General features: G+C 50.0%; 95 protein-coding genes and 2 pseudogenes. 51 read left to right on the plus strand and 46 right to left on the minus strand.

Annotated elements, in window-relative coordinates; all coding sequences use genetic code 11:
- Positions 1-387: 387 nt before the first annotated feature.
- The 3 genes from lysO to hcr all read left to right on the plus strand — a co-directional run bounded on the left by lysO (position 388) and on the right by hcr (position 4063).
- Positions 388-1287 (plus strand): L-lysine exporter LysO, encoded by a 900-nt coding sequence (gene lysO / locus K0335_RS17975; RefSeq protein WP_104919481.1) that lies wholly within the window; start codon positions 388-390, stop codon positions 1285-1287.
- 143 nt (positions 1288-1430) lie between these two features.
- A complete protein-coding gene (gene hcp / locus K0335_RS17980) occupies positions 1431-3083 on the plus strand; it encodes a hydroxylamine reductase (RefSeq protein ID WP_000458829.1) in 1653 nt (550 codons plus the stop codon).
- A gap of 11 nt (positions 3084-3094) precedes the next feature.
- Entirely contained in the window at positions 3095-4063 is a 969-nt protein-coding gene (gene hcr, locus K0335_RS17985; RefSeq protein ID WP_104919482.1) for an NADH oxidoreductase, read from the plus strand.
- 57 nt (positions 4064-4120) lie between these two features.
- On the opposite strand, the gene K0335_RS17990 is transcribed toward hcr, so the two are convergent.
- Entirely contained in the window at positions 4121-4555 is a 435-nt protein-coding gene (locus K0335_RS17990) for a DoxX family protein (RefSeq protein ID WP_000226602.1), read from the minus strand.
- Between the two features lie 151 nt (positions 4556-4706).
- Between K0335_RS17990 and poxB the strand changes: the two genes are divergently transcribed.
- The 4 genes from poxB (at position 4707) to K0335_RS18010 (ending at position 10016) form a co-directional block, all read left to right on the plus strand.
- Positions 4707-6425, plus strand: a complete 1719-nt coding sequence (poxB, locus tag K0335_RS17995; protein WP_104919483.1) for a ubiquinone-dependent pyruvate dehydrogenase — start codon at positions 4707-4709, stop codon at positions 6423-6425.
- A gap of 36 nt (positions 6426-6461) precedes the next feature.
- A complete protein-coding gene (gene ltaE, locus K0335_RS18000) occupies positions 6462-7463 on the plus strand; it encodes a low-specificity L-threonine aldolase (protein WP_021540858.1) in 1002 nt (333 codons plus the stop codon).
- 10 nt (positions 7464-7473) lie between these two features.
- The gene (locus K0335_RS18005) at positions 7474-8904 is read left to right on the plus strand and encodes an SDR family oxidoreductase (RefSeq protein ID WP_104919484.1); all 1431 of its coding nucleotides are present in this window, start codon (positions 7474-7476) and stop codon (positions 8902-8904) included.
- A gap of 98 nt (positions 8905-9002) precedes the next feature.
- Entirely contained in the window at positions 9003-10016 is a 1014-nt protein-coding gene (locus tag K0335_RS18010) for an NAD(P)-dependent oxidoreductase (RefSeq protein ID WP_024256718.1), read from the plus strand.
- On the opposite strand, the gene amiD is transcribed toward K0335_RS18010, so the two are convergent.
- Both amiD and K0335_RS18020 read right to left on the minus strand, forming a co-directional pair.
- Positions 10013-10843, minus strand: coding sequence for an N-acetylmuramoyl-L-alanine amidase AmiD (gene amiD, locus K0335_RS18015; RefSeq protein ID WP_001255172.1), 831 nt, complete (start codon positions 10841-10843; stop codon positions 10013-10015). The genes K0335_RS18010 and amiD overlap by 4 nt on opposite strands.
- A complete protein-coding gene (locus tag K0335_RS18020) occupies positions 10840-11163 on the minus strand; it encodes a heavy metal-binding domain-containing protein (RefSeq protein ID WP_001160731.1) in 324 nt (107 codons plus the stop codon). The genes amiD and K0335_RS18020 overlap by 4 nt, the downstream gene beginning before the upstream one ends.
- 125 nt (positions 11164-11288) lie before the next feature.
- Between K0335_RS18020 and K0335_RS18025 the strand changes: the two genes are divergently transcribed.
- The 6 genes from K0335_RS18025 to artJ all read left to right on the plus strand — a co-directional run bounded on the left by K0335_RS18025 (position 11289) and on the right by artJ (position 15848).
- Positions 11289-11804 carry a lipoprotein gene (locus K0335_RS18025; protein ID WP_001270745.1) on the plus strand — a complete coding sequence of 172 codons (516 nt, stop codon included), beginning with the start codon at positions 11289-11291 and terminating at the stop codon, positions 11802-11804.
- 217 nt (positions 11805-12021) lie between these two features.
- Positions 12022-12750: an arginine ABC transporter ATP-binding protein ArtP gene (gene artP, locus K0335_RS18030; RefSeq protein WP_000027199.1), complete on the plus strand. Its 729-nt coding sequence runs from the start codon at positions 12022-12024 to the stop codon at positions 12748-12750.
- Between the two features lie 17 nt (positions 12751-12767).
- Complete coding sequence (gene artI / locus K0335_RS18035) at positions 12768-13499, plus strand: arginine ABC transporter substrate-binding protein ArtI (RefSeq protein WP_000756580.1); 732 nt, start codon at positions 12768-12770, stop codon at positions 13497-13499.
- Between the two features lie 6 nt (positions 13500-13505).
- On the plus strand, positions 13506-14222 hold the full coding sequence (artQ, locus tag K0335_RS18040) for an arginine ABC transporter permease ArtQ (RefSeq protein WP_039020450.1): 717 nt from the start codon (positions 13506-13508) through the stop codon (positions 14220-14222).
- Complete coding sequence (gene artM, locus K0335_RS18045; protein WP_000895400.1) at positions 14222-14890, plus strand: arginine ABC transporter permease ArtM; 669 nt, start codon at positions 14222-14224, stop codon at positions 14888-14890. The genes artQ and artM overlap by 1 nt, the downstream gene beginning before the upstream one ends.
- 226 nt (positions 14891-15116) lie before the next feature.
- A complete protein-coding gene (gene artJ / locus K0335_RS18050) occupies positions 15117-15848 on the plus strand; it encodes an arginine ABC transporter substrate-binding protein ArtJ (protein ID WP_039020449.1) in 732 nt (243 codons plus the stop codon).
- A gap of 28 nt (positions 15849-15876) precedes the next feature.
- Here the strand turns inward: artJ and rlmC are convergent, their stop codons facing one another.
- From rlmC to K0335_RS18100, 10 genes are all read right to left on the minus strand, one after another.
- Positions 15877-17004 (minus strand): 23S rRNA (uracil(747)-C(5))-methyltransferase RlmC, encoded by a 1128-nt coding sequence (gene rlmC / locus K0335_RS18055; protein WP_104919485.1) that lies wholly within the window; start codon positions 17002-17004, stop codon positions 15877-15879.
- A 40-nt stretch (positions 17005-17044) separates the two neighbouring features.
- Positions 17045-17533 carry a YbjO family protein gene (locus K0335_RS18060; RefSeq protein WP_000389256.1) on the minus strand — a complete coding sequence of 163 codons (489 nt, stop codon included), beginning with the start codon at positions 17531-17533 and terminating at the stop codon, positions 17045-17047.
- A gap of 59 nt (positions 17534-17592) precedes the next feature.
- Positions 17593-18438: a putrescine ABC transporter permease PotI gene (gene potI / locus K0335_RS18065; protein ID WP_219393982.1), complete on the minus strand. Its 846-nt coding sequence runs from the start codon at positions 18436-18438 to the stop codon at positions 17593-17595.
- Positions 18435-19388 (minus strand): putrescine ABC transporter permease PotH, encoded by a 954-nt coding sequence (potH, locus tag K0335_RS18070; RefSeq protein WP_000105437.1) that lies wholly within the window; start codon positions 19386-19388, stop codon positions 18435-18437. The genes potI and potH overlap by 4 nt, the downstream gene beginning before the upstream one ends.
- Before the next feature lie 9 nt (positions 19389-19397).
- On the minus strand, positions 19398-20531 hold the full coding sequence (gene potG / locus K0335_RS18075; protein WP_104919486.1) for a putrescine ABC transporter ATP-binding subunit PotG: 1134 nt from the start codon (positions 20529-20531) through the stop codon (positions 19398-19400).
- Positions 20532-20625: 94 nt separating this feature from the next.
- Entirely contained in the window at positions 20626-21738 is a 1113-nt protein-coding gene (gene potF, locus K0335_RS18080) for a spermidine/putrescine ABC transporter substrate-binding protein PotF (protein WP_000126075.1), read from the minus strand.
- Positions 21739-22089: 351 nt separating this feature from the next.
- Positions 22090-22566, minus strand: coding sequence for a YbjN domain-containing protein (locus K0335_RS18085; protein WP_000202971.1), 477 nt, complete (start codon positions 22564-22566; stop codon positions 22090-22092).
- An 88-nt stretch (positions 22567-22654) separates the two neighbouring features.
- The gene (gene rimK, locus K0335_RS18090; protein WP_000684353.1) at positions 22655-23557 is read right to left on the minus strand and encodes a 30S ribosomal protein S6--L-glutamate ligase; all 903 of its coding nucleotides are present in this window, start codon (positions 23555-23557) and stop codon (positions 22655-22657) included.
- A 49-nt stretch (positions 23558-23606) separates the two neighbouring features.
- Positions 23607-24329, minus strand: a complete 723-nt coding sequence (nfsA, locus tag K0335_RS18095; protein WP_000189184.1) for a nitroreductase NfsA — start codon at positions 24327-24329, stop codon at positions 23607-23609.
- 164 nt (positions 24330-24493) lie between these two features.
- Entirely contained in the window at positions 24494-24883 is a 390-nt protein-coding gene (locus K0335_RS18100) for an inner membrane protein YbjM (RefSeq protein ID WP_000824135.1), read from the minus strand.
- 268 nt (positions 24884-25151) lie between these two features.
- On the opposite strand from K0335_RS18100, the gene K0335_RS18105 reads away from it, so the two are divergent.
- Positions 25152-26837, plus strand: coding sequence for an aspartate:alanine antiporter (locus K0335_RS18105; RefSeq protein ID WP_219393983.1), 1686 nt, complete (start codon positions 25152-25154; stop codon positions 26835-26837).
- 614 nt (positions 26838-27451) lie between these two features.
- Here the strand turns inward: K0335_RS18105 and K0335_RS18110 are convergent.
- Complete coding sequence (locus K0335_RS18110; protein WP_223685824.1) at positions 27452-27652, minus strand: hypothetical protein; 201 nt, start codon at positions 27650-27652, stop codon at positions 27452-27454.
- A 117-nt stretch (positions 27653-27769) separates the two neighbouring features.
- Entirely contained in the window at positions 27770-28309 is a 540-nt protein-coding gene (locus tag K0335_RS18115) for a TetR/AcrR family transcriptional regulator (RefSeq protein WP_219393985.1), read from the minus strand.
- Positions 28310-28396: 87 nt separating this feature from the next.
- Between K0335_RS18115 and K0335_RS18120 the strand changes: the two genes are divergently transcribed.
- The 3 genes from K0335_RS18120 (at position 28397) to K0335_RS18130 (ending at position 30802) form a co-directional block, all read left to right on the plus strand.
- The gene (locus K0335_RS18120; RefSeq protein WP_000127026.1) at positions 28397-29605 is read left to right on the plus strand and encodes an MFS transporter; all 1209 of its coding nucleotides are present in this window, start codon (positions 28397-28399) and stop codon (positions 29603-29605) included.
- Complete coding sequence (locus tag K0335_RS18125) at positions 29605-30420, plus strand: Cof-type HAD-IIB family hydrolase (protein WP_000023569.1); 816 nt, start codon at positions 29605-29607, stop codon at positions 30418-30420. The genes K0335_RS18120 and K0335_RS18125 overlap by 1 nt, the downstream gene beginning before the upstream one ends.
- A gap of 97 nt (positions 30421-30517) precedes the next feature.
- Positions 30518-30802: a hypothetical protein gene (locus tag K0335_RS18130; RefSeq protein WP_072271626.1), complete on the plus strand. Its 285-nt coding sequence runs from the start codon at positions 30518-30520 to the stop codon at positions 30800-30802.
- A gap of 40 nt (positions 30803-30842) precedes the next feature.
- On the opposite strand, the gene K0335_RS18135 is transcribed toward K0335_RS18130, so the two are convergent.
- Positions 30843-32075: an MFS transporter gene (locus tag K0335_RS18135; RefSeq protein ID WP_104919489.1), complete on the minus strand. Its 1233-nt coding sequence runs from the start codon at positions 32073-32075 to the stop codon at positions 30843-30845.
- Positions 32076-32359: 284 nt separating this feature from the next.
- Here K0335_RS18135 and ybjG point away from each other — a divergent pair, with 284 nt between their 5' ends.
- Together ybjG and deoR are read left to right on the plus strand one after the other, a co-directional pair.
- Positions 32360-32968 (plus strand): undecaprenyl-diphosphate phosphatase, encoded by a 609-nt coding sequence (gene ybjG / locus K0335_RS18140; RefSeq protein ID WP_219393987.1) that lies wholly within the window; start codon positions 32360-32362, stop codon positions 32966-32968.
- A gap of 71 nt (positions 32969-33039) precedes the next feature.
- On the plus strand, positions 33040-33798 hold the full coding sequence (gene deoR, locus K0335_RS18145) for a DNA-binding transcriptional repressor DeoR (RefSeq protein ID WP_000450107.1): 759 nt from the start codon (positions 33040-33042) through the stop codon (positions 33796-33798).
- Positions 33799-33845: 47 nt separating this feature from the next.
- On the opposite strand, the gene dacC is transcribed toward deoR, so the two are convergent.
- Positions 33846-35048, minus strand: coding sequence for a serine-type D-Ala-D-Ala carboxypeptidase (gene dacC, locus K0335_RS18150; RefSeq protein ID WP_104919600.1), 1203 nt, complete (start codon positions 35046-35048; stop codon positions 33846-33848).
- Between the two features lie 246 nt (positions 35049-35294).
- Here dacC and K0335_RS18155 point away from each other — a divergent pair, with 246 nt between their 5' ends.
- Positions 35295-35921: a glutathione S-transferase family protein gene (locus tag K0335_RS18155; protein ID WP_104919490.1), complete on the plus strand. Its 627-nt coding sequence runs from the start codon at positions 35295-35297 to the stop codon at positions 35919-35921.
- A 4-nt stretch (positions 35922-35925) separates the two neighbouring features.
- Here the strand turns inward: K0335_RS18155 and K0335_RS18160 are convergent, their stop codons facing one another.
- The gene (locus K0335_RS18160; protein ID WP_046077112.1) at positions 35926-37038 is read right to left on the minus strand and encodes a PQQ-dependent sugar dehydrogenase; all 1113 of its coding nucleotides are present in this window, start codon (positions 37036-37038) and stop codon (positions 35926-35928) included.
- A 101-nt stretch (positions 37039-37139) separates the two neighbouring features.
- The gene (gene bssR, locus K0335_RS18165) at positions 37140-37523 is read right to left on the minus strand and encodes a biofilm formation regulator BssR (RefSeq protein WP_219393989.1); all 384 of its coding nucleotides are present in this window, start codon (positions 37521-37523) and stop codon (positions 37140-37142) included.
- A gap of 227 nt (positions 37524-37750) precedes the next feature.
- Here bssR and rimO point away from each other — a divergent pair, with 227 nt between their 5' ends.
- Positions 37751-39076: a 30S ribosomal protein S12 methylthiotransferase RimO gene (gene rimO / locus K0335_RS18170; protein ID WP_000049355.1), complete on the plus strand. Its 1326-nt coding sequence runs from the start codon at positions 37751-37753 to the stop codon at positions 39074-39076.
- A 40-nt stretch (positions 39077-39116) separates the two neighbouring features.
- On the opposite strand, the gene K0335_RS18175 is transcribed toward rimO, so the two are convergent.
- The 6 genes from K0335_RS18175 to gsiA form a co-directional block, all read right to left on the minus strand.
- Entirely contained in the window at positions 39117-40445 is a 1329-nt protein-coding gene (locus K0335_RS18175) for a GGDEF domain-containing protein (RefSeq protein WP_169710563.1), read from the minus strand.
- A gap of 9 nt (positions 40446-40454) precedes the next feature.
- Positions 40455-42803 (minus strand): EAL domain-containing protein, encoded by a 2349-nt coding sequence (locus K0335_RS18180; protein ID WP_160193978.1) that lies wholly within the window; start codon positions 42801-42803, stop codon positions 40455-40457.
- 130 nt (positions 42804-42933) lie between these two features.
- A complete protein-coding gene (gsiD, locus tag K0335_RS18185) occupies positions 42934-43845 on the minus strand; it encodes a glutathione ABC transporter permease GsiD (RefSeq protein WP_046077115.1) in 912 nt (303 codons plus the stop codon).
- Positions 43846-43847: 2 nt separating this feature from the next.
- A complete protein-coding gene (gene gsiC, locus K0335_RS18190) occupies positions 43848-44768 on the minus strand; it encodes a glutathione ABC transporter permease GsiC (RefSeq protein WP_219393990.1) in 921 nt (306 codons plus the stop codon).
- 26 nt (positions 44769-44794) lie between these two features.
- Positions 44795-46333 (minus strand): glutathione ABC transporter substrate-binding protein GsiB, encoded by a 1539-nt coding sequence (gene gsiB, locus K0335_RS18195; RefSeq protein ID WP_104919495.1) that lies wholly within the window; start codon positions 46331-46333, stop codon positions 44795-44797.
- A 26-nt stretch (positions 46334-46359) separates the two neighbouring features.
- Positions 46360-48231, minus strand: coding sequence for a glutathione ABC transporter ATP-binding protein GsiA (gene gsiA / locus K0335_RS18200; RefSeq protein WP_104919496.1), 1872 nt, complete (start codon positions 48229-48231; stop codon positions 46360-46362).
- 233 nt (positions 48232-48464) lie between these two features.
- Between gsiA and moeA the strand changes: the two genes are divergently transcribed.
- Entirely contained in the window at positions 48465-49700 is a 1236-nt protein-coding gene (gene moeA / locus K0335_RS18205) for a molybdopterin molybdotransferase MoeA (protein ID WP_104919497.1), read from the plus strand.
- Complete coding sequence (gene moeB / locus K0335_RS18210; RefSeq protein ID WP_000829212.1) at positions 49700-50449, plus strand: molybdopterin-synthase adenylyltransferase MoeB; 750 nt, start codon at positions 49700-49702, stop codon at positions 50447-50449. Before moeA ends, moeB begins: the two co-directional genes overlap by 1 nt.
- Before the next feature lie 87 nt (positions 50450-50536).
- Here the strand turns inward: moeB and fsa are convergent, their stop codons facing one another.
- Positions 50537-51199, minus strand: a complete 663-nt coding sequence (fsa, locus tag K0335_RS18215) for a fructose-6-phosphate aldolase (protein WP_000424897.1) — start codon at positions 51197-51199, stop codon at positions 50537-50539.
- Between the two features lie 130 nt (positions 51200-51329).
- Here fsa and K0335_RS18220 point away from each other — a divergent pair, with 130 nt between their 5' ends.
- The 3 genes from K0335_RS18220 to ybiV all read left to right on the plus strand — a co-directional run bounded on the left by K0335_RS18220 (position 51330) and on the right by ybiV (position 55628).
- Complete coding sequence (locus tag K0335_RS18220; protein WP_001340108.1) at positions 51330-52229, plus strand: glycyl-radical enzyme activating protein; 900 nt, start codon at positions 51330-51332, stop codon at positions 52227-52229.
- A 5-nt stretch (positions 52230-52234) separates the two neighbouring features.
- Entirely contained in the window at positions 52235-54667 is a 2433-nt protein-coding gene (locus K0335_RS18225) for a glycyl radical protein (protein WP_219393992.1), read from the plus strand.
- Between the two features lie 145 nt (positions 54668-54812).
- A complete protein-coding gene (gene ybiV / locus K0335_RS18230) occupies positions 54813-55628 on the plus strand; it encodes a sugar-phosphatase YbiV (RefSeq protein WP_000114259.1) in 816 nt (271 codons plus the stop codon).
- Between the two features lie 199 nt (positions 55629-55827).
- Here the strand turns inward: ybiV and K0335_RS18235 are convergent, their stop codons facing one another.
- The gene (locus K0335_RS18235; RefSeq protein WP_000961458.1) at positions 55828-57420 is read right to left on the minus strand and encodes an ABC-F family ATPase; all 1593 of its coding nucleotides are present in this window, start codon (positions 57418-57420) and stop codon (positions 55828-55830) included.
- Between the two features lie 218 nt (positions 57421-57638).
- Between K0335_RS18235 and ldtB the strand changes: the two genes are divergently transcribed.
- Positions 57639-58559 (plus strand): L,D-transpeptidase, encoded by a 921-nt coding sequence (gene ldtB, locus K0335_RS18240; protein ID WP_001056390.1) that lies wholly within the window; start codon positions 57639-57641, stop codon positions 58557-58559.
- Between the two features lie 59 nt (positions 58560-58618).
- Here ldtB and K0335_RS18245 read toward each other — a convergent pair whose 3' ends face one another.
- Both K0335_RS18245 and mntR read right to left on the minus strand, forming a co-directional pair.
- Entirely contained in the window at positions 58619-59734 is a 1116-nt protein-coding gene (locus K0335_RS18245) for an anion transporter (RefSeq protein WP_000009649.1), read from the minus strand.
- Positions 59731-60198 carry a manganese-binding transcriptional regulator MntR gene (gene mntR / locus K0335_RS18250; RefSeq protein WP_000091028.1) on the minus strand — a complete coding sequence of 156 codons (468 nt, stop codon included), beginning with the start codon at positions 60196-60198 and terminating at the stop codon, positions 59731-59733. Before mntR ends, K0335_RS18245 begins: the two co-directional genes overlap by 4 nt.
- 185 nt (positions 60199-60383) lie before the next feature.
- Here mntR and mntS point away from each other — a divergent pair, with 185 nt between their 5' ends.
- Positions 60384-60512, plus strand: a complete 129-nt coding sequence (gene mntS, locus K0335_RS18255) for a manganase accumulation protein MntS (protein WP_015953298.1) — start codon at positions 60384-60386, stop codon at positions 60510-60512.
- Positions 60513-60779: 267 nt separating this feature from the next.
- Positions 60780-62363, plus strand: a complete 1584-nt coding sequence (locus K0335_RS18260; protein ID WP_002431640.1) for a phosphoethanolamine transferase — start codon at positions 60780-60782, stop codon at positions 62361-62363.
- A 67-nt stretch (positions 62364-62430) separates the two neighbouring features.
- Here K0335_RS18260 and ompX read toward each other — a convergent pair whose 3' ends face one another.
- Complete coding sequence (gene ompX / locus K0335_RS18265) at positions 62431-62946, minus strand: outer membrane protein OmpX (RefSeq protein ID WP_002431641.1); 516 nt, start codon at positions 62944-62946, stop codon at positions 62431-62433.
- 350 nt (positions 62947-63296) lie between these two features.
- Here ompX and rhtA point away from each other — a divergent pair, with 350 nt between their 5' ends.
- The 5 genes from rhtA to glnQ all read left to right on the plus strand — a co-directional run bounded on the left by rhtA (position 63297) and on the right by glnQ (position 67600).
- On the plus strand, positions 63297-64184 hold the full coding sequence (gene rhtA, locus K0335_RS18270) for a threonine/homoserine exporter RhtA (RefSeq protein WP_104919499.1): 888 nt from the start codon (positions 63297-63299) through the stop codon (positions 64182-64184).
- A 288-nt stretch (positions 64185-64472) separates the two neighbouring features.
- Positions 64473-64976, plus strand: coding sequence for a DNA starvation/stationary phase protection protein Dps (gene dps / locus K0335_RS18275; protein ID WP_000100800.1), 504 nt, complete (start codon positions 64473-64475; stop codon positions 64974-64976).
- A gap of 405 nt (positions 64977-65381) precedes the next feature.
- Complete coding sequence (glnH, locus tag K0335_RS18280) at positions 65382-66128, plus strand: glutamine ABC transporter substrate-binding protein GlnH (RefSeq protein WP_000843549.1); 747 nt, start codon at positions 65382-65384, stop codon at positions 66126-66128.
- 93 nt (positions 66129-66221) lie between these two features.
- The gene (gene glnP, locus K0335_RS18285) at positions 66222-66881 is read left to right on the plus strand and encodes a glutamine ABC transporter permease GlnP (RefSeq protein WP_001159057.1); all 660 of its coding nucleotides are present in this window, start codon (positions 66222-66224) and stop codon (positions 66879-66881) included.
- Entirely contained in the window at positions 66878-67600 is a 723-nt protein-coding gene (gene glnQ / locus K0335_RS18290) for a glutamine ABC transporter ATP-binding protein GlnQ (protein ID WP_000569085.1), read from the plus strand. Before glnP ends, glnQ begins: the two co-directional genes overlap by 4 nt.
- Before the next feature lie 82 nt (positions 67601-67682).
- On the opposite strand, the gene mqo is transcribed toward glnQ, so the two are convergent.
- From mqo to K0335_RS18320, 6 genes are all read right to left on the minus strand, one after another.
- On the minus strand, positions 67683-69329 hold the full coding sequence (mqo, locus tag K0335_RS18295; protein WP_000758036.1) for a malate dehydrogenase (quinone): 1647 nt from the start codon (positions 69327-69329) through the stop codon (positions 67683-67685).
- A 225-nt stretch (positions 69330-69554) separates the two neighbouring features.
- Positions 69555-71198, minus strand: coding sequence for a microcin J25 efflux ABC transporter YojI (gene yojI, locus K0335_RS18300; RefSeq protein WP_104919500.1), 1644 nt, complete (start codon positions 71196-71198; stop codon positions 69555-69557).
- A 75-nt stretch (positions 71199-71273) separates the two neighbouring features.
- Positions 71274-71924, minus strand: coding sequence for a DNA oxidative demethylase AlkB (alkB, locus tag K0335_RS18305; protein WP_000884976.1), 651 nt, complete (start codon positions 71922-71924; stop codon positions 71274-71276).
- Complete coding sequence (gene ada, locus K0335_RS18310; RefSeq protein ID WP_104919501.1) at positions 71924-72988, minus strand: bifunctional DNA-binding transcriptional regulator/O6-methylguanine-DNA methyltransferase Ada; 1065 nt, start codon at positions 72986-72988, stop codon at positions 71924-71926. Before ada ends, alkB begins: the two co-directional genes overlap by 1 nt.
- A gap of 73 nt (positions 72989-73061) precedes the next feature.
- Positions 73062-74117, minus strand: coding sequence for an FAD:protein FMN transferase ApbE (apbE, locus tag K0335_RS18315; protein WP_104919502.1), 1056 nt, complete (start codon positions 74115-74117; stop codon positions 73062-73064).
- A 122-nt stretch (positions 74118-74239) separates the two neighbouring features.
- The gene (locus K0335_RS18320) at positions 74240-75355 is read right to left on the minus strand and encodes a porin OmpC (RefSeq protein WP_046081585.1); all 1116 of its coding nucleotides are present in this window, start codon (positions 75353-75355) and stop codon (positions 74240-74242) included.
- Between the two features lie 738 nt (positions 75356-76093).
- On the opposite strand from K0335_RS18320, the gene rcsD reads away from it, so the two are divergent.
- Both rcsD and rcsB read left to right on the plus strand, forming a co-directional pair.
- Positions 76094-78763 carry a phosphotransferase RcsD gene (rcsD, locus tag K0335_RS18325; RefSeq protein WP_104919503.1) on the plus strand — a complete coding sequence of 890 codons (2670 nt, stop codon included), beginning with the start codon at positions 76094-76096 and terminating at the stop codon, positions 78761-78763.
- Between the two features lie 16 nt (positions 78764-78779).
- Positions 78780-79430: a response regulator transcription factor RcsB gene (gene rcsB, locus K0335_RS18330; RefSeq protein WP_001061913.1), complete on the plus strand. Its 651-nt coding sequence runs from the start codon at positions 78780-78782 to the stop codon at positions 79428-79430.
- An 83-nt stretch (positions 79431-79513) separates the two neighbouring features.
- Here rcsB and rcsC read toward each other — a convergent pair whose 3' ends face one another.
- Entirely contained in the window at positions 79514-82363 is a 2850-nt protein-coding gene (gene rcsC, locus K0335_RS18335) for a two-component system sensor histidine kinase RcsC (RefSeq protein WP_046082658.1), read from the minus strand.
- A 166-nt stretch (positions 82364-82529) separates the two neighbouring features.
- Between rcsC and atoS the strand changes: the two genes are divergently transcribed.
- The 6 genes from atoS to atoB all read left to right on the plus strand — a co-directional run bounded on the left by atoS (position 82530) and on the right by atoB (position 89776).
- Entirely contained in the window at positions 82530-84356 is a 1827-nt protein-coding gene (atoS, locus tag K0335_RS18340; protein ID WP_219393994.1) for a two-component system sensor histidine kinase AtoS, read from the plus strand.
- Positions 84353-85738: an acetoacetate metabolism transcriptional regulator AtoC gene (atoC, locus tag K0335_RS18345; RefSeq protein ID WP_104919504.1), complete on the plus strand. Its 1386-nt coding sequence runs from the start codon at positions 84353-84355 to the stop codon at positions 85736-85738. Before atoS ends, atoC begins: the two co-directional genes overlap by 4 nt.
- A gap of 196 nt (positions 85739-85934) precedes the next feature.
- The gene (gene atoD / locus K0335_RS18350; protein ID WP_000850521.1) at positions 85935-86597 is read left to right on the plus strand and encodes an acetate CoA-transferase subunit alpha; all 663 of its coding nucleotides are present in this window, start codon (positions 85935-85937) and stop codon (positions 86595-86597) included.
- A complete protein-coding gene (locus K0335_RS18355) occupies positions 86597-87247 on the plus strand; it encodes a 3-oxoacid CoA-transferase subunit B (RefSeq protein ID WP_000339047.1) in 651 nt (216 codons plus the stop codon). The genes atoD and K0335_RS18355 overlap by 1 nt, the downstream gene beginning before the upstream one ends.
- Complete coding sequence (locus K0335_RS18360) at positions 87244-88566, plus strand: TIGR00366 family protein (protein ID WP_000580265.1); 1323 nt, start codon at positions 87244-87246, stop codon at positions 88564-88566. The genes K0335_RS18355 and K0335_RS18360 overlap by 4 nt, the downstream gene beginning before the upstream one ends.
- Before the next feature lie 25 nt (positions 88567-88591).
- Positions 88592-89776: an acetyl-CoA acetyltransferase gene (atoB, locus tag K0335_RS18365; protein WP_000786556.1), complete on the plus strand. Its 1185-nt coding sequence runs from the start codon at positions 88592-88594 to the stop codon at positions 89774-89776.
- A gap of 110 nt (positions 89777-89886) precedes the next feature.
- Here the strand turns inward: atoB and gyrA are convergent, their stop codons facing one another.
- On the minus strand, positions 89887-92523 hold the full coding sequence (gene gyrA, locus K0335_RS18370) for a DNA topoisomerase (ATP-hydrolyzing) subunit A (protein ID WP_001281243.1): 2637 nt from the start codon (positions 92521-92523) through the stop codon (positions 89887-89889).
- A 146-nt stretch (positions 92524-92669) separates the two neighbouring features.
- On the opposite strand from gyrA, the gene ubiG reads away from it, so the two are divergent.
- Positions 92670-93392 (plus strand): bifunctional 2-polyprenyl-6-hydroxyphenol methylase/3-demethylubiquinol 3-O-methyltransferase UbiG, encoded by a 723-nt coding sequence (ubiG, locus tag K0335_RS18375; RefSeq protein WP_000990786.1) that lies wholly within the window; start codon positions 92670-92672, stop codon positions 93390-93392.
- Between the two features lie 139 nt (positions 93393-93531).
- On the opposite strand, the gene yfaL is transcribed toward ubiG, so the two are convergent.
- Positions 93532-97296, minus strand: coding sequence for an AIDA-I family autotransporter adhesin YfaL/EhaC (yfaL, locus tag K0335_RS18380; protein WP_219393996.1), 3765 nt, complete (start codon positions 97294-97296; stop codon positions 93532-93534).
- Between the two features lie 695 nt (positions 97297-97991).
- Here yfaL and nrdA point away from each other — a divergent pair.
- The 3 genes from nrdA to yfaE all read left to right on the plus strand — a co-directional run bounded on the left by nrdA (position 97992) and on the right by yfaE (position 101724).
- Positions 97992-100277 carry a class 1a ribonucleoside-diphosphate reductase subunit alpha gene (gene nrdA / locus K0335_RS18385; RefSeq protein WP_001075170.1) on the plus strand — a complete coding sequence of 762 codons (2286 nt, stop codon included), beginning with the start codon at positions 97992-97994 and terminating at the stop codon, positions 100275-100277.
- A gap of 62 nt (positions 100278-100339) precedes the next feature.
- Positions 100340-101470, plus strand: coding sequence for a class Ia ribonucleoside-diphosphate reductase subunit beta (gene nrdB / locus K0335_RS18390; RefSeq protein WP_000332037.1), 1131 nt, complete (start codon positions 100340-100342; stop codon positions 101468-101470).
- Positions 101470-101724, plus strand: a complete 255-nt coding sequence (yfaE, locus tag K0335_RS18395) for a ferredoxin-like diferric-tyrosyl radical cofactor maintenance protein YfaE (RefSeq protein ID WP_000135040.1) — start codon at positions 101470-101472, stop codon at positions 101722-101724. The genes nrdB and yfaE overlap by 1 nt, the downstream gene beginning before the upstream one ends.
- Before the next feature lie 52 nt (positions 101725-101776).
- Here the strand turns inward: yfaE and inaA are convergent, their stop codons facing one another.
- The 3 genes from inaA to glpT form a co-directional block, all read right to left on the minus strand.
- Complete coding sequence (inaA, locus tag K0335_RS18400; RefSeq protein ID WP_104919506.1) at positions 101777-102427, minus strand: lipopolysaccharide kinase InaA; 651 nt, start codon at positions 102425-102427, stop codon at positions 101777-101779.
- A 151-nt stretch (positions 102428-102578) separates the two neighbouring features.
- Positions 102579-103658: a glycerophosphodiester phosphodiesterase gene (glpQ, locus tag K0335_RS18405; RefSeq protein ID WP_000779116.1), complete on the minus strand. Its 1080-nt coding sequence runs from the start codon at positions 103656-103658 to the stop codon at positions 102579-102581.
- A gap of 4 nt (positions 103659-103662) precedes the next feature.
- A complete protein-coding gene (gene glpT, locus K0335_RS18410; RefSeq protein WP_000948723.1) occupies positions 103663-105021 on the minus strand; it encodes a glycerol-3-phosphate transporter in 1359 nt (452 codons plus the stop codon).
- A gap of 269 nt (positions 105022-105290) precedes the next feature.
- Between glpT and glpA the strand changes: the two genes are divergently transcribed.
- From glpA to K0335_RS18430, 4 genes are all read left to right on the plus strand, one after another.
- Positions 105291-106919, plus strand: coding sequence for an anaerobic glycerol-3-phosphate dehydrogenase subunit A (glpA, locus tag K0335_RS18415; protein WP_104919507.1), 1629 nt, complete (start codon positions 105291-105293; stop codon positions 106917-106919).
- Entirely contained in the window at positions 106909-108168 is a 1260-nt protein-coding gene (gene glpB / locus K0335_RS18420; RefSeq protein WP_001209889.1) for a glycerol-3-phosphate dehydrogenase subunit GlpB, read from the plus strand. The genes glpA and glpB overlap by 11 nt, the downstream gene beginning before the upstream one ends.
- On the plus strand, positions 108165-109355 hold the full coding sequence (gene glpC, locus K0335_RS18425) for an anaerobic glycerol-3-phosphate dehydrogenase subunit GlpC (protein ID WP_104919508.1): 1191 nt from the start codon (positions 108165-108167) through the stop codon (positions 109353-109355). The genes glpB and glpC overlap by 4 nt, the downstream gene beginning before the upstream one ends.
- A 193-nt stretch (positions 109356-109548) precedes the next feature.
- Positions 109549-110496, plus strand: a complete 948-nt coding sequence (locus tag K0335_RS18430; RefSeq protein ID WP_219393998.1) for an ISNCY family transposase — start codon at positions 109549-109551, stop codon at positions 110494-110496.
- 230 nt (positions 110497-110726) lie between these two features.
- Here K0335_RS18430 and K0335_RS18440 read toward each other — a convergent pair.
- The 3 genes and pseudogenes from K0335_RS18440 to K0335_RS18450 all read right to left on the minus strand — a co-directional run.
- Positions 110727-110885 (minus strand): annotated as a pseudogene (locus tag K0335_RS18440) (helix-turn-helix domain-containing protein); the annotation flags it as partial.
- Positions 110886-111103: 218 nt separating this feature from the next.
- Positions 111104-112306 carry a nicotinamide mononucleotide deamidase-related protein YfaY gene (locus K0335_RS18445; RefSeq protein ID WP_104919511.1) on the minus strand — a complete coding sequence of 401 codons (1203 nt, stop codon included), beginning with the start codon at positions 112304-112306 and terminating at the stop codon, positions 111104-111106.
- Between the two features lie 99 nt (positions 112307-112405).
- Positions 112406-112948, minus strand: coding sequence for a YfaZ family protein (locus K0335_RS18450; protein WP_000739003.1), 543 nt, complete (start codon positions 112946-112948; stop codon positions 112406-112408).
- Between the two features lie 229 nt (positions 112949-113177).
- Here K0335_RS18450 and nudI point away from each other — a divergent pair, with 229 nt between their 5' ends.
- Entirely contained in the window at positions 113178-113603 is a 426-nt protein-coding gene (gene nudI / locus K0335_RS18455) for a nucleoside triphosphatase NudI (RefSeq protein WP_104919512.1), read from the plus strand.
- A gap of 39 nt (positions 113604-113642) precedes the next feature.
- On the opposite strand, the pseudogene K0335_RS18460 reads toward nudI, so the two are convergent.
- Positions 113643-114071, minus strand: a pseudogene (locus K0335_RS18460) (lipopolysaccharide core heptose(II)-phosphate phosphatase); the annotation flags it as partial.
- Positions 114072-114138: the final 67 nt, after the last annotated feature.

Genomic DNA, 114138 nt, shown 5'->3' on the forward strand with positions numbered 1-114138 from the left:
TGAAAAACGTTCTTTGCCAGGTCGATACCAAGAGTTGATACTTTCATGTGGACGCTCCTAATTTTTCAGGACGTATTACAACGATCCAGTCTGGTACTTTGATACCGTAAAATCTGGAGCGTCCATCTCATTATCCCTGTAAAACGCGCCCTCAGCCCACATCCATGTGGGCTGCCCCGGCCTTCAGGGAACGCCTCGGCGATTTTGACGCCACCAACACCGGTGCGGTTTGTAATTAAAGCGCAAGAATATCTTTAAATGAAAATGAATACCCTACCGATCCTTATGCATAACATTTCCTTTTAATTGCAACTTTACTCGTCCTTCCGCTTTCAGTAGTGTGTCATCGCGCATTTCGACTTCTTTCTTTGCAAGGACTGGTTTTTCATGTTTTCTGGGCTGTTAATCATTCTGGTTCCCCTGATTGTGGGTTACCTCATTCCGCTTCGCCAACAAGCTGCGTTAAAAGTTATTAATCAGCTATTAAGCTGGATGGTTTACCTTATTCTCTTTTTTATGGGTATCAGTCTGGCGTTTCTCGATAACCTCGCCAGTAACCTGTTGGCGATTCTGCATTATTCCGCCGTCAGTATTACCGTTATTTTACTGTGTAATATTACCGCCCTGATGTGGCTGGAGCGAGGCCTGCCGTGGCGCAACCACCATCAGCAAGAAAAACTCCCGTCACGTATTGCGATGGCGCTGGAGTCCCTCAAGCTCTGCGGTGTGGTGGTGATTGGCTTTGCTATTGGCCTTAGCGGATTAGGTTTCTTACAACACGCTACGGAAGCCAGCGAATACACGTTAATTCTGCTACTTTTCCTCGTCGGTATTCAGTTGCGTAATAATGGCATGACCTTAAAGCAGATTGTCCTTAATCGCCGGGGAATGATTGTCGCTGTGGTGGTGGTGGCCAGTTCTTTAATTGGTGGTTTAATTAACGCCTTTATTCTTGATCTTCCCATCAATACCGCGCTGGCAATGGCTTCCGGTTTCGGCTGGTATTCTCTTTCCGGTATTTTATTGACCGAATCTTTTGGTCCGGTAATCGGGAGCGCAGCGTTTTTTAATGATCTGGCCCGTGAGCTGCTTGCTATTATGTTGATCCCAGGCCTGATTCGCCGTAGCCGCTCTACTGCACTGGGCTTATGCGGTGCGACGTCGATGGATTTCACACTGCCCGTTCTTCAACGTACTGGCGGGCTGGATATGGTCCCGGCGGCGATTGTTCACGGTTTTATTCTTAGCCTGTTAGTGCCGATCCTCATCGCCTTTTTCTCTGCATAATACCTCTCTGGCGGTAGATCCCTGCCGCCAAAATTGCGCTAAATCAATCTCCCTTAAAGTTGCATGAAAAATCCCTTTTATCCCCGTGTTAAGCGTCTTAACCTTAAACATGTATATTAAATATAACTTTAAAAGGTGTGATCATGTTTTGTGTGCAATGTGAACAAACTATCCGTACTCCGGCAGGAAACGGCTGCTCATACGCGCAGGGGATGTGTGGTAAAACGGCGGAAACCTCTGACCTTCAGGATTTACTCATCGCGGCGCTGCAAGGGCTTTCAGCCTGGGCGGTAAAAGCGCGTGAATACGGCATCATCAACCACGATGTAGACAGCTTCGCGCCGCGCGCATTTTTCTCAACCCTGACCAACGTTAACTTCGATTCTCCGCGTATTGTCGGCTACGCCCGTGAAGCAATTGCCCTGCGTGAGGCGCTGAAAGCACAGTGCCTGGCTGTAGATGCCAACGCCCGCGTCGATAACCCGATGGCTGACCTGCAACTGGTGAGTGACGATCCCGGCGAGCTGCAACGTCAGGCGGCGGAATTTACTCCCAATAAAGATAAAGCTGCGATTGGCGAAAACATTCTCGGCCTGCGTCTGCTCTGCCTGTATGGCCTGAAAGGTGCTGCCGCCTATATGGAACACGCGCACGTTCTCGGTCAATATGACAACGATATTTACGCCCAGTACCATAAAATCATGGCATGGCTGGGTACCTGGCCTGCCGATATGAACGCACTTCTCGAGTGCTCCATGGAAATCGGCCAGATGAACTTCAAAGTGATGAGCATTCTGGACGCAGGCGAAACCGGTAAATACGGTCACCCGACGCCAACTCAGGTCAACGTCAAAGCGACGGCGGGTAAATGCATTCTGATTTCCGGTCACGATCTCAAAGATCTCTACAACTTGCTGGAACAGACCGAAGGCACGGGTGTTAATGTCTACACCCACGGCGAAATGCTGCCTGCGCATGGCTACCCGGAGCTGCGTAAATTCAAGCATCTGGTCGGTAACTACGGCAGCGGCTGGCAGAATCAACAAGTAGAGTTCGCTCGCTTCCCTGGACCTATCGTGATGACTTCGAACTGCATCATCGATCCAACCGTAGGGGCTTATGACGATCGTATCTGGACCCGCAGCATCGTTGGCTGGCCGGGTGTGCGTCATCTGGATGGTGATGATTTCTCAGCAGTTATTGCCCAGGCACAACAAATGGCGGGCTTCCCGTACAGCGAAATTCCGCACCTGATCACCGTGGGCTTTGGTCGTCAGACGCTGCTTGGCGCGGCGGATACGCTGATTGATCTGGTGAGCCGTGAAAAACTGCGTCATATCTTCCTGCTCGGTGGCTGTGACGGCGCACGCGGCGAGCGCCACTACTTCACCGATTTCGCCACCAGCGTACCGGATGACTGCCTGATCCTGACCCTCGCCTGCGGTAAATATCGCTTTAACAAACTTGAGTTCGGCGATATCGAAGGTCTGCCGCGTCTGGTAGATGCTGGTCAATGTAACGATGCTTACTCAGCGATTATTCTGGCTGTCACTTTGGCAGAAAAACTGGGCTGCGGTGTCAACGATCTGCCGTTGTCGCTGGTACTCTCCTGGTTCGAACAAAAAGCGATTGTTATTCTGCTGACGCTGCTTTCTTTGGGCGTGAAAAATATCGTTACCGGCCCGACTGCACCTGGCTTCCTGACGCCAGACCTGCTGGCGGTACTGAACGAGAAATTCGGCCTGCGTTCTATCACCACTGTTGAAGAAGACATGAAGCAACTGTTGAGCGCGTAAGGAGTTTGTCGATGACGATGCCAACCAATCAATGCCCGTGGCGGATGCAGGTTCATCACATTACGCAAGAAACGCCGGATGTGTGGACGATTTCCCTGATTTGCCACGATTACTACCCGTATCGCGCCGGGCAATATGCGCTGGTCAGCGTGCGTAACTCAGCGGAAGCGCTGCGTGCTTACACCATTTCCTCCACGCCAGGCGTGAGTGAATACATCACTCTGACCGTGCGGCGGATTGATGACGGTGTCGGTTCCCAGTGGCTGACCCGCGATGTAAAACGCGGTGACTACCTCTGGCTTTCGGACGCGATGGGGGAATTTACCTGCGACGATAAAGCAGAAGATAAATTCCTGTTGCTGGCGGCCGGCTGCGGTGTCACACCGATTATGTCGATGCGTCGCTGGCTGGCGAAAAATCGCCCGCAGGTGGATGTGCAGGTGATCTACAACGTGCGTACGCCGCAGGATGTTATTTTCGCCGATGAATGGCGTGACTATCCGGTGACACTGGTGGCGGAAAATAACGTTACCGAGGGTTTCGTTGCCGGACGTCTGACACGTGAACTGCTGACAAGAGTTCCTGATTTAGCCTCTCGTACTGTGATGACCTGTGGCCCGGCTCCGTATATGGATTGGGTAGAGCAGGAAGTGAAAGCGCTCGGCGTGACGCGTTTCTTTAAAGAGAAGTTCTTTACGCCAGTGGCGGAAGCAGCAACCAGTGGTCTGAAATTCACCAAACTGCAACCAGCGCAAGAATTTTACGCACCTGTTGGCACCACACTGCTGGAGGCTTTGGAAAGCAACAAAGTTCCGGTTGTCGCCGCCTGCCGTGCAGGTGTTTGCGGCTGCTGTAAGACGAAAGTGGTTTCCGGTGAATATACGGTGAGTAGCACAATGACGCTGACCGACGCCGAAATCGCTGAAGGTTACGTACTGGCCTGCTCCTGCCATCCGCAGGGGGATTTGGTTCTCGCGTAAAGATAACTGCCCGGCACAATTCGCCGGGCAGCTTTAAATGGACAGCAACGTAAAAATTTATCGCCAGGCAGAGTTACCCGCCACGGCATAACGTCCCGCGCCCAGAAACGCGACTGCAAGAGCTGCAACAAAGAAATAAACCAGGCTTTCAATCGCCCAGGCACCGGTTTTATCCAGCATCCCTGTTTTTCCCATTCCCACCATCAACCATGCAACGACCATGGTCAGGGCGATAACAAGAGCAGAAGGTCTCGTCAAAATACCTAATATAATCAGTACTGGCGCAACTACTTCCCCAATAAGTACACCGTAGGCAATAAAACCGGGGAAACCTTTTGCAATCAGCATTCCACTAATACCATCAATCCCGGCAAATAATTTATGCACCCCGTGAAACAGCATTAATCCGCCCACGGCCAAACGTAACAATAATTTGCCAAAATCCTCATGTGTCAGCATTCGGTTTACTGCATTTAACAATGATGCAACCATCTGAATTTAGTCCTTTTATCGTGAAAATGCCATTCGCATCAGCCTTGGGCATTACCGGATTAAAAGCAACTGAAATATCAAGATTTGGCCAGCGCAACAGGCAGCATCTACTAAACTTGTTACCGTTATCACATTCAGGAGATGGAGAACCATGAAACAAACGGTTGCAGCTTATATCGCCAAAACACTCGAATCAGCAGGGGTAAAACGCATTTGGGGAGTGACTGGCGACTCTCTGAACGGTCTTAGCGACAGTCTTAATCGCATGGGCACCATCGAGTGGATGTCCACCCGTCATGAAGAAGTGGCGGCCTTTGCCGCTGGCGCTGAAGCCCAACTTAGCGGGGAACTGGCGGTCTGCGCCGGATCATGCGGACCTGGCAACCTGCACTTAATCAACGGTTTGTTCGATTGTCACCGTAATCACGTTCCGGTACTGGCAATTGCCGCTCATATCCCTTCCAGCGAAATTGGCAGCGGCTATTTCCAGGAAACCCACCCGCAAGAGTTATTCCGCGAATGTAGCCATTATTGCGAGCTGGTTTCCAGCCCGGAGCAGATCCCACAAGTGCTGGCGATTGCTATGCGTAAAGCGGTGCTAAACCGTGGCGTTTCGGTTGTCGTTTTACCGGGCGACGTGGCGCTAAAACCTGCACCGGAAGGGGCAACTACCCACTGGTATCACGCCCCCTTACCCGTTGTCACACCTGAAGAAGAAGAGTTACGCAAACTGGCGCAACTGCTGCGTTACTCAAGCAATATCGCCCTGATGTGCGGTAGCGGCTGCGCGGGGGCGCATAAAGAGCTCGTCGAGTTTGCCGGAAAAATTAAAGCGCCTATTGTTCATGCCCTGCGCGGTAAAGAACATGTCGAATACGATAATCCGTATGATGTCGGAATGACGGGATTAATCGGCTTCTCGTCAGGTTTTCATACCATGATGAACGCCGACACGTTAGTGCTGCTCGGCACCCAATTCCCCTACCGTGCGTTCTACCCGACCGATGCCAAAATTATTCAGATTGATATCAACCCAGCCAGCATCGGCGCACACAGTAAGGTGGATATGGCACTGGTCGGTGATATCAAATCGACTCTGCGTGCATTGCTGCCTTTAGTGGAAGAAAAAACCGATCGCAAATTTCTGGATAAAGCGCTGGAAGATTACCGCGATGCCCGCAAAGGGCTGGACGATTTAGCTAAACCGAGTGAGAAAGCCATTCACCCGCAATATCTGGCGCAGCAAATTAGCCATTTTGCTGCCGATGACGCCATTTTCACCTGTGATGTCGGCACACCAACGGTATGGGCGGCGCGTTATCTGAAAATGAACGGCAAGCGCCGCCTGTTAGGTTCGTTTAACCACGGTTCGATGGCTAATGCCATGCCTCAGGCGCTGGGCGCGCAGGCAACCGAGCCGGAACGTCAGGTGGTCGCCATGTGCGGTGATGGCGGTTTCAGTATGTTGATGGGCGATTTTCTCTCTGTGGTACAAATGAAGTTGCCGGTAAAAATTATCGTCTTTAACAACAGTGTGCTGGGCTTTGTGGCGATGGAGATGAAAGCTGGTGGCTACCTGACTGACGGCACCGAACTGCATGACACCAACTTTGCCCGCATTGCTGAAGCGTGCGGCATTACGGGTATTCGCGTGGAAAAAGCGTCTGAAGTCGATGAAGCCCTGCAACGCGCATTCTCCATCGACGGCCCGGTGCTGGTGGATGTGGTGGTTGCGAAAGAAGAATTAGCCATTCCGCCGCAGATCAAACTCGAACAAGCCAAAGGTTTTAGCCTGTATATGCTGCGCGCAATCATCAGCGGACGCGGCGATGAAGTGATCGAACTGGCGAAAACGAACTGGCTAAGGTAAAAAGGGTGGCATTTCCCGTCATAATAAGGACATGCCATGATTGATTTACGCAGTGATACCGTTACCCGACCGAGCCGCGCCATGCTCGAAGCAATGATGGCCGCCCCGGTTGGGGACGACGTTTACGGAGACGACCCTACCGTTAATGCTCTGCAGGACTATGCGGCAGAGCTTTCCGGTAAAGAAGCCGCCATTTTTCTACCTACCGGCACCCAGGCAAACCTGGTCGCGCTGCTCAGTCACTGCGAACGCGGAGAAGAGTATATTGTCGGGCAGGCTGCACATAATTATCTGTACGAAGCCGGTGGCGCTGCGGTACTGGGCAGCATTCAACCGCAACCTATCGATGCTGACGCCGACGGTACGCTACCGCTGGATAAAGTGGCGATGAAAATCAAACCCGACGATATCCACTTTGCCCGCACCAAATTACTCAGTCTGGAAAACACCCACAACGGCAAAGTGCTGCCGCGTGAATACTTAAAAGAAGCATGGGTATTTACCCGCGAGCGCAATCTGGCACTGCATGTTGACGGTGCGCGCATCTTTAATGCCGTGGTGGCTTACGGCTGCGAACTGAAAGAAATCACGCAATATTGTGATTCGTTCACCATTTGTCTGTCGAAAGGTCTTGGTACGCCAGTCGGTTCATTACTGGTCGGTAATCGTGATTACATTAAACGTGCCATTCGCTGGCGGAAAATGACTGGCGGCGGGATGCGCCAGTCCGGGATTCTGGCCGCAGCCGGAATGTATGCGCTGAAAAATAACGTCGCACGCTTGCAGGAAGACCACGATAACGCCGCCTGGATGGCGGAGCAACTGCGTGAAGCAGGCGCGGATGTGATGCGTCAGGACACCAATATGCTGTTTGTTCGCGTCGGACAAGAAAATGCTGCCGCGTTAGGCGAATACATGAAAGCGAGAAACGTACTGATTAACGCCTCGCCGATTGTCCGCCTGGTAACCCATCTTGATGTCTCGCGTGAACAACTGGCAGAAGTCGCAGCCCACTGGCGCGCTTTCCTGGCGCGTTAAGGAGAGAGACGTGCCGCAACGCATTTTAGTTCTCGGTGCCAGTGGCTATATTGGTCAGCATCTGGTGCACGCGCTTAGCCAAAAAGGGCATCAGATCCTGGCGGCGGCACGTCACGTCGACAGGCTTGCAAAGCTGCAACTGGCAAACGTCAGTTGCCATAAAGTCGATCTCAGCTGGCCGGATAACCTTCCGGCCCTGTTGCAGAATATCGATACCGTCTATTTTCTGGTGCACAGCATGGGCGAAGGCGGCGATTTTATCGCTCAGGAACGCCAGGTAGCTCTTAACGTCCGCGATGCGCTGCGCGAAGCTCCGGTTAAACAATTAATCTTTCTCAGTTCATTGCAGGCCCCGCCTCACGAGCAGTCGGACCATCTGCGCGCCCGTCAGGCTACAGCGGATATTCTTCGTGAAGCGGGTGTCCCGGTGACCGAATTGCGCGCCGGAATTATCGTTGGCGCAGGTTCAGCGGCGTTCGAAGTCATGCGCGATATGGTGTACAACCTGCCGGTGTTAACCCCGCCGCGTTGGGTCCGTTCACGCACCACGCCCATCGCGCTGGAAAACTTGCTGCACTATCTGGTGGCGCTGTTAGATCATCCGGCCAGCGAACACCGCATCTTCGAAGCCGCCGGACCAGAGGTGCTCAGTTATCAGCAACAGTTTGAACATTTTATGGCGGTGAGCGGTAAGCGCCGCTGGTTAATCCCCATCCCCTTTCCCACCCGCTGGATTTCGGTGTGGTTTCTCAATGTGATTACTTCCGTACCGCCCACCACAGCCAAAGCGTTGATACAGGGGCTGAAACACGATCTGCTGGCGGATGACACCGCGCTACGTGCACTCATTCCACAACAACTGATCGCATTCGATGACGCGGTACGTCGCACGTTGAAAGAAGAAGAAAAACTGGTCAACTCCAGCGACTGGGGATACGACACTCAGGCCTTTGCCCGCTGGCGACCGGAGTATGGCTATTTCGCCAAACAGGCAGGGTTTACCGTTAAAACTTCTGCCAGCCTTGCGGCTTTATGGCAGGTGGTGAATCAAATCGGCGGTAGAGAGCGTTATTTCTTTGGCAATATTTTGTGGCAGACCCGGGCGCTGATGGACCGCGCGATCGGTCATAAGTTAGCGAAAGGCCGCCCGGAGCGTGAATATTTGCAAACTGGCGATGCGGTAGACAGCTGGAAAGTGATTATCGTCGAGCCGGAAAAACAACTGGCGTTGTTATTTGGCATGAAAGCGCCGGGGCTGGGGCGCCTGTGTTTTACCCTAGAGGATAAAGGCGACTACCGCACCATCGATGTTCGCGCGTTCTGGCATCCGCATGGGATGCCAGGGCTGTTTTACTGGTTACTGATGATCCCCGCGCATCTGTTTATTTTTCGCGGAATGGCAAAACGAATCGCCAGACTGGCAGAACAAAGCACAGATTAATCGACAAAACCTGCGTTATTCTTTCATGTTTCCCATTGCATCAAGGGGGAAATCACGGAAGAATGCGCACGTCATTTTCTCAACAACAGTGGATTGATATGAAGGTACTGGTTACCGGCGCCACCAGCGGCTTAGGTCGAAACGCGGTAGAGTTTTTATGCCAGAAAGGCATCAGCGTGCGTGCGACCGGTCGCAACGAGGCAATGGGTAAATTGCTGGAAAAAATGGGCGCAGAGTTTGTTCCGGCGGATCTGACCGAGCTGGTCTCATCACAAGCTAAAGTGATGCTCGCAGGCATTGATACGTTGTGGCACTGCTCCAGCTTTACCTCTCCGTGGGGGACACAACAGGCTTTCGATCTGGCTAACGTTCGCGCCACTCGCCGTCTGGGTGAATGGGCTGTCGCCTGGGGAGTACGTAACTTTATTCATATCTCTTCCCCCTCCCTGTACTTCGATTATCACCACCATCGCGATATTAAAGAAGATTTTCGCCCTCACCGCTTCGCTAACGAGTTTGCCCGCAGCAAAGCGGCCAGCGAAGAAGTGATCAATATGCTTTCGCAGGCGAATCCACAAACACGCTTTACTATTTTACGCCCACAAAGTCTGTTCGGGCCACACGATAAAGTCTTTATTCCCCGTCTGGCGCATATGATGCACCACTACGGCAGCATTCTGTTACCACACGGCGGCAGTGCGCTGGTCGATATGACGTACTATGAAAATGCCGTGCACGCCATGTGGCTGGCAAGTCAGGAAGCCTGCGATAAGCTGCCTTCCGGGCGAGCATATAACATTACCAACGGCGAGCATCGCACTCTACGCAGCATCGTGCAGAAGCTGATCGACGAGTTGAATATTGACTGTCGTATTCGTTCCGTCCCCTACCCGATGCTGGACATGATCGCCCGCAGCATGGAGCGTTTAGGTCGCAAGTCAGCAAAAGAGCCGCCGCTGACCCACTACGGCGTCTCTAAGTTGAATTTTGACTTTACGCTGGATATGACGCGTGCACAGGAAGAATTAGGTTATCAGCCAGTCATCACTCTTGATGAGGGCATCGAGAAAACTGCTGCCTGGCTGCGCGATCACGGGAAACTGCCCCGCTAATCCTGACCGTATTTCTCCAGCAATGCTTCGGCAATCGCCTGAGTTTCTGCATCCGCTTCGCCGTTGTATAACGTCGGGCGGAAATGCATCTGGAACGCCATAATCACGCGCCGCTGCTCGCGCGGTGTCATATCTGGTTTTACGTCATAACCGTAGCGCGCCAACAGTTCCAGCAATGATGCGGTATCTACTGGCGTGTGTGGCGCACGCCCGGCAAGGTAAAAATTTACCCGCTGCGCATCCGGCCAGGCACCAATCCCCTGCTGCGCCAGTTGCTGCCAGGGAAATAACGGCCCCGGATCATCTTTGCGCTGCGGCGCAATATCCGCATGCGCCACCACGTTTTCCGGCTTGATGTGATAACGGGTAATAATATCTTTCGCCAGGGGGATGAGCGCCTGTATCTGTGCCGGTTCAAACGGAGCAAAATATTTCATCCCCGACGATTTTTGCCAGCCTCGGTTTTCCAGCTCAATGCCAATAGAGGTGTCGTTAAGGCGTGTTGCCCCGCGCCAGGCGCTAATCCCCGCATGCCAGGCCAGTTCCTGTTCCGGCACCAGTTGCCAGATGCGCGGTTTACCGTTGTATCGTGGTGGCACCGCAGGGACAAGATAATGCGAACTGACCTGCTTATCGGTCAGTGTCGCCAGCGAACTATCAAAATCATCTGCGGTGTAGTGGATCACCAGCACTTTAATGCGCGGATACGCCGCCTGCGCCTGGCGTCGGGTATCAAGCTGATATCCCTCTTTCTCGACAATGCCTTTTTCGCCTGCACACCCTGCCAGTAACAGAGCGGCGGCGACCAGCCAGAAGACTCTTCTCATCGACGTGTTTTCACCGCCGTACCGCTGACGCTAACCATCAGCATACTGCCGTTTTGCCCGACCGTTTCGTAGTCGATATCAATACCGACTACGGCATCGGCCCCCAACGCCCGCGCCTGATCGCCAAGTTCCTCAAAGGCAATCTCCCGCGCTTTACGCAATTCTTTTTCATAAGCCCCGGAGCGTCCGCCAACGATATCGCGGATACCGGCAAAGAAATCACGGAAAATATTGGCACCTAAAATCGCTTCGCCTGTCACCACACCGCAATATTCAACGATGGTCTGGCCTTCCAGAGTTGGAGTTGTGGAAAATTGCATGATCGATCCCCTTGTTTGCTAAGCCTTCGATCTCAAAAGCATTATCAGACTGATACGCTATTATTGAAAGGATATCATTATTATCGTAGAACGCTTTCAGAGCGATCGCTTATAAGGAAATGATTATGCGCTACAGCAAATTGACAATGCTTATCCCCTGCGCACTGCTCCTCAGTGCCTGCACCACAGTCACTCCAGCTTATAAAGATAACGGCACACGTACCGGTTCCTGTGTCCAGGGCGGCCCTGACAGTGTGGCCCAGCAGTTTTATGACTACCGCATTTCACACCGCAGTAACGACATTACCGCTCTGCGCCCATATTTAAGTGACAAACTGGCAACTTTGCTGAGTAATGCCAGCCGCGATAACAGCCATCGTGAATTGTTAAGCAGCGATCCGTTCTCCAGTCGAACCACCTTGCCAGACAGCGCCCGTGTTGCCAGTGCTTCAACAATCCCGAATCGTGATGCGCGAAATATTCCTCTGCGTGTGGATCTAAAACAGGGTGATCAGAGCTGGCAGGATGAAGTGTTAATGATTCAGGAAGGCCAGTGTTGGGTGATCGACGATGTACGCTATTTAGGCGGCAGCGTTCATGCCACGGCGGGTACGCTTCGTCAGTCTATCGAGAATCGCTAACACCTTGATCAACCAATAACCCCCGTAAATTGTCCGGCATTTCGCGAGGAATGCCGACATTTATGCTCGCCGCCCACCGCCCCCGTTATTTTGTGCTATGTTTAGTGAATAATGCGCTTTGCTTTTAACTTTTAAAGCATAAATATTGCATAATTATTCTGTCAAAGGTACTATCTTCGACCTCAATAGCTATCAGACTGCCAGTATACGAGTGTCAATGAGTATTCAATTAAACGGCATTAATTGCTTTTACGGCGCGCATCAGGCGCTGTTCGATATCACGCTGGATTGCCCTCAGGGCGAAACGCTGGTGTTACTAGGCCCCAGCGGCGCGGGGAAAAGCTCGCTGCTGCGTGTACTCAATCTGCTTGAGATGCCGCGCTCCGGTACGCTCAACATTGCAGGCAACCATTTCGATTTCACTAAGACGCCCTCAGACAAAGCGATTCGCGATCTGCGTCGTAACGTCGGCATGGTGTTTCAACAATACAACCTGTGGCCGCACCTCACCGTGCAGCAAAACCTGATTGAAGCGCCCTGCCGTGTACTGGGATTGAGTAAAGATCAGGCGCTGGCCCGTGCAGAAAAATTGCTGGAACGTCTGCGCCTGAAACCTTTCAGTGATCGCTATCCGCTGCATCTTTCTGGTGGTCAGCAACAGCGTGTTGCTATCGCCCGTGCGCTGATGATGGAACCGCAGGTACTGCTGTTTGATGAACCGACCGCCGCACTGGACCCGGAAATTACGGCGCAAATCGTCAGCATCATTCGTGAACTGGCAGAAACGAATATTACCCAGGTGATCGTCACCCACGAAGTAGAAGTGGCGCGTAAAACCGCCAGTCGTGTGGTGTATATGGAAAATGGTCACATCGTAGAACAAGGCGATGCGAGCTGCTTTACCGAGCCGCAAACCGAAGCATTTAAAAACTATCTCTCTCACTAAGATTCGGGATAACAACAATGAAAAAAGTTCTGATTGCCGCGTTAATTGCAGGTTTTAGTCTTTCCGCCACAGCTGCCGAAACCATTCGTTTTGCCACCGAAGCCTCCTATCCTCCGTTTGAATCGATGGACGCGAATAACCAGATCGTCGGTTTTGACGTCGACCTGGCGCAGGCATTGTGTAAAGAGATTGATGCGACCTGCACTTTCTCTAACCAGGCGTTTGACAGCCTGATCCCAAGCCTGAAATTCCGTCGCGTAGACGCAGTGATGGCTGGCATGGATATCACCCCGGAGCGTGAAAAGCAGGTGCTGTTTACCACGCCGTACTATGACAACTCTGCCCTGTTTGTGGGTCAACAAGGTAAATACACCAGCGTTGATCAGCTGAAAGGCAAAAAAGTCGGCGTTCAGAACGGGACGACGCACCAGAAATTCATTATGGATAAACATCCGGAAATCACCACGGTTCCTTATGATAGCTACCAGAACGCGAAACTCGATCTGCAAAACGGTCGTATCGACGGCGTTTTTGGTGACACCGCAGTGGTAACCGAATGGCTGAAAGATAACCCGAAACTGGCGGCTGTCGGCGACAAAGTGACCGATAAAGATTACTTCGGTACTGGCCTCGGCATCGCGGTACGTCAGGGCAACACTGAACTGCAGCAGAAATTCAACACTGCGCTGGAAAAAGTGAAGAAAGATGGCACTTACGAAACCATCTACAACAAATGGTTCCAGAAGTAATACCTGATGAATGAATTTTTTCCTTTAGCAAGCGCCGCCGGGATGACCGTCGGCCTTGCCGTTTGTGCATTGATTGTCGGACTGGCGCTGGCGATGTTCTTTGCGGTATGGGAGTCAGCAAAATGGCGTCCTGTCGCGTGGGTAGGTTCAGCACTGGTGACGATTCTGCGCGGTCTGCCAGAAATTCTGGTGGTGCTGTTTATCTATTTTGGCTCCTCGCAGTTACTGCTGACGCTTTCGGATGGCTTCACCATCAATCTTGGGATCGTACAGATCCCGGTGCAGATGGACATTGAGAACTTCGACGTTAGCCCGTTCCTGTGTGGGGTTATCGCCCTGTCGCTACTGTATGCCGCCTATGCCTCGCAAACCCTGCGTGGCGCACTGAAAGCGGTGCCGGTGGGCCAGTGGGAATCCGGTCAGGCGCTGGGGCTGTCGAAATCGGCTATCTTTTTCCGCCTGGTGATGCCGCAGATGTGGCGTCATGCGCTGCCTGGTCTCGGTAACCAGTGGCTGGTACTGCTGAAAGATACCGCGCTGGTCAGTTTGATAAGTGTGAATGATTTAATGCTGCAAACTAAAAGCATTGCCACCCGTACTCAGGAGCCGTTTACCTGGTACATTGTGGCAGCAGCGATCTATCTGGTGATTACCCTGCTCAGTCAGTACATTCTCAAACGCATTGACCTGCGCGCGACACGTTTTGAGCGGAGGCCTGGCTGATGCTTGAGTATTTACCCGAACTGATGAAAGGGCTGCACACCAGCCTGACGCTGACGATTGCCTCGCTGATTGTGGCGCTGATTCTGGCGTTGATTTTTACCATCATCCTGACGCTGAAAACGCCGGTACTGGTGTGGCTGGTGCGGGGCTATATCACGCTGTTTACCGGTACGCCGCTGTTGGTGCAGATCTTCCTGATTTACTACGGTCCAGGCCAGTTCCCGACATTGCAGGAGTATCCGGCACTGTGGCATCTGTTGTCAGAACCGTGGTTGTGCGCGCTGATTGCGTTGTCGCTGAACAGTGCGGCGTATACCACGCAGCTATTTTACGGTGCAATTCGTGCGATCCCGGAAGGCCAGTGGCAATCCTGTAGTGCCCTGGGGATGAGCAAAAAAGATACGCTGGCGATCCTGCTGCCGTATGCCTTTAAACGCTCACTCTCTTCTTATTCCAACGAAGTTGTGCTGGTGTTTAAAAGTACCTCTCTGGCTTACACCATTACGCTGATGGAAGTGATGGGTTACAGCCAGTTGTTGTACGGACGCACCTACGATGTCATGGTGTTCGGCGCGGCGGGAATTATTTACCTGGTCGTCAACGGCCTGCTGACACTGATGATGCGTTTGATCGAGCGCAAAGCGCTGGCGTTCGAGCGACGGAATTAATGTTATCTACGTGCTAATGCCGGGTGCAGCGTGCACGCCTTATCCGGCCTACATAGTGCATAGATTAATATAATAAAGACGGACAACCCACTAAGTTGTCCGTCTTTTTTTATTCATTATGAATTATTTAATCATATTTATTGCATATAAATTCACTTGATGGCATTGTTATCTCATGCCGCAGACACGGCCAAAAATCATAAGATTGACAGACGGGAGTTCCATCATGAAAAAGTTAGTTCTTGCCGCTTTACTTTCATCCTGTGCATTCGGCGCTTCTGCCGCAGAGAAAATCAATTTCGGCGTATCAGCGACCTATCCTCCCTTTGAATCTATAGGTGCTAATAATGAGATTGTCGGCTTTGATATCGACCTGGCAAAAGCGTTATGCAAACAGATGCAGGCAGAATGTACTTTTACCAATCACGCTTTCGACAGCCTCATCCCGTCACTGAAATTCAGAAAATATGACGCCGTTATCTCCGGTATGGATATCACGCCGGAGCGTAGCAAGCAGGTATCATTTACCACGCCCTACTACGAAAACTCAGCTGTTGTGATTGCCAAAAAAGATACCTACAAAACGTTTGCCGACCTGAAAGGCAAACGCATTGGGATGGAAAACGGTACAACGCACCAGAAATATATTCAGGATCAGCACCCGGAAGTAAAAACTGTCTCCTATGACAGTTATCAAAATGCCTTTATCGACCTGAAAAATGGTCGTATTGATGGGGTATTTGGTGACACAGCGGTGGTAAACGAATGGCTGAAAACCAATCCGCAACTGGGCGTTGCTACTGAGAAAGTGACCGACCCTCAGTACTTCGGCACCGGTCTGGGCATCGCTGTACGTCCGGATAATAAAGCCCTGCTGGAAAAACTGAATAACGCACTGGCAGCGATTAAAGCAGATGGTACGTATAAAAAAATCAATGACCAGTGGTTCCCGCAGTAAGATTCAGAAAGCCGCACCTGCGGCTTTTTTATTGCTTCACCAGCAGCGTCAGCACTTCATAGTGCGCGGTATGCGGGAACATATCAAAAAGCTGTACCCGTTCGATGCGAAACCCTGGCAGTTCGTGGATATCTTTCGCCATCGTTTGGGCGTTACAGCTGGAGTAGATAATAAAACGCGGTGCCATCGTTGAGAGATAATCACACAGCGGTTTACCAATGCCGCGGCGCGGCGGGTTAACCAGCACCAGCTCCGGCACCTCCCCCTGAGCGGTGGCAAATTGAGTGGAATCCAGCGCCTGAAATTGCAAACGCGTTAAGCCCAGTTCAGCGGCTGATTGCTTCGCACAGGCAATGGCTTCTGGCGCAATTTCGATTCCGGTTAACTGCATCTCAGGCGTCGCGCAGTGTAAACCAAAGCCCCCCACGCCACAGAACAGATCCCACATATGTTTAACCGGCAACTGTCGTACCCAGTCGCGCGCAGTAGCGTACAGCTGGCTGGCGACCACCGGATTAGTCTGGAAGAAACTTTGTGGACGGATCCACAGCGGCACATCGTTAAAACGCTCAGCCAGCGCCTGTTGTTCGCTCAGATAAATCTCCGTCTCCCCTTCCATAATCGCCATATGTACCGGCTGAATGTTGACGGTAATAACTTTCAGCTGCGGCAGTTGTGCCTGTAACCACGGCAGCGCCTTACGCAGTTGTGCCAGCTTGGTTTCGGAACGCAGTACAAAGCGCAGCATCATGCCACCATCGCTCTGGCTTTCAGTCAGCAGAATGTATTTCAGTTCGCCACGCTTACGCGCCACGTTGTAGGGTGTTAACCCCGCACGGGCGATAAACGGTTTTAACGCCGCAAAAACGGGCGCAAATGAGGAGGGATAAAGCGGGCAATCGCAAAGGTCTTCTGGTGTGCCGTCGCGATGCAGCATACCGAGCAGTGGTCTTTCAACGCTACCACTCACCACCATTTTGGCTTTATTACGAAACCCTTGCTCCGGGCCTGACACCGGCTCGCACCATTCCTCAACCGAAAAGTCGGCGAGCAGATTTTTAAGATCGGCGGTTTTAGCGGAGAGTTGCTCTGGAATCAGCTGCGTTATCCACTGACAGGAACGACAGCGACCCGCGTCGTAAAGTGCGCACTGCATACATTGACCTTCACATCATCAGGGGCGACGATTATACACATTATTGCAACTGGAAGAACCGCCGACTGGTCGAGGGAACGAACAGTAGCAACAGGATGAGCATATCCGGCAACTTCTGCAGCATCAGGCTATGGAAGATTTCACGTTTTGATTCACCGGGAATGCTGAACAGCTCCGGATAACCATACCCCAGCGAAGCCGCCCACAAATAACCGGCGGCCGTGATTTGTGTCAACAGATACAGCCAGCGCGCCCAGCGACGCCCTTTCACCAGTGAAAACGCACACCAGATCTCAATGAAAACCAGCACCAGGCTGCTTAAAAAGACCAGTGTTAAACTCCAGGTTTGTACGCTGCGATGAATGAACTCGCCAATACCGCGCACGCCCAGCGTATTGAAAATCATCAGCACGTCGAGGCCACGGATCATAATAATGGCAAGCGCCGCCACCTGTACCAGCGCAGGCACATTCAGGCGAGCATGAGATGAAGATGTTTTCTTAAAAAATCCCAACGTTTCGTCTTCCATGAAAACAATGCCGCGACATGCGCGGCATTATGTAGCCAGGTTGGCAAATTTTAGTGTCTTCAGCCACGTCTTGCACGCTGGATGTCGCGTATCCGCTGTTTTTCTGCGCGCGCCATCAGATACCAGGCGATAAATCCGACAATTCCGACCGCGCCGAGGATCAATGTTGCCAGGGCGTTAATTTCCGGATTCACCCCCATCCGCACGCTGGAGAAGACCAGCATCGGTAACGTGGTGGCTCCCGGCCCGGAAACAAAGCTGGCTATCACCAGATCGTCGAGCGACAGAGTAAAAGCCAGTAAGCAGCCAGAAATGATTGCGGGCATGATCATCGGTAGCGTAATGACGAAAAACACTTTCAGCGGCGTCGCACCGAGATCCATCGCCGCTTCTTCAATGGAGCGATCCAGTTCCCGCAGGCGCGAGGAAATAACGACTGCCACATAAGCCGTACAGAAAGTGACATGCGCCAGCCAGATGGTGAGCATACCGCGGTCCGCAGGCCAGCCAATGGCATGAGCAAGCGCGACGAATAACAACAACAGCGACAAACCTGTGATGACATCTGGCATTACCAGCGGCGCGGTGATCATAAAGGCAAAACCATTTGATCCGCGAAACCTGCCAAAACGCACCAGCACTACCGCCGCAATAGTCCCGAGGATCGCCGCTGCCGTTGCCGCACAGGCTGCAATTGTCAGGCTTAAACCAACCGCGCTCATCATCGCGTCATCACGCAGTAATTCGCCATACCAGCGCGTTGACCAACCCGCCCATACCGTCACCAACTTCGAGCTGTTAAACGAATAGATAACCAGCATCAGCATTGGTGCGTAGAGAAAAGTGAAGCTCAGCAGCAAAATCACAATCCGCCAGGGCGAACGAACCACCGGTAAATTATTCATCCGTGTTCTCCCACGCTTTTTTGCTGATGCTTGTGGAACCACATTATCGGCACAATTAGCAGCAACAACATGATGATCGCCACTGCCGAGGCCACCGGCCAGTCACGGTTGTTAAAGAACTCCTGCCACAGTACACGCCCGATCATGATGCTATCCGGGCCGCCGAGCAGTTCCGGGATCACAAACTCGCCCACAGCCGGGATAAATACCAACATCGATCCGGCAATAATCCCACCTTTAGTCAGCGGCACAATGACAGTAAAGAACGTTTTCAGCGGTCGCGCGCCGAGATCCATGGCCGCTTCCACCAGCGAATAATCAATACGAATCAACGCGGTGTAAATCGGCAGCACCATAAACGGCACGTAGGCGTAAACAATGCCGATATAAACTGCCAGATTGGTATGCAGAATGGTCAGCGGCTGGTCTATAACCCCCAGCCACAGCAGAAAATTATTCAGCACACCGTTGTTTTTCAATATTCCCATCCAGGCATAAACGCGGATCAGAAACGAGGTCCACGACGGCAGGATCACCAGCAGCAATAAGATATTGCGGGTCGAAGGCTTACTGTGCGCCACCGCCCACGCCAGCGGATAGCCGATCAGTAAACAACAAATTGTCGAAATCGCCGCTACCTGTAACGACTGGAGATATGCATCGAAATAGAGCGGATCGTCAGTCAGTTGCAGGAAATTACCGAGATTAAGAGTGATGGAAAGTTGCCCGTCAGCCCACTCCATCAGTTCGGTATAAGGTGGAATAGCGCGCGCCATCTCCGCCAGACTTATTTTAAAGACGATCAGAAATGGCAGCAGAAACAGTAAGATCAACCAGATATACGGCAACGCAATGACCAGTTTTCTCCCATGCTTCATTTGCAGCTGCGACAACCACAGCTTAAATCCGCCCGGCGGTTTCGACTGGGCAGCAGGTTCAAGTGTACTCATCTTTGCTCCTTAAACCGTCAACACCACACAGCTGTCCACTTCCCAGCACAAACGCACTTCGTCGCCCCAGGTCGGTAACCCTTTGCGATAACGATGGGCGTTTTGTAGCTGGGCGCTAATCATCTGCCCGCTTTTTAGACGAACGTGATACACCGAAAGATCGCCGAGATAGGCAATGTGCATCACCTCCCCTACCGCGAAGTTACAACCATTGGCGGGCGGCTCCTCGCAGAGCATGATTTTTTCCGGACGCAGCGCCACATGCACCGGCACGTTATCGACCACCGAAGCATCCGCATCGACTTTCAGTGGATGCACCAGCCCCGGCGAATAAAGCACTAGACCATCTTCCTGACGCTCTTTGAGTACACCTTCAAAGACGTTTACCGAACCGATAAATTCAGCGCTATAGCGGGTGGTCGGATGCTCGTAGATCTCTTCCGGCTCGCCAATCTGGACAAATTTCCCACGATTCATAATGGCGATACGCCCCGCCATGGTCATCGCCTCTTCCTGATCGTGGGTGACCATCACACAAGTCACACCAACGCGCTCCAGAATATCCACCACTTCAAGCTGCATCCGGTCACGCAATTTTTTATCCAGCGCACCCATCGGCTCGTCGAGCAGTAATAGTTTTGGGCGTTTAGCGAGGCTTCGGGCCAGGGCCACACGCTGTCGCTGACCGCCGGAAAGCTGATGCGGTTTGCGTTTGGCGAACTCCTGCATATGCACCAGCCCAAGCATCTCATTGACCCGGCTGGCAATTTCCGCTTTCGGCAATTTGTCCTGTTTCAGGCCAAAAGCGATGTTCTGTTCCACGGTCATATGCGGAAACAGCGCGTAAGACTGAAACATCATATTGATAGGGCGCAGGTAAGGCGGCACCTGTGATAAATCGACGCCATCGAGCATAATCTGCCCGGCAGAAGGTTGTTCGAAACCTGCCAGCATACGCAGCAGCGTGGACTTGCCACAGCCGGATGCGCCCAGCAGCGCGAAGATTTCGCCTTTATAAATGGTCAGGCTGACATCATCGACCGCATGCTGACCATCGTAAGATTTAGTCAGATTACGGATTTCTAATAGCGGCGTCAGCGCCTTACGGGTTTTCGCCTGGGGGCGAGGGATAGCGTCATTCACGGCTGCTCTCCGGCATTGAATGTGTGCAAGCGCACCCTGATGGTGCGAATTGCCGGCGGGTGTGGTGCGCCCGTCCGGCATCTACGGCTGCGGATTATTTTCCGCTCTTCACTTTGGTCCAGGCGCGGGTGCGCACACGGTCGATTTTCGGATCCTGTACTTTCAGAGTGAACAGTTTGGCGCGGACATCCGCAGGCGGGTAAATACCCGGATTATCACGCACTTCTGCACTCACCAGCGGCGTGGCTTCTTTATTAGCATTAGCATAGAACACATGGTCAGAGATATGTGCTACCACATCCGGGCGCAGCAGATAATTCAGGAACTGATAGGCTTCGTCTTTATTTTTGGCATCCGCAGGCATGGCGAAGACATCAAAGAATGCCATCGCCCCTTCTTTCGGAATCGAGAACGAGACATTCACGCCATTCTTCGCTTCTTTCGCGCGGTTTGACGCCTGCCAGACATCGCCCGCCCAGCCTATAGCGACGCAAATATCGCCGTTTGCCAGGTCGTTAATGTATTGAGATGAATGGAAATAACGAATGTTCGGGCGCAGCTTTAACAGCAGATCGGTTGCCGGCCCGGTGTAATCATCCGCTTTAGTGCTGTTGGGATCTTTACCGAGATAATTCAGCACGGTAGCAAAAACTTCTTCTGGCGCGTCGAGGAAAGAGACGCCGCAGCTTTTCAGTTTTTCCAGATTTTCAGGTTTGAGGATCAAGTCCCAGCTATCGACGGGCGCGTTTTCACCCAGTACCGCTTTGACTTTATCGACGTTATAGCCAATCCCGGTCGTCGCCCACATATAGGGCATAGCAAATTTATTGTCGGGATCGTGTTTGGCGACCAGCTTCAGCAGCTCCGGATCGAGATTCTTCCACTCCGGCAATTTGCTTTTATCCAGCGGCTGGAAAACTCCCGCTGTCAGCTGGCGCTCAAGAAAGCTTGCTGACGGCACCACCAGGTCAAAGCCAGTGCTCCCCGCCATTAATTTGCCTTCCAGTACTTCGTTAGAGTCGAAAACATCGTAGACGACTTTAATACCAGTTTCTTTTTCAAAATTGGCCACCGTGTCCGGGGCGATATAATCAGACCAGTTATAAATGTGGAGTGTTTTTTGTTCAGCCGCGAGCGTGCCGACAGAGACGGCCATCAGAGCACCCGCAACCAGACCCGATAGCCATTTTTTATTTAAGGCAGTCATATCTCTTTCCTTCTGAAAGTTCGTTAACAAACGAACAAAAGTTGTCACAATCAAAGATATGCAATAAACGTGCATATTTTTTTATCGGCGCGGTGTAAGAAAAGAGCACTCTCTCCCGGCCAGCACTGCTCGCTATATAAAAGCCTCGCAAGAATAACTTTAGCCAGGGTTTGAGACTATAGCTCAGATTAAAAAACGCCTTTTAACAATTTTTTATGCAGGAATTGTCTATGTGATAAAGGATTACAGAGGAAAGACAGGTGAATAATTCTTTAATGAAAGGTTAAATGTAGCATAAACGTTTGCAACACGCAGCCGCTTCGGTGGCGACTGCGGATACGAGAACAATTATTAGTGTAGAAAATGGTTTTCAGTGCTGCTTTTTTGCCCATCATCGTCTGCAGTAAATAATAATTGGTGGGCATTCGCTTCAAGGATCACCATTGAAATTTGCTCTTCGCTTTGGCGAACGAACCAGGCAAACTGTTCGTAAGTAATCCCCTGAGCTATGGATAAAGCCTGGCAAACCACCAACTTCGGCAGATTATCATCCTGCATATCAAGAAACGCTTTTACCGTGAGTGAGCTGGCATTAATAGCCGAGAGATCGGCTGCCAGCGGTAACAGCGCTGAAGGGCGCACTTCAGCCATTGCCGCAAACAGAATAGTGTTATCGATCAGATCGATCTTCGCATCAAAAATGCCATCGAAGTTCTGCATATGCGGTAAATGCAGAGCCTGGCATGAATCACATTCAAAAAAGCTCATACCCATATCGTCGAGCCATTGACGCAACATATCCAGACCAGGAATGACCAGCGATGTCATAATTCTGTACTACCTCTAACGATGAAAAATTCCGGCACAGCTTACGTAAAAAGAAGGCCGGATGCTATGATCCGGCACGATATTACGCTTATCCGCCAGTTTTAAGACAAAATTCTGGCGTGGCATGGCGTTCAATCCAGCGGATCATTTTGCCTGCAATATCCACACCTGTGGTTTTCTCTATCCCTTCAAGACCAGGAGATGCATTCACTTCCATCACCAACGGTCCACGTTCTGCGCGCAGAATATCAACGCCTGCTACATCCAGAGCCATAGTCCGGGCAGCCTTAAGCGCGATTTCACGTTCTCGTTCTGTAATACAGGCGATACTAGCCGCACCACCGCGATGTAAGTTGGAACGAAAATCGCCCTCTTTCGCCCGCCGTTCGATGGCTGCGACGACTTCATCACCCACGACCAGACAGCGGATATCGCGACCTTTTGCTTCTTTTATATATTCCTGCACCAGAATATGCGCATTAAGGCCGCGAAAAGCGTCAATGACACTTTCTGCAGCCTGCCGCGTTTCTGCCAGCACCACACCAATTCCCTGTGTGCCTTCGACCAGCTTAACCACCAGCGGTGCACCACCGACCATGTCTATCAAATCACTGGTATCGTCCGGTGAATGGGCGATCCCCGTTACCGGCAGATCAATCCCCTGACGCGCCAGTAGCTGCATAGAGCGCAACTTGTCACGCGCACGGGCAATAGCGACCGATTCATTTAGCGGGTAACTGCCCAGCATTTCAAACTGACGTAGCGCCGCCGTACCGTAAAAAGTAATAGCTGAGCCGATACGCGGGATCACCGCGTCAAAATGGGGAAGCTTGCGCCCTTTATAGTGGATCGAGGAGGCTGCCGGATTGATATTCATGTAGCAAGACAGCGGATCGAGAACTTCAACCAGGTGACCACGCTGAATAGCAGCTTCTCGTAGCCGCTTACATGAATAGAGCGTTCCATCCCGGGACAGTATGGCAATCTTCACCCTGCACCTCTCAGTCAAAACTGGCAAAAGCCTGCGTATCATACACTGGCTAACGCGTCGCCCAACCCTGTTTGTGTAAATAATCAAGAATAAAAGGACGGTTTTCTTTAATGATGGTCCGACGGATATGGTCGCTCCAGGTGTCACGACGATTATTGCTACTGCGAGTAAGATAGTATTCCGCCAGTTGCTCGTCATATTGCGCCAGAGCCTCTTTATCCAGCGGTTGATAGCTGTTTTCGTGTACCAAAATAGAGGCAGGCAAACGCGGCTTGAGATCCGGATTATCGGCTGGCCAACCCAGGCACAAACCAAACAATGGCAGGACATGTTTTGGCAATTTCAGTAGCTCAGTCACTGCTTCAATATTGTTGCGAAGCCCACCGATATATACCCCACCCAAACCTAAGGATTCCGCAGCGGTCAGGGCATTTTGTGCCATCAATGCGGTGTCAACAACCCCAAGCAGAAGCTGCTCAGCCAGACCGAGTTGCGCATCAGGGCAAATCTGTAAGTGGCGATTAAAATCAGCGCAGAAAACCCAAAATTCTGCCGCCTGGGCAACATGCTGTTGCCCGCCCGTCAACGGTACCAATGCTTCGCGTAACGCCCTGTCGGTGATGCGGATGATGGAAGTACACTGCAAAAAGCTGGAACTCGAGGTGCATTGAGCACTTTTGATAATGGCTTCGCGCTGCTCTGCAGTGATGGGCTTATCAGTGAAATGGCGAATGGATCGATGTTGGCAAAGTAATTCAATTGTTGGTGTCATTACATTGTTCTCTCAGAGAAAAGGAAAACATCCCTATGCAATACAAAGCACAAGTGTAAAACGTAACGGTAATGAATGCTTAACAGTTATCGTCTTTCAGAGCGAGAATGGGGAAACAGGAGAATGAATGGCAAGGCGATTCAGATCGTCGCCTCTGCCAAATTTTAGCTATTACGTTTTCGTTCTCGTTTTTGTCGCAGATCGAATAAGCTACTGATAAACAAGAAACATAATGCGCCAAGAGCACACCAGAATACCGCACTCAGCAACCACGCCAGCTCTTGCCATAAAGACCTGTGAGTGGTGAAGAAAAGCCGTAACAATAGCATGCAGCAGGGAGCTGCCATCATCGCTCCCAGCAACGGGTTAATTACCGCCCGACGGTTAGAGCAAAAACTGGCAACCGCGCCCGGTAAAATGAAGAACAAAAGTCCAAGTTCAGGATGCCCGGCGGCCCGAAACGCGCCTTTCATCTGCGTGGCAAGGAAAAGACACACAACGATAAACAGTACGAAACAGCAAATGGCCCCTGCCCAACTTCGTTTACGTTTCACTTGTTCCTCCTGATACTGTCTCTATCGAACACGCTTTTCGCCTGTAGTGCTCAGTGTGATAAAGCTGTTCAGCATTCCATGCTTAAATACGTCAACACATTTCTTATAGCCGTTGATACGTAATGATATTAAACTAGCTGAATATATAGCAGTGTTGCTTTTAGTGGGTGCGGTACAGGGCCGATATCACCCTTAATTGGTACGCAAAACATTAGCCTAAATTACCATTTCTTTCAACAGCTTACTCGTAAACAAGAAGTTAGTCTCCGTGAATATAAACGTCGCAGAATTGTTAAACGGGAATTACATCCTGTTATTATTTGTGGTCCTGGCGCTCGGACTTTGCCTCGGAAAATTGCGTCTTGGTTCCATCCAACTCGGTAATTCCATTGGCGTTTTAGTCGTCTCCCTGTTATTAGGGCAGCAGCATTTCAGTATTAACACTGAAGCACTTAATCTTGGCTTTATGCTGTTTATTTTTTGTGTTGGGGTGGAAGCCGGACCAAACTTTTTTTCTATTTTTTTTCGCGACGGGAAAAACTACCTGATGCTGGCTCTGGTAATGGTCGGTAGCGCGCTGCTGATCGCCCTGGGCCTGGGTAAGCTGTTTGGCTGGGATATCGGCCTGACGGCAGGTATGCTGGCAGGCTCAATGACGTCAACGCCGGTGCTGGTAGGTGCCGGAGACACATTACGTCATTTCGGGATCAGTGGTACAGAACTCTCCTCCGCACTGGATAACCTAAGTCTCGGGTATGCCTTAACTTACTTAATTGGTTTGGTGAGTCTGATTGTCGGTGCGCGTTATCTGCCGAAGCTGCAACACCAGGATTTACAGACCAGCGCCCAACAAATAGCCCGTGAACGCGGCCTCGATACCGACACCACGCGTAAAGTGTATCTACCCGTTATTCGTGCTTACCGCGTGGGGCCCGAACTGGTCGCGTGGACTGATGGTAAAAATCTTCGTGAACTGGGGATTTATCGTCAGACGGGATGCTATATCGAACGTATTCGTCGTAACGGAATTTTAGCAAACCCGGACGGCGATGCTGTTTTACAAATGGGCGATGAGATTGCACTTGTCGGCTATCCAGATGCTCACGCCCGGCTTGATCCCAGCTTCCGAAATGGTAAAGAGGTATTCGATCGCGATCTACTCGACATGCGTATCGTTACCGAAGAAGTGGTGGTAAAAAACCACAACGCCGTTGGTAAACGCCTGGCACAACTGAAACTTACCGATCACGGCTGCTTCCTGAATCGGGTAATTCGCAGCCAGATTGAAATGCCAATCGATGACAATGTTGTACTCAACAAAGGCGATGTTTTACAGGTGAGCGGGGATGCTCGCCGTGTAAAAACCATTGCTGACCGCATCGGCTTTATCTCGATTCACAGCCAGGTCACCGACCTTCTGGCCTTCTGCGCCTTCTTTATCATTGGTCTGATGATCGGGATGATTACCTTCCAGTTCAGTTCATTCAGTTTTGGCATGGGTAATGCCGCCGGTCTTTTATTCGCCGGGATTATGCTTGGCTTTATGCGTGCAAACCACCCTACTTTCGGCTACATACCGCAAGGTGCGTTAAGTATGGTGAAAGAGTTTGGCCTGATGGTGTTTATGGCTGGCGTCGGTTTAAGTGCGGGTAGTGGGATCAATAACGGGCTTGGAGCTATTGGCGGCCAAATGTTGGTGGCCGGGCTTATTGTTAGTCTGGTACCTGTGGTGATCTGCTTCCTGTTTGGTGCGTATGTGTTGCGAATGAATCGCGCGTTACTGTTTGGCGCGATGATGGGCGCACGTACCTGCGCACCTGCAATGGAAATTATCAGCGATACCGCGCGTAGCAATATCCCTGCGCTGGGTTACGCAGGCACCTATGCCATCGCCAATGTTCTTTTAACGTTGGCAGGGACAATCATTGTTATGGTGTGGCCAGGACTCGGATAAAACTGAAGTTGCCCTGAAAAGAAAATTTTTTGCGTAATGCGCAGAACTTTTCCTCAAGGCGTCAGTCTTAATTAGTGCCACTGCTTTTCTTTGATGTCCCCAATTTGTGGAGCCCATCAACCCCGCCGTTTTGGTTCAAGGTTGATGGGTTTTTTGTTGCCTGAAATTTATGCCGTTTAAAATCATGAGATTAGGTAATCCGCTATACGGCGATGGCGACAGGTTGTGCATGGAGTGGATTTGAACGCTACCTGCAGCGATACCGTAATGGTGAAGCCCGTGGATTGACAGAATACCCCCACATGAAACGTGAAATATGGCAGGTTTACTTTGCTTCCAATACTGATAGTCAAAAACACATAAGAACAACATCATGCTGTGAAACATCAAAGATGACAGTTGCAGAAACGCTGATTCTTAAGGATAGTTCAGGCAGATCGCCAAATTGTTAAAAGCTCGCTATGATTTAGCCAACTGGATGATAAATTTTTGATATTTTCATGTGGTTACCACCCCGATTCTTCTCCATCATGATCATATATTTTTATTCGTGTACGGCATCTAATCCTACTAAACAAATAATGTAAATCATTTTGAATTATTTCAGGTCGCGCTCATATTTCAATAAATAAACTCTTATCTTCAATAAATATGTGCACACTGTAATTCTCTTTATTCGCATCACTAGAAAGATGATAAATAGCTCCATCATTCTTCCAGTAGGAAGGTAATGATGATATTACCTGCACAATATTGTATTTATTATTTTCATACCATGATAAATCATTAAACAGCAGTATAATTTTTGCTGACATCTTTAGCATCCTGTACAAATATCGATAAATTATTTATATACTGCTAGTCCATCTATTCGATGTTTATCCTCATATATGCCACTTCTCCTTTCTTCTCGCATACACATAACGTAAGTATTACTCCCCAGCGATTCTTTTTACCATTTTTAAAATATCGTCGCGTGTCAGTGGCTTACTGTCAGTCACAAAATGCAATGTCATACCTTCAATAAATGCATCCAGTGCCCGGGCCGTATCGGGATCAAACCACTGTTGCAACGTCTGCTGGCTGCTGTGCATCCAGTTTTGCATGACCTTTTTCAAAGCAGGTTTACGACTGGCAAAAGCATATAACTGATACATCAACGCCATTTTCTCTGGCGTGGTGATTTGCGCACTATGGATCATCTCAGTGATGGCTTCACAGGCTTCTATCGGTTCCGAGACTCCGGTAAAAAAAGACTGGTATTGCTCTGTCATGGTTTCCGTAAAACGACGAAATGCAATGGTCAATAATTCATCGATTCCCGAGAAATAATAAGTCAACGATCCCAACGGGACTTGCGCAATTATCGCAATTTTACGGTGTGTCACGGCATGGATACCGTGCGTCGCAATGGCTTCCAGAGTGGCAGCAATAATCTTTTCTCGCCTTTGGGGATCGTTGCTCCGTCGCACTGCACTTCCTCATTAAACAGGTATGTGTACAAATGTACACAACCTTGCTACTGTTGTCCTCTCTCTTCTTCTTATTTGACAGGATTTATGACTGCCAGATCATCTCGTAAAGCTTTAAGGCATCGTACCTGGGCATTGTTTATGTTTTTCTTTTTGCCCGGTCTGCTAATGGCTTCCTGGGCTACTCGTACCCCCGCCATTCGCGACATCTTGTCGGTTTCGACTGCCGAAATGGGCACGGTTTTATTCGGCCTTTCTGTTGGTTCAATGAGCGGCATACTCTGTTCTGCCTGGTTGGTTAAACGCTTTGGCACGCGCAATGTGATTCGCACCACGATGTCCTGCGCATTATTCGGAATGATGATCTTAAGTCTCGCCCTTTGGCTTTCATCTGCGTGGTTATTTGCTATTGGCCTGGGCATATTTGGCGCTAGTTTTGGTTCCGCAGAGGTCGCCATTAACGTTGAAGGTGCTGCTGTCGAACGTGAGATGAATAAAACCGTGCTCCCCATGATGCACGGTTTCTACAGCTTCGGTACATTGGTAGGTGCTGGCATCGGGATGGCTCTGACAGCATTTGGTATTCCGGCAACGCTACATATTTTACTCGCCGCCCTGGTTGGCATCGCACCGATCTTGATTGCGATTAAAGCAATACCCGATGGTACTGGCAAAAACACCGCAGAAGATAAGCGACATAGCGAAAAAGGCATTCCTTTTTATCGTGACATCCAGTTAATGCTGATTGGTGTCGTGGTACTGGCGATGGCGTTTGCTGAAGGTTCCGCCAACGACTGGTTACCCCTGTTGATGGTAGATGGACACGGATTTAGCCCAACATCGGGTTCATTGATTTATGCAGGCTTTACACTGGGAATGACCGTCGGACGCTTTACCGGTGGCTGGTTTATTGATCGCTACAGTCGCGTGGCTGTTGTTCGTGCCAGTGCGCTAATGGGAGCGTTAGGAATTGGCCTGATCATCTTTGTCGATAGCGCCTGGGTGGCCGGTGTCTCTGTTATTCTCTGGGGATTAGGTGCTTCACTCGGATTCCCGTTAACTATTTCCGCCGCCAGTGACACCGGACCCGATGCGCCAACCCGTGTCAGCGTGGTGGCAACCACTGGCTATCTGGCCTTCCTCGTAGGGCCGCCATTGTTAGGCTATCTTGGTGAACACTACGGCTTACGCAGTGCCATGTTAGTGGTGCTGGCACTGGTGATATTAGCAGCACTGGTCGCCAAAGCCGTCGCTAAACCGGATACAAAAACGCAATCTGCTTTGGAGAATGGATAATGAGCATCAAATTAATTGCGGTAGATATGGATGGTACGTTTCTCAGCGATCAAAAAACCTATAACCGCGAGCGGTTTATGGCTCAGTATCAACAGATGAAAGCACAAGGAATTCGCTTTGTGGTCGCCAGTGGCAATCAATATTACCAGTTGATCTCTTTTTTCCCGGAGATTGCCAGTGAGATCTCTTTTGTGGCAGAAAACGGTGGATGGGTGGTCAGCGAAGGTGAGGATATCTTTAATGGCGAACTGGCAAAAGACGATTTTAATACCATTGTGGATCATTTACTAACGCGTTCGGATATAGAAGTTATCGCTTGTGGTAAAAATAGCGCTTATACCCTGAAAGAATATAACGATGAGTTAAAAACGGTGGCAGCCATGTATTATCACCGTCTGGAATTTGTCGATAGCTTCAAAAATATCAATGATGTATTTTTCAAATTTGGTCTTAATATCTCTGATGAGCGCATCCCTGAAGTACAAAAAGCCCTGCATGAATCTATCGGCGATATTATGGTGCCAGTACATACAGGTTACGGCAGCATTGATTTAATTATCCCTGGTGTTCACAAAGCTAATGGTATCCGTTTGTTACAGCAACGCTGGGGTATAAAAGATGAGGAAGTTGTTACCTTTGGCGACGGCGGAAATGATATTGAAATGTTGCGTCATGCGGGCTACAGCTTTGCTATGTCTCACGCGGGAGAAGCTGTTGTCGCTGCTGCGAAGTACCGTGCAGGTTCGAATAATCAGGAAGCAGTGCTGGATGTTATCGACAAAATTTTAAATCACGAAGCGCCATTTAATCAATAAAACAGCAGCACGCCCGGCAACACAATGCATAAATGAACTCAGCATAATTCGCACAAACATACTCGCCGGATAATTATTCCGGCCTTCTTTCAGGCGAATTATTATGAAAAATTGTGTTCTGCCGGGCTTGTTCTTGATGGCGTTTACCGGTGCGGCATTCGCGCAAAATGTCACTGTTGATGTGCCAAACGGCTATAAAGTTGTGGTCGTTCCCTCTTCCGTTAGTGTTCCACAAGCCATTAACACCACCACTGCGCCACAAACTGTTTATGTTGCCCCGGCGCCTGCTCCTGCGTATCGTCCGCATCCTTATGTTCGCCACCTTGCAAGCGTAGGTGAAGGAATGGTGATTGAACATCAGATTGATGACCATCACCATTAATCATTAAGTGCCTGATCGCTTTGTGCTATCAGGCATTTCATTAAGCTTTCTGTGAATTTCCAACGCTTTTATCACGTAAAAAAATCACCATCAACAGCAGCCAGATAACACCATTCGCCAGATTGAACAGGTTAAACATGCCATTACCACCCCCTAACCATGCGTGTTTACTGACTTCAATTCCCACCGTAAAGATCAGCATCTGTACCATTCCCATGGCCGCCGACACTGTACCTTTACTCATATCACTGGCAAACAAGGTCAAACGAACCAATCCGGCATTGGCCAGGCCAATACCAAAAGCATAGATACTTAATCCCGCTGTCATCCATAAATAGGCATGTGAGGAGAAAGCCGTCGCGATCGCAGCAACGACCAGCCCGATAACAATCGGCCAGCCACCCATAATGATCAACGAACGTACTGTGCGCCGTGCAGTTAACCGTGCCAGTACCAGGTTGCCAGCAATCAGTGCGCCAAAAACAGGCACCTGTAACAGGCCATATTCATAGCTGCTTAATTTCTCGCCCGTGATAATGATAATGGGTGATTGGGCAATCCACGCCAGTAATGGAAAGCTAACAAATCCCAGGGCCAGAGCTCCGGCTACAAAGCGACCATTCTTTAATACCTGTTTGTAGTCACGACCTAACTCTTTTAAAGAGAGCTTTTCACCGATACGGGTTGCTGTTTCTGGCATTGCACGCTGCAGGCCCACAAAGGAAATGGCCGCCAGCACTGCAAAGAGGATAAACATCCCCTCCCAGGGCAGCATATGCACCCAGGCGGCCCCTACTAAAGGGCCAAGGAGAGGAGCAATCAGAGCGACGTTCGCCATAAGCGCTGTAATTTTAATACATACCGACTCTTCGAAAGACTCCTGAATTGCAGCATAGCCCACAGCACCAATAAAACAGAGGCTAATTCCTTGTAAAAAACGTAACACCGTAAATTGTTCAATATTTTGTGCCAGTAACGTGGCGAGACAGGTGACGATAAACCACACCACCCCCACCAGCATCACCGGACGGCGACCAACACGATCCGACAACGGCCCAAGTAACCATTGTAAGAACATGCCACCTGCCAGATAGGCAGTCATGGACGTTGGCACCCAGTCAATTCCAGCCTGATATTGCTCCACTACAGCCAACATGCCGGGCTGAATCATATCGTTAGCGATATATGTCGAGAATTCGTACAGGACCAGACAAAGAGGAAAAAGTAACGCCGAACGCCCCAGTCGTGCGCCGGTTTGTAATCTGTTTTGCATCTATTCGCTTCACTAATAAAAATCCGCGCAAAGTGTAATGAAAGTATCGCAGCAGAGATAGTCATTAGTGGGCTTTTAACGTTAAATACGCACAATGTTACTGAAAACCGTTGTTCTTCACGAAACGCTTTAAGCTTTATTTAAGTTGCCGGGGTTACTCTTCGTTGTGCAATGTTTCAGCGTCCGGGCTGCAGGAATAAGATAATGCTGCTTTACCGACTCATTCGGCAAATTTATGCTTTCTCCTGCGCCAACTCTTTAAAACTGTACCGGAACAGGATGTTATGCTGGAAAACCTCAATTACTCGCTTTTCAACTTTATCAACGCCACGCCAGACTCTGCGCCATGGATGATTACACTGGCAATTATTATCGCCAAAGATCTCATCCTCGTAGTGCCGTTTCTGGCAGTAATACTGTGGTTATGGGGACCGCGCGGACAACTTTCAGCGCAACGTCAGTTGGTGATCAAAATTGCATTGGCGATAGTTATTAGCTTGATTGTTTCGTGGATTATCGGTCATCTTTTCCCCCATGATCGACCGTTTGTTGATCATATTGGCTATAACTTCCTGCATCATGCTGCGGATGACTCATTCCCCAGTGATCATGGCACAGTGATTTTTACTTTTGCACTGGCATTTTTGTGCTGGCATCGGTTGTGGTCTGGTGCCCTGTTAATGCTACTGGCCATAGCCATTGCCTGGTCACGGGTTTATCTTGGCGTTCACTGGCCGGTGGATATGCTCGGCGGGCTGCTGGCGGGGATGATTGGTTGCCTGAGTGCGCAGATTATCTGGCAACTTTTTGGAGAAAAGATTTACGCACTTCTGCAAACAGGTTATCGGGTATGCTTCGCCCTGCCGATTCGCAAAGGCTGGGTGCGTGACTGATATCTGGTAATACGTGTAGTATTAAGCGCTCAGTGTTCGACTGCGCGCTTAAATTATTCTTCAGAGGGATTATGGAAACACGTCGTGACGAGCGTATTAGTCAATTATTACAGGCGTTAAAACGCAGCGATAAACTTCATCTTAAAGAGGCCGCTACCTTGTTGGGTGTGTCGGAGATGACCATTCGCCGCGATCTGAATAATAACAATGCCCCTGTAGTCTTACTGGGCGGTTATATTGTTCTGGAGCCACGCAGTGCCAGCCACTATCTGTTAAGCGATCAAAAATCACGACTGGTCGAAGAAAAACGTCGCGCGGCTCAACAGGCTGCTGAACTTGTACAACCACATCAGACGCTGTTTTTCGACTGCGGCACCACGACGCCCTGGATTATAGAAGCCATCAATAAGGATATTCCCTTTACGGCAGTGTGTTATTCGCTGAATACCTTCATGGCACTACAAGAGAAACCACATTGCCGGGCAATACTCTGTGGTGGCGAATTTCATGCCAGTAACGCAATTTTCAAGCCACTTAGCTTTCAGGAAACGCTTAATAACATCTGCCCGGATATTGCCTTCTACTCCGCAGCAGGCGTGCATGTCAGTAAAGGGGCAACCTGTTTTAATCTCGAAGAGCTGCCGGTAAAACACTGGGCGATGTCGATGGCGCAACAACATGTACTGGTGGTGGATCACAGTAAATTCGGTAAAGTACGCCCGGCACGAATGGGCGATTTAAAACAGTTTGATGTGCTGGCGAGTGACTGTCGCCCGGATGATGAAATTATTGAGTACGCGAAAGCGCATAATATCAGGTTACTGTATTAACCCCGTTGCGCCGGATAGTCTCATGTACCCTCCGGCGCGTTCACCGATTACGAGAACCAACCGCCAAACCACTGGTGGAATTTCATCATCACGAAATCCCACATCCGGCTAAAGATTCCCCCTTCTTCAACCGCTTCCATCACGATAAGTGGGCGTTGTTCGATAGATTTTCCATTCAACTGGAAGTCGATGGTGCCAACAACCTGACCTTTTTTCAGTGGCGCAGTCAACTGCGGCTCGTTAAGTGTAAAGCTGGCTTTCAGGTTTTTCAGTTGCCCACGAGGAATGGTTACAGAACCGGCTTCACCCGCCCCCAGCTTGACTTCACTCTTATCGCCGAACCAGACTCGCTGGCTGACAAAGGTTGCGTCAGGTTTTATCGGAGTGACGGTTTCAAAGAAGCGGAATCCCCAGGTGAGCAGTTTTTCAGACTCATTAAAACGAATGCGATCAGTTTTCGCGCCCAGAACAACTGAGATCAGACGCATATCGCCCTGTGTCGCGGAAGCCACCAGGTTATACCCGGCCCCGGCAGTCGTCCCGGTTTTCAACCCATCAACATGGAGATTGCTGCTCCATAACAAGCGGTTGCGGTTAGGCTGACGAATCTTATTGAAAGTAAATTCTTTTTCTTTATGGATGGCATACTCTTCTGGCACGTCATGAATAAGTGCTTTGCTCAGTAGCGCCATATCACGTGCGGTACTGAACTGCCCCGGTACATCAAGGCCGTGAACAGTCTGGAAGGTAGTATTGGTCAATCCTAACTTTTTGGCATAACCATTCATTAACCCAATAAATGACTCCTGACTTCCCGCGACATAATCGGCCAGTGCAATACAGGCATCATTACCAGATTGAATAATCACCCCTTTATTAAGATCGGCAACAGACACCTGATCGCCAGGCTTAAGGAACATCACCGACGAACCGCGCAGCGCCGGATTTCCTGTCGCCCAGGCATCTCTGCCCACGGTGACCATATCTGTCAGTTTAATTTTGTCGGCTTTCAGCGCCTGACCAACTACATAGCTGGTCATAATTTTTGTCAGGCTGGCCGGATCAAGTTTTTCATCAGCGTTGCCTTCTGCCAGTACCTTCCCGCTGGCGTAATCCATTAAGATCCATGCGCGCGCATCCACGCTGGGCGCATCAATGGCTTGTTCAGCAGCCTGAACCGTTGGGGCAAAAAGAAATAAAAGAGCAGAACCCGCTACGAGACCGCGAAGGAAAGAGGAGTATTGCGTCATAAATGCCACCCGAGTATCCATTCAAAAAATATACGTTTCATCACCGAACAATAAGAACGGTGATTAATAACGCACTCAAGAGCCTAAAAAAACCGGAAGTTGGTAAAGTTTTTAAAGTTTATGCAATATCTTCGCGCTCCGCTGCGATAAGCGACACTTTTTTATCCTTTGTTGCGTAATTGTTGTTTTTAACCGACCATGTGGAGCGAATCAGTCGGTGGCTGACATACTAAAAAGGGGGTGACGATGATTACGCTGTGGGGTCGCAATAACTCGACTAACGTAAAAAAAGTGTTGTTTACGCTCGAAGAACTGGAATTACCTTATCAGCAAATCCTGGCAGGCCGTGAGTACGGTGTTAACCATGACGCGGATTATCTGGCGATGAATCCCAATGGCCTTGTGCCACTACTGCGCGATGACGAATGCGAACTTGTGCTTTGGGAGTCCAACACCATCGTGCGCTATCTGGCTGCACAATATGGAGTGAATCGCTTATGGATCGATAATCCCGCACGTCGCGCTGAAGGCGAAAAATGGATGGACTGGGCAAACCAGACGCTTGCTCCGGCACATCGTGGAATATTAATGGGCTTAGTCAGAACACCGCCAGAACAGCGGGATCAGGCAGCCATTACAGCCAGTGCTAAAGAATGTGATGAATTATTCGCCATTCTGGATGACGAACTGGCAAAGCAGAAATGGTTCTCTGGCAACGAGTTTGGTGTTGGTGATATTGCCCTTTCGCCGTTTATCTACAATTTATTCAACGTTGGCCTGACATGGACTCCGCGCCCTAACCTTGAGCGCTGGTATCAACAACTCACAAAGCGCCCGGCGTTTCGTAAAGTCGTCATGATTCCGGTCAGTTAAAGCATCAGGGACGTGGGCTGACTTTCAGCAACTCGCCATCGGACTCGTCGGTCAGGACATACAAATAGCCGTCGGGTCCTGTACGTACATCGCGAATACGCTGACCTCTGTCGCCTAAAATGCGCCCATCTTCGCTGACATTATCGCCCTTCACGCTCATCACGATCACATCCTTGTCTTTTAACGCACCGATAAACAACTTTTGTTGCCACTGGGCAAAGGTATCACTGTTATAGAACGCCATGCCGCTGACAGCGGGTGATTTTTTCCAGTAAAAAATAGGTTGTTCCGTACCCGCCACAATTTCCCCTTTTGCTTCGGGGATCTTCAGGCCGCTATAGTTGATTCCCCATGTTGCCAGAGGCCAGCCGTAATTTTTACCCTTTTGTGGAATATTAATTTCATCGCCACCACGCGGGCCATGCTCGTTCAGCCACAGGGCATCGCTCCAGGGATTCATCGCCATTCCCTGAGGATTACGGATACCATAAGACCAGATCTCAGGCCGCACAGCGGCTTGATTAACGAAGGGATTATCAGGAGGGATCTGGCCCTGGTCGGTAAGTCGCACCACTTTCCCTTGCAACTTATCGAGATCCTGAGCTGTTGGCCGTTGGTTATTCTCCCCAAGCCCAATAAACAAATAGCCTTTACCATCAAACACCAATCGTCCACCAAAATGATTACCTGTCGAAAGCTTTGGTGTCTGACGAAATACCGTTTTGAAGTCAGAAAGATGGCTGAGATCTTCACTCAGGCGACCATAACCGACTGCCGTACCGGCTTTGCCGTTAGCATCTCCTTCGGCAAAACTTAACCACACCCGGCGAGAAGTCGTGAAATCAGGTGCCAGCGCCACATCAAGGAGTCCACCCTGACCATTAGCCCAAACTTGCGGCACGCCAGGAAGCGGATCAGATAACCCTTTACCTGCCTGCCAGTGGCGAAGTTGTCCGCCTTTTAGCGTAATCAGAATTCCCTGATTATCGGGTAAAAATGCCAGCGCCCAAGGATGATCGAGTTTGGTTTGCAATACTTCCACTTTTACCGCAGCGGGCGTAGCAAAAACCAGGGGAGAAATTAGTAAAGAGAGAACGGGAAGAAGAACACGACGCATAACGCCTCCTTAATGACTCTCGTTCAAGCGTAGTCATCAGTCAGAAGCATGAGCTGATTTTTACATAAACTTAACCAAAAGGGGGAGTTGCCTCCCCCGGCTTACGCGTGCGACAGCGGCGAGTGCATCTGCAGGCACTGAATGCTCAGCGATAAGGTCATCAGAGCGCGATCAAGTTTCTCTGCATTGACGGCAATAAATGTTGGGCAGTCATGATGCCCGGTCATCAGGCAAACTGCAGCTGTGGCTAATGCATCTTCAGCATGGTGAAGGGCATCCCACTCTTCTTTATCCAGATGTAAATTTAACCGCAGTGACTTGTCATGTATTTCATGATTCAGTTCAAAAAAATTATCACGTAGATGCTCACTCTCGCTGACAGACATATACCCCTTGGCCTTGCGTAGCTGTAAATAGGCTGCAAGGTCGAGTCTGGCATTGATCAGCTTATTCAGCAGATCGCTTCTCAGTCGGTCAACGAACATTCTTCGTTCCTCCTCTTTTGCCCTTGTGTAACTTTATAGTATGGTCGTTTTTTGTACAGATTTATGCCCTGGATCAATTATCCCCCCTCTAATAACAATATTTACACAATGGTGAAAAGATACCGTTACGTTGCTGGGCCACGGGGGCAGATAGCGATACAATTTTTGTGCGGAACTCTGTAGAATCCCTGCCCTGACCATTCCTATAACTGAATATTTTTTAAGCTATGAGCAAAGTAACCCATCAGCCGAAAATCGGCTTCGTTTCATTAGGCTGCCCTAAAAACCTCGTTGACTCGGAACGTATCCTCACTGAGCTGCGTACCGAAGGGTATGACGTTGTGCCGAGCTATGACGACGCCGATATGGTTATCGTTAACACCTGTGGCTTTATAGACAGCGCGGTACAGGAGTCTCTGGAAGCCATTGGCGAAGCATTGAATGAAAACGGTAAAGTGATCGTTACCGGCTGCCTTGGGGCTAAAGAAGATCAGATCCGTGAAGTCCATCCGAAAGTGCTGGAGATCACTGGTCCTCATAGCTACGAGCAAGTTCTGGAGCATGTTCATCACTACGTGCCAAAACCGAAACACAATCCATTCCTCAGCCTGGTGCCAGAGCAAGGTGTCAAACTAACACCACGTCATTATGCTTATCTGAAGATTTCCGAAGGCTGTAACCATCGCTGTACGTTCTGCATTATTCCGTCTATGCGTGGCGATCTGGTAAGCCGCCCCATCGGTGATGTTTTAAGTGAAGCCAAACGTCTGGTGGATGCGGGCGTTAAAGAGATCCTGGTGATTTCACAGGACACTTCAGCCTATGGTGTAGACGTAAAACACCGTACCGGTTTTTATAACGGCGAGCCGGTTAAAACCAGCATGGTGAGTCTGTGTGAGCAGTTATCTAAACTGGGGATCTGGACGCGTTTACATTACGTCTATCCTTATCCACATGTTGATGACGTGATCCCGCTGATGGCGGAAGGTAAAATTCTGCCTTACCTCGATATTCCGTTACAGCACGCCAGTCCGCGCATTCTTAAGCTGATGAAGCGACCAGGATCCGTTGATCGTCAGCTGGCACGTATTAAACAGTGGCGCGAAATTTGCCCGGAACTCACACTACGTTCGACCTTTATTGTTGGCTTCCCTGGCGAAACAGAAGAAGATTTCCAGATGCTACTCGACTTCCTGAAAGAAGCGCGTCTGGATCGTGTTGGTTGCTTTAAATACAGTCCGGTTGAAGGCGCAGATGCCAATGCACTGCCTGACCAGGTACCGGAAGAAGTCAAGGAAGAACGCTGGAACCGCTTTATGCAGCTGCAACAGCAGATCTCTGCCGAGCGCCTGCAGGAAAAAGTCGGCAAAGAAATTCTGGTGATTATCGATGAAGTGGATGATGAAGGTGCGATTGGTCGTAGCATGGCAGATGCCCCTGAAATCGACGGAGCGGTCTATCTCAACGGTGAAAGCAACGTTAAACCTGGCGATATTGTTCGCGTGAAAGTTGAACATGCCGATGAGTACGATTTGTGGGGAAGTCGGGTTTAATCTCACTGACCCGGCGAGTTGTTCGCCGGGTTTTCCTTTATTATTGCCAGGTAATCTGCGCCCGGCCGTTCTTTTTGCTCTTATACAGACGTTCATCTGCCAGCATTTTAAGCCGTTGCAGATCATTACATTCGTCAGTATGCGCCACACCAATACTGGTGCTTAAATTAATACTTCCTACCTGAAAATGGACAATCTCCCTTAAGATTGCCAGTAATTCTTCAAGCGTACCGCCGGTATAAATAATGGCAAACTCATCACCACCAAAGCGATAAACTTTACCTTTTTCCGCTGGCATTTGGGCTTTGAGAATTTTAACTACTTTCATTAGCACTTCATCGCCAAATAAGTGTCCGAAGGTATCATTGATATTTTTGAATTTATCAACATCAAACAGACACAAATAGCCTTTTTGGTCTGGTAAGAGTTTTAAATCCTCATCAAATGATTTACGTCCCATCGCTTTGGTTAAATCATCGAGAAACGCCGAGTTGTACATGCTGTATAGTTTTTTGACATCTGCCGGATTAAAAAACAACCCACCATCCATTACCCGGTCAAAATTATTATTAATAATAGCTTCTTTTTCCACAATGCCACGATTAATCACCCGACGAACCAGGTAAATACTACTGGAATAGGATATAAAGGCAACAACAGCAGCAAAAAGTAAAATTAACGCACAAATCTGGATATACACCGAACGTTTATAAGAAAAAACATATAAACCCGATGGGAGATAAGTGAAGCGATCCATGGCTTCCGACACTGTAAATACAGCATCAGCAGCATTATAGTCATCGCCAAGGATCGGTTTGCCATCTTTAAACATGGAGAACATCAGATTTTCACCATCCATTGCCAGTGATTTTGCCAGCAATGAAAAGCGCTCCAACCCCAGAAGAAACAGTAAACTTTGGTTATTTTCTACTGGATAAAGATAATAAACAAAAGTTTTCCCATCAAGTACTGTGTATCCGGCATTTCTTACATGCAAATAGTTGATATTCCGTAAAAGTTCATCACAATAATTCGTATCAAGCTCTTTTATAGGCGTACATTGGTTTTTAGAAACCATATACGGCCCCACATCATAAAGATAGGAAGGTGACATGCTGTCACCATATGCCGTACGTAAGCCAGTTAAAAGTTGTTGTTCACTTAAATCCAGCGTGTTAATCAGTTCAATTGCCACACTGCGCCGATACTCAGTAATATTAGCAATGGCGAACGCAGTATCAATAACGGACTGTTTCAGACTATACACCCGCTCTTTTACCATTTGGGTATAGATTCCGCAGGCGACTGCCGATATTAACAAAAAAATCAGCAGACTCACCATAAGTACGATTTTATTGATTCTGGACATAAACCTTTTTTACTCTTTCACTAACTTTCCACTGATATCCCATGCTGAAAATGGCAACGGTTTCTGATACAGATACCCCTGCGACTGTACACAGCCAATATCCATTAACGCACTGGCAATCTCTGGTGTTTCGACACCTTCTGCAACAACCGGAATATGGTTATCTTGCGCAAGATCTAATATCACCTGGATAATTTTCCCCGCAGTACCAAAAATATCGGATGTAAACTCATAATCAATCTTGATGCTGTCAGGATTAATCTCATAAAAGCGTTTCAGGTTAGATAAACCTGTACCGAAGTCATCGATAGCAATGGTAAAACCTTGTTCTCTGAATACCGCAATATTCTGATAGAAATAGTCATTAATACGTTCAACCACTGTTTCAGTGATCTCAATACAAATCTGTTGCGGTTGCAGACCACTACTGCTGAGACACGCCATAATCCGTTCATAGAACAGAGGTTCATTAAGTTGCCAGGGCGAGACATTAATATGCAGATGGAAATCTTCCCGCAGTTGCGCCTTTGCCCTGAACTCCGCAAATTCGTGCATAGCGGTCTCAATGATCCAGTTCCCTAACTCATTAATAAAACCGATATCTTCTGCAATCGAAATAAATTTCAGTGGCGAAATATTACCCCGTTCCTCAGACACCCAACGGCAGAGTGCTTCTGCCCCAAGGATCTCCTGGCTACGAATATCAACAATAGGCTGGTAAACGAGGAAAAGTTCGCCCTCTTTCATTGCCCGACGAATATTACGCGAGATCCAGATGTTCTCTTCTATTTCATTAAGTTTATCGTTATCGCAAAGAATGAACTCAGAGAACATATGATTGCGAATACTGGATAGGGCCAGTTTGAGTTTCTCAACGTAACCGTAAGCAGCCTCACCTTTGAGAAACTCATAAATCGCCGAATTATGAATACGGATATTCCGGTAACCCAGACCTTTTTCAAACGTCTCAACCAGGGCAATGTTATTCGCAAAAGCACGCACATTTTCCCGGCATAACAGGAAGTAGAGATCACTGGAAAGCGTGACAATATCGCAACTTTGAGCAAATTTTTCGGCAATACGGCGGCAGAGCACTTTGACGACTTTGTTACGCTCTTCTACACCAAAAACAGCCTCCAGAGATTCCAGACCGCAGAATTTAATCATCCCGGCCCCCAGGTACTGACGATTATTCGATTCAATAATCGCCATATTCTTTATAAAGCCACTTTCCTGATCATAAGAGATCAGTGACAGTAGTTTATTCGAGCGCTCAATTTCCGCCCCTTTCATTTCAGCAATCGAATTTTTAATACTGATTATCTCTTTCGCATCGCCATCATGAATTTTTAATGCCTGGTTTTCGTCTGCAGAGTCTGGTAAGAATTCAAGCGCGGTTACCAGTGAGGTCATTTCTGAAAACTGCCCACGCAAGATCCTGACACTTATTGCATACAGCACTACCAATACTGCAATAATAAAGACAAAGGAGATATAGACATATTTATCTGCAGTACTGAAGAAACTCCCGGTTGGATAATAAAAATAAATATCAAATAGTGGATGATTCGGCACCTGAGCGCGTTGTGAAATATAATAGGTGTCGTTCGAGTCTATAATGTGATAATTACCTTCTCCATTATAAACGATCAGTTTTTCTCGTGCGTTGTTGTTTTTGGCGATAACCACGTTACCCTGTTGCAGGAAAAGAACTTCACCACCACTGCTGATTTTATCAAGATACTCATTTAAGTGTCGCCAGTTCAGATCAACATGTATTCTGTCAATTGCCAGTAGCTCTCGATCTTTACCGTTAATGGCTAATGTCCATGAGATACATTTTTTACCCGGACGTTCGAAGCAATTATAAGCTTCACTCCAGCCACTATTTTCATTGACTAACGTTTCCGACCACGGGCGTTTATTAGGATTAAACTGTTTAAAGACCTCCCTGCCTGCCTGATCAACTAACGGTCCGTTGATTTTATTCTGGTGATAAACATTTATTTTATTATTCACACCACGGGTAAAGAGTAAATATTTACCGTTATCCATGACCAAACCAATGGTATCGAGATAAGGCATTGATTCCATTTTTAATAATGCTGCGCGGATAATCTCATCTTCTCTACGTAGCATATAAAGAGAATCTTTAAGTGTCAGGGCATCTCTTTCAATATCGTTAAAAAAATAGCCAATATTCTTTTCAATTAGCTCAAATCTGTTTTCAGCATTTTTTATGGCTCTGTCAGAAACCAGTTCAAGGTTTAATACATAAAACAGGCCAATAAATAATAGCGCAGCCAGTAGAAAAAGAATTATCAATCTAATCTTAATCTTTTCGTACAAACTATGCATGACAATAATTAACTAAGTATTGGTTACTCATTACACCGCTAAGTATGGCGCGGCGGTTAATCAAATGGCCTGATTCTACAAAATCAGGCAAAATACACAATACTTACGTGATGCAATTATTTCACAGGTTTTATACTTTCATCTTTGGATCCAATGCATCCCGCAGTCCATCACCCAGCAGGTTAAACGCCAGTACTGTCAGGAAAATCGCCACCGTCGGAAAGATAGCAACGTGCGGAGCGATCACCATATCGGCCCTTGCCTCATTAAGCATTGCGCCCCATTCTGGCGTAGGTGGTTGCGCCCCCAGGCCAAGGAACGAAAGACTGGCAGCAGAGATAATTGCGGTGCCAATACGCATGGTGAAAAAAACCACAATGGACGACACCGTACCTGGCAAGATGTGATTGAAAATTATGGACATATTGCTGGCGCCGATACTGCGCGCTGACTCTATGAATGTTTGCTGCTTCAATACCAATGTGTTGCCACGCACCAGGCGGGCAAACGCCGGAATCGAGAAAATCGCCACGGCAATAATCACATTCGCGATACCACTACCGAGAATCGCTACCACGGCGATGGCCAGCAAAATCCCCGGAAAAGCGAATAACACATCACAAATTCGCATAATTACGCGATCCCACCAGCCACCGTAATAACCCGCAAACAACCCCAATAAAGTGCCGGGCACCGCGCCTGACAGAACAGCGAAAACCCCGGCAGCCAGCGAGATTTGGGCTCCGACCAGTACCCGACTAAAAATATCACGCCCAAGTGAATCGACACCAAACCAGTGCTGCAACGAGGGACCACTGTTCAGACTTTCATAATCGAAATAGTTTTCTGCATCATATGGAGTCAGCCACGGCGCAAAGATCGCCACGATAATCAGCAGCAGAACAAACACTGCGGCGAGCATCGCCACTCGCTGACGGCGAAAACGACGCCAGAACTCATACCAGGGGGTCCTCACATGCCCAGGTTCAACCAGTGGCATAGACTTCATGATCGCCTGACGGCGCCAGTTAAATAATTGCATCCTTACTTGTACCTGATTGCGGGATTGATGGCGGCGTACAGAACATCCACCAGCAAGTTGATTAGAATAAACTCCAGCGAAAATAGCAGCACTTCCGCCTGAATTACCGGGTAATCTCGCATTTCCACCGAATCGACCAGCAAACGCCCCAGCCCCGGCCAGTTAAACACTTTTTCGACAACAATCGATCCGCCCAGCAGAAAGCCAAACTGCAGCCCCATCATGGTTACCACCGGGATCATGGCATTACGCAGTCCATGTTTTAGCACAACCCAGGTTTCGTTCACCCCTTTGGCTCGTGCTGTGCGCATATAATCTTCGCTCAGCACATCGACAAAAGAAGCTCGGGTAAAACGCGCCATTACCGATGCCACCGCAGCACCCAGGGTAACAGATGGCAAAATATAGTGTTGCCAGCTTTCAGCGCCCACTGTCGGCAACCAACCAAGCTCAACGGAAAAGATCTGCATTAGCAATATGCCAAGGGCAAAGGCCGGAAAGGAAATACCCGATACCGCCAGCGTCATACTAAGCCGATCTGGCCAGCGATTACGCCAGACAGCGGCAACAATTCCTGCCGCCATACCAAACAAGACAGCCCAGATCATACTGGTAAGAGTTAGCCATAATGTCGGCATAAAGCGACTGGCGATCTCTTCAGATACCAGGCGACGAGAAACCATCGACGTGCCAAAATCGCCCTGCACTACACTGGTGATGTAATGCCAGAACTGAACGTGTAATGGCTTATCCAGCCCTAACTGTTGGCGCACCAGTTCAATTACCTGTGCGTCAGCTTCCGGCCCGGCAATCAAACGTGCGGGGTCACCTGGCAGCAGATGGACAAATAAAAACACCAACACCGCCACAATCAACAGTGTTGGGATCAGCCCCAGCAGGCGCTTGAGTACATAATTAAGCATTCAACTCCTTGATTATTGCTTATTGCTTATTGCAAATCTGCATCATCAAAACTGAAACCGGTATCGGGCATAATCCAAAAGCCTGTCAGATTCTTACTGTGCGCCGACACCAGCTTTTCCACCACCAGCGGGATCCACGGCGACTCTTTCCAGAGAATGTCCTGAGCATCTTTATAAAGTCGCGCTTTTTCTGCCGGTTGAGTTGTTTTTAGTGCAGCCGCTAAATCCTCATCCACCTGTTTATTACTGTAAAAAGCAGTATTAAACAGAGTGGGCGGCCAGTTTTGTGAAGCGAACAGCGGTGACAATGCCCAGTCCGCTTCGCCGGTGGATGCCGTCCAGCCGGTATAAAACATCCTCACACCACTCTCTTTTTGCCCTTTACCTTCCACTTCTGCCGCACGTTGCCCGGCATCCATCGCCGTCACTTGCGCTTTTACACCAATTTGTGCCAGTTGTTGTTGGGTAAATTGCAGCACCTTTTGGGCAGTACTGTGATTATGCGATGACCAGAGCGTAGTACTGAATCCGTTGGGATAACCGGCCTCTTTTAATAATTTCCGTGCTTTTGCCGGGTCATAAGGCCATGGTTGATAACTTTGCGCATAGGCGATTGCGGGAGGCAGCACACCCATTGCCGGAGTGGCGTAACCAGCAAATGCCACTTTCACCAATGCCTGACGGTTAATGGCATAGTTCAGCGCCTCACGCACCTTCGGATTATCGAACGGTTTTTGTGTCACGTTCATGCTGATATAACGCTGCATAATTGACGGACTGGCAACCAGCTGTAAGTTTTTATTTTTTTCCAGCAACGCGGCCTGTTCATAAGGAATGGGAAAGGCAAACTGCGCTTCTCCGGTCTGGAGCATCGCCGCACGGGTATTATTATCAGCGACCGGACGCCAGGTAATGGAGTCAAGCTTCGGCAGACCTTGTTGCCAGTACCCGGCAAATTTTTTCACTTTTACAAAGTCGGTCTGATTCCAGGTCTCGAGCTCATACGGCCCCGTACCTACCGGGTGAAAACCAATGTCCTTACCATATTTTTCCAGTGCCGCAGGCGAGATCATTGCGGTTGCCGGATGGGCAAGGATATTAATAAACGCTGAGAATGGTTGTTTCAGGGTGATAGCAACTGTCCTGTCATCAATCGCGTCTGTTTTTGCAATATTTTTGTACAGGTTGTAACGCTTGAGATGATTGCCCGGATTGCTGGCGCGATCGAGATTGGCTTTAACTGCCGTGGCATTAAAATCGCTACCATCCTGAAACTTTATCCCGTCACGCAATTTCAGGGTATAGACCAGACCGTCATCCGAAACGGTATAACTCTCTGCCAGCACATTTTTCAGCTTCATATCTTTATCAAGACCAAATAATCCCTGATAAAACGATTTCGCTACCGCTTGCGATAACGTGTCATTGGCATCGTAAGGATCAAGAGTCGTAAAATTTGATCCTACTGCAACGACCACATCTTTCGCTGCAAACACCGAAGGTGCCACCAGAACGCTGGTCACGCCGAGGGCTAGCCACCAGTTACGGGCTTTCTTGATTGTCATATTGTTTTCCTGAACCCTGTCTGTAGTTAAACACGCGATAGCACATGTTCTGTTGTTGGGCGCGCAACGTAGTGCCCAGGTCCTGCGAATTGCAATGTCATTGGGGGAGGAGATTCGCCCCGTTTGTAGATGTTGCCGGGTAAATCATCTGACAGTAAAACGCGTTGTGGTCGATGGCGGCCAGGCTCCGCCACCGGAACTGCAGCTAACAATTTACGGGTATAAGGATGCTGTGGATCTTCAAATACCGCGCGACGTGGGCCTATCTCGACAATCTGCCCAAGGTACATCACCGCCACGCGGTGACTGATACGCTCAACAACTGCCATATCGTGAGAAATAAAAATGAAGGCGATACCAAACTCTTTTTGAAGATCAAGTAAGAGATTAATGATTTGCCCACGGATCGAAACATCCAGTGCCGAGACAGCTTCGTCGGCAATAATAACTTTTGGATTAAGGGCCAGGGCACGGGCAATACAGATCCGTTGCCGCTGACCACCAGAGAACTCATGAGGGTAGCGCAGCGCATGTTCCGGGAGTAACCCGACGCGCTCCAACAGCTCTGCAACACGTGCGGCTGCCGCTTTTCCTTGTAGTAACCCATGGACACGTAGTGGCTCCATGATGGAGTACCCTACCGTCTGACGTGGGTCGAGCGAAGCGTACGGGTCCTGAAAAATAAACTGAATATCACGACGCAACGGCTGCAACTGATAATCAGATAACAAATCAATACGCTGACCTTGAAAAGTAATCGCTCCGCTTTGCATCTCTACCAGTCTGAGCAATGCCCGCCCGGTGGTAGATTTCCCACATCCTGACTCTCCCACCAGCGCCAGGGTTTCGCCCGGCCAGAGATCAAAACTGATATTTTCAACGGCATGAACTTCACGGGTAATGCGATTAAGCAAGCCACTACGCAAGGGAAAACGTGTCACCAGATTGCGCACCTGTAAGATTGGCTCCCCCGGCACTACGGTATTTTGTTCTGCCTGAGGTTCCCGTTTTTGCGGGTCGTCCAGCGAGATCAATGGAAAACGGCGCGGAAATGCCTGCCCTTTCATTGCACCAAGGCGCGGGACTGCAGCTAATAACACCTGAGTGTAGGGATGCTGTGGCGCATGGAAAATGTTCTCCACGCTCCCCGTCTCAACGGCTTGCCCCTGATGCATGACCAACACACGATCAGCTACTTCAGCGACTACGCCCATATCATGGGTAATAAAAATAACCCCCATGGATAAATCCTGTTGCAATACTTTGATTAATTGCAGGATTTGCGCCTGAATTGTGACATCCAGTGCTGTGGTCGGTTCATCTGCTAACAGAATCGCCGGGCGGCATGATAACGCCATAGCAATCATCACACGCTGTCGCATTCCGCCAGACAGCTGATGCGGATAACGTGAAAGAATGGTGTGGGAATCAGGAATACGTACCTGATCAAGCATCCGTTTCGCTTCAGCCAGCGCCTCTTCTTTACCAACGCCCTGATGCAAGCGAATAGATTCCGCGATCTGCTCACCGACGGTAAACACCGGGTTGAGCGAGGTCATTGGCTCCTGAAATATCATCGCAATATCGGCACCACGAATATGCCGCATTTGCGCCTGGCTTTGCTCACTTAGCTCAATCACTTCGCGATTACGTCTGCGTAACAACATTTGTTGACTGCCAGCCTGACCACCAGACTGTTCAATGAGTCGCAGCAACGCCAGTGCCGTTACTGATTTGCCAGAACCTGACTCCCCCACAATCGCCAGCGTTTCTCCCCGCTGAAGCGTAAATGAGAGATCACGCACGGCTGCGATTTGTTGCTGTTCATGATGAAAGTGGATAGTCAGATTGCTGACTGCCAGCACATCATTGACCTCAAGTTCAGCACTGTGTGGCAACGTCAGCTCCTTACATAGCATGGAAAGTCAGGTGTCGAACAACATAAACATACAATTGATACAACTCTATAACTTTTTATAAATATCAGATTTCCTGGCAAATATTCATTCGATTTTTGCATAAAGAAAGTATCGCCCGGCATGTAAAACGCTACATCCGAGGTGGCATACAGTCTGAGGCGCTTTTCTGACATAATAGAAAGATCTCATTTTTGCCCCGCAGGAGTCGATTCATGGAATTTAACGCCGGACTTATGCCGCTTGATACGGCCCTTTCTGAGATGTTGTCGCGAGTTTCCCCGCTGACAGCCGTTGAGACATTGCCGCTGGTACAGTGTTTTGGTCGTATTCTGGCGAGCGATGTCGTTTCGCCGCTTGATGTCCCGGGGTTTGATAACTCCGCTATGGACGGCTACGCGGTGCGTTTAGCCGATATTGCCTCCGGGCAACCGCTTCCCGTTGCCGGTAAATCCTTTGCCGGTCAGCCGTACCATGGTGAATGGCCTGCGGGTACCTGCATTCGTATTATGACCGGTGCGCCAGTGCCGGAAGGCTGCGAAGCGGTGGTCATGCAGGAACAGACTGAACAAACGGACAATGGCGTGTGTTTTACTGCTGAAGTGCGTAGCGGGCAAAATATTCGCCGTCGCGGTGAAGATATCTCTGCGGGTGCGGTTGTTTTCCCAGCGGGAACACGCCTGACTACCGCAGAGCTGCCAGTAATTGCTTCACTGGGGATTGCCGAAGTTCCGGTGATTCGTAAAGTGCGTGTAGCGCTGTTTTCTACCGGTGATGAACTCCAGTTGCCAGGCCAGCCGCTGGGCGACGGCCAAATCTACGATACCAACCGTCTCGCCGTACACCTGATGTTAGAACAGCTGGGATGCGAGGTAATCAACTTAGGGATTATCCGCGACGATCCCCATGCCCTTCGCGCCGCTTTTATTGAAGCCGACAGCCAGGCGGATGTGGTGATCAGTTCCGGCGGTGTTTCAGTGGGTGAAGCGGATTACACCAAAACCATTCTTGAAGAGCTGGGGGAGATCGCCTTCTGGAAGCTGGCGATTAAACCAGGTAAACCGTTCGCGTTCGGTAAACTCAGCAATAGCTGGTTCTGCGGCCTGCCGGGCAACCCGGTTTCAGCAACGCTGACCTTCTATCAACTGGTACAGCCTTTGCTGGCAAAACTAAGCGGCAATACCGCCAGCGGCCTGCCCGCGCGCCAGCGTGTGCGCACGGCATCGCCTCTGAAGAAATCGCCAGGACGCCTTGATTTCCAGCGCGGCGTGCTGCAACGCAACGCCGATGGCGAACTGGAAGTGACGACCACCGGACATCAGGGTTCACATATATTTAGCTCCTTTAGCCTCGGCAACTGCTTTATCGTACTGGAGCGCGAGCGCGGCAATGTGGAAGTGGGCGAATGGGTGGAAGTAGAACCGTTTAACGCGTTGTTCGGAGGCCTGTAATGGCGGAACTCAGCGATCAGGAGATGCTGCGCTACAACCGGCAAATCATTCTGCGCGGTTTTGATTTTGACGGTCAGGAGGCGCTAAAAGATTCTCGTGTGCTGATCGTCGGCCTCGGTGGACTCGGCTGTGCAGCTTCGCAGTATCTGGCAAGCGCCGGTGTCGGCAACCTGACGCTGCTCGACTTCGACACGGTTTCGCTCTCAAATCTGCAACGCCAGACACTACATAGTGATGCCACGGTCGGGCAACCGAAGGTGGAATCAGCCCGTGACGCACTGGCGCGGATCAATCCACATATCGCGATTACGCCGGTGAATGCGTTACTTGATGACGCTGAGCTTGCTGCATTAATTGCTGAACACGATCTGGTGCTCGACTGTACGGATAACGTTGCGGTACGTAATCAATTGAATGCTGGCTGTTTTGCCGCAAAGGTGCCGCTGGTTTCCGGTGCGGCAATTCGCATGGAAGGACAAATCACGGTCTTCACTTATCAGGACGGCGAGCCTTGCTACCGCTGCCTTAGCCGTTTGTTTGGCGAAAATGCGTTAACCTGCGTAGAAGCGGGCGTGATGGCACCGTTGATCGGGGTGATTGGTTCGTTGCAGGCAATGGAAGCGATCAAACTGCTGGCAGGTTATGGCAAACCTGCCAACGGAAAAATCGTCATGTACGATGCGATGACTTGCCAGTTTCGCGAAATGAAACTGATGCGTAATCCGGGGTGCGAGGTGTGCGGGCAGTAATTGCCACCTCCAGGTCTGATAAGACGCGGCAAGCATCGGTGCACTCCGCCACGTCATCAGCAATTTATGAGGATGCAGAACGTCCGGTTAAATCGACGTTCTGCCAAAAGCACCCTGCCAGTCCTGCTCAAACTTCGCCACGGCGGCATCAACTGCCGGATAGCTAATCATCTGCTGCGCCACATCCAGTGGCAGAGTAATTGATTCACATCCTGCCAATAAGCAGTCCAGCGCCTGACGCGGGGTTTTGAAACTCGCGGCTAACACTTTCGCCTGCGGCGCATGCATTTTCAATAACTGGTGTAAATCGGTCACAGTTTGAATACCGCTACCGCCCTGAGCATCAATTCGGTTGACGTAAGGCGCAACGTACTCCGCACCTGCCAGCGCCGACAGCAGCCCTTGTGCCGCGCCATACACTGCCGTACCCAGCGTCGGAATCCCTTCTGCTTTTAACATTTTAATAGCAGCCAGCCCCTCAGCAGTCACCGGAACTTTCACCACGATATCTGCAATAATAGAACGCAGTTTACGTGCATCATTCACCATCCCTTCGGCAGTGGTAGCCATTACCTGGGCAAACAGACGCCCCTGACCGCCCATCGCTTCGTGAAGCTCCGGAAGTACAACGTCCAGCGGTTTTTTACCCGCTGCGATAATGCTTGGGTTAGTAGTCACACCCGCCAGCGGAAAAATACGTGACAGTGTCTTCACCGCAACAACGTCTGAAGTATCCAGATACAGTTCCATAACCATCCTCAAAATGTACTTTTTGTCTGAATGTAGACTATCACGGGAAAACTCTCTGAACAGTTGACGCACATCAATCTAACTTTCATTCGAAAGTATTTTAATGTTTGAACGAAACAGAGAGGCAACTATGATTTTCAATATTCAGCGCTACTCGACCCATGACGGCCCCGGTATCCGCACGGTCGTTTTTCTTAAAGGCTGTTCACTGGGCTGCCGCTGGTGTCAGAACCCGGAAAGCCGCGCCCGCACGCAGGATCTTCTGTATGACGCACGTCTGTGTCTGGAAGGCTGCGAGCTGTGCGCTAAGACCGCGCCGGAAGTGATTGAGCGCGCGCTGAATGGTTTGCTTATTCATCGGGAAAAGTTAACCCCGGAGCATCTGACGGCGTTAACCGACTGCTGCCCGACACAGGCGTTAACCGTGTGTGGTGAAGTGAAAAGCGTAGAGGAGATCATGGCGACTGTTCTGCGTGATAAACCGTTTTACGATCGCAGCGGCGGCGGCTTAACGCTTTCTGGCGGTGAACCGTTTATGCAGCCGGAAATGGCGATGGGGCTACTGCAAGCCAGCCACGAGGCCGGCATTCATACTGCGGTAGAAACCTGTCTGCATGTGCCGTGGAAATATATCGCCCCTTCTCTGCCCTATATCGATCTGTTTCTTGCCGATTTAAAACATGTTGCCGACGCGCCGTTTAAACAGTGGACCGACGGTAACGCCGCCAGAGTGCTGGATAACCTGAAAAAACTCGCTGCGGCGGGGAAAAAAATCATCATCCGCGTGCCGTTGATTCAGGGCTTTAATGCCGATGAAACCTCTGTGAAAGCCATTACTGATTTTGCCGCCGACGAGCTGCACGTCGGCGAAATTCATTTCCTGCCCTACCACACGCTGGGCATCAACAAATATCACTTACTTAATCTGCCCTATGACGCCCCGGAAAAACCGCTTGATGCGCCAGAACTGCTCGACTTTGCCCAGCAGTATGCCTGCCAGAAAGGGTTAACCGCGACCTTACGAGGATAACAACCATGACCACACTGAAACTGGACACGCTCAGCGACCGCATTAAAGCGCACAAAAATGCGCTGGTGAATATTGTGAAACCGCCGGTCTGTACCGAGCGCGCGCAGCACTATACCGAGATGTATCAACAACATCTCGATAAGCCGATCCCGGTACGTCGCGCTCTGGCGCTGGCCCATCACCTGGCGAATCGCACTATTTGGATCAAGCACGATGAGTTGATCATCGGCAACCAGGCAAGCGAAGTTCGCGCCGCGCCGATCTTCCCGGAATATACCGTCTCCTGGATCGAAAAAGAGATTGATGATCTGGCGGATCGTCCGGGTGCAGGTTTTGCGGTGAGCGAAGAGAACAAACGCGTTCTGCATGAAGTGTGCCCGTGGTGGCGCGGTCAGACCGTACAAGATCGCTGCTATGGCATGTTTACCGATGAGCAAAAAGGCCTGCTGGCGACCGGTATCATTAAAGCGGAAGGTAATATGACCTCCGGCGATGCGCACCTGGCGGTCAATTTCCCGCTGTTGCTGGAAAAAGGGCTTGATGGTCTGCGCGAGAAAGTGGCGGAGCGCCGCTCGCGTATTAACCTGACCGTGCTGGAAGATCTGCACGGCGAGCAGTTCCTGAAAGCGATTGATATCGTGTTGGTGGCGGTCAGTGAACATATTGAACGTTTCGCTGCCCTGGCGCGTGAAATGGCCGATACCGAACCCCGCGAAAGCCGTCGCGATGAACTGCTGGCGATGGCCGAAAACTGCGACCTTATCGCCCACCAGCCGCCGCAGACTTTCTGGCAGGCGCTGCAACTGTGCTACTTCATCCAGTTGATTTTGCAGATCGAATCCAACGGACACTCGGTATCGTTTGGTCGTATGGACCAGTATCTCTACCCGTACTATCGCCGCGACGTTGAACTGAACCAGACGCTGGATCGCGAACACGCCATCGAGATGCTACATAGCTGCTGGCTGAAACTGCTGGAAGTGAACAAGATCCGCTCCGGCTCGCACTCAAAAGCCTCTGCGGGAAGTCCGCTGTATCAGAACGTCACCATTGGCGGGCAAAATCTGGTTAATGGTCAGCCGATGGACGCGGTGAATCCACTCTCTTACGCAATCCTCGAATCTTGCGGCCGCCTGCGTTCCACTCAGCCTAACCTCAGCGTGCGCTACCACGCGGGAATGAGTAACGATTTCCTCGATGCCTGCGTACAGGTGATCCGCTGCGGCTTCGGGATGCCGGCGTTCAACAACGACGAAATCGTGATCCCGGAATTTATTAAACTCGGTATTGAACCGCAGGACGCTTACGACTACGCAGCAATTGGTTGTATCGAAACCGCTGTCGGCGGTAAATGGGGCTATCGCTGCACCGGGATGAGCTTTATCAACTTCGCCCGCGTGATGCTGGCGGCGCTGGAAGGCGGTCGTGATGCCACCAGCGGCAAAGTGTTCCTGCCACAAGAAAAAGCGTTGTCAGCGGGTAACTTCAACAACTTCGATGAAGTAATGGACGCGTGGGATACGCAAATCCGTTACTACACCCGCAAATCGATCGAAATCGAATATGTCGTCGACACCATGCTGGAAGAGAACGTGCACGATATTCTCTGCTCGGCGCTGGTGGATGACTGTATTGTGCGAGCGAAAAGCATTAAACAAGGCGGCGCGAAGTATGACTGGGTTTCTGGCCTGCAGGTCGGCATTGCTAACCTCGGCAACAGCCTGGCGGCAGTGAAGAAACTGGTGTTTGAACAGGGCGCGATTGGTCAGCAACAACTGGCTGCCGCACTGGCGGATGACTTCGACGACCTGACGCACGAGCAGCTGCGTCAGCGGCTGATTAACGGCGCGCCGAAGTACGGCAACGACGATGATACTGTCGATACGCTGCTGGCTCGCGCTTATCAGACCTATATCGACGAACTGAAGCAGTACCATAACCCGCGCTACGGTCGTGGTCCGATTGGCGGCAACTATTATGCGGGCACATCGTCTATCTCCGCTAACGTACCGTTTGGCGCGCAGACTATGGCAACGCCGGACGGACGTAAAGCACATACCCCGCTGGCAGAAGGCGCTAGTCCGGCCTCCGGTACTGACCATCTCGGCCCAACGGCGGTCATTGGCTCGGTGGGTAAACTGCCTACGGCAGCGATTCTCGGCGGCGTGTTGCTCAACCAGAAACTGAATCCGGCAACGCTGGAGAACGAATCTGACAAGCAGAAACTGATGATCCTGCTACGTACCTTCTTTGAGGTGCATAAAGGCTGGCATATTCAGTACAACATTGTTTCCCGCGAAACATTGCTGGAGGCGAAGAAACATCCGGATCAATACCGCGATCTGGTGGTACGCGTAGCGGGTTATTCCGCCTTCTTCACCGCGCTCTCTCCAGACGCACAGGACGATATCATCGCCCGTACCGAACACATGCTGTAATCCCCTCAGCCCGGCGGCGTCGTCGCCGGGCCAAATCATTCACATCATCAATTTCGCTCTCACTTTCATTCGAAATATAATTTGTGCTCTGCGTCACATTGTTATTACACTGTTAAGGTTTCATTTTCGAGCCAGGAGCACACCTATGAGCGTAAAAGTTATCGTCACAGACATGGACGGTACTTTTCTTAACGACGCCAAAACGTACAACCAACCACGTTTTATGGCGCAGTATCAGGAACTTAAAAAGCGCGGCATTGAGTTCGTTGTCGCCAGCGGTAATCAGTATTACCAGCTTATTTCGTTCTTTCCTGAGCTAAAGGATGAGATCTCTTTTGTCGCGGAAAACGGCGCACTGGTTTACGAACATGGCAAGCAGTTATTCCACGGCGAATTGACCCGACATGAATCGCGGATTGTGATTGGCGAGTTGCTAAAAGATAAGCAACTCAATTTTGTCGCCTGCGGTCTGCAAAGTGCATATGTCAGCGAAAATGCCCCCGAAGCATTCGTCGCACTGATGGCAAAACACTACCATCGCCTGAAACCTGTAAAAGATTATCAAGAGATTGACGACGTACTGTTCAAGTTTTCGCTCAACCTGCCGGATGAACAAATCCCGTTAGTGATCGACAAACTGCACGTAGCACTCGATGGCATTATGAAGCCGGTTACCAGTGGTTTTGGCTTTATCGACCTGATTATTCCTGGCCTGCATAAAGCGAATGGTATTTCACGGTTACTGAAACGCTGGGATCTGTCACCGCAAAATGTGGTAGCGATTGGCGACAGCGGTAACGATGCAGAGATGCTGAAAATGGCACGTTATTCCTTTGCGATGGGCAATGCTGCGGAAAATATTAAACAAATCGCCCGTTATGCTACCGATGATAATAATCATGAAGGCGCACTGAATGTGATTCAGGCGGTGCTGGAAAATAAACCGCCTTTTACTCTTTGATAATTGCCAATTCAGTTCATTGAGAAAATGCACGTCATTATGCCGGATGCGGCGTGACCGCCTTATCCGGCCTATAAAATCATGCAAATTCAATATATTGCGATACACTGCCAGCCCTGATATGCGTAGCGCATCAGGCAATTTTGCATTTGTCATCAGTTTCAGTAGCCCTGACCATATCAGGGCTACTGACAATAACTTACTCGATCCCTTTACTACGCAGGTAATCTTCGTAATTACCGCTAAAGTCGATCACGCGTTCCGGGGTGATTTCCAGAATACGGGTCGCCAGGGAACTTACAAACTCACGGTCGTGAGAAACAAAGATCAGCGTACCCTGATACAGTTCCAGCGCCATGTTCAGCGACTCGATAGATTCCATATCCAGGTGGTTGGTCGGTTCGTCCATGATCAGAATATTCGGCTTCTGCATCATTAACTTACCAAACAGCATCCGCCCTTTTTCCCCACCGGAAAGCACTTTCGCTGGTTTTTTGATGTCGTCCTGGCTGAACAGCAAACGACCGAGAATGCTGCGTACCGCCTGCTCGTCATCGCCTTCCTGCTTCCACTGGCTCATCCATTCGAACACGGTCAGATCATTTTCAAACTCATATTCGTGGTCCTGAGCATAGTAACCAATGCGCGCGTTTTCAGACCATTTTACGGTGCCACTATCCGGTTGCAGATCGCCCACCAACGTTTTCAGCAGCGTTGATTTACCGACGCCGTTGGTACCCAATACCGCCAGTTTTTCGCCCACTTCCAGCAGCAGGTTGAGATTTTTAAACAGTGGACCGTTATCAAACCCTTTGGTCAGACCTTCCACTTCCAGCGCGTTACGGAACAGTTTCTTATCCTGCTCAAAACGGATGAACGGGTTCTGACGGCTGGAGGCTTTCACCTCTTCCAGTTTGATTTTATCAATCTGGCGCGCACGCGAAGTCGCCTGGCGAGATTTCGAGGCGTTGGCGCTAAAGCGGCTAACGAAAGATTGCAACTCAGCAATCTGCGCTTTCTTCTTGGCGTTATCAGCCAGCAGACGTTCACGCGCCTGAGTCGCCGCCGTCATGTACTCATCGTAGTTGCCTGGATAAACGCGCAGTTCGCCGTAATCCAGATCCGCCATGTGGGTACAAACCATGTTAAGGAAGTGACGGTCGTGCGAGATGATGATCATGGTGCTGTCACGCTCGTTCAGCACCTGTTCCAGCCAACGAATGGTGTCGATGTCGAGGTTGTTGGTCGGTTCGTCGAGCAGGAGTATGTCTGGATCAGCAAACAGCGCCTGCGCCAGCAGCACACGCAGCTTCCAGCCAGGAGCTACTTCACTCATCGGGCCGTAGTGCTGTTCCACTGGAATTCCCACGCCAAGCAACAGTTCACCGGCGCGAGCTTCCGCAGAGTAACCATCCATTTCGCCGTATTTTACTTCCAGATCGGCCACTTTATAACCGTCTTCTTCACTCATTTCCGGCAAAGCATAGATACGGTCGCGCTCCTGCTTCACTTCCCACAACTCTTTATGCCCCATGATCACCGTATCCAGCACGGTGAACTCTTCAAAGGCAAACTGATCCTGACGCAGCTTACCAATGCGCTCGTTGGGATCGAGGGAAACGTTACCCAACGTCGGCTCTAAGTCGCCGCCGAGGATCTTCATAAAGGTGGATTTACCACTACCGTTCGCGCCAATCAGGCCGTAACGGTTGCCGCCGCCAAATTTGACGGAAATGTTTTCAAACAACGGCTTACTGCCGAACTGCATGGTGACGTTACTGGAAACTAACACAGGCGTATCCTGAAAAGAGATATGACAAACCGCGTATTATGCCATAAGTCTGAAAGAAGATCCCGTCCCCCGCTTAAGGTCTACACTCTTCCCAAAGGCAAAAAATGTGATTTCGTACACATCTGATTTCACTGTGAGCAGGAATGAACTTATAATGCGCTTCCAATACTCTAATATTCTCAACCCAATGGCCTGCCAGGCACTAAATCTCGCATAACATGAACATGAAATTGAAAACGTTATTCGCAGCGGCCTTCGCTGTTGTCGGCTTTTGCAGTACCGCTTCTGCGGTAACTTATCCCCTGCCAACCGACGGGAGTCGCCTGGTTGGTCAGAATCAGGTCGTGACCATTCCGGAAGGTAACTCTCAGCCGCTGGAGTACTTTGCGACCGAGTACCAGATGGGCTTATCTAACATGATGGAAGCTAACCCAGGTGTGGATATCTTCCTGCCAAAAGGCGGTACAGTACTGAATATTCCTCAGCAACTGATCCTGCCAGATACCGTTCATGAAGGTATCGTCATCAACAGCGCAGAAATGCGTCTGTACTACTATCCGAAAGGCACCAACACCGTAATTGTGCTACCAATTGGTATTGGTCAGTTAGGTAAAGACACCCCAATCAACTGGACGACGAAGGTTGAACGTAAGAAAGCAGGCCCGACCTGGACGCCAACCGCCAAAATGCACGCAGAGTACCGCGCTGCGGGCGAACCGCTTCCGGCAGTCGTTCCGGCTGGCCCGGATAACCCGATGGGGCTTTATGCATTGTATATCGGTCGTCTGTATGCGATTCACGGCACCAACGCTAACTTCGGCATTGGCTTGCGTGTAAGTCACGGTTGTGTGCGTCTGCGTAATGAAGATATCAAGTTCCTGTTCGAGCAAGTTCCCGTTGGAACTCGCGTACAGTTTATTGATGAGCCAGTGAAAGCAACCACCGAACCAGACGGCAGCCGTTACATTGAAGTCCATAACCCGCTGTCTACCACGGAAGCGCAATTTGAAGGTCAGGAAATTGTGCCGATCAAGCTGACGAAGAGTGTACAGAGTGTCACCAGCCAGCCAGACGTCGATCAGGTTGTTCTGGATGAAGCGATTAAAAACCGTTCCGGGATGCCCGTTCGTCTGAATTAATCTTCACTGACTGAATGTAAAAGGCGGACTGATAATCCGCCTTTTTTATTTGCCAGCCCTTACCCAGCCTTGAGTAGAATCAACCCATATCCTACCAGAGCCGCCCACAGTAACATGGGTATCGAGTAAAGATGAAAACGCCACCAGATACGGCGATCATTCGCCATGCGTAACGCAATCAAGTTCGCCAGTGAGCCAGGCAGCAGGCCAAAACCGCCAACATTCACCGCCCAGGCCAGCAGCAACGACGGCGGTACATAGTTCAGCAGCAAAATAGTACCCGGCACGTTACTGATCACCTGCGATAAACCGATTGCCGTTAACCATAATCCGGGTTCGGATAAATGACTCACGTTACTCAAGACGCCCTGCAAAGCTGGCAGTTGGGTTAGTAAATGGACGTCGATAAACATCGCCATGAACACCAGCAGCAGCGTCCAGTCCACACTGAGCACCACGCGACGTGCCAGCAGCGCAAAGCCCGCCGCCACAATCACCAGTCCCCACAGCTCTTGTTTTAACTCCAGCGCCGTCAAAAAGACGATATACAGCCCCAGACAACTCCACACCAGCCGCGGTTTCCATTCTGGTGTTTGCGCCCCCGTATGGTATTGCAGCGCCTTTCCAGGGAAACAACACCAGCACAATGCCAACAAAGTCACCATCATCGCCCCCGCCAGCGGTGCCATTTGGGCAATAAACCCGGCAAACGAAAGGCCAGAACGTCCCCAGATAAGGATATTTTGTGGATTGCCAATCGGCGTCAGGAGCGATCCGGCGTTCACCGCCAGGGCCTCAAAAATAATCAGCCGATTCACCGGGATCTCACACAGTCTTTTGAGCGTGATCGTCAGCGGAACAACAATAAACAGCGCGACATCGTTGGTCAGAAAGGTAGAAAGCAGCGCCGCTGCCAGTACCATAAACATTGCCAGCCGACGCTCTGTGGCAAAGCGGCGCACCATTTTGCGACCCAGCACATCAAAATAGCCACTTAACTCCACGCCCTTGGTCAACAACATTAGCCCACTGAGAGTAATGATTGTGTGCCAGTCAATGGCGCCAGGCCAGGATTTTGGGGTAAAGGGAACAAAAAAACTTAGGCCAATACCAACAAGAACTAAAAGTTGAAAAAAATGATCGCGCTGAAGCGATCGTAAAAGAGGAAAACTCATTTTACGCCCTGCTGTTGAGTAAACAGACGGAACGCTTCAAGTGTTTCTGCACTGACATGATGTTCCATACCCTCAGCATCACGGCGGGCAATTTCCGGGCTGACACCAAGCACTAACAGAAAATTTTCTACAATCTGGTGGCGCTCACGGCTTTCTTGCGCCAGTTTCTCCCCTTCCGCCGTTAAGAACACCCCACGCCACGGGATCATTTCAATCAGATCCATTGATGCCAGACGCTTAAGCATTTTTGCAACGGTAGGTTGCGAAACACCAAGTCGGGCAGCCATATCCACTTGCCGCGCTTCACCAACTTCTCTGATCAAATCAGAAATCAACTCAACATAATCGTCGATAAGCTCACGACGATGCGCCTCCCGGACCTGGCGAAACCCTTCAACATGCTCTTCAACATTCACTAACTGCGTCACTTTTTTTGTTACTGGCGTACCTGCGCGACGACTCATTGTGCTTCCTCATTCTGGTGACGCATTTATGGCGTTCTCTTTAAGTGCGCACATTGTAAACCAGAGTTGTCCAGGCACAAAAATTTAACGTTTTAGCAATAGCTATATAATATAGCCTGTGCTATATCTGTATGTAACGCAATCATTCCGCAAGGATCGACGGGATTAGCAAGTCAGGAGGTCTTATGAACGAGTTCAAGAGGTGTATGCGCGTGTTCAGTCACTCTCCCTTTAAAGTACGGTTAATGCTGCTCTCCATGCTGTGCGATATGTTCAACAACAAACCGCAGCAAGATAAACCTTCCGATAAATAGCGGCGTCGCGGTACGCCGCTCCTCACGGCCAGGTTATTGACTGTCTTAAACTGTTGCTAATAGCCACACTTTTTATCGGTTTTGCTAACTTCTTCGCAAAAGATTTACTGCCAACAGTTGACCTTAACAGCGGCTCGCTCTATCTTTGCGCAGCCCTGCGTAATATGCGGCTCGCAGATGCGGACCCAATCCCCTCTTCACGCACTCTCAGCAGGTTTTGACCCTTGGCGCCAGGGTTAGCACATGGCGTTTTTGCGATACTGGCATATGAATTTAACTCTGAAAGAGTCTCTAATCTCCCGTCGCCGGGTTTTAAGCCCGTGGACCGGGTTTTACTTTTTGCAGTCTCTGTTAATTAACCTTGGGTTGGGCTATCCATTTAGTCTGCTATATACCGTTGCATTCACCGCTATTTTATTACTGCTCTGGCGGACAGTTCCTCGTTTGCAAAAAGGGGTGATCGGTATCTGCTCACTGGTCGCTGCTTGCTATTTTCCCTTTGCGCAGACCTACGGCGCACCAAACTTCAACACTCTGCTGGCGCTACATTCCACGAATATGGAAGAGTCCACCGAGATGCTGACCATTTTTCCGTGGTACAGCTACCTGATAGGTGTGTTTATTTTTGCCCTTGGGGTGATTGCCCTGCGTCGTAAAAAAGAAGCAGAAAAAGCACGCTGGAATAAATTCGACAGCCTGTGTCTGGTGTTTAGCGTGGCCGCTTTCTTTGTAGCGCCCTTGCAAAATTTGGCCTGGGGTGGCGTCTTTAAACTGAAAGATACAGGCTATCCGGTATTTCGTTTTGCTAAGGATGTCATCGTTAATAATAACGAGGTCATTGAAGAGCAGGAGCGGATGGCGAAACTTGCAGGCATGAAAGATAGCTGGACTGTTACTGCCGTCAAACCAAAATATCATACCTACGTGGTGGTCATTGGCGAGAGTGTCCGTCGTGATGCGCTTGGTGCCTTTGGCGGTCATTGGGATAACACGCCTTTCGCCAGTAGCGTTAACGGCTACTTGTTTACTGATTACGTCGCTGCCAGCGGCTCCACACAAAAATCTCTTGGTTTGACACTTAACCGTGTCGTCGATGGTAAACCACAATATCAGGACAACTTTGTCACTCTGGCGAACCGGGCAGGTTTCCAGACATGGTGGTTTTCCAACCAGGGGCAAATTGGTGAATATGACACCGCAATTGCCAGCATCGCCAAACGCGCGGATGAAGTCCATTTTCTGAAAAATGGCGATTTTGAAGCAGATAAAAATAGTCGTGATGAAGATTTACTGCAGATGACAGCACAAGTGCTGGCAACTGACCGCTCACAGCCGCAGCTGATTGTTCTGCATTTAATGGGCTCACACCCGCAAGCTTGTGACCGTACACAAGGAAAATATGAAACCTTTGTGCAGTCAAAAGAGACATCCTGCTATCTCTACAGTATTAAGCAAACAGATGATTTGCTTAAAAAAATCTACGATCAACTACGCAATAGTGGCGAGAGTTTCTCGATGGTCTATTTCTCCGACCACGGACTGGCGTTTAAAGAGCGTGGAAAAGAAGTACAGTATCTGGCCCATGACGATAAATTCCAGCAAAATTTTCAGGTGCCTTTTATGGTCCTTTCCAGTGATGATAAAGCGCATCGCAAAATCAAAGCCCGCCGTTCAGCGAATGATTTTCTGAGCTTTTTCTCGCAGTGGACGGGGATCAGTGCGAAAGAAATCCAGCCAAATTATCGTTTTATTTCTGAACACAATGCCGGACCGGTTTATATCACCAACTTCAAACTCGAGAAGGTGGACTATACTCACCTGGGCGCTGATATTTTCGATACCAAATCGTAATTCTGTTGATAGCTGTAAAAAAAATCCGCCCACAAGAGGCGGATTTTTTATATCACCGAAGTGATTATTAGAAACGGTAACCTACACCAGCAATCCAGGTGCCAACGTCAACGTTACGGATGCGGCTTTGTTCATAGGAGAAGTCCAGCGCAACGTTTTCGATTGGGTTGAACTGCAGACCAGCACCGTAGGAGAAACCGTAGTCGCTGGTGTCGTGTTTGTAGGTCGGGTAGTCAGTGGTCTGGAATTTACCGTAGCCAACACCCACTACACCATAGATGCTTGCCCAGTCGTTGATACGGTAAGCCGGACCAGCAGTGATGCCGTAGTACTGGGTTTTGTTGTAGTCACCAGAGTGTGCAGTGCGGCTTTTCTCGGTGTAAGTGAAAGAACCGATTACACCCAGCGGGCTGTTGTCTTCTTCGTAGCGGTATTTCAGGTTGAAACCGCCCATTTTGTTCATTTTGCCCTGAGCATCACTCTGAGCGTAACCGCCAGTTACGGTAGAAGTAGCAGCTACAGAAGTACCTGCGGTGAAAGCCAGAACTGCGGCCAGTGCTGAAAGACATGCAATTTTTTTCATAACCACCTCAAATGTGATTCAAATAAGTCCTAAGTTTTAAATATATCAAATATTGATGGGAAACTCTTTGCGATTTGCGCTGTCTAACGCGCCATTTCGTGTAACAGAACGTTTCCACAAGCTGTTAACCATTTAAATTTAAAGAAATTATCTCAATAAAAGCACCTTAAATACGTAATTACAATGGTGCATCATCCAGATTAATCCTAATCACGCAGCTTATTAATCCATCAACAAAAAGTCATTTTAGGAGATTTGGCAAAATTTTTTTCAACAAACACTCAACCGTCATCAGGTATTTCCATTAAACTCCCTGGCGATTATCACTACGAACATAAACAGGAGTAAGGATGCCAGGGTCAAAACGTAAGCTACCAGTCTGGTTACCCATTTTGATTTTGCTGGTGGCGATGAGCTCAATCCAGAGCGGAGCCTCATTGGCAAAATCGTTATTTCCACTGGTGGGTGCACCGGGTGTGACAGCTCTGCGCCTGGCGTTGGGCACACTTATCCTGATTGCCTTTTTTAAGCCCTGGCGACTGCGTTTCGCGAAGGAACAACGGCTGCCACTTCTCTTTTATGGCTTGTCACTGGGGGCAATGAACTATCTGTTTTATCTCGCCATTCAGACAGTGCCTCTGGGTATTGCCGTAGCGCTTGAGTTCACCGGCCCTCTGGCAGTAGCACTGTTTTCTTCTCGTCGCCCCGTTGACTTTATCTGGGTCGTATTGGCCGTTCTTGGCCTGTGGTTTTTATTACCATTGGGACAGGATGTATCGCATGTCGATCTCAAAGGTGCAGCTATGGCCCTGGGCGCAGGTGCTTGTTGGGCTATCTATATCCTTACCGGGCAACGCGCTGGCGCTGAGCATGGCCCGGCAACCGTGGCTATCGGGTCGTTGATAGCGGCAATGATCTTTGTACCAATTGGTGCCATTCAGGCCGGTGAAGCCCTCTGGCACTGGTCGGTGATTCCACTCGGCCTGGCAGTTGCCGTACTCTCAACGGCACTGCCTTACTCACTGGAGATGATTGCCCTTACCCGCCTGCCCACTCGTACCTTTGGTACGTTAATGAGTATGGAGCCTGCGCTGGCGGCAATTTCCGGAATGATCTTTTTGGGTGAAACACTGACGCTTGTGCAGTTGCTGGCACTTGGTGCCATCATAGCGGCGTCCATGGGATCGACACTGACGATGCGTCAGGCAAGCAAGATAAAAGAAATCGATGTCAATTAAATAACTTTTTCTGCATGGTTTGCATAACCATGCAGATATATTTCTCTTTATATACTCCACTATTTCCCGAGCAAGGCTCGCATATTTATGCAAGATAACCTGATTGTGACCAAATTAAGAATCATTCCCATAATTTTAATTTAACTTCTTGATATTGTTAACTTAACCATTTGCACGCCTGTATATTCTATTAATGTGATAGGAACAGACTGAATAGCGAAACATATAGCCGGTGCTATACTTAGTTTCGTTAATTACTGGGACATAACATCAAGAGGATATGAAATTATGAGTACCGCTAAATTAGTTAAATCAAAAGCGACCAATCTGCTTTATACCCGTAACGATGTCTCTGACAGCGAGAAAAAAGCGACAGTTGAGTTGCTGAATCGCCAGGTAATCCAGTTCATTGATCTCTCTTTGATCACCAAACAGGCGCACTGGAATATGCGTGGCGCTAACTTTATTGCTGTACACGAAATGCTGGATGGCTTCCGTACCGCACTGATCGATCATCTGGATACTATGGCTGAGCGCGCGGTACAACTGGGCGGCGTTGCCCTTGGTACTACTCAGGTTATCAACAGCAAAACTCCGCTGAAAAGCTACCCGCTGGACATCCATAACGTCCAGGATCACCTGAAAGAGCTGGCTGACCGTTACGCGATTGTCGCTAATGACGTGCGTAAAGCGATTGGCGAAGCGAAGGATGACGACACCGCCGATATCCTGACTGCCGCTTCCCGCGACCTGGATAAATTCCTGTGGTTCATTGAATCAAATATCGAATAAAACCGTCGCTAACGGATGAAGATTGTAGTGAGTAAGAATTGCGGCTTCCTGTTCAGGAGGCCGTTTTTTTACTGTCTCTCCTCTCAATGCACCTTTTTAGTGCATCTGTCCTCGCTTCACATCTGATAAAGTAAATTTTTTGTATCAACACCATCACACAATGGTTACATAAAGATTGTTTTTTCATCATCTTTTACGCTAAATAACCCTTGAGATTTTTGCAGGATTTTCATGCACCAGTATGGTGCCCTGCGATGGTGCATACCCGGCTGTTTGCCCCAATGATCGTGCATAACGCTCTAAAGGCATCCAGTAAAAACAAGAAGTTGTAAAACTGGCACGTTTTTTTCATAACGCTCAATGTCAATCAGGGGATCGTCCCGTGGATAGAAAAAAGGAAATGCTATGAAGTCTGTATTTAAAGTTTCACTGGCTGCACTTACCCTGGCTTTTGCGGTTTCTTCTCATGCCGCAGATAAAAAACTGGTTGTGGCGACGGACACCGCTTTTGTTCCGTTTGAATTTAAACAAGGCGACAAATACGTCGGCTTTGATGTGGATTTATGGGCGGCCATCGCCAAAGAACTAAAGCTGGATTATGAACTTAAACCGATGGATTTCAGCGGTATTATTCCGGCGCTGCAAACCAAAAACGTTGACCTGGCGCTGGCTGGTATCACCATTACCGACGAGCGTAAAAAAGCGATCGATTTCTCTGACGGCTACTACAAAAGCGGTCTGTTAGTGATGGTAAAAGCCAACAACAACGATGTAAAAAGCGTGAAAGATCTCGACGGAAAAGTAGTTGCAGTGAAGAGCGGCACAGGTTCTGTTGATTACGCAAAAGCAAATATCAAAACCAAAGATCTGCGTCAGTTCCCGAACATCGATAACGCCTATATGGAATTGGGCACTAACCGCGCGGACGCCGTACTTCACGACACACCAAACATTCTCTACTTCATCAAAACCGCAGGTAACGGGCAGTTCAAAGCTGTAGGTGACTCTCTGGAAGCACAGCAGTACGGCATTGCCTTCCCGAAAGGTAGCGACGAACTGCGTGACAAAGTCAACGGTGCGTTAAAAACTCTGCGCGAGAACGGTACTTACAACGAAATCTACAAAAAATGGTTCGGTACTGAACCGAAATAATAATGCTGTTTTGCAACGTCTTGCCCGGCAGCCGTTGTGCTGACCGGGCTTGTGAAAATTTGATTATTGACACCACGGTAACAGGAACAACCTATGCAGTTTGACTGGAGTGCCATCTGGCCTGCTATTCCGCTTCTGATTGAAGGCGCCAAAATGACCTTGTGGATTTCTGTCCTCGGTCTGGCTGGCGGCCTGGTGATTGGACTGCTGGCAGGCTTTGCACGCACCTTCGGTGGTTGGATAGCCAACCACATCGCGCTGGTCTTTATTGAAGTGATCCGCGGCACACCTATTGTTGTCCAGGTGATGTTTATCTACTTCGCCCTGCCGATGGCGTTTAACGACCTGCGTATCGATCCGTTTACGGCGGCGGTGGTCACTATCATGATCAACTCCGGCGCGTATATTGCGGAAATTACTCGTGGCGCAGTACTGTCGATCCATAAAGGTTTTCGTGAGGCGGGGCTGGCACTCGGGCTTTCCCGTTGGGAAACCATTCGCTACGTCATTTTACCGCTGGCACTGCGCCGTATGCTGCCGCCGCTGGGTAACCAGTGGATCATCAGCATTAAAGATACCTCGCTGTTTATTGTTATCGGCGTGGCGGAATTAACCCGTCAGGGGCAGGAAATTATTGCCGGTAACTTTCGCGCCCTTGAGATCTGGAGCGCCGTTGCGGTGTTCTATCTGATTATTACCCTGGTCCTGAGTTTTATTCTGCGTCGTCTTGAAAGAAGGATGAAAATCCTGTGATTGAATTTAAAAACGTCTCCAAGCACTTTGGTCCTACCCAGGTGCTACACAACATCGATTTAAACATAGCCCAGGGTGAAGTGGTGGTGATTATCGGGCCATCAGGTTCGGGGAAATCGACACTACTGCGCTGCATTAACAAACTGGAAGAAATTACCTCCGGCGACCTGATTGTTGATGGTCTGAAAGTGAATGATCCGAAAGTTGACGAGCGTCTGATTCGTCAGGAAGCGGGGATGGTGTTCCAGCAGTTTTATCTCTTCCCGCACCTGACGGCACTGGAAAACGTCATGTTTGGTCCGCTGCGCGTACGCGGGTCGAAAAAAGAAGATGCCGAAAAATTGGCACGCGACCTGTTGGCAAAAGTGGGGCTGGCAGAACGTGCTCACCACTACCCTTCTGAGCTTTCCGGGGGGCAGCAACAGCGTGTGGCTATCGCCCGTGCGCTGGCAGTAAAACCAAAAATGATGCTGTTTGATGAGCCAACATCTGCGCTTGACCCGGAGCTGCGCCATGAAGTTTTGAAAGTTATGCAGGATCTGGCTGAGGAAGGTATGACGATGGTCATCGTGACCCATGAAATCGGTTTTGCCGAGAAAGTAGCGTCCAGACTGATCTTTATCGACAAGGGCAGGATTGCTGAAGATGGTAACCCGCAAGTGTTGATTAAAAACCCGCCAAGCCAGCGTTTGCAGGAATTTTTACAACACGTCTCTTGATAAGACGTTAATGCTGCATCCGGTCAACACGCCAAACCCTCGCCAATCGGTGAGGGTTTGTTTTAACGCTGCGGACAAATATTTATAGCGCAATATCTGCCACTTCTTTGCGTGCCGGTTGCGGTTTCAATTGTGCTTTTGGCGTGCTGTCCGCAGCCTGCGGCTTGTCGTATTTCAGACCCAGCACTTCGCTGGTGTACTGCAATTCTCGTTCTGTTGCTGCCACATTACCGTTCAATTTACTGCCGTAAGACGGAACAATCGCTTTCAGCGTGGCCTGCCATTGCGGGCTGGAGACACGATCACCAAACACTTTTTCCAGTAAATTCAGCATAATTGGTGCCGCGGTTGACGCTCCCGGCGATGCGCCCAACAACGCGGCTATGGTGCCTTGCTGGTCACTAACCACTTCAGTTCCTAAACGCAACACACCGCCTTTGTCGGCATCACGCTTGATAATTTGCACACGCTGCCCTGCCTGCCACAAACGCCAGTCCTCTTTTTTCGCCTGCGGATAGTACTCTTTCAGTGCGGCAAAACGATCATCTTCACTTAACATCACCTGGCTAATCAGGTATTTCACCAGATCAAAATTATCCAGCCCGACGTGCATCATCGGCAACACGTTTGACGTTGTGGTAGAACTCATCAGATCCCACAGCGAACCGTTTTTGAGGAATTTGGTTGAGAAAGTGGCAAATGGCCCGAAAAGCACCACGCGTTTACCATCCAGAACTCGGGTGTCAATATGCGGAACAGACATCGGCGGTGCGCCCACGGACGCTTTACCGTAAACCTTCGCCAGATGATGGTTAACCACGTCCGGGTTTTCCGAGACAAGGAACTGTCCGCCCACCGGGAAACCAGCGTAGTCTTTCGCTTCCGGGATTCCTGACTCCTGCAACAGTTTCAGTGCCGCACCGCCAGCCCCAATAAAGACAAATTTTGCGCGGATGTTATGAACTGTACCGTTTTTCAGATCAGCAATCGTCACCGTCCAGCTTTTGTCGCCATTACGTTTCAGTGCCCGAACTTCGCTGCTGAGTTGCAGCGAGAAGTTTGATTTCTTTTGTAATGAAGCGATCAACTGACGGGTGATCTCGCCGTAGTTCACATCGGTGCCAATTTCAGTCCGTGTAGCAGCGACTTTCTGCTGCGGATCACGCCCTTCCATCACCAGCGGTGCCCATTCTTTAATTTGCTCGTGATCTTCCGAATAACGCATTCCGCGAAATAGTGAACTTTGTTGTAGTGCCGCATAACGTGCGCGCAGGAAGTTAACGTTATCCTCGCCCCAGACAAAGCTCATATGTGGAACGGTATTAATAAATGAACGTGGGGTTCGCAGCACACCACGTTCGACCTGGTGTGCCCAAAACTGGCGGGAAATCTGGAATGCTTCGTTTATGGCGACTGCCTTTTCAATGCTGATGCTGCCGTCGGCGTTTTGTGGGGTGTAGTTCAGTTCCATCAGCGCCGAGTGCCCGGTTCCGGCATTATTCCAGCCGTTCGAACTCTCCTGAGCTACACTATCCAGGCGCTCCACCATGGTCATCGACCATTCCGGTTCCAGCTCCCGTAAATAGGTCCCCAATGTGGCGCTCATGATGCCGCCGCCAATCAACAGTACATCAGTTTCCTGCTCCTCGGACGCTTTCGCCTTTGCCGCCGCAGATCCGGCGTTAAGCCCCACGGCCATTGAGAAGAGCATGGCAGTCACTTTTTTCATATTGTTAATGCCTTACTTTTAGTCACTTTATTGCAGGTGATATTTGCGCGGCATCAACGGTAACACTTAAGCAACAATATTTAAATATTGTTTATAAATTATATTCCATTTTTGAAACATTATAATTTCGTTGATAAATTATAAGGGCATTGCAAAGGCGGAATTTTCAGGATATTTACCTGCCGGCAGAACGCCGGCAGAACGCCGCCAGGCTGGAACAGAACATCACGCAGTACGTGCAACTGCGTCGCGGGAAGCTGCGTCACGCTCCGCACCCGTCAGTTCACTCAGTTGCCCACTGCGCATCTCCAGCAGGCGGTCAGCGTGGATAAAGTAATGATCGTCATGACTAATGGCGAATATGGTTTTACCCATCTCCTGCATCAGCGGCAACAGTACCTGATAAAACTCACGACGGAAATGCGGGTCCTGATCCGCCGCCCATTCATCAAGCAGAATAATATCTCGTTCTTCTGCCAAAGCCAGCAACAGCGCCACTCGTTTTTTCTGGCCTTTCGATAACCTGAGGTTAAGAATACGCCCGTTATTTAACTCAAGCTTATGAGCCATTTTCAGTTGTGCCAGCCACTTCTCAACCAGTTGTGGATTAGCCGGTTTTCCCTCCGGCCCCAGCAGTTGATCAAACAGCCAGACATCGGTAAACACTGCCGAAAACAGTTTGCGATAATCTTCCGGTTGTTCGCCGCTGACAGGTTTTCCATCCAGCAAAATTTCGCCACTTTGTGGCTGGTACAAGCCCGTCAGCAACATTGCCAGCGTCGATTTGCCACTACCGTTGCCGCCAATCAGAAACAGCAGTTCGCCACGTTTAATGGTGAGGTTAATCGGCCCAACGGAAAATGCGTTATCCTGATAAGCAAACGTCACGTTGCGCAGCTCCAGCGTTTGCCAGTTGGGAAACGCCTGCGGGCGCGGAAACTCCGCTTTGAAAGGCGCGAGTGCGAATTTGTTCAACTTGTTGAACGCCACCTGCGCAGTCAGTAGCGTCGGCAACGCACCAACCGCCGAAAGCAGCGGCGTACGCAGGAACAACAGCGTTAGCGAATAGGTTGCAGCAACGTTGGTATCTGCCCAACCGAGACTGTTCGCCATCCAGAACACCAGCCCGATTGCGCCCAGCATCATGATGTTTGACCAGTTCACGGCACTAAGATGGAAGGTGTCTGCGCGGATAATATGGTGGCGATACTCTTGCGCATCAGGAATGTAGAGGTTGTTAAACACATACTCGGCGCGTTCACGGTTAAGAGTCAGCTCTTTGCGCCCTTCGAGTACAGTTTGAAAATCCGTGTACAGCTTATCTTCGGTCTCGCGCAGGGTCGCCATATGTTTGTAAACCCGCGCCACCAGCACAAAACCGCCCCAGATGGTGACCGCCATCCAGATAGCCGTTACCAGCAACATCTTGCCCGACAGCATCCACAGATACGCCGCCGAACCGATAGTGAGAATGATCCCCTGCACCAGTTCCGGCAGGCGAACAAAAGCAATGGTGATATTGCGCACATCGCTGGTTAACCCTGCCAGCAGTGAGGCGCTGCCCAGTTGTTCAATACGTTCGACATGGGTATCCAGAATCCGCTTGATAAATTCGCTACGCAATCGGTAAACGAAGTGATGGCCCAGCGTAGTAAGTGCCAGTTGCGATCCCAGAGTCACTGCCATTAGCAGCAGCAATAAACCCAGAAATTCTGGCAACACCAGCAGACTGGTATCCGCCGTTTCGATAAGGCGCTGATTGATAAAAGCAATTAAGCCAATGCCTAATGCCGCACTGGCGAGGCTTAGCGCCATCACACTGATAAATGGCCAGCGATACTGCCGCCAGACAAGTACAAGAAGTTCCATGCAGAAAACCCGGACAATGAATTACAGCCCGCAGTTTAAACATCTCCGCGCGCACAGCAATAATAATTCTTATTTTTATTCTTTTTTACCTGCCTGACGGAATGTCAGGTTGTAGCGGCAGTCGGCGGTGAGTGGATGAAAGCCCGCTTTCAACGGTTGAATGCCGTGATAAAACAGCCGCGATTCACCGCCCCATACCACCACATCGCCATGTTCCAGCAATAAACGTTTGAGCGGATCATTTCGTTTCAGGCCACCAAATTGAAAAATCGCGGGTAAGCCCAGAGAAACAGAAACTATTGGCGCACGCAGATCCGGTTCGTCTTTATCCTGATGCAGCGACAGTTTCGCGCCCGGGGCATAGCGATTGATGAGGCAAGCATCAGGCTGGAAATCTGGATAGCCCGCCGCCGTCGCCGCACGTTGACATAAATCATGAAAACTATGCGGCATGGCGGGCCATGGTTTATTTGTTTGCGGATCAATGGGCGAATAGAGATAACCTTGCCGATTGGTCGTCCAGCCCAGATGCCCACAGTTGGTCATCGCCACCGACATGGTATAACCGCCTGGAGTGACCATCTGGCGAAACGGCGACTGGCTGGCAACGTCATTAATATCGCGGATCAGTTGTTCCGCAACGTTAAAAGCAAAACGGCGCAAAATCACCGCACCAGCCGCCAGTGGCTCTTGCCACGGTTCAGCATCGGCAAACAGATCCAACATTACCTCTCCTCATTTTCAGATTCGCGGCGCAGCAGTTGCGCTTTGCGCGACACGCCCCAGCGGTAACCGGAAAGTGTGCCATCACCATGGACCACCCGATGACAAGGTATAACGATAGCTAGCTTGTTAGCGGCACAGGCGCTGGCAACGGCACGTGCCGCTTTCGGTTTGCCGATGGCGTTAGCCAGTTGCTGATAACTGACTGTTTCACCGCAAGGTATCGTGCGCAGTGCCTGCCAGACTTGTTGCTGAAAAGCGGTGCCGCGAATATCCAGCGGTAACGTCAGCGGTGTGTCGCGGTGATTCAGACTGGTGATCACCTCGCGCAAATGTTGCTGAAACGTCACATCGGCAGGCGCGTTGTCGGCAGCGGGAAACATCTGCTGCAACTCGCTGATTAATGTCGCGTCATCATCGCCCAGTAATATCGCGCAAATCCCCCGCTCGCTTTCTGCCACCAGGCACCGGCCCAGCTCACAATCAGCCAACGCGTAACGCACCGCCAGATTTTCGCCACCGTGACGGAATTGTTTAGCCGTCATGCCCAGCGTTTCGTCGGCTTTGCGGTAGTAACTGCTGCTGTCGGGGAATCCGGCGTTAAGAATGGACGTCGTCACGCTCTCCCCTTTCGCCAGTGATTCGCGCAAACGGCGAGCGCGCCAGGCCTGTTGCCAGGCTTTCGGCGTCATTCCGGTAGTCGCTTTAAACAACCGATGCAGATGAAATGGACTCATCGCCACCTGGTCGGCTAAGGCTTCCAGCGTTACAGGCGTTTCCTGTTCCAGAAGTCGGCAGGCGTGGGTAATTTTATCAAGGCGATGTTGCTGGGGGTTGGCCTTGTCTGGCTGACAACGTTTGCAGGGGCGAAAGCCAGCGGCAAGCGCCTCGCTGGCGTCCGCGTAGAAGAAGACGTTTTCCCGCAAGGCATGTCTGGCACGGCAAGACGGTCGGCAAAAGATACCCGTGGTCCGCACGGCGAAAACGAATTCGCCGTCGGCGTTCGGATCGCGGGCTAAGACAGATTGCCAGCGTTGATCGTCAGTTAAGCATGTGGCGTTTTTCATCATCAGCTCCCTGGTTAAGGATAGCCTTTAGTCTGCCCGGTCACCATCACGCAAAAACCAACAATCTTGCGCTTTAATTTTTTTCGCTCACCAGGAAGCTTTTAAACTGCGGCGACATCCAGGTTTTAAAACTATCGCCTTCTTTGGTGATCATATAGACCGCCAGTCCTTCACGACGAGCAATTTCTTTCGCTTTCTCCGGTCCGAGCACCATTAAGCCAGTATCCCAGGCATCGGCTTCCAGCGCCGTCGGAGCAATCACCGTCACGGATACCAGATTGTGTTCGATGGGACGCCCGGTTTGCGGATCGATAACATGAGAAAGACGTTTGCCGTCCAGTTCGTAATAGTTACGGTAGCTGCCAGAGGTGCTAATGCCATGACCGTTGATATCCACCACGGCCTGAACCGCATTTTCCTGATCGGTCGGTTTTTGAATCGCTACCCGCCACGGCTGGCCTTCAGCGTTCATACCACGGCTGTTCAGCGCGCCGCCCACCGACACCAGATAGCGGGAAATGCCTTCCTGCTCCATCAAGCGTGCCAGATGATCCGCCGCATAACCTTCTCCCACGGTGGAAAGATCCACATATAGCTCTGGCAGATCTTTTTGCAGATATTGCTGGTGGTACTGATTAATCACCGTCAGATGCTGCAATCCAGTTTTCGCTTTTGCAGCGTCGATTTGCTCCTGCGAGGGGATCATCACGGGCTGTTTATCGGGGCCAAATCCCCAAAGGTTAACCAATGGCCCCACGGTGACATCCATTGCCCCTTCAGTTTTTTCGCCAATTCGTATTGCAGTGGTGACGATATCAGCCATCGCTTCACTTACCGGCCAGGGAGAGAGACTGTGAGTATCGTTAAAACGCATCAGTGCCGAATCTTTTTTATATGTTGAGAGCAACTGATCATCTGCATCCAGTTGTGTCTGTATGCGATTACGCAACTCGTTACTGCGTTTCTCATTAATGCCCACCACGCTGACACGCCAGAAAGTACCCATGGTTTTACCTTCCAGTACCGTAACGTCTGCAGATGAGACTTTAGTGGATTTCGGGGCTTGATCACAGCCAACAAAGAGGAGTGCCGCTGCTAACAGCGCCACACGAGCAAAGTTTATTTCCATACGTGATTATCCTCATGCGAACGGGCGCAAGAGTACACCAAAAATCAGCATTTGTGCGTTGAAGAGTATGAAAAAGCAATGAAAAAAGGGCCCGCAGGCCCTTTGGTCAACAGAAATCGAGATTAGAACTGATAAACCAGACCCAGAGCTACGATGTCATCAGTGTTGATGCCAGCAGCGCGGGTGAAGTTATTGTCGTCCAGCAGGTTGATTTTGTAATCAACATAGGTCGACATGTTTTTGTTGAAGTAGTAAGTAGCACCAACATCAACATATTTCAGCAGATCTTCGTCGTCGTAAGTACGACCAGCGATGTTGGCATTCAGGTTTTTACCTTTGGACTGCAGGTAAGCTACAGAAGGACGCAGACCGAAGTCGAACTGGTACTGGGCAACCACTTCAAAGTTCTGAGCTTTGTTCGCCCAACCTAAATCACCAGCCAGAGTTGCGTTGTAAGTCTGGGTGTACTGAGCAGCCAGGTATACGTTGTTAGCGTCGTATTTCAGACCACCAGTGTAGGTTTCTGCACGATCGCCGTTACCGATGCCATAATTGTTCTGCTCTGCGGTACGTTTGGAGCTGGAGATCGCACCACCAAAGCTGAAGCCTTCACCAATGTCATAAGTGATAGAACCACCAACACCGTCACCGTTCTGCTCCAGAACATCACGACCATTGTTGGTCACACCAGTCATACCTTCGCCAGACGGGCTACCGTTTTTACCCTGGTACTGAACAGCAAAGTTCAGGCCATCAACCAGACCGAAGAAGTCGGTGTTACGGTAGGTCGCGAAGCCGTTACCACGCTGCTGCATGAAGTTGTCAGAGCTGTAGGTGTCACCACCAAATTCTGGTAACACGTCAGTCCAGGACGTTACGTCATAAACAACACCGTAGTTACGACCATAGTCGAAAGAACCAACGTCCTGGAATTTCAGACCAGCGAATGCTACACGGGTCCAGGAGTTGTTTTCGCTTTCCGGAGCATTGCCCTGGATCTGATATTCCCACTGACCATAACCGGTCAGTTGATCAGTAACCTGAGTTTCGCCTTTGAAGCCGATACGCATGTAGGTTTTGTCACCATCTACAGACTTGTCGTCAGAGAAATAGTGCAGACCATCTACTTTGCCGTACAGATCTAATTTGTTGCCGTCTTTGTTGTAAATTTCAGCCGCATTTGCTGCGCCTGCTACCAGCAGAGCCGGTACCAGGAGGGACAGTACTTTAACTTTCATGTTAATAACCCTCTGTTATATGCCTTTTATTTGCTTTTTATGCCACTGCTTACTGATTAACCCTCATTAATCAGCCGGCAACTTCATTCTCCTTAAAATTGCAGAATAATCCAACACGAATATGATACTAAAACTTTTAAAATGTTTCATAGTTCTACATAGGTGTTTCAAAATGTAAATATCATGGAACTTTTTTCAATCACTCAAAAAATCAAAAAATAAGCAATTTTCTGAAGAAAATATTTCAAATCTTTTATAATCAGTATATTACGCAACTTTATTTCATAGCACTGAATGTCAAAACAGAACCTTCACTCGCAACTAAAATATTTCCCGCTATCATCATTAACTTTATTTATTACCGTCATTCATATCTGAATGTCTGTTTACCCCTATTTCTACCGGATGCTTCGCATCCGGTTTTTTTTACCTTTCTTTACACATAATTTTCCCGCATATGCTACCCCTGCAAAACTGTTACAGTAATTAACTATTTCGCAATATGTCACGAATGTTAAAACTAATTAATAATTCTTGTTATTTTCATATATTTTCTTATTCGTTCTGTTCTTTATTTGTACACCAGAACGAAATTTGTACATATCCCAATCACAGGGCAGCTCATTAATATTACTGATAAATATCACTCCCGTTGTGTTCAGAGGGTGTGGAAATTCATCTCATAGCCTTTATACTGCTTTTCACTTTTACGATGTTTTTAACAGGTCACCAACACCAATGAGTCAGTCTGACACAACGGCTACATCCCGATTCTCCCTTCTGCCGGGAAGCATTACCCGTTTCTTTTTACTATTGATCATAGTGTTGCTGGTGACGATGGGCGTGATGGTGCAGAGCGCTGTAAACGCCTGGCTCAAAGATAAAAGTTATCAAATTGTTGATATCACCCATGCTATTCAGAAGCGAGTAGATACCTGGCGGTATGTTACCTGGCAGATTTATGACAGCATTGCTGCAACAACTACCCCTTCCGGTGGTGAAGGTTTACAGGAAACTCGGTTAAAACAAGATGTTTATTACCTGGAGAAGCCTCGGCGTAAAACCGAAGCCCTGATCTTTGGTTCTCATGACAGCGCAACTTTAGAGATGACCCAAAGGATGTCGACTTATCTCGACACGCTATGGGGTGCTGAAAACGTGCCGTGGTCGATGTACTATCTTAACGGCCAGGATAACAGTCTGATTTTGATCTCAACGTTACCACTTAAAGATCTCTCTTCCGGTTTTAAAGAATCAACGATTGATAGCATTGTCGATTCGCGTCGCGCCGAAATGCTTCAACAAGCGAACGCCCTCGACGAACGTGAAAGCTTTTCTGCTTTACGCCATTTGACCTGGCAGAACGGTCATTACTTTACTTTGCGAACCACTTTCAATCAGCCTGGGCATCTGGCAACAGTAGTGGCTTTCGATTTACCCATCAATGATTTAATTCCCCCAGGAATGCCACTGGACAGTTTCCGCCTGGAACCTGATGTGACCTCCACGGGGGCAACCACCAATGATAAAGACACTCCCGATAGCGTCAGCATCAGTTTTAACAGTTCCAAAATCGAAATCTCCTCGGCATTAAATTCCACCGATATGCGTCTGGTATGGCAGGTTCCTTATGGCACGTTGCTGCTTGATACCCTGCAAAATATATTTTTGCCGCTGCTTTTGAATATTGGTCTGTTGGTGCTGGCCGTTTTTGGATTCACCACTTTTCGTCACTATGCCGGGAAAAGTGGTGAAACCACGCCTTCTCCGGTAATAAGTAACGAATTGCGTGTCTTACGGGCCCTAAATGAAGAGATTGTTTCTCTGCTACCGTTGGGGCTATTGGTACACGACCAGGAAGCTAATCGTACCTTGATTAGCAACAAAATCGCCGACCATTTACTGCCTCATTTGAATCTGCAAAATATTACCAGTATGGCGGAACAACATCAGGGGATCATCCAGGCGACAATTAATAATGAATTGTATGAGATCCGTCTGTTCCGTAGCCAGGTCACACCGCATACGCAGATTTTTATTATTCGTGATCAGGACCGGGAAGTGCTGGTGAATAAAAAACTCAAGCAGGCGCAACGTCTGTATGAGAAGAATCAGCAGGGGCGTGCTGCCTTTATGAACAATATCGGCAATGCCCTGAAGGAGCCTGTTCGCGCGTTGGCTGAAACTGCAGCGAAAATCGAGACAGCAGAAAGCCAGTTGCTGACGGATCGCGCCGACCAGTTGGTGCGTCTGGTAGACGAAATTCAACTGGCAAATATGCTGGAAAACGACAGCTGGAAAAGTGAATCCGTTCTTTTTTCCGTGCAGGACTTGATCGATGAAGTCGTGCCTGAAGTGCTTCCAGCCATAAAACGTAAGGGGCTGCAGCTACTGATCAACAATCGCCTGCATGCCAACGACCAACGCAGGGGCGACCGTGATGCTCTGCGGCGTATTTTGCTGTTATTGATGCAGTATGCGGTGACTTCCACGCAAATTGGTAAAATTACCCTCGAAGTTGATCAAGATGAATCATCAGAAGAACGCCTCACCTTCCGTATTCTTGATACAGGTGAAGGTGTCACGCTGAGTGAAATTGATAATCTGCATTTCCCGTTTATTAATCAGACACAAAGTGACCGTTATGGCAGTGCAGATCCTCTGACTTTCTGGCTTTGTGATCAGTTGGCTCGCAAATTAGGTGGCCATTTAAATATTAAAGCGCGAGAAGCATTGGGTACACGCTACACCATTCATGTTAAAATGACTCCGCACGATGAACATATGGAAATAGAAGAACGTCTATTGGATGATGTCTGCGTTATGGTAGATGTCACTTCAAACGAAGTTCGTAACATCGTGCTTAGGCAACTGGAAAACTGGGGTGCTACGTGCATCACTCCAGATGAAAGACTGATAAGTCAAGAATATGATCTCTTTTTAACTGATAATCCGTCTAATCTTACATCCTCAGGCGTACTTTTAAGCGATGATGAGTCTGGCGTACGAAAAATTGGCCCCGGTCAACTACGCGTCAACTTTAATATGAGCAACGCTATGCAGGAGGCTGTTCTACAACTTATTGAAGAGCAACTGGCGCAGGAAGATATTCCAGAGTCGCCACTCGGCGGGGATGAGAATGCCGAACTTCATGCCAGTGGCTACTATTCGCTCTTTGTAGACACAGTACCGGATGATGTTAAGAGGTTGTATACTGAGGCAGCTGTCAGTGATTTTGCTGCGCTGGCTCAAACGGCTCATCGTCTGAAAGGCGTGTTTGCCATGCTAAATCTGGTACCCGGCAAGCAGTTATGTGAAACGCTGGAACATCTCATTCGTGAAAAAGATGCTCCAGGTATAGAAAAATACATCAGCGACATTGACTCTTATGTCAAGAGCTTGCTGTAGCAAGGTAGCCTAATACATGAACAATATGAACGTTATTATTGCCGATGACCATCCGATTGTACTGTTCGGTATTCGCAAATCACTTGAGCAGATCGAGTGGGTGAATGTAGTCGGTGAATTTGAAGACTCAACAGCATTAATCAACAACCTGCCTAAACTGGATGCGCATGTGTTGATTACCGACCTCTCCATGCCTGGAGATAAATATGGTGATGGGATCACCTTAATTAAATATATAAAGCGTCACTTCCCAGGTCTTTCTATTATTGTTCTGACCATGAACAATAATCCGGCGATCCTGAGTGCAGTTTTAGATCTCGATATTGAAGGGATTGTACTGAAACAAGGCGCGCCAACCGACCTGCCGAAAGCGCTGGCAGCACTGCAAAAAGGCAAGAAATTTACCCCGGAAAGCGTTTCCCGTCTGCTGGAGAAAATCAGTGCGGGTGGGTACGGCGACAAGCGTTTGTCACCGAAAGAAAGCGAAGTTCTACGCCTGTTTGCAGAAGGTTTCCTGGTAACAGAAATCGCCAAGAAACTGAATCGCAGTATTAAAACCATTAGTAGCCAGAAAAAATCGGCAATGATGAAACTGGGCGTTGAAAATGATATCGCTCTGTTGAACTATCTCTCTTCTGTGACGTTAAGCCCGGCAGATAAAGATTAATATTGCCCGCTACTCCCTTAGCGCCGGATAAGGTCTAACACCTTATCCGGCCTCATATTTTAAGCTTTAAGTCTGACTGCCGCCTACGTTCCCCGCGTTTTCCTGACCCGCTCCGCATAAATGGCCAACGTTTGTTTCAGCACGTCCAGCGTTACCGGTTTCGATAAACAGCTGTCCATTCCCGATTCCAGACAACGCTGTTTCTCTTCTGCCAAAGCGTTAGCCGTAACGCCAACCACGGGTAATGTCAGCCCTAACTGGCGAATACGCTGCGTCAGGCGATAACCATCCATATTTGGCATATTGACGTCACTCAGTACGATATCAATCGCGTTCTTGCTTATTACATTAAGCGCATCCACGCCGTCATTAGCGGTTTTACATTGATAACCCAGAGATCCCAGTTGATCGGCCAGCAAGCGACGGTTAATAGGATGATCATCTACCACCAGGATCATCATGTCATCGTTGCTGTCTGTGGCTTTATCTGCCACTGGCAACGAGGTACCTAACTCTTCGTCATCCAGCTCAACGCGATAAATACGTGCCAGCAACGCAGGTAATTCATGGGGGGTTGCCACGCTATGGACCCATTCACCCGGCGCGCGTTCAAGAGGCATCCCGATATGACGACGACAGAAAGTGATAACGGCCCTTCCCGCCCAGGGTTCTTTGATTTCATCATCAGTGATGAGCACATCCTCAGGCGCTGGAGTTTGATCCTGATAATGCACCACTTCTACACCATTACGCTGGAGACTGGTTTCGAGGAAATGACACAACGAAGCGTTACGGACTGCCAGCCAGCAACGTGTTCCTGCCAGCCCCTCAACACCTTTTTTATGCGGATACTGCGCGCCATACAATGGAATACGAATCGTAAACTGGCTGCCCATACCGGGCTCTGAGTCTACAGAAATATCGCCATCCATCATGTTAATCAATTTTTCACAGATCGCCAGCCCCAGTCCGGTGCCCTGGAAATTACGCTGCACTCCCGTCCCCACCTGGAAGAAAGGATCGAACAGGCGTACTACTTCTTTGGCTGGGATCCCGACGCCAGTATCGCGTACACGAATGGAGAGATAATCGCCGTCACGCGCTAAATGCAAAATTATGCAGCCAATATCAGTAAATTTAATGGCGTTACTCAACAAGTTAGAAATCACCTGTTGTAGACGCATCGGATCACCGTTCAGCGTGACAGGAACGTCCGGTTCAATAAAACAGTACAGCCCTAACTGTTTACGCACTACCAACGGCAAATAGTTGGCAGTGATGTGGTTCATTACTTCACGGGGTGAAAACTCCCGTGGCTCAATCTTCAACTGTTCTGATTCAATTTTCGAGAAATCGAGAATATCGCTGATGATTTTTAACAACAGACTGGAGGAGTTATTCATTGCCGTCACCAGACGATCAACCCCCTTCGGTAACTCCTTAGTTTGCAATAAATCCAGGTTGCCAATAATGCCGTACAGTGGCGTGCGTAATTCATGACTGACAGTAGCAAGGAACATAGATTTAGACTGACTCGCCTGCTCTGCTGCCTGTGCCATCTCCTGGAGTGATTCCTCCATTTTGACACGCGAGGATACATCCACCAGCACACAAATCGCTACGTTTTCATTGCGATAGCGCGAATGCACAAAGCTGATTTGTAAGTTAGTGTTGTTACTGGTCAGGACATCAACAAAGTTTACCTGTTGGCCGCAAATGATTTGTGTCAGCCGCTGGCGATCCTCATGAGTTAGCATATTGAGATAAGTATGCGCCAGTTCATTACTCAGAATATTGACACCATCAATGGTCCGCAAAATGCAGATCCCTACCGGTGCGGAAGCCACAATCTTGCGGTTAAACTGCTCATGTTCTTCCAGTCGCTGGGCATCGCTTTCTGCCGGAATAAAGATCCTCCGCTCATACATGCGTGCCAGGGTAAATAGCGCTGCCCCGACCAGTACATTGAGTAAAATCGCATTCAGGATCAATATTCTGATATGTTCCAGCACTTGATCGACGGGAACAGAGTAAACAATGCTTAATGATGAAGGAGGTAGATGCTTTTTCAACACCAGTTCACGAAAGCCAGAGGTATAACCAAACCAGGAACGCTCCTGCATCCAGCGCGGCTCAGCTTTAATTTTATTATCCGGTCCGGTCAGGGAAATCAGGGTATGGCCGTTTTCATCAAGAATGGTAACTCCCATCGGCAGACTACCAGGAGTGAAAAAATTCTCCATACGAATGGTTTGCTCAACGCCCAGAAGTGCCTGCAAACGATTTGCCAGATAGACAGGTGTTAAAGCGTAGAAGTAACCAATGCCAGGACGCGGCCCTTCGCCAATCCAGAACAGGTTATTACCGGTTTCATCCTGGGGCGCGTTGCGGTATTTCATAATCCGCTCATGCAGTGCCTCTAATGCACTGTCGCGTTCTATCGGCATATCGCGCAGACCAAAATTCGCCATGCACAAATTATCGCCGCCAATCAGAAAAACCCGGTTGAGATCGTAGGCTGCAGAAAAATTATCACGCCAGTAACGCATAAACCACGCCAGCGATTCCAGCGAACCACGCCAGACGTTACTCATTGCTGAACAGTCAGAATCTTCAAACAGCGGCTCAAAAGTTGGAACATCGACTTTGTCGTCACGACCACGCGAAGAAATCACCCCAGTCTCAGATGTAAGACGATTCTCAGCGATATATTTCAGCTCTTTCATAACATCAGAAGTACGCTGAATAAACCGCTGCGCCTGGTCCGAGCTAAGATTAAACTCCTGGCGAATTTCTGACTCCCGCTGATGCAGGGCGTTTACGATGTAAAACACCGAAGCAAAAGCGATCAGCAGCCAGATCAATAACGCCAGCGCTCTGAATAAATAGCGCGAAACTTTCAGAGTAGTGCGAAAGGAAGCAAGATATTTCAAAAGGGCGAAGCTCCGCCTCAGATAATCAATGTTGTGTGGTTAAGGTAGCGGGAAAAGTGTGTTACCGCAATGTTCTCTCTTCTCTGGAATATGATACACCGCCGAGAAATCATCACCTTAACCTCTGATAATCGTCGTTTGTCTGATAATAATCCGGATACTCTGCATGTACTCTCTGAAGTGGTTGTACCCTCGTCGTCTGCGCAACCAGCTCATCATGATGGCAATCCTGATGGTCATCATTCCGACACTCTCTATTGGTTATATCGTAGAAACTGAAGGTCGGTCAGCGGTGTTATCTGAAAAAGAGAAAAAATTAGCGGCGGTTGTGCAGTTGCTGAACGCCGCACTGGAAGATCGCTTTACGCTTTACCAACATCTGCCTCGTGAGGCACGCATCAGGGCGCTGAATCAGGAGCTGGCTCCTGTCACTGAACGTATTACCCAGGCATTTCCCGGCGTCGGAGCGGGCTATTACCACAAAGAACTGGACGCAATTATCACTTATGCTCCGTCTGCACTCTATCAAAGCAATGTGGGGATTAGTATCACTCCTGATCATCCCGGCAATATCGTCATGCATACCAATACAGCACAACTCTTTTCCGGCAGGCAAGTCCGCGGCGACATTATGAATTTCATGATCCCTATCGAACACCAGGGCATCGTGCTGGGTTATATCTGGGCAAATGAATTAACGGAAGATATTCGTCGTCAGGCATGGAAAATGGACGTGCGAATAATCATTGTCCTCTCAGCCGGGTTGCTGATTAGCTTGCTGTTGATTGTACTTTTTTCCCGGCGATTAAGCGCCAATATCGATATTATCACCGAAGGGCTGGCGACCCTGGCGCAAAATAACCCTACGCAACTACCACAGTTGCCAGGTGAACTTGGGCAAATCAGCCGTGGTGTGAATAACCTTGCAGAAGCACTTCGTGAATCAAAGACACTGAATGACCTGATTATTGAAAATGCCGCCGATGCGGTTATTGCCATTGACCGACAAGGCGATGTGATCACCATGAATCCCGCCGCAGAAGCCATCACCGGATACAAACGTCAGGAACTGGTAGGCCAGCCTTACGCTACCCTCTTTGCCAACACCCATTTTTATAGTCCGGTTCTTGATACGCTGGCGCACGGTATCGAACATATGGCGCTGGAAATCAGCTATCCCGGGCGCGACCGTACTATTGAAATCAGCGCTACCACCAGCAGAATCCATGACGGACATGGTGAAATGATTGGCGCTTTAGTGATTTTCTCCGATCTGACGGCACGTAAAGAAAGCCAACGGCGACTGGCGCAGACAGAAAGACTCGCCACCCTTGGGGAACTGATGGCGGGCGTAGCGCATGAAGTACGCAATCCTCTCACCGCCATCAGAGGTTACGTGCAAATCATTCGCCAGCAGACACCTCAGCCGGAACATCAGGAATATCTGTCAATTGTACTGAACGAGATTGATTCTATTAACAAAGTTATTCAGCAGCTTTTGGATTTTTCCCGCCCGCGTAAAAGTCAGTGGCAGCAAGTGTATCTCAATGCCCTGATCGAAGAGACGCTGATCCTTGCCCAAACCTCCGGCGTACAGGCACGGATCGACTTTATTACAGAACTTGACCCGTCACTCACAGCGATCGTGGCTGATCGGGAACTGCTCAAGCAGGTTATTCTCAATATGTTGATCAATGCCGTGCAAGCTATCACCGCACGGGGTGAAATCCGCATTCGCACATGGATGTATACAGCCAACCAGCAGGCGATCACGATTGAAGACAACGGCTGCGGCATCGATCTGTCTCTACAGAGAAAAATCTTTGATCCCTTCTTTACCACTAAAGCATCCGGCACAGGACTTGGACTTGCCTTAAGCCAACGAATTATTAATGCGCCCCAGGGCGATATTCGCGTCGCCAGCCTGCCCGGCTGCGGTGCCACATTCACCCTTATCTTACCGATTGATCCGCAGGAAAATTTGCCCTTATGAATGCCGTTTACCGAATCCTGATTGTTGACGACGAAGAGAATGTGCGTCGCATGCTATCCACCGCTTTTTCTTTGCAGGGGTATGACACTCATTGCGCCTGTAACGGCAATGAAGCATTGCCATTGTTCACCCGTGTGCAACCGGACGTGGTGCTGATGGATATCCGTATGCCGGAAATGGATGGTATCAGTGCGTTAAAAGCGATGCGTGGTCATAATCCACGCACGCCCATTGTCCTGATGACCGCGTATGCCGAAGTCGAAACGGCAGTAGAAGCCTTACGCAGTGGTGCGTTTGATTACGTCATCAAACCGTTTGATCTTGATGAACTGAACCTGGTCGTGCAGCGCGCATTGCAGTTGCAGTCAATGAAAAAAGAGATTCGCCAGCTACATCAAGCGCTAAGTGCCAGTTGGCAGTGGGGCCATATATTAACCAGTAGCCCGCTCATGAAGGCGATCTGCAAAGACACGGCAAAAATTGCCCTCTCCCAGGCCAGCGTGTTAGTCAGTGGCGAAAGCGGTACGGGTAAGGAGCTGATTGCCCGGGCGATCCATTACAACTCCCGCCGCGCCAATGGGCCATTTATTAAAATTAACTGTGCCGCGCTACCAGAATCTCTGCTGGAAAGCGAACTTTTTGGTCATGAAAAAGGTGCATTTACCGGTGCACAGACCCTGCGCCAGGGACTGTTTGAGCGTGCCGACAGCGGCACATTATTCCTTGATGAAATTGGTGAAATGCCGTTGGTATTGCAGGCTAAATTGTTGCGTATTTTGCAGGAGAGGGAATTTGAACGCATTGGCGGCCATCAAACCATCAAAGTCGATATTCGCATCATTGCCGCTACCAATCGCAACCTGGACGCCATGGTAAAAGAAGGAACTTTCCGTAAAGATCTCTTTTATCGACTCAACGTGATTCATTTAATGTTGCCGCCACTTCGCGAGAGACGAGAAGACATTTCCCTGTTAGCCAACCATTTTTTGCAAAAATTCAGTAGCGAAAACCAACGCGATATTATCGAAATCGACCCCAGCGCAATGTCACTGCTTACCGCCTGGTCTTGGCCTGGCAATATCCGTGAGCTTTCTAACGTCATTGAGCGCGCGGTGGTAATGAATTCGGGGCCGGTGATTTTTGCAGAAGATCTACCACCACAATTTCGCCAGCCTGTATGTATGAATCACGATGTGAAAAGCACGCCACCGGGAGAGCGCAATCTCAAAGAAGAAATTAAGCGCGAAGAGAAACGGATCATTATTGAAGTGCTGGAGCAACAGGAAGGAAACCGTACTCGCACCGCGCTGATGCTCGGTATCAGTCGCCGTGCCTTAATGTATAAACTGCAAGAATACGGCATTGATCCAGCCGGTGCGTAAGACAAAAACTGCTATGCAGAAATTTGCACAGTGCGCAAAATCCTGCATAGCAGTGCAATATTCCCCTCACCACCATCCTCCTTTTTATTTCAATTTTTTCAATCTATTAGAAATTATTTTCGCATAATTTCATTCTGGCACTCCCCTTGCTATGCCTTCTGTGTACCCACAACGGTGTATTCAAGAGGGATAAAAAATGAAAACAAAATTGATGAGCATAGAGGACGCCGCCAGCTTCTTTCGTGATGGCATGACCATTATGGTTGGCGGTTTTATGGGAATTGGCACGCCTCCCCGCCTCGTTGAGGCATTACTGGAATCCGGTGTCAGGGATCTGACATTAATCGCCAATGACACGGCATTTATTGATACTGGTACTGGCCCGCTGATCGTCAACGGTCGGGTCAGCAAAGTGATTGCTTCACATATCGGCACCAACCCGGAAACCGGACGGCGCATGATTTCTGGCGAAATGGAGGTCGTTCTCGTACCGCAAGGTACATTGATTGAGCAAATTCGCTGTGGCGGTGCCGGACTTGGTGGTTTTCTCACACCAACCGGTGTCGGCACCGTCGTCGAAGAAGGCAAACAAACGCTCACCCTCGATGGCAAAACCTGGCTGCTCGAACGCCCGCTGCGGGCAGACCTGGCGTTGATCCGCGCCCACCGTTGCGACGCACTCGGAAATCTCACTTACCAACTCAGCGCCCGCAACTTTAATCCCCTGATTGCTCTCGCAGCAGACATCACGCTGGTGGAACCCGACGAACTGGTCGACACGGGAGAATTGCAACCTGACCACATAGTCACCCCCGGTGCCGTTATCGACCACATCATCATCCCACAGGAGAGTAAATAATGGACGCGAAACAACGTATTGCGCGCCGCGTGGCGCAGGAACTTTGTGATGGTGACATCGTTAACTTAGGGATCGGTTTACCCACAATGGTCGCCAACCATTTGCCGGAGGGTATTCATATCACTCTGCAATCGGAAAACGGCTTCCTCGGTTTAGGCCCGGTCACGAAAGCGCATCCAGATTTGGTTAACGCGGGCGGACAACCGTGTGGCGTTTTACCCGGCGCAGCGATGTTCGACAGCGCCATGTCATTTGCGCTGATTCGTGGTGGTCATATTGATGCCTGTGTACTCGGTGGCTTACAGGTCGATGAACAAGGCAATCTCGCCAACTGGGTCGTGCCCGGAAAAATGGTGCCTGGTATGGGTGGTGCGATGGATCTGGTGACCGGGTCGCGCAAAGTGATCATTGCCATGGAACATTGCGCCAAAGATGGTTCAGCAAAAATTTTACGTCAATGCACCATGCCGCTAACCGCGCTTCATGCAGTTCATATGCTGGTGACAGAACTGGCGGTGTTCCGCTTTATCGATGGCAAGATGTGGCTCACTGAAATTGCCGAAGGTTGTGATTTAGAAACTGTGCGTGCCAAAACTGAAGCACAGTTCGCCGTCGCTGATGATCTTCTGCTCCCACAGGGGGCGCTATGATCGGTCGCATATCGCGTTTTATGACGCGCTTTGTCAGTCGCTGGCTTCCCGATCCCCTGATCTTCGCCATGCTACTGACATTAATCACCTTTGCCGTAGCCCTCTGGTTAACGCCACAAACCCCTCTCAGCATGGTGAAACTATGGGGTGACGGCTTCTGGAATCTGCTGGCATTCGGGATGCAGATGGCGCTAATCATCGTGACCGGACATGCACTCGCCAGTTCTGGCCCGGTGAAAAGTTTGTTACGTAGTGCGGCGTCAGCAGCAAAAACGCCAACCCAGGGGGTCATGCTGGTCACCTTTTTTGGTTCCGTCGCCTGCGTAATCAACTGGGGATTCGGTCTGGTGGTTGGCGCAATGTTTGCCCGCGAAGTTGCACGTCGGGTACCTGGCTCCGACTATCCGTTGTTGATCGCTTGCGCCTATATCGGCTTTCTCACCTGGGGCGGTGGTTTTTCCGGCTCAATGCCGCTACTGGCAGCAACACCGGGGAATCCCGTTGAGCATGTCGCTGGGTTAATTCCGGTCAGCGATACCCTGTTTACTGGCTACAACATCTTTATCACCCTGGCCCTGATTGTGGTGATGCCGTTTATCACCCGCATGATGACGCCTAAGCCTTCCGACGTGGTGAGTATCGATCCGAAGCTGTTGTTGGAAGAAGCGGATTTCCAGAAGAAGCTCCCTGCAGACGCCCCACCTTCAGAGAAACTGGAAGAAAGTCGCATCCTGGCGTTGATTATTGGTGCTCTGGGTATTGCTTATCTGGTGCTGTACTTCTCCGGGAAGGGATTCAACATCACCATCAACACCGTCAACCTGATGTTTATGATTGCCGGTCTGTTGTTGCATAAAACGCCGATGGCCTATATGCGGGCGGTAAGTGCGGCTGCGCGCAGTACCGCCGGGATTCTGGTGCAATTCCCCTTCTATGCCGGGATCCAGTTAATGATGGAACACTCTGGCCTCGGTGGCCTGATCACCGAATTTTTCATCAATGTCGCCAACAAAGATACCTTCCCGCTGATGACCTTTTTTAGCTCTGCGCTAATTAACTTCGCCGTGCCTTCTGGCGGTGGACACTGGGTTATTCAGGGACCATTCGTCCTTCCTGCTGCGCAGGCGTTAGGGGCCGATCTGGGTAAATCAGTAATGGCGATAGCTTACGGTGAACAGTGGATGAATATGGCACAACCGTTCTGGGCGCTGCCTGCACTGGCAATCGCTGGACTCGGTGTCCGCGACATCATGGGCTATTGCATTACTGCCCTGCTCTTCTCCGGTGTCATTTTCATTATTGGTTTAACGCTGTTCTGACGGCAACTTTATAAAAGGAAGAAAAATGAAAAATTGTGTCATCGTCAGTGCGGTACGTACTGCCATCGGTAGTTTTAATGGTTCACTCGCCTCCACCAGCGCCATCGATCTGGGAGCAACAGTAATTCAGGCCGCTATTGAACGCGCAAAAATCGATTCACAACATATCGATGAAGTGATTATGGGTAACGTGTTGCAAGCCGGGCTGGGGCAAAATCCGGCGCGTCAGGCACTGTTAAAAAGCGGACTGGCCGAAACGGTGTGCGGATTCACGGTCAATAAGGTGTGTGGTTCGGGTCTGAAAAGCGTGGCGCTTGCCGCCCAGGCAATTCAGGCAGGTCAGGCGCAGAGCATTGTGGCGGGGGGTATGGAAAATATGAGTTTAGCGCCCTACTTACTCGATGCAAAAGCGCGATCGGGTTATCGTCTGGGAGACGGACAGGTTTATGACGTAATCCTGCGCGATGGCCTGATGTGCGCCACCCATGGTTATCATATGGGAATTACCGCCGAAAACGTGGCTAAAGAGTATGGGATCACCCGTGAAATGCAGGATGAAATGGCGCTACATTCACAGCGTAAAGCGGTTGCCGCAATTGAGTCCGGTGCTTTTACAGCCGAAATCGTCCCGGTAAATGTTGTCACCCGGAAGAAAACCCTCGTCTTCAGTCAAGACGAATTCCCGAAAGCGGATTCTACGGCTGAATCATTAGGCGCATTGCGCCCGGCCTTCGATAAAGCCGGAACTGTCACCGCCGGGAACGCGTCTGGCATTAACGACGGTGCTGCCGCACTGGTGATTATGGAAGAATCTGCGGCACTGGCAGCAGGCCTTACCCCACTGGCACGCATTAAAAGTTATGCCAGCGGCGGCGTGGCTCCCTCAATGATGGGGTTGGGGCCAGTACCTGCCACGCAAAAAGCGTTACAACTGGCGGGGCTGCAACTGGCAGACATTGATCTTATCGAAGCCAATGAAGCATTTGCCGCGCAGTTCCTTGCTGTAGGGGAAACGCTGGGCTTTGATCCTGAGAAAGTGAATGTCAACGGTGGGGCCATCGCGCTGGGGCATCCTATCGGCGCCAGCGGTGCGCGTATTCTGGTCACACTATTACATGCAATGCAGGCACGCGATAAAACGCTGGGTCTGGCAACGTTGTGCATTGGCGGCGGTCAAGGAATTGCGATGGTGATTGAACGATTGAATTAACAAATCAGAACCACTCGCATGGCGGGTGGTTATCTGTTTCAGCCACGATGCGCCAGAAACAGACTAAGTCAGAAAAGTAAAGGGCCGAATTTTCGGCCCTTTTAACTTGATTACTCGTCAGCGTCATCTGCGACATCATCGTCGCTTTCCACTTCCGGAGCGATTTCATCGTCTCCTTCCGCGGCACTGCCATCGATGGTGTCCAGATCTTCCTCGTCAACCGGTTCAGCAACACGTTGCAGACCCACTACGTTTTCATCTTCCGCAGTACGGATGAGGATCACGCCCTGGGTGTTACGGCCCACGATGCTGATTTCCGACACGCGAGTACGCACCAGCGTACCGGCATCGGTGATCATCATGATCTGGTCGCAGTCATCTACCTGCACCGCGCCAACCACTAAACCGTTACGTTCGGTAACCTTGATGGAGATAACCCCTTTCGTCGCACGCGACTTAGTCGGGTATTCCGCTACCGCAGTACGTTTACCGTAACCGTTTTGCGTTGCGGTGAGGATTGCGCCATCGCCACGAGGCACGATCAGAGAGACGACTTTATCGCCTTCACCTAAGCGAATACCGCGAACACCGGTGGTGTTGCAGCCCATCGCACGGACAGAAGACTCTTTAAAGCGCACCACTTTACCTTCAGCGGAGAACAGCATTACTTCATCTTCGCCACTGGTCAGGTCAACGCCGATCAGCTCATCGCCGTCAACCAGTTTGATCGCCACTTTACCAGCGGTACGCAGACGGTTGAACTCGGTGAGGACGGTTTTCTTCACAGTACCGTTAGCGGTCGCCATGAAGACTTTCACACCTTCTTCAAACTCAGTCACCGGCAGGATCGCGGTGATACGTTCGTCCTGTTCCAGCGGCAGCAGGTTGACGATCGGACGACCACGCGCGCCACGAGTCGCTTCCGGTAACTGGTAGACTTTCATCGAATAGACGCGACCACGGCTGGAGAAGCACAGGATATGATCGTGAGTATTCGCCACCAGCAGTCGGTCGATAAAGTCTTCTTCTTTAATACGTGCGGCAGATTTACCTTTCCCGCCACGACGCTGCGCTTCGTATTCAGAAAGCGGCTGGTACTTAACGTAGCCCTGGTGAGAGAGCGTCACTACCACATCTTCCTGAGTAATCAGATCTTCCAGGTTGATGTCTGCGCTGTTGGCGGTGATTTCAGTACGACGTTTGTCACCGAACTGTTCACGAACCAGCTCCAGCTCTTCGCGGATCACTTCCATCAGACGATCGGCGCTACCAAGAATACGCAACAGTTCCGCGATCTGATCCAGCAGCTCTTTGTATTCATCGAGCAGTTTTTCGTGCTCAAGGCCGGTCAGTTTCTGCAGACGCAGATCCAGAATCGCCTGGGCTTGCTGTTCGGTCAGGTAGTACAGACCATCACGCACGCCGAACTCTGGCTCCAGCCATTCCGGACGCGCAGCATCGTCGCCCGCACGTTCGAGCATCGCGGCAACGTTGCCCAGCTGCCAAGGATTAGCAACCAGCGCAGTTTTCGCTTCTGCAGGCGTCGGCGCATGGCGGATCAGTTCGATGATCGGGTCGATGTTCGCCAGCGCCACGGCTAATGCTTCAAGAATATGAGCACGATCGCGAGCTTTACGCAGTTCGAAAATAGTACGACGGGTCACCACTTCACGGCGGTGACGAACAAACGCCGCGATGATGTCTTTCAGGTTCATGATCTTCGGCTGACCATGGTGCAATGCCACCATGTTGATACCGAAAGAAACCTGCAACTGGGTCTGGGAGTAGAGGTTGTTAAGCACAACTTCACCGACCGCGTCGCGTTTCACTTCAATCACGATGCGCATACCGTCTTTGTCAGACTCGTCACGCAGCGCGCTGATGCCTTCCACGCGTTTTTCTTTTACCAGTTCCGCAATCTTCTCGATCAGGCGCGCTTTGTTTACCTGATACGGAATTTCGTGGACGATAATGGTTTCACGTCCGGTTTTGGCGTCAACTTCCACTTCGGCACGGGCGCGGATATACACCTTGCCGCGACCGGTACGGTAGGCTTCTTCAATACCGCGACGACCGTTAATGATTGCCGCCGTCGGGAAGTCCGGCCCCGGGATGTGTTCCATCAGCCCTTCAATGCTGATGTCTTCATCATCGATATACGCCAGACAACCGTTGATGACTTCCGTCAGGTTGTGTGGCGGGATGTTGGTTGCCATACCTACGGCGATACCGGAAGAACCGTTCACCAGCAGGTTAGGAATTTTGGTCGGCATGACGTCCGGAATTTTTTCCGTGCCGTCATAGTTATCAACGAAATCGACCGTCTCTTTTTCGAGATCGGCCATCAGTTCATGGGCAATTTTCGCCAGACGGATTTCCGTATAACGCATTGCCGCCGCAGAGTCGCCGTCGATGGAACCGAAGTTACCCTGACCGTCTACCAGCATGTAACGCAGCGAGAATGGCTGCGCCATACGGACGATCGTGTCATAAACCGCCGAGTCACCATGGGGATGGTATTTACCGATTACGTCACCAACGACACGGGCAGATTTTTTATAGGCTTTGTTCCAGTCATTGCCTAGTACGTTCATGGCGTAAAGTACGCGACGGTGTACCGGCTTCAGGCCATCTCGGACATCCGGCAGCGCACGGCCAACAATGACCGACATCGCATAATCCAGATAGGAGCTCTTCAGCTCTTCCTCAATGTTGACCGGTGTAATTTCTCTCGCAAGGTCGCTCATCTAACCGCTATCCCTCTACTGTATCCCGGATTCAAAGGTCGCAAATTATAACACAGCCGCGCTGATTGAGGTAAACCTATACGCTTTATTCACATCCAATGCCTGATATACTCGTTTGTCTTGCCAATTACGGAGTAGAAGTGCCAATGAATGCCGAAAAATCGCCGGTAACCCCTAACGTAGACCACGAAGAGATCGCTAAATTTGAAGCCGTCGCCTCCCGCTGGTGGGATCTGGAAGGTGAATTCAAACCGCTGCACCGCATTAACCCGCTGCGTCTGGGCTATATTGCCGAGCGTGCTGGCGGTTTATTTGGCAAAAAGGTACTCGATGTCGGTTGTGGCGGCGGCATTCTGGCCGAGAGTATGGCGCGCGAAGGCGCGACGGTGACCGGTCTGGATATGGGCTTTGAGCCATTACAGGTGGCAAAGCTGCACGCACTGGAAAGTGGCATTCAGGTGAATTACGTGCAGGAAACCGTGGAAGAGCACGCGGCAAAACATGCCGGGCAGTATGACGTGGTGACCTGCATGGAGATGCTGGAGCACGTTCCCGATCCGCAGTCAGTGGTCAGAGCCTGTGCGCAACTGGTGAAACCGGGCGGCGATGTCTTTTTCTCGACGCTCAACCGCAACGGCAAGTCGTGGCTGATGGCGGTGGTCGGTGCTGAATATATTTTGCGCATGGTGCCTAAAGGTACGCATGATGTGAAGAAGTTTATTAAACCGGCAGAACTGCTGGGCTGGGTGGATCAGACCAGTCTTAAAGAACGACATATGACCGGGCTGCATTACAACCCGATCACTAATACTTTTAAGCTCGGCCCCGGCGTCGATGTGAACTATATGCTGCACACGCAGAATAAGTGAGGTTGTTGTTTGGATTCATCCGGCAACCGTGCCAATGCCTGATGCGACGCTTGCCGCGTCTTATCAGGCCTACAAATGCTCCCGTAGGCCAGATAAGGCGTTTACGCCGCATCCGGCAATAGTGCCGGTCAGACAGCGATTACCATTTCACCGTCATCGACAAAAACCCTGCCGTCTGGGCAAAATCATCACTCCCTTTCTGCCACACCACGCTGCCACGCAGGGAAACTCGCTGACTGATATTGCCTGTTATCCCCACTTTTATTTCACCCCGTTGCTTCGCCGCATCGTCACTGATAGTGCTGCCATCTTCTTCAATTCCCGCCGAATGGGGATCGTGATAATAATTCAGATCCAGGGTTGGCGTGATATGAACAGCGGTACGCCATTCGCTGTGTAACCCCAGCCGTGTCTGAAGATCATCGCCCTGCGATTGCGATACCCGCGCATGGTTAGCAGCGGTGAAATCATCCTGCTGCACGCCCTGATAAATCACCTGCGCCTGCGGTTCAATCACCACACCACGCCCCGGTAACCATTGATACCCGGCTTCCAGAGAGGCGATAACCCCCGACGAATGGTAATGATCCGCACCATCACCTTGTTCAGAAACATCATTGCTAAACCAGGCGTACTGCAACCAGCTATCCAGCCAGGCTCCCTGCTTCTGGCTACCGTGCTGAAACCAGCTTGAGGTCAGCCCAACGGCATAACCGTGGTTCTGGTTATCAGCGCGAGTTCCGGTCATGTTTGATCGACTGTCACCCTGGTTATCGCTGTAGCCGCCCACGGCCCCTAGCATCCACTGGCCATCATCGCCCCAGTATCCGCTTAACAAGTTGCCGCTAAGCTGTACCGTAGAAGTGTCTTCATGCTGGGCCAACTGCCCTGCCGCCGTGTAATGATAATCTCCGCCGATAACACGTAAATTCAGCGTCTGACCATCGCCACCAGCGTGATCGCGTCGCTCCATCACAAATGCCTGATTTGCCGCACGTAGGTTATTGAGATAGCCACCAACTTTGGCGTTCAGCACCGGCTGGTAGGCAGGCGTAGGGGCTGGAGCCGGGTCGGGTGTTGGATCAGGAACCGGCGTGGGATCAGGATCTGGAGTCGGGTCCGGATCGGGCGGCGGCGTCGGAGTGACTTCTTGTGATCGCAGATACCAGTCGTTGTTATCTTCCACCAGCGTGTAGTCATACGCTCCCATATTGACGTAGCCGCTGCCCGCAAGACTAAACTGCGCATTGTTTTGAAATTGCGTCGGATCAGCAGTGAAATCAACCACTTTAATACCCGTAGATGTCGGTTCACCAATGCCAGTAATGGGGTTAACCACCACGGTCGTGTTACCCGAGGTATTGCCGTTCAACACCAGTTGGTCGCTTGCCGAGTCATCGCCGTTTAATTCGCTGTCGAGAAACAACGTACCGCCACCGGTGTAATCACCGTTTACCGTGAGCGTGTCGCCAGCGACGCCATTTTGCAGACTGACAGCACCGGAAGTATTAGTTAGATCACCATTGACCGTCACGTCTGAAAGATAAGTCAGGCTGTCAGTTTCAAGGTTGGTATTAAGCTCGCCTGTCAGCGTCACGCCATCGGTGGCATTCACCAACGTACCGTCGCCGCTAAACAGCGAGGCATCCAGCGCCTGGTTCGTATCCTGCTGCGTCAATCGCAACACAGTACCATCGGTTATGTCGATATCACCGCCAGAGGTGGCATCGATTGAACGAATATCCTGATTTTGCCCGGTTTCAAAAACACCGTCTTCCCCCACCCACAGTGAAGAAACATAAGGAATAATATTCTCCGCTTCACCTTTTAGCGTTCCGTCCTCCACACGTACCGCAGACGTCGCAGTGCCGCTGGCGGTCAACTCCAGCGTCCCGCCGCCACTTTTAGTCAACGTGCTTACGCTATCCAGTTGTTGCCCGGTACTATCCGCCATCAACCCGCCCCATTGCGTATCTACGCCATCCTCAACGTGTATTTCGCCATCAGCGCGCATTTCAATATTCCTGCCCTGACCTGTTGTAGCCGAGCGAGTGTCAACATCAGTCGTCACATCCATTTCACTGTGTTGTTGGGGATCTGTGAAGATCACTGAACGGTTGTAACTTGTGTCCCCCAATTGCGAATTATCGCTGACTTCAAGCGTACCGGAGGCGATTTGCGTATTACCGAGATAACCGTTGTTATTCGCCAGCGTTACGCGCTGATCCCCCGCATTAATGACGACATAAACGCCATTCTGGCTGGCATCACTGCCGCCAATATGTAAATCATCGCCACTGCTGATATCAACGACATCATTACTGCCAATCACTGTCCCCCCACTGCCGCTGATTTGCAGACCGTCATTGTATGAGCTATCGCCATCCCAGGTGGTGAAATCAGAGAGATCCAATACTCCGCCATTTAGCACGATCGATTGCGGATCGCTCTGCATTGCCCGTAAATCGGCCTGATTCCCCGCCAGCGACAATACGGCGTTATCTTCCACCACAATATCGCCGGTTAATGCCATCGACTGCGCCCCTGTCAGGAGATAGCTGCCATCTTGCGCTACCGTCAACTGTCCTTCACCCTGAATCGAGCCGGAAAAACCGCCCTGGTTTACGGTAACATTGCCGCCTGCGTCGATATTCAAAATGCCATTAGCAAAACCGGTTAATGAGTGCACAAACGTTTGTTGTGTATTGCCAACATTCAGTTCTGCCTGATACTCAGAATGAACAGTGCTGCCGACCATCAGACCAAAGCAATCCTGCGGATCGCTCTGACAGTGCGTGTCGCCGACATTCATTAACTCATCGCTGCGCCCCAGCGTCACCTCGCCATTCTGGATACTCATCTCGCCGGTAAACGCATTATTGTCGGCATTGAGGACTAACTCTCCCGCTCCCTCTTTCACGATGACTCCCGTTCCGGCAAGAGAATCAATCGCGCCATCGTTGCTGGTATTGCCTATTACCAGCGTTTTATCGGCGGCAATGTTAAATTCAGCCACACTATGACCAATATACATAAAGCCCCCCGCCGCTGCCGTCGCCGAATGGTCATATCCCGAGGCGCTGTTATTTTCATCAATCATCACACCATTGTTTTGGTCATAATTATCATCAACAGAAATATCAATAAGATACGGGGATGTGGTGCTGCTGGTATAAATTGCTCCGCCATAACCTTCTGCATAGTTATTGGTAAAGGAGGTATTATTAATTATCGTTTTTCCTGAAAGATGTGTGTTATCCGTACTATTATCCGTAACATCAATGGCACCGCCGTCCCCATCACTATAGCTGGTTGATGTATATGCCTGATTATTATCAAAAATGACATCACTTAAATAAATATCATTATTGATAGAATAAATAGCGCCACCTTTACCATCATTGGCGATATTATTCGCAAATATTGCATTAGTGATATTTAAATCCATATCACCGGCATCGTTTGTTCCCGCAGAATAGATTGCTCTGCCATAGCCTCCTGCAACGTTACTGTCGAAAATAACATTCGCAAGATTTATCGTTGAGTTTTCTTTAGCAAAGATAGCTCCGCCATTATTATATTCGCCACTAATCGAGTTATTAGCAAACAGGGTCATCCCTGTTTCATTTTGTGGTGATATCGTAAATTCAGCACTTTGCTGCAAAAATACTGCACCACCGCTGGCATTATTGGCCATACCCGAAAAAATCAACCATTGCCCATCCGCGATGCTCCAGTCCTGCATATTGCCCGAAAGGCTTTGCCTGCTGGCCTGACAGCTCGCTTTGATATCATATCCCTGGCATGAATCAATAACCGCTGCGATACCATTAGTGGAGAAGAGAGACGCAATCATTGACGGGAGTAAAGATAAATACTCCTTACGTAGAAAAATAATCCGCATATTACCCTAACCATCCTTTTCTATGAGAAGGCGTATTTAATCGCATTATGTGATATGGGGTATCTTTCTTTTGTAAATTGTACAAGCCGGTGCAATGACTATTTTGTTATTATTTGATGAATAATATCAGTGTGTCATAATTCAAATTAATAACCTTAAGGTAAATCGGTTATATTTAAACTGAATTAAAGTAATAAATAATATTCTTATAATATATGCAAAAGTAACAAATTGGCTTGGTATTTAACAATAACCGAATAGAAAACAACCATTTCCGACTCAACAATCGCTTACATTCGCTTATATATTGACCACAACTGATACATCAGATTATGTGATGATTCGTGCTTAGATCAATTTTGACAATCATTAGCGACAAGATTAATAAACCATCTATATCAATTTACCCATACTATTCTGCCGTTCAAGAAATCGCCGAACAGTTATTTTTAACAAATTTTTCTCTTCCCATTGACTTTCCCGGATACCTTGTCTGACCTAAGGTGCGCGGAAGCCACTTTTTCCTTCCTGAGTTATCCACAAAGTTATGCACTTGCAAGAGGGCCATTTTCACACTATCTTGCAGTGAATCCCAAACATACCCCCTATATATAGTGTTCTAAGCAGCTTCCCTCACTACAGGTAGTCTGCATGAAACTATTGCGGAAAGAATTCCAAAAACAGGTACGACATACATGAATCAGAATCTGCTGGTGACAAAGCGCGACGGTAGCACAGAGCGCATCAATCTCGACAAAATCCATCGCGTTCTGGATTGGGCGGCAGAAGGACTGCATAACGTTTCGATTTCCCAGGTCGAGCTGCGCTCCCACATTCAGTTTTATGACGGTATCAAGACCTCTGACATCCACGAAACCATTATCAAGGCTGCCGCAGACCTGATCTCCCGTGATGCGCCGGATTATCAGTATCTCGCCGCGCGCCTGGCAATTTTCCACCTGCGTAAAAAAGCCTATGGCCAGTTTGAGCCGCCTGCGCTGTACGACCACGTGGTGAAAATGGTCGAGATGGGCAAATACGATAATCATCTGCTGGAAGACTACACGGAAGAAGAGTTCAAGCAGATGGACACGTTTATCGATCACGACCGTGATATGACCTTCTCTTATGCTGCCGTTAAGCAGCTGGAAGGCAAATATCTGGTACAGAACCGCGTGACCGGCGAAATCTATGAGAGCGCCCAGTTCCTCTATATTCTGGTTGCTGCGTGCCTGTTCTCGAACTACCCGCGTGAAACGCGCCTGCAATACGTGAAGCGTTTTTACGACGCGGTTTCCACATTTAAAATTTCGCTGCCGACGCCAATCATGTCCGGCGTGCGTACCCCGACTCGTCAGTTCAGCTCCTGCGTGCTGATTGAGTGCGGCGACAGCCTGGATTCCATCAACGCCACCTCCAGCGCGATTGTTAAATACGTTTCCCAGCGTGCCGGGATCGGCATTAACGCCGGGCGTATTCGTGCGCTGGGTAGCCCGATTCGCGGTGGCGAAGCATTCCACACCGGTTGTATTCCGTTCTACAAACATTTCCAGACGGCAGTGAAATCCTGCTCTCAGGGCGGTGTGCGCGGCGGTGCGGCAACACTTTTCTACCCTATGTGGCATCTGGAAGTGGAAAGCCTGCTGGTGTTGAAAAACAACCGTGGGGTTGAAGGCAACCGCGTGCGTCATATGGACTACGGGGTACAAATCAACAAACTGATGTATACCCGTCTGCTGAAAGGTGAAGATATCACCCTGTTCAGCCCGTCCGACGTACCGGGGCTGTACGACGCATTCTTCGCCGATCAGGAAGAGTTTGAACGTCTGTACACCAAATATGAGAAAGACGACAGCATCCGCAAACAGCGTGTGAAAGCCGTTGAGCTGTTCTCGCTGATGATGCAGGAACGTGCGTCTACCGGTCGTATCTATATTCAGAACGTAGACCACTGCAATACCCACAGCCCGTTTGATCCGGCTATTGCACCAGTGCGCCAGTCTAACCTGTGCCTGGAAATCGCCCTGCCGACCAAACCGCTGAACGACGTCAACGACGAGAACGGTGAAATCGCGCTGTGTACGCTTTCTGCTTTCAACCTGGGTGCAATTAACAGCCTGGATGAACTGGAAGAGCTGGCGATTCTGGCGGTTCGTGCACTCGACGCGCTGCTGGACTATCAGGATTACCCGATCCCGGCCGCCAAACGCGGGGCGATGGGTCGTCGTACACTGGGTATTGGTGTGATCAACTTCGCTTACTACCTGGCGAAGCACGGTAAACGCTACTCCGACGGCAGCGCCAACAACCTGACGCATAAAACCTTCGAAGCCATCCAGTATTACCTGCTGAAAGCGTCTAATGAGCTGGCGAAAGAGCAAGGAGCGTGCCCGTGGTTTAACGAAACCACTTACGCGAAAGGGATCCTGCCGATCGATACCTATAAGAAAGATCTGGATGCCATCGCTAATGAGCCGCTGCATTACGACTGGGAAGCACTGCGTGAGTCAATCAAAACGCACGGTCTGCGTAACTCCACGCTTTCTGCTCTGATGCCGTCAGAGACTTCTTCGCAGATCTCTAACGCCACTAACGGTATTGAACCGCCGCGCGGTTACGTCAGCATCAAAGCGTCGAAAGACGGTATTCTTCGCCAGGTGGTGCCGGACTACGAGCACCTGCACGACGCCTATGAGCTGCTGTGGGAAATGCCGGGTAACGATGGCTACCTGCAACTGGTGGGGATCATGCAGAAATTTATCGATCAGTCGATCTCTGCTAACACCAACTACGATCCATCACGCTTCCCGTCAGGAAAAGTGCCGATGCAGCAGTTGCTGAAAGACCTGCTCACCGCCTACAAATTCGGGGTCAAAACGCTGTATTATCAGAACACCCGTGACGGTGCTGAAGACGCACAAGACGATCTGGTGCCGTCAATTCAGGATGATGGCTGCGAAAGCGGCGCATGTAAGATCTGATATTGAGATGCCGGATGCGGCGTAACGCTTTATCCGGCATTAAACCCCAACAGGACACATTCATGGCATATACCACCTTTTCACAGACGAAAAATGATCAGCTCAAAGAACCGATGTTCTTTGGTCAGCCGGTCAACGTGGCTCGCTACGATCAGCAAAAATATGACATCTTCGAAAAGCTGATCGAAAAGCAGCTCTCTTTCTTCTGGCGTCCGGAAGAAGTTGACGTTTCTCGCGACCGTATCGATTACCAGGCACTGCCTGAACACGAGAAACACATCTTTATCAGCAACCTGAAATATCAGACGCTGCTAGATTCCATTCAGGGTCGTAGCCCGAACGTGGCGCTGCTGCCGCTGATCTCGATCCCGGAACTGGAAACCTGGGTAGAAACCTGGGCATTCTCAGAAACGATTCATTCCCGTTCCTATACTCATATCATTCGTAATATCGTTAACGATCCGTCGGTTGTGTTTGACGATATCGTCACTAACGAGCAGATCCAGAAACGTGCGGAAGGGATCTCCAGCTATTACGATGAGCTGATCGAAATGACCAGCTACTGGCATCTGCTGGGCGAAGGCACCCACACCGTTAACGGTAAAACCGTGACCGTTAGCCTGCGCGAGCTGAAGAAAAAACTGTATCTCTGCCTGATGAGCGTTAACGCGCTGGAAGCGATCCGCTTCTACGTCAGCTTTGCTTGTTCCTTTGCCTTTGCAGAACGCGAACTGATGGAAGGTAACGCCAAAATTATTCGTCTGATTGCCCGCGACGAAGCCCTGCACCTGACCGGTACTCAGCATATGCTGAATCTGCTGCGCAGCGGTGCAGATGATCCGGAGATGGCGGAAATTGCCGAAGAATGTAAGCAGGAGTGCTATGACCTGTTTGTCCAGGCGGCACAGCAAGAGAAAGACTGGGCAGATTATCTGTTCCGTGACGGTTCGATGATTGGTCTGAATAAAGACATTCTCTGCCAGTACGTTGAATACATCACCAATATCCGCATGCAGGCAGTCGGTTTGGATCTGCCGTTCCAGACACGCTCCAACCCGATCCCGTGGATCAACACCTGGCTGGTGTCTGATAACGTACAGGTTGCTCCGCAGGAAGTGGAAGTCAGTTCTTATCTGGTCGGGCAGATTGACTCGGAAGTGGACACCGACGATTTGAGTAACTTCCAGCTCTGATGGCTCGCGTTACCCTGCGCATCACTGGCACACAACTGCTGTGCCAGGATGAACACCCTTCCCTTCTGGCGGCGCTGGAATCCCACAATGTGGCGGTTGAGTACCAGTGCCGCGAAGGTTACTGCGGTTCCTGTCGCACACGCCTTGTTGCAGGCCAGGTGGACTGGATTGCCGAACCGTTAGCCTTTATTCAGCCGGGGGAAATTTTGCCCTGTTGTTGCCGGGCAAAAGGCGATATTGAAATCGAGATGTGAATTGGTTGTAGTGCCAGATGCGACGCTTACGCGTCTTATCTGGCCTACGTGATTACATGGCGTAGTAATACGCTTTCACCTGCTGCCAGTCGGCGGGAGGAATGGGAGATAAATACTTCTCCAGTTGGGCGAAATCATGCTGAGCTGCTTTTTGACGACGCAATCGGCGGCGACTTTTTTCCAGATCAAGAAACCCTGCTTCCGCCACCCCCTCCGTTTTCACATAAATATGACGAACGTAGCAACAGCCATGCTGACGCTTGACGCTATGCATTTTTTTAAACGCTTGTGCCACCGCTTGTAGCATTGCTTCACGCACGTCGTCCGGGTAAGGAGTAATAGCATGTTGTATATACCAGTCCGCAATACTGGTGAAACCAGTCATATCCTCGGTAACCAGTAGCGCCCGCCATTCCCCTTCTCGTTTGATTGCTTTACCAAATACGATTTTCGGCACGATAACGCCCGCGCGCTCTAAATCGTTTATCACCTCAATCTCTCGCACAATCGTCGGGCGACCAAAGGGATAGCGCAGCGAATGAAAGAGATGCTGAGTCATTCGCTTCACATAAAGCTTTTTACCATCGCGCTCTACACACTGGACACCACTCATACCATTACGTCGATAATTTGGTTCTTCGACCCAGTCTCCTGTGGTCGCCCACCAACGTTCAAATTGTTCGTCTTCCGTTCCTGACACCATTACTTACCATCCGTCACTATATGCACGTTAATTATCAGGATGGAAATATAAAGTGTTGCCTTAAGAAATCCTTAAGATTTTTGTGTACAAAAATGGACTTGTTACAGAAGCAAAGCGGCATTCCGGGCAGGCCGGAATGCCGAAGGTGGGATTATTTCTGTTGTTGCAGGAAGTTAACCGCTTTATCCGGGAAGTCAGTGAACAAACCATTCACTCCGGCTTTGTTATACAAAATGTCATAAAGCTGATTCACATTCGTCGTGTAGGTTGGCAGTTGGTCGGCCCGCACGGTATAAGGATGCACCACCAGATTGTTATGCTGAGCATCTTTTACCATCCCGGTAAGCTGAATATTTCCCGGCTGGGATTTCTCTTCAATCAGCATATGGTAATCCGGCCCGATACCGTCGGCATATTCCGCGACTTGCTTCATGGCCCCCGGCTTGAACATCCAGTCATAGCTGTAATTAACCCAACTTCCGTCCGGCTGTTTCTGCTGCGTTTCATTCCAGTCGGTATAGGCAATCAGCTGTACAAGATTGAGGTCCATGCCCATTTTCGGTTCCAGCTCATTTTTAATGCGTTTCAGCTCATCAGCATCAAAACATTGCAAATAAACTTTGTCGTCCTTACCGGTGTAACCATATTTCTTCAGCACTTCCAGCGTTTTTGCCGCAATATCCTTCCCTTCCTGATGGTGGAACCACGGCGCTTTAATTTCTGGATAGATACCGATATTTTTCCCGGTGGAGTGATTTAACCCCTGAACAAATTCAATCTCTTCTTCAAAGGTGTGCACCCGGAAGTCAGACTTACCCATTGGGAAACGCCCCGGATAAGTCTGCACTTTTTTACCGTTCTCAATATCGAAACCTTCGGTAAATTTCAGTGACTTAATTTCATCGAGCGTGAAATCTATCGCGTAGTAACGACCGTCTTTGCGTGCCCTGTCCGGGAAACGATCGGCGACATCAGTAACACGATCGAGATAGTGGTCGTGCAGAACAACCAGATGATCGTCTTTGGTCATCACCAAATCCTGTTCCAGATAATCCGCTCCCTGCGCATACGCCATCGCTTTTGCTGGCAGCGTATGCTCCGGCAAATATCCACTGGCACCCCGATGGGCGATCACTATTTTTTCACTACTGTCTGCCGCCATTGCACTGCTTCCCATGACCATAGTGCTCATCATGATCGCCATGCTAAGGTTTTTCAGCGTCAATTTCATGCCATTAGCCTCCATTGCGTTTTTGCAGTAATTGTTCATGGCGACGTTTTTCGCCAATCATCACAACAATCAACAAGATAACCGCCAGAATGCTGCCGCCAATCATTACCATAAAGCCGCCATCCCAGCCGAAGAAGTCCACGGTGTAGCCAACAATTGCACTCGCAGCAACCGATCCCCCCAGGTAACCAAACAGCCCGGTAAAGCCCGCTGCCGTACCTGCCGCTTTTTTCGGTGCCAGTTCCAGAGCATGCAGACCGATCAGCATCACAGGCCCGTAGATCAGGAAGCCGATAACAATCATACAAATCATATCTACGGTTGGGTTGCCTGCCGGGTTCATCCAGTAAACGATAGTTGCGATGGTCACCAGTGTCATAAAGAAGACGCCGGTTGCCCCACGGTTACCGCGGAAGACTTTGTCCGACATCCAGCCACACAACAGGGTGCCCGGAATGCCCGCATACTCATAGAAGAAGTAGGCCCAGGAGGATTTATCCAGCGCGAAATGCTTAACCTCTTTCAGATAAGTCGGTGACCAGTCGAGGATGCCGTAACGCAGCAGATAAACGAACACGTTGGCGATGGCGATATACCACAGCAGTTTGTTCGGCAGTACGTACTGCATAAAAATCTGCTTTGCAGTCAGTTCCTGCTCCGCTTTTTCGTTATAGTCGTCCGGGTAATCATTTTTGTACTCTTCAATTGGCGGCAGACCACAGGATTGCGGGGTATCGCGCATCATCGCAAAGGCGAACAGTGCCACCAGAATGGCGCAGAAAGCGGGCATATAGAGGGCCGCGTGCCAGTCATTGAACCAGGCCATCCCCAGCAGGAACAGCAGCGGCGGAATACCACCACCGACGTTGTGCGCACAGTTCCACACCGACACAATGCCGCCACGTTCTTTCTGCGACCACCAGTGCACCATAGTACGACCACACGGCGGCCACCCCATCCCCTGGAACCAGCCGCAGAGGAACAGCAGCACAAACATAACCGCAATGCTCGACGTCGCCCACGGCACAAAGCCCATAAACAACATCACTGCCGCCGCCAGAATTAAACCTGCGGGGAGGAAAACGCGCGGATTCGAGCGATCCGACACCGAGCCCATGATAAATTTCGAAAATCCGTAGGCAATAGAGATCCCCGAAAGGGCAAAACCTAAATCACCACGCGAGAAGCCCTGCTCTACCAGGTACGGCATAGCGAGGGCAAAGTTCTTACGCACCAGATAGTACGCGGCATAGCCAAAGAAAATCCCCAGGAAAATCTGCCAGCGCAATCGACGATAAGTCGGATCAATCTCCGCAGCGGGTAAGCGCGCTTTGTGTGGCGCAGGTTTAAAAATACTTAACATGTTTTGTCCCCATGACATCTGTTTTCTTAGAAATAACAGCGCGGTATGTAAATCCTGGTCGCCGCTTTTGTGTGGCCGCGATGTTAAATAACTATTCACAATATGAATGTGAATTACCGCACATATTATTGAAATCGATTGTTTAAATGCTCATAAAGGCGCACAAAATCACACATCGCTTTCGATATTTGAGCGAATATGCGCGAAATCAAACAAAGCATCAGATTTGTATGGCTAAATGGTAAGAAACGAACTTTTGAGGGATAACAATGAAAACTCGCGACTCGCAAACAGGTGACGTGATTATCATTGGCGGCGGCGCAACGGGAGCCGGGATTGCCCGCGACTGTGCCCTGCGCGGGCTGCGCGTGATTTTGGTTGAGCGCCACGACATCGCAACAGGCGCCACCGGGCGTAATCACGGGCTATTGCACAGCGGCGCACGCTATGCGGTAACGGATGCGGAATCGGCCCGCGAATGCATTAGTGAAAACCAGATACTGAAACGTATTGCGCGTCACTGCGTTGAACCAACCAACGGCCTGTTTATCACCCTGCCGGAAGATGACCTCTCCTTCCAGGCCACTTTTATTCAGGCCTGCGAAGAAGCAGGGATCAGCGCAGAAGCGATTGATCCGCAGCAAGCGCGCATTATCGAACCTGCCGTTAACCCGGCACTGATTGGCGCGGTGAAAGTTCCGGATGGCACTGTTGATCCATTTCGTCTGACCGCAGCAAACATGCTGGATGCCAAAGAACACGGTGCCGTTATCCTTACCGCTCATGAAGTCACGGGACTGATTCGTGAAGGCGCGACGGTGTGCGGCGTTCGTGTACGTAACCATCTCACCGGCGAAACCCAGGCACTCCATGCGCCTGTCGTTGTGAACGCTGCCGGGATCTGGGGGCAACATATCGCCGAATATGCCGATCTGCGCATTCGCATGTTCCCGGCGAAAGGATCGCTGCTGATCATGGATCACCGTATTAACCAGCATGTGATCAACCGCTGCCGTAAACCTTCTGACGCCGATATTCTGGTGCCTGGCGATACCATTTCGCTGATTGGCACCACCTCATTACGTATTGATTATGATGAGATCGACGATAACCGGGTCACGGCAGAAGAAGTCGATATTCTGCTGCGTGAAGGGGAAAAACTGGCACCCGTTATGGCGAAAACACGCATTTTGCGGGCCTACTCTGGCGTGCGCCCGCTGGTTGCCAGCGATGACGACCCGAGCGGACGTAACGTCAGTCGTGGTATCGTGCTGCTCGACCATGCTGAACGCGATGGTCTGGACGGATTTATCACCATCACCGGTGGCAAACTGATGACCTATCGGCTGATGGCGGAATGGGCTACCGACGCGGTATGTCGCAAGCTGGGCAACACGCGCCCCTGTACGACCGCCGATCTGGCACTTCCAGGTTCACAGGAACCCGCTGAAGTTACCTTGCGTAAAGTGATCTCCCTGCCTGCCCCGCTGCGCGGTTCTGCGGTTTATCGTCATGGCGATCGCACGCCTGCCTGGCTGAGCGAAGGCCGTCAGCACCGTAGCCTGGTATGTGAGTGCGAAGCGGTAACTGCGGGTGAAGTGCAGTACGCGGTAGAAAATTTAAACGTTAATAGCCTGCTGGATTTACGCCGTCGTACCCGTGTGGGGATGGGTACCTGCCAGGGCGAACTCTGCGCCTGCCGCGCTGCCGGACTGCTGCAACGATTTAACGTCACGACGTCCGCGCAATCTATCGAGCAACTTTCCACCTTCCTTAACGAACGCTGGAAAGGCGTGCAACCCATCGCCTGGGGAGATGCACTGCGCGAAAGCGAATTTACCCGCTGGGTTTATCAGGGATTGTGTGGTCTGGAGAAGGAGCAGAAAGATGCGCTTTGATACTGTCATTATGGGCGGCGGCCTCGCCGGATTACTCTGTGGCCTGCAACTGCAAAAACACGGCCTGCGCTGTGCCATTGTCACGCGTGGTCAAAGCGCGCTGCATTTCTCTTCCGGTTCGCTGGATTTGCTGAGCCATCTGCCAGATGGTCAAGCTGTGACAGACATTCACAGTGGACTGGAATCTTTGCGTCAGCAGGCACCTGCCCATCCTTACTCTCTTCTCGGGCCACAACGCGTGCTCGATCTCGCTTGCCAGGCGCAGGCATTAATCGCTGAAAGCGGTGCGCAATTGCAGGGCAGCGTAGAACAGGCTCACCAGCGGATTACGCCGCTCGGCACTCTGCGCTCTACCTGGTTAAGTTCGCCAGAAGTTCCCGTCTGGCCGCTACCCGCGAAGAAGATATGTGTAGTGGGGATAAGCGGGCTGATGGATTTTCAGGCGCATCTTGCGGCGGCTTCGTTGCGCGAACTGGATCTTTCGGTTGAAACTGCTGAAATTGAACTGCCGGAACTGGATGTGCTACGCAACAACGCCACCGAGTTTCGCGCGGTGAATATCGCCCGTTTCCTTGATAACGAAGAGAACTGGTCGCTATTACTTGATGCACTTATTCCTGTCGCCAATACCTGCGAAATGATCCTGATGCCCGCCTGCTTCGGCCTGGCCGATGACAAACTGTGGCATTGGTTGAATGAAAAACTACCTTGTTCACTGATGCTTTTGCCAACGCTGCCGCCATCCGTGCTGGGCATTCGTCTGCAAAACCAGTTACAGCGCCAGTTTGTGCGCCAGGGTGGCGTGTGGATGCCGGGCGATGAAGTGAAAAAAGTGACCTGTAAAAATGGCATGGTGAATGAAATCTGGACCCGCAATCACGCCGATATCCCGCTGCGTCCACGCTTTGCCGTGCTCGCCAGCGGCAGTTTCTTTAGTGGCGGACTGGTAGCGGAACGTGAAGGCATTCGTGAGCCGATTGTCGGCCTTGATGTGCTACAAACCGCCACGCGGGGTGAATGGTATAAGGGCGATTTTTTTGCGCCGCAACCGTGGCAGCAATTCGGTGTAACCACTGATGAGGCACTACGCCCGTCACAGGCAGGGAAAACCATTGAGAACCTGTTTGCCATCGGTTCGGTGCTGGGCGGATTTGATCCCATCGCCCAGGGATGCGGCGGCGGAGTTTGTGCCGTCAGTGCTTTACATGCCGCTCAACAGATTGCCCAACGCGCAGGAGGCCAACAATGAACGACACCAGCTTCGAAAACTGCATTAAGTGCACCGTCTGCACCACCGCCTGCCCGGTGAGCCGGGTGAATCCCAGCTATCCAGGGCCAAAACAAGCCGGGCCGGATGGCGAGCGTCTGCGTCTGAAAGATGGTGCACTGTATGACGAGGCACTGAAATATTGCATCAACTGCAAACGTTGCGAAGTCGCCTGCCCGTCCGATGTGAAGATTGGCGATATCATCCAGCGCGCGCGGGCGAAATATGACACCACGCGCCCGTCGTTGCGCAATTTTGTTTTAAGCCATACCGACCTGATGGGCAGCGTTTCCACGCCGTTCGCGCCGATCGTTAACACTGCAACCTCTTTGAAACCGGTGCGGCAGTTGCTTGATGCAGCCTTAAAAATCGATCACCGCCGCACGCTACCGAAATACTCCTTCGGTACGTTTCGTCGCTGGTATCGCAGCGTGGCGACCCAGCAAGCGCAGTATAAAGACCAGGTGGCTTTCTTCCACGGTTGCTTCGTTAACTACAACCATCCGCAGTTAGGCAAAGATTTAATTAAAGTGCTCAACGCGATGGGCACCGGCGTACAACTGCTGAGCAAAGAAAAATGTTGCGGCGTGCCGCTCATCGCCAACGGTTTTACCGATAAAGCACGTAAACAAGCAATCACGAATGTAGAGTCGATCCGCGAAGCGGTAGGGGTAAAAGGCATTCCGGTGATTGCCACCTCCTCAACCTGTACATTTGCCCTGCGTGACGAATACCCGGAAGTGCTGAATGTCGACAACAAAGGCTTGCGCGATCATATCGAACTGGCGACCCGCTGGCTGTGGCGCAAGCTGGACGAAGGCAAAACGTTACCGCTGAAATCGCTGCCGCTGAAAGTGGTTTATCACACACCATGCCATATGGAAAAAATGGGCTGGACGCTCTACACCCTGGAGCTGTTGCGTAAAATCCCGGGGCTTGAGTTAACGGTGCTGGATTCCCAGTGCTGCGGTATTGCCGGAACTTACGGTTTCAAAAAAGAGAACTACCCCACCTCACAAGCCATCGGTGCACCACTGTTCCGCCAGATAGAAGAAAGCGGCGCGGATCTGGTGGTCACCGACTGCGAAACCTGCAAATGGCAGATTGAGATGTCCACAAGCCTTCGCTGCGAACACCCAATTACACTGCTGGCAAAAGCGCTGGCTTAAGTGCCCTTCTGATGCCCGATGAGTTCATGGCTTATCGGGCATTTTTGCGTACACGGTTCCGTACCCAATGTATGCGTTGCATCGCAGTAAAAATACTTCTGAAAACCTCTCGCAAAGGCTAAAACTGCCAGATGTTATCGGCCTGCGATCCCCGTAATGTCCCGTCATCATAAATATCAGGTGACGGACAACCATGACCGAATCAACAACCTCCTCCCCGGATGCGGTATTTAAAACCTTTATGTTCTCGCCCGATACGGCGCGAGATTTTCTAGAAATACATCTACCAGAACCACTGCGCAAGCTCTGCGACCTGCAAACTTTACGCCTGGAACCCACCAGCTTTATTGAGAAAAGTTTACGCGCTTACTACTCGGATGTTTTGTGGTCGGTGGAAACCAGCGACGGTGACGGGTATATCTACTGCGTGATTGAACATCAAAGTTCCGCGGAAAAGAATATGGCTTTTCGGCTAATGCGCTATGCTACCGCCGCCATGCAGCGTCACCTGGATAAAGGCTATGACAGAGTCCCGCTGGTGGTGCCGTTGCTGTTTTATCACGGCGAAACCTCGCCCTACCCGTACTCACTCAACTGGCTGGATGAGTTTGATGATCCGCAACTTGCCCGGCAGTTGTACACCGAAGCTTTTCCGTTGGTGGATATCACCATCGTGCCTGACGATGAGATCATGCAACATCGGCGTATAGCTCTGCTTGAACTGATTCAAAAGCATATTCGCGACCGCGATTTAATCGGTATGGTCGACAGGATCACCACGCTTTTGGTTAGAGGCTTCACTAATGACAGCCAGCTACAAACGCTGTTTAATTATCTGCTGCAATGCGGCGATACCTCCCGTTTCACCCGTTTTATTCAGGAGATTGCCGAACGTTCACCACTACAAAAGGAGAGATTAATGACTATTGCTGAACGGCTACGGCAGGAAGGGCATCAAATTGGCTGGCAGGAAGGTAAGCTTGAAGGCTGGCAGGAGGGTAAATTAGAAGGTTTGCAGCAAGGCATGCATGAACAAGCCATTAAAATTGCCTTACGCATGCTGGAACAGGGCATCGATCATGACCTGGTGCTCGCAGCCACCCAGCTAAGCGAAGCCGATCTGGCAGCCAATAACCACTAATTAACACAGGCCCACGTGCAATTCCCCGTGGGCCTTTGATATTAATAACTACCTTTTATTTGTGGCCCATTTTTGCCTGATTTAAACATCGCCAGTCGTTGATCCAGGGCATCGCTGTAGAGCATCGTGCCAACGCCAACAGCGACAAAGTTCGCTTCCCACGTCAGGCATTGCTGCGCCATATCAGGAGCCACAGCCAGAAAACCAACCGCTTTACCCGCAGCGCAGATCCGCCGAACGCTTAGGTCATTAAGCAGCACATAGGCCGTGCTTTTAGGGATCCCCAATGTGTCAATGATCATCGCAGCACTACAGGGACCAATGCGGGCAATCAAATTGAGAATATCGATAGCCCGTGTCAGGGCGGGAACTTTGCTTGATTCCAATATACTGGACTCCAGTCTTAGACACTGGAACCAGTCTGGTCACTCAGAGGGAGTAAAATTGTGAAGCGCATTAAATCCCGCTCCTCGTCCAGCGGACTGGAGAAATTACGCACAAATTCGTGAATAAGCGTACGGATTTTTTCTTATATAACACAACAGGTTGGATAGGTTTTCGATGGAAGGAATGTGCCGGTGCAGTAAACCGGCACAGAGTGGCGGAATCAGACGGATAAGGTCATGGACTCAACAACCTCAATCCAGCCATGCTCGCTGGCAATATCCTGACCGCTCAGCCAACGGCGCAGCATATTAAGCGCCATCATTGCGCAGACTTCCTGGCGAATAGCCAGGCTGTAGCGCGTAGTGCTAAAACGCACACGCAAAGCGAAAGTGCCGTCTGGCGTGGCTAGCGCAAAGTTGAGATGTTCGTTCTCGAAACCAGAAACAGCCAGTGCCAGCCCGGCAAAATGGTTGGCCCGCCGTTCTGTAATCCAGTGCGCAGTTTGCGCCAGGGTTTCTTCCTGTGAAGGAACCACTTCACACGCCAGCAGCGGCGCACCTGCGCGAGAAAGTTGCAGAGCCATTAAACCACCGGTGAATTGCTCACTCAATGTCAGGCTGAACTGACGGCTTTGCAATTCGCGACTGATCTGCGCGGGCAGTCCTTCGGTGCCTTCGAAAATCACGCTCTGTCCGGCAACACGTTTAACGTCCAGCCACAGTTTTTCCATCGCCTGTTCCTCGCTTGCCGGTCCGGTGAGTTTCAGTTCGATAATCGGCATTGAGGAGCGATAGCCCATTGTTACACCCGGCGGCAGTTGCAGGGAGTCCAGGCTTTGTGCCAGATCGCTTTCCGAACGACCAAAGGTAGTCAAACGCAGGCAAACCGGCGGCTGTGGTAAAGAAAAACGCTCGCGCAGGCGCGGCAGGATTTCGTGCTCGACCATCACCTTAAATTCTGACGGTACGCCGGGGGTAAAGAACATCAGGCAACGATTAAGCTGCACGGCAAAACCACAGGCGGTGCCTACTGGGTTATTGATAAATTCAGCACTGGCAGGCAGCTCCGCTTGTTTACGGTTGCTCGGTGCCATTACTCGTCCACGCTCATGGAAATAGCGTTCCATCTCTTTGAGCCAGGCTTCATGCAGCACCAGGCCTTCACCTTTTGCTGTCGCAGCAGCGAGTGCGCTTAAATCATCACTGGTCGGTCCCAGCCCGCCGTTAACGATCAGCACATCGGCGTGCTGACTACGTTCGCGAAGAATGGTCACTAAATCATCAAGTTTATCCCCCACCGTATTGCGGCGAGATAATGGCAACCCTTGATGAAAGAAAAAATCGGCCAGCCATGCCGCATTGGTATCGACGATCTGCCCGTGTAACACTTCATCCCCGGTGGATAACATTTCCACTGTTAACATGGTTATCTCCTGCTTTTGTTATCGAATCACTATAACGCAAAGGGAGATAAGGCGTAGTAAGAAACTGAATGGCGCGACAGAAGGCCGCGCCGGAAGGCATCAGAAACTGGCGTTAACGCCAACATATGGACCGTCAGCGATGGCGTTATCGCGATGACCATCTTTACCTGCCAGATTGAGGTAGCGATAACCAGCCTCAATGCTGAGCGGACGCATAATGGTGAAACGCGCCCCAGCGTTAGCTTCCTGGTAGCTGTCGATGCCACTGGAAAGCGAGTCCGGGGAGTAATAATACTCACCAAACAGACGGAAGCTGTCGCCAATCTGCCACTGCAAACCACCACCAACAGCAGCGGCATAGCCTTCCTCACCATCATTCGGATTGGTATAAATACCTTTACCGCCAACAGTCGCTAACAGCGGCCCCACTGGCAAATTCAGCCCCAGTCCAAGGCCTGCAACGTCGCCATCGTCGTCGCTATGTGTCCAGTTACCGCTCAGTGCGAGACCACTGGATTCCGTTCCTAAACCGACGCCGACATTGGTGTAGTCTTTACCCGCCTGACCGCTGATACTGATAGCATTCGCCGAAGCGGAGATTAACAACATGCCCATCAGCGCGGCAATTGCATTTTTTTTCATCGTTACCCTTTTAAAATCATCAATAAACTTCCCAAAAATCGCGGGGATTGTACTGACAGTTGCAAAGGAATCAATGATCTAATCTGGCGATCTAATCGCGAATTGTAACTAAGTAATTCCTGAATCAGGCTGTTATGCATGGGTTTAAAACAGCAATAGTCTTCCCTTTCATCATCACATAACTTCCCGTATTCTTTTTGTTCATTACATCGACATCGAGGAGTGAATCGTGCGTCAAAGGACTATTGTTTGCCCATTAATTCAAAATGATGGCGCTTATCTGCTGTGTAAGATGGCGGATGATCGAGGTGTGTTTCCAGGTCAATGGGCGTTATCGGGTGGTGGCGTTGAACCAGGTGAACGTATCGAAGACGCTCTGCGCCAGGAGATTCGCGAAGAATTGGGCGATAAGTTAATTCTGCAAAAGATCACCCCGTGGACATTCAGTGACGACGTGCGTATGAAAACCTATGCTGATGGCACAAAGGAAGAGATTTACATGATCTACCTGATATTTGATTGTGTCTCCGCTAACCGGGAAATCACCATTAATGAAGAGTTTCAGGATTTTGCCTGGGTGAAACCACAAGATTTAGCACAATATGATTTAAATGTTGCGACACGAAAAACATTAAGTCTGAAAGGTTTGCTGTAACAAAATATGACAGCCATTAATGGCTGTCATCGCTACTGATTAATACCTGACGAATTCTCCGTCAAGAAACAATTTTCCATTTTCGACATGCATCACTAAACCATCAAGATAATCAGGGGAAAATTTAACATCTCGCTTATCTTTTGCTATATAGCTCAGACAATGATTATGGGTGAAAATAATGATGTTCTTATCTGGCGATCTCATTTGCACATCATTAATTGCACTGTAAATAGCTTTTCCACATTGCTGAAATTTTTTATCTACAGTCACTTTTTTATCAGTTGCGAACCAGGTCGCAGACTGGATAGTACGAACAGTATCACTGGCATAAAGGTCATACTTTTTAATATCGGTCGTTAATTCCTTTCCAAGTGAGCGGGCATCATTAGCGCCTTTAACAGTGATCCCGGTCTTATCAGACAGGCACTCATTACTGGAACGATCACAACGCTCTGCACTGATGAATCCCCTAATGATTTTGGTAAAAATCATTAAGTTAAGGTGGATACACATCTTGTCATATGATCAAATG

The organism is Escherichia sp. GZ89, assembly GCF_019366485.1.
GTDB classification, from domain to species: Bacteria; Pseudomonadota; Gammaproteobacteria; order Enterobacterales; family Enterobacteriaceae; genus Escherichia; species Escherichia fergusonii.

What these genes read in the sequence shown, in the direction of transcription:
- atoC (WP_104919504.1), top strand. Translation starts at nt 84,353, where the DNA reads ATGAATGCCGTTTACCGAATCCTGATTGTTGACGACGAAGAGAATGTG.
- ldtB (WP_001056390.1), top strand. Translation starts at nt 57,639, where the DNA reads ATGAACATGAAATTGAAAACGTTATTCGCAGCGGCCTTCGCTGTTGTC.
- K0335_RS18160 (WP_046077112.1), bottom strand. Translation starts at nt 37,038, where the DNA reads ATGCGTCGTGTTCTTCTTCCCGTTCTCTCTTTACTAATTTCTCCCCTG.
- gsiC (WP_219393990.1), bottom strand. Translation starts at nt 44,768, where the DNA reads ATGCTTAATTATGTACTCAAGCGCCTGCTGGGGCTGATCCCAACACTG.
- K0335_RS18120 (WP_000127026.1), top strand. Translation starts at nt 28,397, where the DNA reads ATGACTGCCAGATCATCTCGTAAAGCTTTAAGGCATCGTACCTGGGCA.
- K0335_RS18025 (WP_001270745.1), top strand. Translation starts at nt 11,289, where the DNA reads ATGCGCTACAGCAAATTGACAATGCTTATCCCCTGCGCACTGCTCCTC.
- K0335_RS18135 (WP_104919489.1), bottom strand. Translation starts at nt 32,075, where the DNA reads ATGCAAAACAGATTACAAACCGGCGCACGACTGGGGCGTTCGGCGTTA.
- K0335_RS18085 (WP_000202971.1), bottom strand. Translation starts at nt 22,566, where the DNA reads ATGACATCGCTGGTCATTCCTGGTCTGGATATGTTGCGTCAATGGCTC.
- gyrA (WP_001281243.1), bottom strand. Translation starts at nt 92,523, where the DNA reads ATGAGCGACCTTGCGAGAGAAATTACACCGGTCAACATTGAGGAAGAG.
- K0335_RS18155 (WP_104919490.1), top strand. Translation starts at nt 35,295, where the DNA reads ATGATTACGCTGTGGGGTCGCAATAACTCGACTAACGTAAAAAAAGTG.
- K0335_RS18010 (WP_024256718.1), top strand. Translation starts at nt 9,003, where the DNA reads ATGAAGGTACTGGTTACCGGCGCCACCAGCGGCTTAGGTCGAAACGCG.
- rcsB (WP_001061913.1), top strand. Translation starts at nt 78,780, where the DNA reads ATGAACAATATGAACGTTATTATTGCCGATGACCATCCGATTGTACTG.
- hcr (WP_104919482.1), top strand. Translation starts at nt 3,095, where the DNA reads ATGACGATGCCAACCAATCAATGCCCGTGGCGGATGCAGGTTCATCAC.
- mntS (WP_015953298.1), top strand. Translation starts at nt 60,384, where the DNA reads ATGAACGAGTTCAAGAGGTGTATGCGCGTGTTCAGTCACTCTCCCTTT.
- ubiG (WP_000990786.1), top strand. Translation starts at nt 92,670, where the DNA reads ATGAATGCCGAAAAATCGCCGGTAACCCCTAACGTAGACCACGAAGAG.
- mntR (WP_000091028.1), bottom strand. Translation starts at nt 60,198, where the DNA reads ATGAGTCGTCGCGCAGGTACGCCAGTAACAAAAAAAGTGACGCAGTTA.
- artQ (WP_039020450.1), top strand. Translation starts at nt 13,506, where the DNA reads ATGAATGAATTTTTTCCTTTAGCAAGCGCCGCCGGGATGACCGTCGGC.
- rlmC (WP_104919485.1), bottom strand. Translation starts at nt 17,004, where the DNA reads ATGCAGTGCGCACTTTACGACGCGGGTCGCTGTCGTTCCTGTCAGTGG.
- artP (WP_000027199.1), top strand. Translation starts at nt 12,022, where the DNA reads ATGAGTATTCAATTAAACGGCATTAATTGCTTTTACGGCGCGCATCAG.
- gsiB (WP_104919495.1), bottom strand. Translation starts at nt 46,333, where the DNA reads ATGACAATCAAGAAAGCCCGTAACTGGTGGCTAGCCCTCGGCGTGACC.
- alkB (WP_000884976.1), bottom strand. Translation starts at nt 71,924, where the DNA reads ATGTTGGATCTGTTTGCCGATGCTGAACCGTGGCAAGAGCCACTGGCG.
- nrdA (WP_001075170.1), top strand. Translation starts at nt 97,992, where the DNA reads ATGAATCAGAATCTGCTGGTGACAAAGCGCGACGGTAGCACAGAGCGC.
- rimO (WP_000049355.1), top strand. Translation starts at nt 37,751, where the DNA reads ATGAGCAAAGTAACCCATCAGCCGAAAATCGGCTTCGTTTCATTAGGC.
- K0335_RS18180 (WP_160193978.1), bottom strand. Translation starts at nt 42,803, where the DNA reads ATGCATAGTTTGTACGAAAAGATTAAGATTAGATTGATAATTCTTTTT.
- K0335_RS18430 (WP_219393998.1), top strand. Translation starts at nt 109,549, where the DNA reads ATGACCGAATCAACAACCTCCTCCCCGGATGCGGTATTTAAAACCTTT.
- glpQ (WP_000779116.1), bottom strand. Translation starts at nt 103,658, where the DNA reads ATGAAATTGACGCTGAAAAACCTTAGCATGGCGATCATGATGAGCACT.
- dacC (WP_104919600.1), bottom strand. Translation starts at nt 35,048, where the DNA reads ATGACGCAATACTCCTCTTTCCTTCGCGGTCTCGTAGCGGGTTCTGCT.
- K0335_RS18220 (WP_001340108.1), top strand. Translation starts at nt 51,330, where the DNA reads ATGATTTTCAATATTCAGCGCTACTCGACCCATGACGGCCCCGGTATC.
- K0335_RS18110 (WP_223685824.1), bottom strand. Translation starts at nt 27,652, where the DNA reads ATGTCAGCAAAAATTATACTGCTGTTTAATGATTTATCATGGTATGAA.
- amiD (WP_001255172.1), bottom strand. Translation starts at nt 10,843, where the DNA reads ATGAGAAGAGTCTTCTGGCTGGTCGCCGCCGCTCTGTTACTGGCAGGG.
- artM (WP_000895400.1), top strand. Translation starts at nt 14,222, where the DNA reads ATGCTTGAGTATTTACCCGAACTGATGAAAGGGCTGCACACCAGCCTG.
- gsiD (WP_046077115.1), bottom strand. Translation starts at nt 43,845, where the DNA reads ATGCAATTATTTAACTGGCGCCGTCAGGCGATCATGAAGTCTATGCCA.
- K0335_RS18020 (WP_001160731.1), bottom strand. Translation starts at nt 11,163, where the DNA reads ATGCAATTTTCCACAACTCCAACTCTGGAAGGCCAGACCATCGTTGAA.
- artJ (WP_039020449.1), top strand. Translation starts at nt 15,117, where the DNA reads ATGAAAAAGTTAGTTCTTGCCGCTTTACTTTCATCCTGTGCATTCGGC.
- rcsD (WP_104919503.1), top strand. Translation starts at nt 76,094, where the DNA reads ATGAGTCAGTCTGACACAACGGCTACATCCCGATTCTCCCTTCTGCCG.
- K0335_RS18260 (WP_002431640.1), top strand. Translation starts at nt 60,780, where the DNA reads ATGAATTTAACTCTGAAAGAGTCTCTAATCTCCCGTCGCCGGGTTTTA.
- lysO (WP_104919481.1), top strand. Translation starts at nt 388, where the DNA reads ATGTTTTCTGGGCTGTTAATCATTCTGGTTCCCCTGATTGTGGGTTAC.
- K0335_RS18450 (WP_000739003.1), bottom strand. Translation starts at nt 112,948, where the DNA reads ATGAAAAAAAATGCAATTGCCGCGCTGATGGGCATGTTGTTAATCTCC.
- K0335_RS18355 (WP_000339047.1), top strand. Translation starts at nt 86,597, where the DNA reads ATGGACGCGAAACAACGTATTGCGCGCCGCGTGGCGCAGGAACTTTGT.
- potH (WP_000105437.1), bottom strand. Translation starts at nt 19,388, where the DNA reads ATGAGTACACTTGAACCTGCTGCCCAGTCGAAACCGCCGGGCGGATTT.
- K0335_RS18360 (WP_000580265.1), top strand. Translation starts at nt 87,244, where the DNA reads ATGATCGGTCGCATATCGCGTTTTATGACGCGCTTTGTCAGTCGCTGG.
- K0335_RS18320 (WP_046081585.1), bottom strand. Translation starts at nt 75,355, where the DNA reads ATGAAAGTTAAAGTACTGTCCCTCCTGGTACCGGCTCTGCTGGTAGCA.
- ybiV (WP_000114259.1), top strand. Translation starts at nt 54,813, where the DNA reads ATGAGCGTAAAAGTTATCGTCACAGACATGGACGGTACTTTTCTTAAC.
- moeA (WP_104919497.1), top strand. Translation starts at nt 48,465, where the DNA reads ATGGAATTTAACGCCGGACTTATGCCGCTTGATACGGCCCTTTCTGAG.
- ompX (WP_002431641.1), bottom strand. Translation starts at nt 62,946, where the DNA reads ATGAAAAAAATTGCATGTCTTTCAGCACTGGCCGCAGTTCTGGCTTTC.
- glnH (WP_000843549.1), top strand. Translation starts at nt 65,382, where the DNA reads ATGAAGTCTGTATTTAAAGTTTCACTGGCTGCACTTACCCTGGCTTTT.
- atoB (WP_000786556.1), top strand. Translation starts at nt 88,592, where the DNA reads ATGAAAAATTGTGTCATCGTCAGTGCGGTACGTACTGCCATCGGTAGT.
- inaA (WP_104919506.1), bottom strand. Translation starts at nt 102,427, where the DNA reads ATGGTGTCAGGAACGGAAGACGAACAATTTGAACGTTGGTGGGCGACC.
- fsa (WP_000424897.1), bottom strand. Translation starts at nt 51,199, where the DNA reads ATGGAACTGTATCTGGATACTTCAGACGTTGTTGCGGTGAAGACACTG.
- glpB (WP_001209889.1), top strand. Translation starts at nt 106,909, where the DNA reads ATGCGCTTTGATACTGTCATTATGGGCGGCGGCCTCGCCGGATTACTC.
- nfsA (WP_000189184.1), bottom strand. Translation starts at nt 24,329, where the DNA reads ATGACACCAACAATTGAATTACTTTGCCAACATCGATCCATTCGCCAT.
- deoR (WP_000450107.1), top strand. Translation starts at nt 33,040, where the DNA reads ATGGAAACACGTCGTGACGAGCGTATTAGTCAATTATTACAGGCGTTA.
- atoS (WP_219393994.1), top strand. Translation starts at nt 82,530, where the DNA reads ATGTACTCTCTGAAGTGGTTGTACCCTCGTCGTCTGCGCAACCAGCTC.
- yojI (WP_104919500.1), bottom strand. Translation starts at nt 71,198, where the DNA reads ATGGAACTTCTTGTACTTGTCTGGCGGCAGTATCGCTGGCCATTTATC.
- ybjG (WP_219393987.1), top strand. Translation starts at nt 32,360, where the DNA reads ATGCTGGAAAACCTCAATTACTCGCTTTTCAACTTTATCAACGCCACG.
- glpC (WP_104919508.1), top strand. Translation starts at nt 108,165, where the DNA reads ATGAACGACACCAGCTTCGAAAACTGCATTAAGTGCACCGTCTGCACC.
- K0335_RS18060 (WP_000389256.1), bottom strand. Translation starts at nt 17,533, where the DNA reads ATGGAAGACGAAACGTTGGGATTTTTTAAGAAAACATCTTCATCTCAT.
- glpT (WP_000948723.1), bottom strand. Translation starts at nt 105,021, where the DNA reads ATGTTAAGTATTTTTAAACCTGCGCCACACAAAGCGCGCTTACCCGCT.
- K0335_RS18445 (WP_104919511.1), bottom strand. Translation starts at nt 112,306, where the DNA reads ATGTTAACAGTGGAAATGTTATCCACCGGGGATGAAGTGTTACACGGG.
- yfaL (WP_219393996.1), bottom strand. Translation starts at nt 97,296, where the DNA reads ATGCGGATTATTTTTCTACGTAAGGAGTATTTATCTTTACTCCCGTCA.
- moeB (WP_000829212.1), top strand. Translation starts at nt 49,700, where the DNA reads ATGGCGGAACTCAGCGATCAGGAGATGCTGCGCTACAACCGGCAAATC.
- nrdB (WP_000332037.1), top strand. Translation starts at nt 100,340, where the DNA reads ATGGCATATACCACCTTTTCACAGACGAAAAATGATCAGCTCAAAGAA.
- dps (WP_000100800.1), top strand. Translation starts at nt 64,473, where the DNA reads ATGAGTACCGCTAAATTAGTTAAATCAAAAGCGACCAATCTGCTTTAT.
- yfaE (WP_000135040.1), top strand. Translation starts at nt 101,470, where the DNA reads ATGGCTCGCGTTACCCTGCGCATCACTGGCACACAACTGCTGTGCCAG.
- K0335_RS18175 (WP_169710563.1), bottom strand. Translation starts at nt 40,445, where the DNA reads ATGTCCAGAATCAATAAAATCGTACTTATGGTGAGTCTGCTGATTTTT.
- rhtA (WP_104919499.1), top strand. Translation starts at nt 63,297, where the DNA reads ATGCCAGGGTCAAAACGTAAGCTACCAGTCTGGTTACCCATTTTGATT.
- hcp (WP_000458829.1), top strand. Translation starts at nt 1,431, where the DNA reads ATGTTTTGTGTGCAATGTGAACAAACTATCCGTACTCCGGCAGGAAAC.
- K0335_RS18245 (WP_000009649.1), bottom strand. Translation starts at nt 59,734, where the DNA reads ATGAGTTTTCCTCTTTTACGATCGCTTCAGCGCGATCATTTTTTTCAA.
- apbE (WP_104919502.1), bottom strand. Translation starts at nt 74,117, where the DNA reads ATGGAAATAAACTTTGCTCGTGTGGCGCTGTTAGCAGCGGCACTCCTC.
- K0335_RS18225 (WP_219393992.1), top strand. Translation starts at nt 52,235, where the DNA reads ATGACCACACTGAAACTGGACACGCTCAGCGACCGCATTAAAGCGCAC.
- artI (WP_000756580.1), top strand. Translation starts at nt 12,768, where the DNA reads ATGAAAAAAGTTCTGATTGCCGCGTTAATTGCAGGTTTTAGTCTTTCC.
- K0335_RS17990 (WP_000226602.1), bottom strand. Translation starts at nt 4,555, where the DNA reads ATGGTTGCATCATTGTTAAATGCAGTAAACCGAATGCTGACACATGAG.
- ltaE (WP_021540858.1), top strand. Translation starts at nt 6,462, where the DNA reads ATGATTGATTTACGCAGTGATACCGTTACCCGACCGAGCCGCGCCATG.
- ada (WP_104919501.1), bottom strand. Translation starts at nt 72,988, where the DNA reads ATGAAAAACGCCACATGCTTAACTGACGATCAACGCTGGCAATCTGTC.
- glnP (WP_001159057.1), top strand. Translation starts at nt 66,222, where the DNA reads ATGCAGTTTGACTGGAGTGCCATCTGGCCTGCTATTCCGCTTCTGATT.
- potF (WP_000126075.1), bottom strand. Translation starts at nt 21,738, where the DNA reads ATGACTGCCTTAAATAAAAAATGGCTATCGGGTCTGGTTGCGGGTGCT.
- bssR (WP_219393989.1), bottom strand. Translation starts at nt 37,523, where the DNA reads ATGTTCGTTGACCGACTGAGAAGCGATCTGCTGAATAAGCTGATCAAT.
- mqo (WP_000758036.1), bottom strand. Translation starts at nt 69,329, where the DNA reads ATGAAAAAAGTGACTGCCATGCTCTTCTCAATGGCCGTGGGGCTTAAC.
- atoD (WP_000850521.1), top strand. Translation starts at nt 85,935, where the DNA reads ATGAAAACAAAATTGATGAGCATAGAGGACGCCGCCAGCTTCTTTCGT.
- K0335_RS18125 (WP_000023569.1), top strand. Translation starts at nt 29,605, where the DNA reads ATGAGCATCAAATTAATTGCGGTAGATATGGATGGTACGTTTCTCAGC.
- glpA (WP_104919507.1), top strand. Translation starts at nt 105,291, where the DNA reads ATGAAAACTCGCGACTCGCAAACAGGTGACGTGATTATCATTGGCGGC.
- poxB (WP_104919483.1), top strand. Translation starts at nt 4,707, where the DNA reads ATGAAACAAACGGTTGCAGCTTATATCGCCAAAACACTCGAATCAGCA.
- potI (WP_219393982.1), bottom strand. Translation starts at nt 18,438, where the DNA reads ATGAATAATTTACCGGTGGTTCGTTCGCCCTGGCGGATTGTGATTTTG.